The sequence below is a fragment of the Alsobacter sp. P4_H11 genome (assembly GCF_056400925.1).
The window spans coordinates 1-109,198 of sequence record NZ_JBFUKI010000006.1 but is presented as its reverse complement, the minus strand read 5'-3'; the positions used below and the strand labels follow the sequence as shown (position 1 = coordinate 109,198).

Genomic DNA, 109,198 nt, shown 5'->3' with positions numbered 1-109,198 from the left:
CGCTGCTCCTCAGGATGAGGGTATTGTGAAGGTCAGGCAGGGTCTCACCCGTCCTGGGCGGCGAGCAAAGCCGCCTGGTGCTCGGTGGTGAGCGCGTCGACGACTTCGTCCAGGGCGGTGCCGTCCATCACCTGCGGGAGCTTGTACAGCGTCAGGTTGATGCGGTGGTCGGTGACGCGGCCCTGCGGGAAGTTGTAGGTGCGGATGCGCTCCGAGCGGTCGCCGGAGCCCACCTGCGAGCGGCGATCGGCGGAGCGCTCGCTGTCGCGCTTCTGCCGTTCCTGGTCGAAGATGCGGGTGCGCAGCAGCTCCATGGCCTTGGCCTTGTTGCGGTGCTGGGAGCGTTCCTCCTGCATCATCACGACGATGCCGGTGGGCAGATGGGTGATGCGGATCGCGCTCTCGGTCTTGTTGACGTGCTGGCCGCCCGCGCCCTGGGCCCTCATGGTGTCGATCTGCAGGTCCTTGTCGTCGATGTGAACGTCGACCTCCTCGGCGATCGGCAGCACCGCAACGGTGGCGGCCGAGGTGTGGATGCGGCCGCTCGCCTCCGTGTCGGGCACGCGCTGGACGCGATGAACGCCGCTCTCGAACTTGAGCTTGGCGAAGACGCCCTGGCCGTGGATCTCGGCGATGATTTCCTTGTAACCGCCCATCGTGCCTTCGCTGGCGGAGAGCACCTCCACCTTCCAGCGGTGCAGCTCGGCGTAGCGCTGGTACATGCGAAACAGGTCGCCGGCGAACAAAGCCGCCTCGTCGCCGCCCGTGCCGCCGCGCACTTCCAGGATGGCGGCGCGCTCGTCGGCGGCGTCGCGCGGCAGCAGCATGAGGCGCACCTGATGGGCGAGCGCCTCGACGCGCTCCTCGACCTCGCGGCGCTCCTCCTCGGCGAGGGCGCGCATCTCGCGATCGGTCGCGGCGTCGGCCAGCATGGCGTCCACGCCGGCGAGTTCGGCGGCGGCGGCCCGGTAGGCGTGCAGCGCCTCCACGACGGGGTCGAGCTCGGCGAGCTCGCGCGACAGCGTCACGAAGGTGTCGCCATCCGGCCCCGACGAGAGCCGGTCGGTGATCATGGCGTGGCGCGCCAGGATGGCGTCGAGTTTCTGCAGCGGAAGGGACATGGGCGCTCGGGTGGTGTGGCGACGGGCAGATGGGCCTTCGGAAGGCCCGCTACAACGCCACGCCGTGCTTCTTTGCGAAGGCGGCGAATTGCGGCCGCAGCGTTTCGCCGGCGACCCGGTCGTCCAGCCAATCCTTGGCGGCCTCGACCAGCGCCTCGAGGTCCAGCGACAGCAGCATGGCCTTCACGGGGCCGACCGAGGCGGGCGACATCGACAGCGAGCGATAGCCGATCGCCAGCAGCGCCATGGCTTCGAGCGGCTTGCCGCCGAGCTCACCGCACAGCGTCACCGGGATATTGGCCCGCGCGCCCGCCTCGGCGACGCAGCGCAGCGCCCGCAGGCAGGCCGGATGCAGCGGATCGAAGCGGTCCGCCATCTGGGGGTTCTCGCGGTCAGCCGCGAACAGGAATTGCATGAGGTCGTTGGAGCCGACGGACAGGAAGTCGGCCTCGCGCGCCATCTCGTCGATCTGGAACAGCAGCGAGGGCACTTCCACCATCACGCCGAGCTTCACGTCGGACGGCAATTCGTGGCCGTGGCGCTCCAAATGGCCGATCTCGCGCTGCACGATGGCCTTGGCGCGGGCGAACTCGTCCACGGTGGCGACCATCGGGAACATGATCTTCATCTCGCGGCCGCCGCCGGCCTTGAGCAGCGCCCGCACCTGGGCCCGCAGGAGGCCGGGCCGATCGAGCCCGATGCGGATCGCACGCCAGCCCAACGCCGGGTTCTCCTCCTCCATGGCGCGCATGTAGGGGAGGACCTTGTCGCCGCCGATGTCGAGCGTCCGGAAGGTGACGCTCTTGCCCGGCACCGCGTCCAGCACGGTGCGGTACAGCGCCAGCTGCTCGGCCGTGGAGGGAAGGCGCTCGGCCACCATGAACTGCAGCTCGGTGCGGAACAGCCCGATGCCGTCGGCGCCGGCTTCCTCGACATGCGGCAGGTCGATCACCAGGCCGGCGTTGAGGTTGAGGCCGATGCGCACGCCGTCGCGGGTGACGGCCGGCTGGTCGCGCAGGGCGCGGTACTGTTCCTGCCGGCGGGCGCGCAGGCGCGCCTTTTCGCGGAACGCGGCTTCCACGTCCGGCTGCGGGCGCAGGTGCACCTGGCCGACGCCGCCGTCCACGATCAGGGCGTCGCCGGTTTCGGCGAGGCCGGCGATGTTCTCGACATTGCCGACAGCCGGAATGCCGAGCGCGCGCGCCACGATGGCGATGTGGCTGGTGGGGCCGCCTTCCTCCAGCACAAGGCCGCGCAGGTGCTTGCGGTCGTAGTCCAGCAGCGCGGCCGGCCCCATGGAGCGCGCCACCAGAATGGCGTTCTCGGGCAGGGCGGCTTGGCCGCCCACCATGTCGCGGCCGACCAACCGGTGCAGCAGCCGATTGGCCAGCTCGTCCAGATCGTGCAGGCGCTCGCGCAGATAGGGGTCGGTCTGCCGCATCATCCGGGCGCGGTTGTCGGACTGGACGCGCTCCACGGCGGCCTCGGCCGTGAGGCCGCTCGCCACCGCCTCGCGCAGGCGCCGGATCCAGCCCTGGTCGTGCGCGAACATCCGGAAGGTCTCGAGCACCTCGCGGTGCTCGCCGTTATGCGAGACGTCGCCGCGGTCGATCAGCGTGTCGATGGAGGAACGCAGGTCCGCGACCGCCTCCTCGAGGCGCCGGGTCTCGCGCGCCGGGTCGTCCGCGATGAGGTTAGACACCACCACGCGGGGCTCGTGCAGCACCACGTGGCCGAGGCCGACGCCGTCCGAGAGCGGCTGGCCCATGAGGCTGAACGGCCGACGCAACGCGATGTCGGCGCCGGGGCGGGCGAGCGTCTGGAATTCCGTGGAGGCGATGATCTCGGCGAGCACCATCGCGGTGGTCTGCAGCGCCTCGACCTCCTCCTCCGAATAAAGGCGATGGGCGCGGTTCTGCACCACGAGCACGCCGAGCGTGTTGCCGGCGCGCAGAACCGGGACGCCCAGGAAGGACTGGTAGATCTCCTCACCGGTCTCGGGCTTGTACGAGAAGGCCGGGTGCGACTGGGCGTTGGGCAGGTTGAGGGGCTGCGCCTTCTGGGCGATCAGGCCGACGAGGCCTTCGCCGGCCCGCATGGTGGTGAGGTGGACGGCCTCGCGCTTCAGGCCCTCGGTGGCGTAGAGCTCGAGCGTGCCGTCGGCTCGCAGCACATAAAACGAGCAGACCTCCGCCACCATGTTGGAGGCGATCAGGACGACGATCTTGTCGAGGCGAGCCTGCGCGCTGACAGGCTCCGCCATGACCTCGCGGAGGCGTCGCAGCAACAGGCGCGGACCGCCGAGAGCGCCTCGCATACCATCCTCACCGTTCAGCCGACCGCAGCGCCAGCGTGGCCGCGAATCGTGTTGGGACGGCGCCGCCGTCCCGAGAGCTTTACCCTAGCACCGGACCTGAATGCAAAGTCCAGGCCGGGGACCGACGGCCGCCGCTCAGGCCTTGTCGAGACCGTAGAGCGAATGCAGCGTCCGGACCGCGAGTTCCGTGTAGGCGGCGTCGATCAGGATCGAGAACTTGATCTCCGAGGTGGTGATCGCCCGGATGTTGATGCCCTTTTCGGCGAGCGCCCGGAACGCCTTGGCGGCGACGCCGGCGTGGGAGCGCATGCCGATGCCGATGGCCGAGACCTTCACGACGTCGGTCGCGCCCTGCAGCGACTGGTAGGCGATCTTCTCGCGGGCATTCTCCAGAATGGCGCGCGCCCGCTCGAAATCGGCCGTCGGCACCGTAAAGGTGATGTCCGTCGTGGTGGTGTCGTCCGACACGACCTGGATGATCATGTCCACGTTGATGTTCGCGTCGGCCAGCGGCACGAAGATCGCGGCCGCGACGCCCGGCTGGTCGGCCACGCGCCGGAGCGTGATCTGGGCCTCGTCCTTGGAATAGGCGATGCCGGTGACGATCTGCTGTTCCACGATCTCCTCCTCGTCGCAGATGAGAGCTCCCGCCTGCGGGTTGGCAGGGTCGTCAAAGGATGAGCGCACATAGGTGCGCACGTTGTGCACCATGGCGAGCTCCACCGAGCGCACCTGGAGCACCTTGGCGCCGAGCGACGCCATCTCGAGCATTTCCTCGAACGCCACCTTGTCGAGGCGCTTGGCCTTGGTGACGATGCGCGGATCGGTGGTGTAGACGCCGTCCACGTCCGTGTAGATGTCGCAGCGCTCGGCCCCGATCGCGGCCGCGATCGCGACCGCGCTGGTGTCGGAGCCGCCGCGGCCGAGCGTGGTGATGCGACCCGTCGCCTCATGCACGCCCTGGAATCCGGAGATCACCGCCACCTCGCCGGCCTCGAAACCCGCCAGCAGGTTCTTGCCGTCGATGCCGGCGATGCGGGCCGAGCCATGCGCGTCGGAGGTCAGGATCGGGATCTGCCAACCCTGCCAGGAGCGCGCCTTGAAGCCGATGTCCTGGAGGGCGATCGCCAGCAGGCCGGCCGTAACCTGCTCGCCGGACGCCACCACGGCGTCATATTCGCGATTGTCGTAGAGCGTGGAGGCTTCCTTGCACCAGCCGACCAGCTCGTTGGTCTTGCCCGACATGGCGGAGACCACCACGGCGACGTCGTAGCCGGCCTCGACCTCGCGCCGGACATGCCGGGCGACGTTCTTGATGCGCTCGAGGTTGGCGACGGAGGTTCCGCCGAACTTCATGACGAGGCGGGCCATGCGGGGTCCCGGGTTGCTGAACGGTTCTGGCCGCGCGCGACTTGCGTCAAGGCTTCGGCCGTCGGAAAAGGGCGGCACACTCAATGACGGCGACGCCTGGGGCTGTCAACGCCCGCGCATGGTCGCCGTCCACGGGTTGGAGGAAAGGATGAGCGCCATGCAGTCCGCGTCCGGAACGATCGACGCCGCCGAGGTCGCCCGCTTCGAGCGCATCGCCCGCACGTGGTGGGACCCGAACGGCGCCATGAAGACGCTGCACCGGTTCAACCCGGTCCGCATCCAATATATCCGCGACGCCGTGGCGGAGCATCTGGGCCGCGATCCGCGCGCCGGGCTGCCGCTGGACGGCGTCACGATCCTGGATGTCGGCTGCGGCGGCGGCCTGCTGTGCGAGCCGCTGGCGCGCCTCGGCGCAATCGTGACGGGCGTCGATCCCGCGCCCACCAATGTGGAGGTGGCCCGGCTGCATGCCGAGGAAGTCGGCGCGCCGGTGACCTACCGGCGCGCGACCGTTGAGGAACTCGTCGCCGAGGGCGCGCGCTTCGACGTGGTGCTCGCCATGGAGGTGGTGGAGCACGTCGCGGACGTGCGCCTGTTCGTGGAAAGCTGCTGCGCGGCCGTGAAGCCGGACGGCCTCCTGTTCATGGCCACCCTGAACCGCACCCTGCGGGCCTTCGCGCTCGCGATCGTGGGCGCCGAATATGTGCTGGGCTGGCTGCCCAAGGGCACGCACCAGTGGGAGAAGTTCGTCACCCCGGCCGAACTCGCCGACGCGCTGGACGCGGGCGGCTTCGCGGTGCGCGACCAGACCGGGGTGGTGTTCAACCCGCTCGGCGGCGACTGGCGGCTGTCTGGCGACATGGCGGTCAACTACATGCTGTGCGCCGAGCGCCGCTGAACGAGCTTGGCGCGCAGGCGGCCAGCCGCGCTATTCGGCACCGCCGCCGGTCGGCAGGGTGACGCGGAACAGGGCGCCGCCGGCCGAACGGACGAGCGCGATCTGGCCGCCATGGGCCGTGACGACGTTGCGGCAGATCGAGAGCCCGATGCCGGTGCCCGCGCCGGGAGCCTTGGTGGTGAAATAGGGGTCGAAGATCCGCGCCGCCACCGGCTCGGGCACGCCGGGACCGTTGTCCTCCACTTCCAGGGCCACCCCGCCGGCTTCGCGGCGGGTGCGCACGACCACGCGGCGGGGGCTGGCCTGCTCGGTGAGCGCCTGCTGGGCGTTTATGAGCAGGTTCGACACCACCTGGCCCAGGAGATCCGCGTCGGCGCTGATGGGCGGCAGGTCCGGCGCGAGATCGAGGTCCACGTCGACGGACGCGCCTCGCAGACCATACGTCATCACGTCCACCGCGGAGGCCACGATGTCGTTCAGCAGCACGGGCCGGCGGGTCGGGGCGGTTTCGCGCGCCATCGCAAGGAAGCTGCGAACGATCCGGCCGGAGCGCTCCGCGGCGGCGTGGATGCGGGCCGCCCGGGCCTTCACGTCGTCGCTCGCGGCCCGCTCCAGCAGCAGCGTGGATTGGGCCAGCACGATCGCGAGCGGGTTGTTGAGCTCATGCGCGACGCCGGCCAGCAGCGTCCCCATGGCGGAGAGCTTCTCGATCTCGGCGATGCGCACGCGCTGGCGCTCGATCTCGGCGGTGCGTTCGGCGAGCTCGCGCTCCTGCTCCTTCATCTCGGTGAGGTCGCGCCCGAACGCGATGTTGCCCTGCGGGGCGCCGCCGCCGGGCGAATAGGGCGTGTAGGTCTGCTGGATGTAGCGCCGCCCGGCGGTCGCGTAGGTAATCCAGCCTTCCCAACGCACGATTTCGCCGGCGCGGATGCGGGCGTTGTATCCGCTCACCTGGTTGTAGGCGGCGTCGCCCAGCACCTCGCGGACTTCGCGGCCGATCACCTCCTCGGCGGTGCGCTTGTGAAACGTCAGGAACTCGCGGTTCACGTAGACGTAGCGGTTCTCGAAATCCACGAAGGCGACGCGCCCCGGGATGCTGTCCAGGATGGTGCGCAACAGCGCGAGGTCCGGCTCGCGCAGCGCGCTGGTGTCGCCGGCGCCGGGCCGGAACGGCTCGGTCCCGAAGGGCTTCGGTTCGGCCATGGGTCCTCCCGGGCGGATGATGGGCGCCCGCGAGGGTTGCGGTCAAGGCGCAGCCGTCAGCGCTTGCCGGGCGGGCCCTTGTCCATGCCGGCCTTGCGGAACGCGTCCGCGAAGGGGTTGGCGGGCGCGGCGCTCCGGTCCGGCGCGCGCTGCTGCGGCTGGGAGGAGCGGTGCGGACGGGCCGGCTCGGGGGCGCGGTCGCGCGGCGGGCGCGGCTCGGCGGCGTCGTCCAGCCGCATCGTCAGCGCGATGCGCTTGCGGGGCTTGTCGACCTCCAGCACCTTCACGCGCACGATCTGGCCGGGCTTCACGACGTCGCGCGGGTCCTTCACGAAGGTCTTTGACAGCGCCGAGATGTGCACGAGCCCGTCCTGGTGCACGCCGATGTCAACGAAGGCCCCGAAGGCCGCCACGTTGGTGACTACGCCTTCCAGGATCATGCCGGGCTGGAGGTCGTTCAGCGTCTCGACGCCCTCCTGGAAGGTCGCGGTCTTGAACGCGGGGCGCGGATCGCGGCCGGGCTTTTCGAGCTCCTTGAGGATGTCCGTCACCGTGGGGACGCCGAAGGTCGCGTCCGTGAAGGCCTTGGGCTGGAGGCCGCGCAACACCGCGCCATTGCCGATCAGCACCTTGATGTCGCTCTTGGTGGCTTCGATGATCCGCCTCACCACCGGATAGGCCTCCGGATGGACGCCCGAGCGGTCCAGCGGATCGTCGCCGTTCTGGATGCGCAGGAAGCCGGCGCATTGCTCGAAGGCCTTGGGCCCCAGCCGCGGCACCTGCTTCAGCTGCGCGCGGGTGCGGAACGGGCCGGTGGAGTCGCGATGGCTGACGATGTTCTGCGCCAGCGTCTCGCCGACGCCGGAAACGCGCGCGAGCAGGGGCGCGGAGGCGGTGTTGACGTCCACCCCGACGGCGTTCACGCAGTCCTCCACCACGGCGTCGAGCGAGCGCGAGAGCTTGTGTTCGGCGAGATCGTGCTGGTACTGGCCGACGCCGATCGACTTCGGGTCGATCTTGACCAGCTCGGCCAGCGGGTCCTGCAACCGGCGAGCGATCGACACCGCGCCGCGGATCGAGACGTCGAGGTCCGGCAGCTCGGCGGACGCGAAGGCAGAGGCCGAGTAGACGGAGGCGCCGGCCTCCGACACCACCACCTTGGTGAGCTTGGCCTCGGGGAACTTGGCGATGAGCTCGCCCGCCAGCTTGTCGGTCTCGCGCGAGGCGGTGCCGTTGCCGATCGCGATCAGCTCCACCTTGTGGCGCGCCGCCAGGGCGCCCAGCGTGCGCAGCGCCTCGTCCCAGCGCCGCTGGGGCTCGTGCGGGTAGATCACGCCGGTGTCGACCACCTTGCCGGTGGCGTCCACCACCGCGACCTTGACGCCGGTGCGAAAGCCCGGATCGAGCCCCATGGTGGCGCGCGCGCCGGCCGGGGCGGCGAGCAGCAGGTCGCGCAAATTGCCGGCGAAGATCTTTACGGCCTCGTCCTCGGCGGCTTGCCAGAGGCGCATGCGCAGGTCGAGCCCGACATGCATCGCGATCTTGGTGCGCCAGGCCCAGCGCACGCAGTCCATCAGCCATTTGTCGGCCGGCCGGCCCCGGTCGGCGACGTTGAACCGGCGCGCGATCGCGAGCTCGAAGGCGCCGGGCTGGCGCTGCGACAGGGGCCCGGTCTGCTCGGGCTCGGCCTCGAGCCGCAGTTCCAGGATCTCCTCCTTCTCGCCGCGGAACAGCGCCAGGATGCGGTGAGACGGCAGCCGCGCGAGCTTCTCGGCGTAGTCGAAGTAGTCGGAGAACTTGGCGCCCTCGGTCGCCTTGCCGTCGCGGACCTTGGAGACGGCGCGGCCCTGCGTCCAGAAGTCCTCGCGCAGGCGCCCGATCAGCTCGGGATCTTCCGAGAAACGCTCCACCAGGATCGAGCGCGCGCCCTCCAGCGCCTCGTCGACGCCCGCCACGCCCTTGTCGGCGCTGACGAAGCGCTCCGCCTCGCGGCGCGGGTCGCGCGTCGGGTCGGCGGTCAGCCCCTCGGCCAGCGGCCCGAGCCCGGCCTCGCGGGCGATCTGCGCCTTGGTGCGGCGCTTGGGCTTGAACGGCAGGTAGATGTCCTCCAGCCGCGCCTTGCTGTCGGCCTCCTCGATCTGGCGCTGCAGGGCGGCGTCGAGCTTGCCCTGCTCGCGCACCGAATCGAGGATCGCGGTGCGCCGCTCCTCCAGCTCGCGCAGGTAGCGCAGCCGCTCCTCCAGGGTGCGCAGCTGGGCGTCGTCGAGCCCGCCCGTCACCTCCTTGCGGTAGCGGGCGATGAACGGCACCGTAGCGCCGCCGTCCAGCAACGCCACTGCGGCTTCCACCTGCCGCTCCTCGCACGCGATGGCGTCCGCGATACGCTGGTTGATGGATTGCATGGGACCTCCGCCGGAAGGGAATCGCCATCGCGTCGCCGCCATGGGGCCGCGCTTTTAGCGTGGCTGTCAGGACCGGGTCAAAGCGCGCCTGGGACCGCGCCCAATTGCAGCCTTGCCAAGGCCGCGCGGGCTGCTTAGGCCGGATGGCGAGGAACGAAAACACCCCCGAGGACAACGCCATGGCTCAGCAGGTCCAGCGCCGGAGATTGCCGGAAGACCGCACCGCGTCGCTCATCGCCGAGCTCAAGAATTTGCTCGGCGAGCGCTGCACCACTTCGGCGTCCGAACGCGAGCACCATGGCCGTGGCGAGTCCTACCACGCGGACGCCGCGCCCGACGCCGTCTGCTATCCGCTCACCACCGACGAGGTGAGCGCCATCGTGCGGCTGTGCGGCCAGCACGGGGCGCCCATCGTGGCGTTCGGGACCGGCACCTCGCTTGAGGGCCACGTGGCGGCGCTGGAAGGCGGGATCACGATCGACCTGAAGCGCATGAACGCGATCGTGGAGGTGAACGCCGAAGACCTCGACGCCACCGTGCAGGCGGGCGTCACGCGCAAGCAGCTCAACGCCTATCTGCGCGACACGGGCCTGTTCTTTCCGGTGGACCCCGGTGCGGATGCGAGCCTCGGCGGCATGGCGGCGACGCGCGCGTCCGGCACCAACGCGGTGCGCTACGGCACCATGCGGGAGAATGTGATCGCCCTCACGGTGGTGCTGGCCGACGGCCAAGTGGTGAAGACCGCCAGCCGGGCCCGCAAGTCCTCGGCCGGCTACGACCTCACCCGCCTCTTCGTCGGCTCGGAAGGGACGCTGGGCATCATCACCGAGGTCACGGTGAAGCTCTACGGCATCCCGGAGGCCATGTCGGCGGCCGTGTGCGCCTTTCCGGATGTCGGAGCGGCCGTACAGACCGCCATCGAGACGATCCAGTCCGGCATCCCGATCTCGCGCGTCGAGTTCCTGGACGACAGGAGCATGGTGGCGGTGAACCGCTACGCCAAGCTCGACTATCCCGAGAAGCCGACGCTGTTCTTCGAATTCGTCGGCACGGAGGCGGGCGTCGCCGAGCAGGCCGAGCGCGTGCGTGAGCTGGCGCTCGGCAATGGCGGCGAGAACTTCCAGTGGGCGACGACGCCCGAGGAGCGCAGCCGGCTCTGGCAGGCGCGGCACGACGTCCACTACGCCTGCCTGGCCATGCGTCCCGGCGCGAAATCATGGAGCACCGACGCCTGCGTGCCGATCTCGCGGCTCGGCGAGCTCATTCTCTACATGCGCGACCAGACCAAGGACGCGCCGTTCTACGTCACCAGCCTCGGCCATGTGGGTGACGGCAATTTCCACATGGGCTTCCTGATCGACGTGAACGACCCGGCCGAACTTGCCGAGGCCGAACGCCTCAACGGTGTGCTCCTGCAGCGCACGCTGGAGCTGCACGGCACCTGCACGGGCGAGCACGGGGTGGGTTCCGGCAAGTCCAAATACCTGCGCGCCGAGCACGGCGACGCGGCCGTGGACCTGATGCGGCTGATCAAGACCGCCATGGACCCGCAGAACATCCTCAATCCGGGCAAGGTTCTTCCGGCGAATTAAGCTTGAGCTTGGGTGGAAGTTGCTGATTAAATTGAGAAATACGGCTTTCCCCTAATAGCCGCGCGGAGTGGTTTCGCTCACAATTCTTGCACGTTCTTCGGAGTCTGCGCGTGAGCAAGAAGCATCCCTCTGGCCGGCCTGTCAGCAAGCGCAAGTTCGGCGTTTCGACCCATGTGCGGTGGCCGCGCGAGGGCTTCGTGAATGGCCGCATCGGCCAGAGCCTCGAAATGGCCGGCGGCTTCGGCTTCCGCCTGCCCGAGGCCGCGCACGAGCATCTGCACCACGTCGCGCTGGCCAAGGCCAAGCAGACGGACCGCTAGGCGGCTCAGAGTTTCATTTGGCGGGGGCGCCGGGCCATCAGCCCGCGTTTCGGGAAACCGGACGCGGGCTGAATGCCGTTTGGGGCTTTGATCGTCCGCAGGCCGGCCCGACCCAGCGCCGGTTTGCCGGGACCGAGCTGGTCGCCCCTCAAATATGGGCGTTAGAGCCTGAAAATCTGGCCGAAAGTCTCTCAACACGCTCGATACCCTCATCCTGAGGAGCAGGCCGCCTTCGGCCTGCGTCTCGAAGGACGAGGGATCAGCCTGCACGAGGCGTTCAGCCTCCTGGTCTCCCTCGTCCTTCGAGACGCATCGCCGAGGAGCGACGCTCCTCAGGATGAGGGACGTCGAGCGCGGGACCGGCCGGGCCCTCGGGATATGGGCATTCGGCACTTTTCTGGTCAGGCATGCGGGACGAGGCTCTAAGGAGCTGGCTTCCCCGGTTGAAGGCTTAAAAAGCTCCGGCTCCGCATCTGTCCGCACGGTTAACCCGGCGTTGACCATGTCGTTACAAGTTTAATGAACTGCCTGAACGGCGGGCGGGGGCCCGAGTTGGTGAGGGGACGGTCGAACCGTCGCCGCACAACGCGTCTGAGGAGGCCCCATGATCGCGTTTCACCGCCCCACCGCCTCGGCTCCGGCCGGCATGGCGGGATACTCCGAGCCCCGGCGGGTGCTGCTGGTCGAGGACCAGGACCTCCTGCGCTGGATGGCGGGCGAGATCCTCGCCGAAGAAGGCTATGCGGTGACCGAGGCGGCGGACGCCGCGACGGCCGTCCTGCTTCTCTCCCAACACAGCTTCGATTTGCTGGTGACGGATCTCGACCTCGGCCCCGGGCCGGACGGTTATGAGCTGGCGCGGGCGGCGCGGCTGGTCCAGCCGGATCTGGCGATCGTCTATGCATCCGGGCGCGCCCGCCTGCAGGCCGATTCCTGCGCTCCCGGCTCGCGCTTCGTGGCCAAGCCCTATGCGCCGGCGGAACTGCTGGGTGCGGCGGCGACGACGCTTGACAACCGGTCAGGCTCTCACACGCCCCGATTCGGTTAGGGGAACAACACCTGCAAAGTCGCGTTGAAGGGTCCGAAGAACACAGCAGGTGGAGGACTCCCCCGTGAAACGCAGCCAATTCTTGTCCGGCGCGGCTTTCGCCGCCCTTCTGACCGCCGCCGCGGTGGTGATGACCCCCGGCCTCGGCGCTCAGGCCCAGACGGGCGGTTCGGCCGGGTCCGCCGGCTCGGCGGCCTCCAGCCCGTCTGGCGGTTCCACCGCTGGCGGCTCGGCCAGCTCCGGCTCGGCCCCGACCGAAATGCGCCGCAATGGCGCGGCCGCCGACCAGGGCTCCGCCCGCAGCGGCATGAGCCAGAATTCCGGACGCGGCAACCAGGACCAGAACGGCCGCAGCGCCCAGTCGGGCGGCTCCGCCGAGCCTTCCTCGTCCCGCAACAGCGCCGCACAGGGCGAAGCGCCGCGCTCCGGCCAGGCGCGCGACATGCGTTCCGGCGCGCAGAACCAGGACAGCGCCCAGGCCGGTTCGTCCCGCCAGGGCCAGAACGGCGCAGACATGAGCGCCAGCGCCAATGTGAAGGTGAGTATCGACGAGTTGCGCGAGCGCGTGCGTGACAACGGCGAATTCACACGCGTCGAGAAGCTCGGCGAAGTGTTCCGGCCGCGCGATGTCGGCCGCGACTGGAAGCCCTATTCGAACGGCCATTGGATCTTCAACGAGAAGGTCGGCTGGTACTTCGAATCCGACGAGCCCTGGGCCGAGGTGACCTATCACTACGGCCGCTGGTACGAGGATCCGAGCCAGGGTTGGGTCTGGGTCGCCGACACCGAATGGGCCCCGGCCTGGGTGGAATGGCGCCGCAGCAAGCAGCATGTGGGCTGGCGCCCGCTGCCGCCCGAGAACGCGCCGCGCGCGACCCGGACGAGCACGAAGTCGACCACCACGGCGTCGCGCCGCGGCGGCGGCTCGACCACCACGGTCGAGGAGGAAGAGTGGACCTTCGTGGAAACCCGCAACATTACGGCCGAACGGATCACCGAGGTCGAGGTGCGGCCTGAGCGCGTCACCGAGATCTACACCGAGACCCGGCCGATCGGCCGCGTCGAGCGCCGCGGCTCCATCGCGGTGAACTTCGCGATCCAGCCGAGCGTGATCGAGCGCGAAACCAATATCCGCATCCAGTCGCGCAACCTGCCGCGGGCCGAGGCCGTGCCGGTGCCCTCGCAGGTGCAGTCGATCTCCACCGAGGCGCGCACCAATTCGACGACCTCCGGCGCCGCGGCGTCAGGCGCGGCGTCGACCTCGGGTTCGTCCTCCACCACCGCGACGGGCGACCAGCAGCGCCAGCCGGGCGCGGCCCCGACAGGGTCGGCGGACGCGAACCGCAACGCCACGCAGCCCAACGCCGCTCCGAGCGGCTCGGCCACCGCGCCGACCGACCGGACGTCGCCCACCGACAAGCCGGCCTCGAGCGCTTCGAGCGGCAAGCCGACGGACGACAAGGCGGGAACGACGGCCGCCAAGCCCACCGACACGCGCTCCAACGCGGCGTCCAGCGGCAAGCCGGCCGATGACAAGAGCAGCACGACGGCGGCGAAGCCCGGAACGGACCGCTCCAACGCGGCCGCGAACGGCAAGGCCAACGACGGCAAGTCCACCGAGTCGAAGCCGGCGGCCGAGCAGGCTGACACCGGATCCAAGGACCGCAACCGCAGCCAGGCCGAGCGCGCGGGCGAAAAGGGCAAGACCGACGCCACGGCCGAGCGCAAGCGCGACGCCAAGGAGCCGGGCGCCGGGACGAAGTCGTCGGCCACGGAGGACGGCCAGAAGAGCGGGACCAACTCGGCCGAGCGTCGCTCGCCGAACGCCGCCCCGTCTTCGGCCGCCGCGTCGGACGAGAAGGGCCCGAACAGCCGTTCCGGCCAGGCTCAGCGCTCCGGTTCGGGCGAGCCCCGCAGCCAGGGCGCCGAGCGCAGCGGCGGGCAGGCTTCGCCCAGCTCCGCCGAGCGCGAGACCGGCGCGGCTTCGCCGCAGCGTGCCCAGGGTCGCTCGACCCCGGCCGACGTCACCACGGGTGCGACCCGCAGCCGTAATCCGGAAGGCGCCGCTGGCGGCCGGTCGGGCGGCGAGGCGGGCGGGGCCGCGAGCGGCGGCTCGACCTCCGGCGGCGCCGCCGGCGCGGCGCGCAAGCCCGCGGGCGCTTCGGACCAGTAAGGTCCCACGAGTAGTCAGGGCGGAGGCCAAGCGCCTCCGCCTGCAGCAACCCCGGGGCCGCGCGCTCCGGGGTTTTTCTTTGCGGGTGGCGCCGCGCCCGGGTGGGCCTATGATTCGGCTCAGCACCGAAGCGTCGGGAGAAGTGCCTTGGCGGGTCAGGACGTCACCTATCGCGAGCACCGGCCCGGCGACATGGGCTGGATCATTCATCGCCAGGCCGTGCTCTACGCCCGGGAATATGGCTGGAACGAAGAGTTCGAGGCGCTCGTGGCCGAGATCGCGGCGAAGTTCATCCGCGAGATCAAGCCGGGCCGGGAGCGCTGCTGGATCGCCGAGCGCGCCGGCGAGACGCTGGGCTCGGTGTTCCTGGTGGAGGGCGAGAATGGCTCCGCCAAGCTGCGCATGCTGTATGTGGAGCCGTCCGCACGCGGGCTCGGCGTCGGGCGCGGGCTGGTGCGCGAATGCCTCGCCTTCGCGCGAACGGCCGGCTACGCGTCCGTGACGCTGTGGACCAACGACATCCTGCATGCGGCGCGGCGGATCTACGAGGGCGAGGGCTTCCGGCTCGAAGGCGAGGAGCGGCATCACAGCTTCGGCAAGGATCTCGTCGGCCAATACTGGAAGCTCGATCTCGGCAAAGGCTGAGCCGATTTAGCCAGCGGCAGCGCAACAATTCCGAGATGCCCGAAAGCGGACAGAATTGCGCCCTTCGGCGGTCCGATTGCGCCGTCAACTTTCTCTTAACGGGCGATTCGCCACGTGCGCTCGCGCACACCGGCCTGGAGCCCGAAAGAGGACAGTACGGCTACCGGAACGATTGTCCGGCGGCCCTGGAGGCGACGATGACCATTCTGAGCGCCGACGCTCTTGCGATCGACCCCGAGGGAATGGCCCGGTTGCGCGCCGTGCTGGCCACCGACGAAGGCTACGAGAACCGCTGCGCCGCCGTGGCGCGCCGCATGGTCGCGATCAGCCTGCCGCTCGTCACCCGGCGCAATGGCGGAGCATCATTGCGTCGCCGGTCCATGCCCATCCCAGCGCTGCGTCGCGCTTGATCCGACCCGCGCTTTAGGGCCATCTGGGCCGGCATGGCCCGCACGATCGATCTTTCCGAAGCCTTCGACCTGCACCGTCTGGCGCTGCGCGACGCGCTCGCGCATGGGGACCGCGACCTCGGCGTCCATGGCGCCCGTCGCGCCATCAAGGCCCTGCGCGCGCTTTTGCTGCTGGTGCGCCCCTCGCGATCCGAAGATCCCCGACATTTCCAGGTCCGCGCGCTCGACGCCGAGTTGAAGGCGCTCGCCGACGCGCTGGCCCCGGCGCGCGACCTGCGCGTCGCCGCCGCCACCGCGCTCAGCCTGGTGGACGAGGTGGACGACGAAGCCGCGCGGGCCGCACTGATGAGGCTCGCGGCCGAATGGCTGGGCGAAGCGGCGCGGCGGGAAACCGCGTCCGACCATCTCGGGGCCGAGCAGGCCCGGCGCAGCGAGGCTGCGATCGCCGAGCATCTGGCGGCGCTGTCCCTGTCCGCGCCCCGCCGCGACGTGGCCCGCGCGGCGGCGGGCGTCTATGCCAAGGCGCGGCGGCTGCTGCGGACAGGGCTGCGGGCGGACGATCCTGACCTCCTGCACCAGGCGCGGCGCAACCTCGTGCGCCTGCAGATTCACGTGCAGGCGCTCGGGCCGAAGCTGGGCGGGCGCATGCTCAAGCTCGGCCGCCAGGCCGGCCGTTTGCGCCAGGTGCTTGGCGATCATCATGACCTCGCCGAGCTCGAGCGGCGGCTGGACGGATCGGGGGTGGGCTCGCGCCTGCTCGGACGGCTCGTCCATCACGTGGAAGCGCGGACGGATGCGCTTGCCGAGACAGCCCGCCGGCAGGGCGACAAGGCGTTGCGGGGCCGCCCCAAGGCGCTTCGCCGCCGGCTAGGCCGCAGGCTCAGGCAGGCCTAGCGCCGCGCAACCTTCACGCACTGCACATAGGGCTCGGCGTCGCCGAGCTGGCCGGCGAGGCGTCCGGCGAGCCGCTGCAGCCCGCGCCCGGGCTTGCCGGGATTGCGCAAGATCGGGTTCGGGAGCGCCTTGGTGAGCAGCGTCGCCTCCCGGGCGGTGAGCTCCGAGGCCGACTTGTTGAAATAGGAGCGCGCGGCAGCCTCGGCGCCGAACACGCCCGGGCCCCATTCGGCGATGTTGAGATACACCTCCATGATGCGCCGCTTCGACCATACGAGATCGAGCCAGAGCGCCAGCGGCAGCTCCAGCCCCTTCCGGACATAGGAGCGCGAGGGCCACAGAAAGAGGTTCTTGGCGGTCTGCATCGGGATTGTGGAGGCGCCGCGCGACGGGCCGGCGTCGTCGGCGTCGTCCAGCACGGTGCGCAGCGCGTCCCAGTCGACGCCGCCGTGCTGGCAAAAGCGAGCGTCCTCGGAGAGGATCACGGCGTTCACGAGCCGGGGTGAGATCGCCTCGATGGGCGTCCATCGCCGGTCCACGGGCTTCAGCGTCGCCCAGCGGCCCAGCATCAGCGTGGAGGGCGGGTGCGCGACCGCGTAGACGGCTGTGAGCAGCAGCAGCAGCCCCACGACCGCGAGCACGATCCAGAGCAGCCACCGAAACAGCGCGCCGATCCAGCCCAGCGATGAAGCGCGACGTCCGATGGGAGGGGCCTCGGCGGTTTGCGTCATGGTGGCGGAGCCTTGACCCCAGCGCCCCGTTGGGGCAAGCGGCAGGGCAACGCCAGACGGGGCGCGATGGTCCCATCCGGGCTATGATGCCAAGCGGCGCCCGTTCGGGCGACCCCTAAAAAGCGGAGGCCGCCATGGACGCGGAGTTCGACGCCCGCCTGGGCGCGTGCGCGGAGGCGGTGGAGCGGACCCTGGACGCGCTGCTCGGCCCCGAGCCGCTGGCCGGCGAGATCGCCCGGCCCGAGCGCCTCGTGGAGGCCATGCGGTATGCGACGCTGGGCGGCGGCAAGCGGCTGCGGCCCTTCCTGCTCGCCGAAAGCGCGCGGCTGTTCGGCGTGGAAGGCGAAGGCCCCCTGCGGGCCGGGGCGGCGCTCGAGATGGCGCATTGCTACTCGCTGGCGCACGACGACCTGCCCGCCATGGACGACGACGACCTGCGGCGCGGCCGGCCGACCCTGCACAAGGCCCGGGACGAGGCGACCGCCATCCTGGCCGGCGACGCCCTGCTGACCTACGCGTTCGACGTGCTGGCCGACGAGCGGACGCATCCGGACCCCGCCGTGCGCATCGCGCTCACGCTCGGCCTCGCGCGCGCCGGCGGGCTTGGCGGCATGGCGGGCGGGCAGATGCTCGACCTGCAGGCCGAGGGCCGCTACGGCGCGGAGGACGCGCTGGGCGAAGGCGACGTGCGCCGCCTGCAAGCGATGAAGACCGGCGCGCTGCTCGCCTATGCGGTGGAGGCCGGCGCCATCCTGGGCGGGGCCGATGCGGACGACCGGGCTGCGCTGTCGGCCTATGGGCGTGCGTTGGGCGCGGCCTTCCAGGTGGCAGACGACATCCTCGACGTGGAATCCAGCGCCGACGCGATGGGCAAGGCGACCGGCAAGGACGCCGGCCGCGGCAAGGCCACGCTGGTGGGCGCGCTCGGGCTGGCGGAAGCCAAGGCGGAGCGGGACCGGCTGGCGTTGGCGGCCGAGCTCGCGCTGGCGGGTTTCGGGCCCGAGGCGGACGTGCTGCGCGCCGCGGCGCGCTTCGCCGTCGAGCGTCGCTCGTGAGCGGTCGGGCGGCCGCGTCGCGCCGCTCCGGCCTGACCGGCTGGATCCGCGATCTCGCGCGTGGCCGCGCCCGGCTGCTGATCGCCGCCACCATCGGCGCGGCGCTGTGCTTCGCGCTGCCCGGCAGCTTGCGCTGGAGCACCCGCCTCCTGCTGGCCTGGGACGCCGGCACGCTGCTCTACATCGCGCTGATCTCCGCCATGATGATGCGCTCGGAGGTGGGCGACATCCGCTCGCGCGCCAAGCTGTTCGACGAGAACCGCTTCACGATCCTGATCATGATCCTGCTCGCCACCGTGTCGAGCTTCGGCGCCATCGTGGCGGAGCTCGTGAACGGCCGCAGCGGCGGCGCGCTGCCGCCCGGCCCCATGGCGCTGGCCGGCGTCACCGTGCTGCTGTCCTGGACGTTCACCCACATGGTGTTCGCCGTGCATTACGCCCACGAGTACTACCAGTGCGTCGATCAGTCCGAGCGCGGCGGGCTGCAGTTCCCGAACGAGCCGGAGCCCGACTACGGCGACTTCCTGTATTTTTCCTTCGTGATCGGCTGCGCGGCCCAGACCGCCGATGTCGGCGTCACCAGCGGGGCCATGCGCCGCAACGTGCTGGTTCACGGCGTGGTGGCGTTTCTGTTCAACACCGCCGTGCTGGCCCTGTCGGTCAACATCGCGGCCGGGCTGATCGGCTCCGGCGGATCGTGAGCCGGACCGCGAGTCTGAGCAACGGCTGAACGAGCGCTTCGAGCCTGAAGGCTCGCGGTCCGGGTGGGCGACCTACTCGGCGGCCGTTTTTGCGCCGAGGCCGTAGCGCTTCTCGATGTAGTCCGCCACCATGGTCTTGAAATCCGCCGCGATGGCGGGGCCGCGCAACGTGGCGGCCTTCTTGCCGTCGATGAACACGGGCGCGGTCGGGACCTCGCCGGTGCCCGGCAGCGAGATGCCGATGTCGGCGTGCTTGCTCTCGCCCGGGCCGTTCACGATGCAACCCATCACGGCGACGTTGAGGTTCTCGACGCCCGGATAGGTCGCCTTCCATTCCGGCATGGAGGTCGAGATCCAGCTCTGGATGTCGCGCGCCAGCTCCTGGAACACCGTCGAGGTGGTGCGGCCGCAGCCCGGGCAGGCGGCCACCAGCGGCACGAAGGTGCGGAACCCCATGGTCTGCAGGATTTCCTGCGCGACCTTCACCTCCAGGGTGCGGTCGCCATTGGGCTCGGGCGTCAGCGAGACCCGGATGGTGTCGCCGATGCCCTCCTGCAGCAGGATCCCCATGGCGGCCGAGGACGCCACGATGCCCTTGGAGCCCATGCCGGCTTCCGTCAGGCCTAGGTGGATCGCATAGTCGCTGCGCTGCGCCAGCATGCGGTACACGGCGATCAGCTCCTGCACGGCCGACACCTTGGCGGACAGGATAATGCGGTCGCGCCCCAGCCCCATCTCCTCGGCGCGGGCGGCCGACAGCAGGGCCGACTGCACCATGGCCTCGCGCGTCACCGCGCGGGCGTCCAGCGGCGCAGCGCTGGCGGCGTTGAGGTCCATCAGGTGGGTGAGCAGTTCCTGGTCCAGCGAGCCCCAATTTGCGCCGATGCGCACGGCCTTGCCGTGCCGGGCCGCCAGCTCCACGATGGCCCCGAACTGCCGGTCCTTCTTGTCCTTGAAGCCGACATTGCCGGGGTTGATGCGGTATTTGTCCAGCGCCACCGCGCAGGCCGGGTGGTCGGCCAGGAGCTTGTGGCCGATATAGTGGAAGTCGCCCACCAGCGGCGCGGTCACGCCGCGCGCCAGCAGCTTTTCCTTGATGTACGGCACCGCGGCGGCGGCTTCGTCGCGGTCGACCGTGATGCGGACCAGCTCGGAGCCGGCGCGCGCCAGCGCGGCCACCTGCGCGACCGTGCCGTCGATGTCGGCCGTGTCCGTGTTGGTCATGGACTGCACCACCACGGGCGCGCCGCCGCCCACCATCACGTCGCCGACCCGCACGCCCACGGTGCGATGGCGCGGCAGGGGCCCGGAGGCGACAGGCGCGGGCAGGCAGCCGGCGGCGGGCTCCTGGGACAAAGCGGCCGGGGCGAAATCGATGGCGCTCATGCGGGTGCGTTCCTGGGGGAGGACCTTTCGGCGCGAGAGGCGCCATGGCTGGCCGGCCAAGTCAAGCGCGCCGGTGTGGCGATCCGGTGACGGCGATACCGCAGCGCACCCTCACCCTCAAGGGGAGGGTGCGCTGCGCGTGGAAACCGCATCCGGGGCGGCGCAGTGGGCGCAGCGGCCGGCGAGTTCGAGGATGTTGGCGCGGGGGCTGAACCCCTGGGTCTGGGCCAGATGGGTCAGGGCGCCACGCAGTTCGTCCGAGCAGGCCTCGTCGACGCCGCCGCATTGCTCGCAGATCATGAAGACCACGAGATCGCCGGGCGCGTGCCGGAAGGGGCAGGCAATAAAGGCGTTGCGGCTCTCCAGCTTGTGAACGAAGCCGTTGTCCAGCAGGAAATCGAGCGCGCGATACACCGTGATCGGGGCGGGACGCTTGTCGCCCTCGTGGGGCGCGAGCCGGTCGATCAGGTCGTAGGCGCTCATCGGCCGATGCGTCGCGTAGAGCGCGTCGAGCACCTGCCGGCGCATGGGCGTCAGTCGCAAGCCTCGCTCGACGCACGCGTTCTCGGCCTCCGCCAGGGCGGCGGGGCGGCGGGCCGCATGGTCATGCGCATGCGCGCAGGGACCCGCATGCGAGTGGTCCTGCGCGTGATCGTGGTGAACTGACGGGCTGTCGACCATGGCTATCATGTAGCACGCCGACGCGGATCAGCCACCCGGGCGCGACGGCTTGACGCCATGCTGCAGCGCCACAAGATACGGATCTTGACGTTGTGCGCTGCAGCATAGCGCCGCAACCCATCTCGGAGCACCCCCATGTCGCTCGCCAGCAAAACCGCCGTCGTCACCGGCTCAACCTCGGGCATCGGCCTCGCCATCGCGCGCGCCTTCGCGAAGGACGGCGCCAATGTGGTGATCAACGGCTTCGGAGACGCCGCCGCGATCGAAAAGGAACGCGCCGGCATCGAGGCGGAGTTCGGCGTCAAGGCGCTCTACTCGGCCGCCGACATGACCAAGCCGGACCAGATCGCCGCCATGGTGGCGGACGCCGAAAAGGCGTTTGGTTCGGTCGATGTACTGGTCAACAACGCCGGCATCCAGTTCGTCGCCCCGATCGAGGAATTCCCGGTCGAGAAGTGGGACGCGATCATCGCCATCAACCTGTCGGCGGCGTTTCACGCTACGCGAGCCGCGATCCCGGGCATGAAGGCCCGCAAATGGGGCCGCATCATCAACACCGCCTCGGCGCACTCGCTGGTGGCTTCGCCCTTCAAGTCCGCCTATGTGGCGGCCAAGCACGGCATCGCGGGCCTCACCAAGACGGCGGCGCTGGAGCTCGCGCCACACGGCGTCACCGTGAACTGCATCTCGCCCGGCTATGTGTGGACGCCGCTGGTGGAAAAGCAGATTCCCGACACCATGAAGGCGCGCGGGCTCACCCGCGAGCAGGTGATCAACGACGTGCTGCTGGAAGCGCAGCCCACCAAGGAGTTCGTCACCGTCGAACAGGTCGCCGCGCTGGCGCTGTTTCTCTGCGGCGACGCCGCCTCGCAGATCACGGGCGCGAACCTGTCCATGGACGGCGGCTGGACCGCCGAATGAGCGCGCGCGCAACCACCAAAGCCGAGACGCCCCGCAAGGCCGTGAACCTGGCGCTGCAGGGCGGCGGCGCCCATGGGGCGTTCACGTGGGGCGTCCTCGACGTGCTGCTGGCCGACGGCCGGCTGGAGATCGAGGGGCTGAGCGGAACCAGCGCGGGCGCGATGAACGCCGCCATGGTGGTGTGCGGGCTGGCGGGCGGCGGCCCGGATGCGGCGCGGCGCAAGCTGGAGAAGTTCTGGCGCGCCGTGGCGGTGGACGGCGACCTGAACGCGCCGCAGCGCGCGTTGTTCGACATGCTGCTCGGCGCCTGGAAGTTCGGCTCCGGCGGGGCCACGGGCTGGTTTCCGCAGCTCCAGCCGCCGTCGCCCTACGCGTTCAACCCGCTCGACATCAACCCGCTGCGCGACGTCGTCACCCAGCACATCGATTTCGACCGGGTGCGCGGCTACGAGCCGCTGAAGCTGTTCGTGGCGGCCACCAACGTCCATACCGGCAAGGTGCGGGTGTTCCACCGGCACGAGATCACGGCCGACATGCTGATGGCGTCGGCCGCGCTGCCCTCGGTGTTCAAGGCCGTGGAGGTCGAGGGCCAGTCCTTCTGGGACGGCGGCTACATGGGCAACCCGGTGCTGTTTCCGTTCTTCACCGAGACGAAGACGGAGGACATCATCCTGGTGCAGATCAACCCGATGGTGCGGGACGAAACGCCCGACACCTCGCGCGAGATCATGGAGCGCGTAAACGAGATCACGTTCAACGCTTCGCTGCTGCACGAGCTGCGCGCCATCGACTTCGTCCGCCGCCTGATTGACGCCGGCCGCCTCGGCGACACGCATTACAAGCGCATCCGCATGCACCGCATCGAGGCGCAGGACGAACTGCTGAAGTTTGGAGCCGCCTCCAAGATGAGCGCCGACTGGACGTTCTTCGAGGAGCTTCACGCCATCGGCCGCAAGGCCGCGCAGACGTTCTTGCGCAAGCACTTCGACAGCATCGGCGTGGAGGGCACGCTGGATCTTCGGGCCGAGCTGGGGTGAGCGGCTGCATGGCCGTTCGCGTTTCCACTCGGCGCTCTCTCTCTCTCTCTGTCATCCCGGGCGGCGCGCAGCGCCGGGGAGGGAAGCCAGGCGACTGGGCGCCATCTCCGCCCATAGCCCATGGCGATGGGCTGAAAACGTCCGAGACACCCTCCCGTCATTGCGAGCGACAGCGAAGCAATCCAGCTGACGCCGGGCGCTACGCCGTAGATCGAGGCCAGACGCCCACCCTCTGGATTGCTTCGCTGCGCTCGCAATGACGGCGAGGCGTGGGAATGGCGCGCTCAGGCGTCTTCCGGCTCGGCGAAGCGCCATACCGTCGTGCGCTTCACTTCCGCGTCTTCCAAATCGCGCGTGGTCTTGACCTGATAGGTCGCCACCGCGACCAGGCGTTCGCGCGGGAGGTAGCTGCGGCCGGGGTCGCCGACCAGCACCAGCGCGCCGCGCCGGGCCAGCGCTTCGAGCCAGTCCGTGACCGTGCGGGCCATGTCGCGCTCGTAGCAGACGTCGCCGGCCAGCACGACGTCCCAGCCCCGGTCCTGGCCCACCAGATCCTCGCAGGTCGGCACGATGGCGACGCCGTTCGCCGCCGCGTTAAGCCCGATGGCGGCCAGCGCGAAGGCGTCGATGTCGACGGCTTCGACCCGGGCAGCGCCCGCCAGCGCGGCCGCGATTCCCGCGAGGCCCGAGCCGGAGGCGAAATCCAGCACGCGCTTGCCGCGCACGGCGTCCGGGTGGTCGATGAGCCAGCGGGCCAGCGCCTGGCCGCCCGCCCACGCAAAGGCCCAGAAGGGCGGCGGCAGGCCGATCTCGCCGAGCTCCTCCTCGGTTTTCTGCCACAGCGCCGTGGATTCGGTGGCCACGTGGAGGCGCACCTCCGGGGCGTGCGGGGTGGCGACGAGCTGCGTGTGCGCGAGGATGAAGGCGGGACGGTCGAGGATCGGGGGCGGCTGGCTCACGGGATGCGCCGCAAGAGGCGGTCATAGACGCCCAGCATGGCGGCCGAGACGTCCGCCTCCGTGTAGCCGTGCAGGATGGTGTCGCGGGCTTCGGCCCCGAGGCGGGCGACGAGCGCCGGATCGGCGGCGAGCTGGACGAGGCGTTCGCTCAGCGCCCCGGCGTCGCCGAGCCGAAACAGAAAGCCGTTTCGGCCGTCGCGCACGAGGCTGCGGCAGCCGGAGACGTCCGTGGCCACCAGCGCGCGGCCGCAGCAGGCGGCCTCGATCAGCATGCGGGGCATGCCCTCGCCATGGGATGGCAGCACGGCGGCGTGGTGGTCGCGCCAGACCGCCGCGACGTCCCGCGTGGGCCCATGCCACGTGACGCCCGGGCGGGACGACCAGTCGCGCAGCGTCGCCTCGTCGATCGTGGTGGCGTTGGACGGATCGGGCGCGCCATAGAGCGAGAGCTCCACATCGGCGCCGCGGGCGCGGGCGAGGCCGACGGCCTCCACGGCGACGTCGACGCCCTTGGTCCAGAGCATGCGGGCCGCCATGGCGATCCGCAGCGGCGGGACGGGCGGCAGCGGCGCGGCCGGGTAGGCGGCGGGATCGATGCCGGCGCCGTTCACCACCGCGACCTGGTCTGGATCGCCCGGGTCGAGGCCGAGAAGCGGCGGGTCGTCGGCGTTCTCGAACACCATGATGGCGCCGCGGCCGCCGACAGGGCCGCGCAGCAACGCCCGAATGGCCGCGCGGGCGACGCGCCATTTCGCCGGGGGCGAGCCGCCGACCGGGCCAAGCCCCGTGATCGCGCAGACGCGGCGGCGCACCCCCGCCAGGCGGGCCGCGATTCCGCCCAGGATCACGGGCTGCATGGCGACCAGATGCACGATGGCGGGCTTCTCGCGCCGCATCAGCGCGGCGAGTAGCTGGACGTAGCGCCAAACGCCCGCGGGGCCGCGCTCGCGGCGCTCGGCCTCCACGGGCGCGAGCCGGAAGCCCTCGCGCGTGATGGCGTCGCCATGCTGGCGCACCCGGCACGCGACCACGACCTCGTAGCCGGCGTCGCGCGCCGCGCGGGCCATGGGCAGGAAGTGGGAGCAGAAGAACCAGTCTTCGGTCGCCACATAAAGGAGCTTGGGTCGCGGAGCTGCGGTCATTCTGCTAGAACTGGGGCGGGTCGCATCGCATAGCACGGCGCGCCGCGCAGGCCACCATCGGGGCCCGGTGACTCGGCCGGGGTGAAGAATCTGGCCCGGCGGGCTAGTCAGCCGCGATCCTTTCCTGTATGAGGCCGACTTCGAATTTGCGGCTGGCGGCCGATGGCCCGTTCACGCCCGATCGCAAGCCAAATCCATCGGAGAGTTCCATGGCCGTTCCGAAGCGAAAGACGTCACCCATGAAGCGCGGCTTCCGCCGGTCCGCTGATGCGCTGGCCCAGCCGACCTATGTGGAAGACAAGGATTCCGGCGAGCTGCGCCGCCCGCACCACATCGACATGAAGACCGGCATGTATCGCGGTCGCCAGGTGCTGAAGGTGAAGTCGGCCGATTGATCGGTCGACGGCGGTCGAGAGGGTCGCGCAGCGGCCCCGACGGCGGCTTCTTCAGGCGATGATATCCAGATCCGGCCGCGTGAGCGGCCGTTTTCTTGAGAGGGATGTCTCATAGGCGGCGGCTCCGGTTTCCGGGGCCGCTCTGCGTTTCAGCCTCTGCGACGGCATGCCGGCCCGCAGGGCCAGGAGCTGCGCCATGAAGCCCGCATCGGCGCGGCGCGCGGCCGGGCCGGCGAAGTCCCGACGCTCCGCGCCGTCCGTTTCCACAACGGCCAGAACACTCGCTGGTTGAGGGCCTAGGGTCATCGCGACGCCAGTTCGTGCCAGATCGGAACAACGACGTTCCACAGCCGCTTTCGTTGCAAGCTTCGCGCCGGAGTTAACGAGGTCTTAACCCTGCCTCACGCACCGTCGGGACGCAATCGCGCGGACCGGGTCCGATGGGGACAGTGGGGTCGCGCGCCGATGCAGAGGTCCCGCCCATGGACGACCGGCCGAGCGAAAGCCCTGACATGCGGGTCGAGGACCTGGTCGCGTCCACGATCGCGGACCTGCGGGCCGTGCTGAATTCCATCGGCGAGACGCTCTACACCTGGAACATGCAGACCGACGAGCTCACCTGGGGGGCGAATGCGGCCTCGGTGCTGCGCGTCGACGACCCGGTCGCGCTCGCGTGCGGCCGCGGCTTCGCCCGGTTGGTCACGCCCGACTCCGGGCCCACCCGCTTCGAGGCCGTGACGCGCTCGGGCCAGCGCGACGACGGCCATGGCGCGCCCTTCCAGACGCTCTACGCCATCGAGCAGCGCGACGGCGCGCCGCTCTGGCTGCAGGACACCGGGCGCTGGTTCGCGGGCGCGGACGGCAAGCCCGTGCGCGTTCACGGCGTGGTGCGCGTGGTGCCGCAGCCCGTGCGGGAAGCCGCCGGCCTCGCGACGGCGCCGGCGGACGGCCTCACGGGGGCGCTGACGCGCACCCAACTCGCCGACCTGCTGAACGACGAGATCACGCAGGCGCGGCGGGGGCAGCGCGCCTTCGCGGTGGCGCTGATCGGCATCGAGGGGCTGGCGCAGGTCAACGAGGCCTACGGGCTCGACGCGGCGGACGAAATCATCGCCGGCGTCGCCAAGCGGCTGCGCTCGGTGATGCGCCGGGGTGACTCGCTGGCCCGCTACACGGGCAACAAGCTCGCGATCGTGCTGATGGGCTGCGCCGAGGAGCAATTGCCGATCGCAGGCGGGCGCTTCATCGACGCCGTGCGGGCGGAGCCGATCCCGACCTCGGCGGGGCCGCTGGCCGCAACGGTGCGCATCGGGGGCGTGATGCTGCCCCGCTTCGGGCAGACGGCCGCCCAGGCGATGCAGCACGCCGAGGAGGCGCTGGCGGACGCCAAGCAGTCGCCGACCCGCGCCTTCGTGACCTTCGCGCCGGACCGGCGCCGCGACCAGCGCCGCCAAAGCAACCGGCGCTTCACGGACGAGATCGTGGCCGCGCTGAATGACCGGCGCGTCACCATGGCGTTGCAGCCGATCGTGCAGTCGGGCTCACGCCAGATCGCCTATCACGAAGCCCTGATCCGGATCGTGGGCCGCGACGGCATGCTGCTGTCCGCCGCCGAGGTGGTGCCGGCGGCCGAGAAGCTTGGCCTGATCCAGCTGATCGACCACCGCATGCTGGAAATGTCGCTGGTGACGCTGGCGGCCGACCCGGAGGCCCAGCTCTCCATCAACGTGTCGAGCGCGACGCTGCGGGAGCCCGAATGGGTGGCGGCGATGTCGGGCGCGCTGTCGTCGGCCCCGGACGTGGCGCGACGGCTGATCGTGGAGCTCACCGAGACCTTCGCGATCGACGACCTCGCGGCGACGGGCCGCGCCATCGAGGCCATGCGGGCGCTCGGCGTGCGCGTGGCGATCGACGATTTCGGCTCCGGGCACACCTCGTTCCGGCACCTGCGGGAGCTGCAGGTCGACCTGATCAAGCTCGATGGCGCGTTCGTGCAGAACCTGAAGCGGTCTACAGACGATCGCTTCTTCGTCCAGACGCTGGTGGACCTCGCCCGGCACCTGCATGTGCCGACGGTGGCCGAGTGGGTCCAGGACGAGGAAACGGCCCGCATCCTGGAAGGGTGGGGCGTCGACTACCTGCAAGGCGAGCTGTTTGGCCCGACCGAACTCGCGCGCATCCCGGGCGAGCCGAGCTTCGTGCTCGGCGCAGGCGGCATCGGCCTGCGCGACGCGGCGTCGCGACTGGCGTGAGGCCTACTCCCCGGCCTCCGCCTGCGCCTGCCGTGAAGCGGCTCAGCCCGAAAGCTTGTCGAGCCGCTTCTGCACTTCGGTGAGCTGGCGCTTCAGCTCGTCGATCTCGCCCGGCTCCTTGTCGGCCGGCTTCGCCGCGCCGGCCGCGCCCGTGGCGGCATCTTCGCCCCCGGCCGGGATCGGGAAGGGGCTGAACATCTTCACGGCGTCGCGAAACGCGATCATGTTCTTCGCCACCTGGTCTTCCATCGCGGTGAACGCGGCGGAGCCGAAGGGCGAGGCCCCGAACGTTGTGGTCAGCTGATCGCGGAACTTCTGCTGGTTTTCGGTCAGCATCTGGAGCGAATGCTCCAGATAACTGGGCACGAGAGCCTGCATGCTGTCGCCGTAGTAGCGGATGAGCTGACGCAGGAAGGTGATCGGCAGAAGATTCTGGCCGCTCTTGCCTTCCTGTTCGAAGATGATCTGCGTCAGAACCGAGCGGGTGATGTCTTCGCTCGTCTTGGCGTCGAACACCACGAAGTCTTCGCCCTTCTTCACCATGCCGGCCAGATCGTCGAGCGTCACATAGGTGCTCGTTCCGGTGTGGTAGAGCCGTCTGTTCGCGTATTTCTTGATGACGGTCGGTTGTTTGTCCTGAGCCATGGCCTTCGGTGAATTCATTACGCCCCCGGGAGCAGGGTCGACATCTGTGCCAAGACGATAAGCAGTTCCGCGCACTGCACAACCGGTTTCATGAGACTTTGGTCAACATCTGGGCCGATTCGACACCAAAGACTGAGATCCAGGCAGGGTCCGCCCGCTTGACGCTCAGCGGGGCAGGGCCGAAAGATGCCGTTAACACCACGGCCACGCGTCCCGCGTCTCGCCCTGGCGACCCGATATCGAGGAGGACCTCATGGCGGCAAACGACATCGTCATCGTCAGCGCGGCGCGCACGGCGGTTGGATCATTCAACGGCGTTTTCGCCAACACGGCCGCCCATGACCTGGGCGCCGCAGCCGTAAAGGCCGCGATCGAGCGCGCCGGCGTTTCGGCCGACGAGGTGGACGAGGTGATCCTCGGCCAGATCCTCACGGCCGGCCAGGGACAGAACCCGGCCCGGCAGGCGGCCATGAAGGCCGGCGTCCCGCAGGAGAAGACCGCCTGGGGCCTCAACCAGCTCTGCGGCTCCGGCCTGCGCGCGGTTGCGATCGGCATGCAGCAGATCGCCAACGGCGACGCCAAGGTGATCGTGGCGGGCGGCCAGGAGAGCATGTCGACCTCCCAGCACGCCGCCTACCTGCGCGCCGGCCAGAAGATGGGCGAGCTGAAGCTCGTCGACACCATGCTGCGCGACGGCCTGTTGGACGCCTTCCACGGCTACCACATGGGCAACACGGCCGAGAACGTCGCCACCAAGTGGCAGCTGACGCGCGAGGAGCAGGACCGCTTCGCCACCGCGTCGCAGAACAAGGCCGAGGCGGCGCAGAGCTCCGGCAAGTTCAAGGAAGAGATCGTCCCGTTCACGGTCTCGACCCGCAAGGGCGACATCGTGGTCGACCAGGACGAATACATCCGCCCCGGCACCACCTATGAGGCGGTCGCCAAGCTGCGCCCGGCCTTTTCCAAGGACGGCACCGTGACGGCCGGCAACGCGTCGGGCATCAATGACGGCGCGGCCGCGGTGGTGCTGATGACCGAAGCCGAGGCGCAGCGCCGCGGCCTCACCCCGCTCGGCCGAATCGCCTCCTGGGCGACGTCGGGCGTGGACCCGGCCGTGATGGGCACGGGCCCGATCCCGGCCTCCCGCAAGGCGCTCGAAAAGGCCGGCTGGCGCGTCGGCGACCTCGACCTCATCGAGGCCAACGAGGCCTTCGCCGCCCAGGCGATCGCGGTCAACAAGGACATGGGCTGGGATACCGACAAGGTGAACGTGAATGGCGGCGCCATCGCGATCGGCCATCCGATCGGCGCGTCCGGCGCCCGCGTGTTCGTGACCCTGCTGCACGAGATGAAGCGCCGCGACGCCAAGAAGGGCCTCGCCACTCTGTGCATCGGCGGCGGCATGGGCATCGCGCTCTGCGTCGAGCGTTGAGATCGTGAGCGGGAGCCCCTCGCGGGCTCCCGACCGCACTGACAAGCGCCGCGAAGGCGCGTTCAAACCATCATCGAGAGGGGAACGACATGGCGAGGGTTGCACTGGTCACGGGCGGCACGCGCGGCATCGGAGCGGCGATCAGCAAGGCGCTGAAGGCCGCCGGCTTCTCGGTCGCGGCGAATTACGGCGGCAATGACGAGGTCGCGAACGCGTTCAAGGCCGAGACCGGCATCCCGGTGTTCAAGTTCGACGTGGGCGACTTCGACGCCACGGCGGCCGGGATCGCGAAGGTCGAGGCCGAGCTCGGCCCGGTCGACGTGCTGGTCAACAACGCCGGCATCACGCGCGACGGCTTCTTTCACAAGATGACCAAGGACCAGTGGTCGGCGGTGATCCGCACCAATCTGGACTCGCTGTTCAACGTCACGCGCCCGGTGTGGGAAGGCATGCGCAACCGCAGTTTCGGCCGCGTGATCGTGATCTCGTCCATCAACGGCCAGAAGGGTCAGATGGGCCAGGTGAACTATTCGGCCGCCAAGGCCGGCGACCTCGGTTTCGTGAAGGCCCTCGCCCAGGAAGGCGCGGCCAAGAACATCACCGTGAACGCCATCTGCCCGGGCTATATCGGCACCGAGATGGTGCGGGCCATCGACGAGAACGTGCTGAAGACCCGTATCATCCCGCAGATCCCGGTAGGCCGCCTCGGCGAGCCCGAGGAAATCGCCCGCATCGTGGCCTTCCTGGCTTCCGACGACGCCGGCTTCATCACCGGCTCGACGATCTCGGCCAATGGCGGCCAGGCAATGATCTGACCAACTTCGCTGGCTTAGCGCCGCCGAGGCGGCGCGATCCGGCGTTTGTGTAAGACCTCACAACGCCTCGCCGTCATTGCGAGCCGGAGGCGAAGCAATCCGCCTAATTGCCCGGCATTAGGCTTGATTGCTTCGCCTCCGCTCGCAATGACGGGAGGATTTATCGGGCGTTTCAGCCCGTTTGCCTCGCTAGGTGGCCTTTACGGGCGGTCATCCCCGGCGACCTGCGCAGCAGGTCGGGAAGGGGATCCAGGGCCAATCCCCGACGCCGGGCCCAGTCGCCTGGATCCCCTTCCCGGCGCTTCGCGCCGCCGGGGATGACGGCAGGATGTCCGCGACGTCAAAGCGCCTCGCCGTCGTTGCGGGCCGGAGGCGAAGCGATCAGGTCAAACGCCCGGCGCTCGCCACAAAGCCACCTTTAGCGGCGGGCGGCGCGCTGTGGGATGTCGAGGTTTTCGGGCGCCTCGTCCTGGGCGGTTTCCTTGAGCCGCCACATCGGGCGGCCGCCCACCAGGCCATTCTCGAAGCGGGCGTCCTGGGACATGTTGGACGACAGCGCGGCCCGGGGGTTGCGGGCGCTAAAGGTCACGCCTCGTGCGTTCAGGCGCTCCAGGATTTCGCCGATCGGCAGAGGGCCATTCGCGTCGCGCAGGATCTCGTAGGCGCAGGTGCGCAGCGATTTCGAGGAGGATTGCGCGAGCGAAGAAGAGGCCGGAGCCACGGTCCGCGGCCTGCTGGGCGCCAGCTCGCCGCCGTTCTGGGACGACATCTCGTCGATCAACTTCTCCAGAGACGCCAGAAGGCGGAATTCCTCGGACGAGTTCATCAGCTTCGAGCGGAGCCCAACCGCGAGATCACTCAGGGCGCGCGTGTGAGTTTGATCGGTCATGGGACAATCGTCTTGTTGGAACCGCGTTTAGACCACGATAAAAGGAAACATGATAAAAATCAAATAAGATTTCTTGCTCGTCTCTACAACTTAACCTTGTGTTCATGATGAACGCTACTATCCGGCACGTGTCGACGAAAAGGCCCGCTGAATCCGGTTCAGGCTCTCAAGATCGCTCCCGGTTCACATCCGATGACACGAGCCTCTATACCTGCAATGTGCGTTGATGCGATTGAACGGCGTTCGTAACGGCGCTGATGATCGCATTCGCCATTCTATCAAGGTTCGATTAGCAGTGACGTTCCGTGCGTTTGCTTGACGCAGTGGCCGGCTTCGACTTGCGCATGACGCTCCCGACGGCCTCGGGCGCTACGGCCGCCCCGCTTGATCGCCGCGGTCCCTTGTTGCTTTCGCCAAGCCGTTTTAAGCCTCGCGCGCGGTTCGCGCGAACCGATGCGTCGGCGGTTCCCGACGCCGGCATCCTCTGCGGTAGGTCCCCTTGTTTCTCGCAACGCTCTCCGGGTTCGGGGCCATTCTACTCTGGTCCGCCCTGGCGCTCCTGACGGCGGCGTCCGGCGCTGTCCCGCCTTTCCAGTTGCTCGCCCTCACCTTCGCGATCGGCGGCGGCATGGGGGCGGCGAGCTGGGCCTTTCGCCCCGGCGCGTGGCGCAGCCTGCGGCAGCCATGGCCCGTCTGGGCGCTGGGCGTCGGCGGTCTGTTTGGCTACCACGCCCTCTATTACGCAGCGCTCCGGCTCGCGCCGCCCGCCGAAGCGAGCCTCGTCGCTTACCTGTGGCCGCTGCTGATCGTGCTGTTCTCGGCGCTGTTGCCGGGCGAACGCCTCAAGGCCAACCATGTGGTGGGCGCGCTGCTGGGGCTTGCTGGGGTCGCGGTGCTGATCACGGGGCGAAGCGGCGGGCTCACGCTGGATCCGGCGGCGACGCCCGGCTACCTGCTGGCGCTCGGCTGCGCCTTCGTGTGGTCCGGCTATTCGGTGCTGTCGCGGCGCTTCGGCGCGGTGCCGACGGACGCCGTGGTGGGCTTTTGCCTGGTGACCGCCGTCTTGGCGGTGGTTTGTCATCTGGCCTTCGAGGCTACCGTCTGGCCGAGCGGCGCGGCGCAGTGGCTCGCCGTGATCGGGCTGGGGCTCGGGCCGGTCGGGGCGGCGTTCTACCTATGGGACCACGGGGTCAAGCACGGCGAAATCAGGGTTCTGGGCGTGGCCTCCTATGCGGCGCCGGTGCTGTCGACCATCATCCTGGTGGCGGCGGGCGCGGCGGCCGCGACATGGTCGCTGGGCGCCGCCACGGCGCTGATCGTGGGCGGCGCCCTGCTGGCCTCTCTCGACATGCTCCGCCGCAAGGCGACCTGAGGTTCACGCCCGCAGGTAGCTGTAGCGATAGGCCTCCGCGAAGCCGAGGCCGCGATAGAGGCCTACCGCGGGCGTGTTTTCGGCCACCACCTGCAGGTAGGCCTCGCGGGCCCCATGGCGGTGCGCCCAGGCGAGCAGGGCGGCCGTCATCGTGCGGCCGTGGCCCTGGCGACGCGCCTCGGGCGGGGTCGCGACATGGAATATGCCCGCGACGCTGTTCTCGACCGCGGTGCGGCCGAACGCGACCGGGGCCCCGTCCCGCCACACGGTGGCGAAGCCCTGCGGCATCTCCACCGCGCCGACCAGGCGGGCGATCAGGGCGCGCTCCTCGGCGTCCGCGCCGGAAGCCGCCATGCCGTCGAGCCAGCTCTGGGTGGCCGCGGGGGTGATCTCCACCGCGTCGGCGGCTGGCGGGGGCTCGGCCGAGAGATCGGCCGCCATCACGATGGTTTCGCCTGCCGGGGCGGCGCCGCCGGTCGCCAGCAGGGCGAGAGCGTCCGTGGGCGTCAACGGCGTGAGCCGCACCGTGCAGGGCAGGCCGCGGGCGTCGCACAGGCGGCGCGCCTGCGCGAGCGCGTCCGGAAAGCCGCCCGGGACCGGCGCGATGGCGTTCAGCGAATTCACCCGCCGCGAGCGCGACCCGGGCGTGAGGCGCGCTTCCCACCCGTTGACCCGCACGACTTCGGGCGCCGGCCAGGCGCGGGCGCTATGCAGCTCGAATGCGCGGACGCGCTCGAGCGGCACACAGGCGGGTTGCTGCAGGGCGGCGACGTCCAAGGCGAGGCTCCAGGTCTGGTGGGTTCAGCGCGGGGTGGGCCGCCAGTTCGGCGGCGCGAGCTCGAAGCCCGCGAAGTCGAAGCCGGGCGCGACCGTGCAGCCGACCAGCGTCCACGCTCCGAGGCTCACGGCGGTTTGCCAGCAGCCGGCCGGCACGACTACCTGCGGGCGCTGCCCCGTCGCCAGGGTGGGTCCGAGATGCTGGGCGTGGGCGTCGTGGCCGTTGGGCGAGAGGGTGATCACCAGCGGCGCGCCCGCGTAGTAGTGCCAGACCTCGACGGCGTCGATGCGATGCCACTCGGAAACGTCGCCGGCGCCGAGCAGGAAGTAGATCAGCGTCGAGGCGGCGCGGCCGTTCGCATCCACGCGCGGGTCGCGGAAGGTCTCGCGGTAGAAGCCGCCCTCCGGATGAGGCGCGAGGTCGAGCAGGCGCACGATGTCGGCTGCGCTCATTCCGGCGGGCAGGCTCGTGCTCATGCGGGTCGCCTCAGGCGCGGTTCTTGCGCTCGCGCAGCTCGGTGAAGACCTCCAGCGGCGACCGGCCCGCCATGCCGACGGCGGCCGCCACGGCCGGGTCGGCGGCGCGCAGGAAGGGGTTCGTGGCCTTCTCGCGCCCGATCGTGGTGGGCAAAGTGAAGGAGCCGGCGGCGCGCAGCTGCTCCACCTCGGCGGCGCGCTCGCGCAGTGCGGCGTTGTTGGGGTCCACCGTCAGGGCGAAGCGGGCGTTGGACAGCGTGTATTCATGGCCGCAATAGACGCGCGTGTCGTCCGGCAGCGCGGCGAGCTTTTGCAGCGAGGTCCACATCTGCGCAGGCGTGCCCTCGAACAGGCGGCCGCAGCCGAGCGAGAACAGCGTGTCGCCCGAGAACAGGATCTTCTCGCCGGCGAAATGGAAGTTGATGTGGTTGGCGGTGTGGCCGGGCGTGTCGATCACGGTGGCGGCCATGCCGCCGACGATCACGGTGTCGCCCTCGTCGAGGCCGCGGTCCATGCCGGAGATGCGGTCGCGGTCCCGCGCCGGGCCGATCACCCGCGCGCCGCTGCGCGCCTTCAGGGCCGGGATGCCGGCGATGTGGTCGTCGTGATGGTGCGTGACCAGGATGTGGGTGAGCTTCCAGCCGGCCTCGTCCAGGGCGCGCTGGATGGGGGCGTCCTCGCAGGCGTCAATGGTCGCGGTTGCGCCGCTCTCGGGGTCGTGGATCAGCACGCCGAAATTGTCGGAGCCGATCAGGAACTGGCGGATCTCTGCGGGCATCTCGTCACCATCAGGAGGGGCGGGGATCGGGAGGGTGGACCCGATCGGGGGGAACTGGTCAACCCTATTGTCGGGTGGCGCCTTGCGCGCCGCAACGGCGTTCTGCCACATGGGCGTCCAGCCCGGGCGGAGCAGCCGCGCGGGCCAAACCCGCGTGCTGAGCCGATGAGCCTCGACGTCGTCGATCTGCGCACCTTCTACACCGGCCCGCTCGGCGCGGTGGCGCGAAGGCTGCTCGGCCGCGCCATCCGCGCGCGCTGGAGCAACGTCACAAGCCTGGCGGTGCTCGGCGTCGGCTACGCGACGCCTTATCTCGACCTGTTCTCGGGCGAGGCCGAGCGCGTGATCGCCGTGATGCCGGCCGCGCAGGGCGTGGTGAACTGGCCGTCGGGCGGGCTCTCGGCGGCGGCGCTGTGCGATCTCGACATGATGCCGCTGGCAGACGCCAGCGTGGACCGGGTGCTGCTCGTGCATGCGCTGGAGATCGGCGAGAGCCCGCGCGAGATCCTGAGCGAGATGTGGCGTATCCTGACGCCGGGCGGCCGGCTGATCCTGGTCGCGCCCAACCGGCGCGGGTTGTGGGCTCGCATGGACACGACGCCGTTCGGCTACGGGCAGCCGTTTTCGCGCGGCCAGCTCACCACGGTGCTGCGCGAGGCGCTGTTTTCGCCGGTGCACTGGGCGGAGGCGCTCTACGTGCCGCCCATTCCGCGCCGCACCTTCCTGCGCTCCGCCGCCACCTGGGAGCGGGTGGGCGCCACGCTGGCCTTGCCGTTCGCGGGCGTTCACATGATCGAGGCCACCAAGACGCTGTACCGGCCGGTGGCGATCCGCCAGACGCGGCGGGTGGGCGCGACCCAGATGAGGCCCGTTCTCGTGCCGGCGCCGCGCCTGACGCGGGGGGAGGGCATGGCGTCGCTCGCTCCCGTCCACACCGCGTCGCTTGACTAAGAGGTCCCGAGAGGCCACTTATCCGCCGCCCAGCCCCGCGCGGGCGCGAATTCAAGGCGGCCCCCGCCGCCCCTCAGCGACAGGCGCCCGGCCATCCAACCGATGCGAAGCTATCTCGATTTCGAAAAGCCCGTCGCCGAGCTCGAGGCCAAGGCGGATGAACTGCGCGGCGTCGCCGAGAGCAGCGGCTCGCCCGCCCTCGCCAAGGAGATCGAGCAGCTCGAGGCCAAGGCGGCCACGCAGCTGCGGGAGCTCTACGGGGCGCTGACGCCGTGGCAGAAGACCATGGTGGCGCGTCATCCGATGCGGCCGCACTTCGTCGACTACCTGCGCGCGCTGATCGAGGACTTCACCCCACTGGCGGGAGACCGCGCCTTTGGCGAGGACGAGGCCATCATCGGCGGCTTCGGCCGCTTCCGCGGCCAGTCCGTGTGCGTGATCGGCCAGGAGAAGGGCTCGGACACCGAGACCCGCCTCAAGCACAATTTCGGCATGGCGATGCCGGAGGGCTACCGCAAGGCGGCGCGCCTGATGGAGCTCGCAGATCGCTTCAACATTCCGGTGCTGAGCTTCGTCGACACGGCCGGCGCCTATCCGGGCATCGGGGCCGAGGAGCGCGGCCAGGCCGAGGCCATCGCGCGCTCCACGGACGCGTGCCTGGCGCTGGGATCGCCCAATGTCGCGCTGGTGATCGGCGAGGGCGGCTCGGGCGGCGCGGTCGCGATTGCGAGCTGCAACACCGTGCTGATGCTGGAGCACGCCATCTACACGGTGGCGTCGCCGGAGGCTTCCGCCTCCATCCTGTGGCGCGACAGCGCGCGGGCGCAGGACGCCGCCACCAACATGAAGATCACCGCCCAGGACCTGCTGAAGTTCGGAGTGATCGACGGCATCGTGCCGGAGCCCCGCGGCGGCGCGCATCGTGCGCCCGAGGAGGCTGTCACTGCCGCCGGTGCAGCGCTCGAAGGCGCACTCTCCCAGTGGGCGGGCTTTTCGCGCGACGAGATTCGTGCGAAACGTGCGGACAAGTTCCTGGCCATCGGCCGGAAACTCTAGCCAGGGCGCGGCAGACGCCCGGCTGTTCACACTTCGTTAACCAGCCTGGCGTGGGATGACCCCAGCCGGTAAGGTTCCGTAAAGGTTGACGGTTCTAATCGAGCACAGGGGTCGCAATGACGACCTCGGGGGTTGCCTGATGTCGATGACGCTGTCCCGTTTCCCGATCGCCAAGCTGGCTTACGCCGCCGTCGCGGCCGTGCTCTTGGCTGGCTGCAACGCCGATTCCGGCCGCTACCCGGCCCGCGCCTATGCGCCGATCCCGTCCGACACGCTGGCGCTGATGACCGAGAAGGGCGCCACGCGCAGCTCGCCGGTCCTGATCCGCGCCTACAAGAAAGAGTCCGAGATCGAGGTCTGGAAGCAGGCCTCGAACGGCAAGTACGAGCACATCAAGACCTACCCGATCTGCCGCTGGTCCGGTCAGCTCGGACCCAAGAAACGCGAAGGCGACCGCCAGGTTCCCGAGGGCTTCTACACGGTCACGACCGCGCAGATGAACCCGAACTCGGCCTATTGGCTGTCGTTCAACGTCGGGTACCCGAACCCGATGGAGCGCGCCATGGGGCGCAACGGCGGCGATATCATGGTGCACGGCACCTGCTCGTCGCGCGGCTGCTTCGCGATGACGAACGAGCAGATCGAAGAGATCTACGCGGTGATGCGCGAGTCCTTCAACGGCGGCCAGAAGGCGGTGCAGTTCCAGTCCTATCCGTTCCGGATGACGGCCGAGAACCTCGCCAAGTTCCGCCACGATCCGAACATGTCCTACTGGAAGAACCTGAAGGAAGGCTCCGACCACTTCGAGGTCACCAAGCAGGAGCCAAAGGTCGCGTATTGCGGCGGCAAGTACGTGTTCGACGCCGAAGGCGCGAGCCGCCTCGACCCGACCGCAGCCTGCCCGGCCCTGAAGATGGATCCCGAGCTCGCCCAGCAGGTCGCCGCGAAGGACAAGCACGACCAGGAGAAGGTCGCCGAACTCGTCGGCAAGGGCACGCCCGCGGTGCGTGTGCAGTACGCCGACGGCGGCCAGCACATGAGCTTCCGTTCGGGCCGCTACGCCATGGGCTCGTCTGACGACCGCTACGCCACGCTGGGCATGACGCCCGCCAAGGTGGCGTCGCTCGGCGACATCAGCCGGCCCGAGGCGCTCGACTCGATCGAGGAATATGCCGTGGACGAGCGCGGCCAGCGTCGTCAGGCGACCGTCGCGGTCGCACAGGCTGAGGCTCCCAAGGCTGATGTCGCAAAGGCTGAAGTCGCGAAGGTTGCCCCGGTGGTCGTCGCCGCCAAGAGCGAGCCCGTCCAGGTCGGGACGCTGGGCAAGACCAAGCCCGGCAAGTCGCTGCCCGTCGTGGTGGCCGCCCAGCCGGTTCCCGCCAACGTGACGGCTCTGGCGCCGGCCCCGCCGCCCAGCGGCGCCTTCAGCGCCATCGGGTCGTTGTTCGGCTCCACCACCACGCCCAAGGGCGAAGCGGCCGTCACGACGGCGTCGGGTGAAGGCAAGCCGTTCTACAAGCGCTGGCTCGGGTCGGCCGAAGAGCCGGCCGCCGTCTCGAGCGAGCCCGCGACGCCGCAGCCCGCCCGTGCGCCGCTGCCGCCGCGCCGGCAGGCGGACGGCTCCGAGCCGACCGCGAGGCCGATCCCGCAACGTCAGGCGTCCTTGTCGGCGCTGCAGTAGGCGCGGTCGCATCGAACGCAAAAAGGCCGGCAGAGATGCCGGCCTTTTTGTTGTGGTGATCGCCAGCGAGTTCTCGACAGCGACCAAAGCCCTCGTCCTGAGGAGCAGGCCCGCTTGGGCCTGCGTCTCGAAGGAGGAGGGATCCAAGAGGTGGGATCGTCGTGCCTTCTGGAGTCCCTCGTCCTTCGAGACGCACCGCCAAGGGGCGGTGCTCCTCAGGATGAGGGGAATTCAGGTGTTCTGAAGGGTGAAACGAAAATCCCCGGGATGAACCCGGGGATGATCGAGGAGAAACCGGCGGAACCGCCGAACCTGATATCAGGCCCCGGCGCTCTGCTTCAGCGCCACGCCGTTCTCGGTGAGGTGCGTCTGCAGCTCGCCGGACTGGAACATCTCGCGGACGATGTCGCAGCCGCCCAGGAACTCGCCCTTGACGTAGAGCTGCGGAATGGTCGGCCAGTTGGCGTAGTCCTTGATGCCCTGGCGGATTTCGTCGTTCTCGAGAACGTTGATCCCCTTATAGGGCACGCCGAGATAGTCGAGCATCTGCACGACCTGGCCCGAGAACCCGCACATCGGGAACTGCGGGGTGCCCTTCATGAAGAGCACGACGTCGTTGGAGGTGACTTCGTTCTTGATGGTGTCCTGAATGCTCATCGTCGGGTCCTTTCCTCGTGCGCGGTCAAGGCGCGCCGGTTGGTGCAGCACTTCCGTCGTCGCGAGGAGCGGAGCGACGCGGCAATCCAGGCGCCGGGCGAAGGGCCGGATGCGAAGGGAACGCCCGGCATCCGCTGGATTGCTTCGCTTCGCTCGCAATGACGAGCGGGGTTAAGATTATTCTTGGGGTGTCGACGTCGTCAGCGCAAGGGCGTGCAGCACGCCGCCCATGTTGCCCTTCAGCGATGCGTAGACCAGCTGATGCTGCTTCACGCGCGGCAGGCCCTTGAAGGCGGACGACACGACGGTGGCGGCGTAATGGTCGCCATCGCCGGCGAGATCGCGGATCTCGACGACGGCGTCCGGCAAGGCTTCCTTGATCAACCGCTCGATCTCGCGGGCGTCCATGGCCATGAGGTTTGCTCCGTCAGGCCGCTTCGGCCGTGGTGGGGTGGCCGGCCATGTAGTTCGGCAGCCATGATTCATGGGCCGACCGCAAGGCCTCGACCGATATGGGCTTTTCACCCGGCAGGTTCAACGTGTCGCCGCCGGTGACGCCAAGGCGCAAGGCGGCGACGCCGGAGGCCTGCGCCTGGGCGAGCACGGCGTCGGCCTCGTCGGCCGGGACGGCCAGCAGATAGCGCGCCTGGTCCTCGCCGAACAGCACCGCATGGGCGGGGCCGGCCGGCAGCGTCTCGATGGTCGCGCCGATGCCGCGCGCCATGGCCATTTCGGCGAGCGCCACCGCGAGGCCGCCGTCCGACAGGTCGTGGACGGTGCGGATGCCCCAGTTGCGGATGAGGCCGCGCACGAAGTCGCCGTTGCGCTTCTCCGCCGCGAGGTCGACCGGCGGCGGCGCGCCCTCTTCGCGGCCGGCGATCTCCTTGAGCCACACGGACTGGCCGATCCAGCCCTGCGTGTCGCCCACCAGGATAATGGCTTCGCCGGCGGCCTTGAACGCCACCGAGGCGTTCACGGTGACGTCGTCCAGCAGGCCGACGCCGCCGATGGTCGGGGTGGGGAGGATGCCGCGGCCGTTGGTCTCGTTGTAGAGCGAGACGTTGCCGGACACGACCGGGAAGTCCAGCGCCCGGCAGGCCTCGCCGATGCCCCGGATGCAGCCCACGAACTGGCCCATGGCGTCCGGGCGCTCCGGGTTGCCGAAATTGAGGTTGTCGGTGATGGCGAGCGGCTGGCCGCCCACGGCCGTGATGTTGCGCCAGGCTTCGGCCACGGCCTGCTTGCCGCCTTCGACGGGGTCGGCCTCGCAATAACGCGGCGTGACGTCGGAGGTGAGCGCGAGGCCCTTGGGGCCGTCGAGCACGCGCACCACGGCGGCGTCGCCGCCCGGCTGCTGCACGGTGTTGCCGAGGATCAGGTGGTCGTACTGCTCCCAGACCCAGCGCTTGGAGCAAAGCTCCGGCGAGCCGACGAGGCGCAGCAGCGCGTCGGCGTTGCCGACCGACGGCTGGACGCTCTCAGGCGCAAGCACGGGCTGGTGCGTGTTGGCGATGTGCGGGCGGTCGTAGAGCGGGGCCTCGTCGCCGAGCTCCTTGATGGGCAGGTCGGCCATGACCTCGCCGCCATGCTTCACGACGAAGCGCAGCGTGTCGGTGGTGTGGCCAATCACGGCGAAGTCCAGCCCCCACTTCACGAAGACGGCCTTGGCCTGCGCCTCCTTGGCGGGGTCGAGCACCATGAGCATGCGCTCCTGGCTCTCCGACAGCATCATCTCGTAGGCCGACATGCCGGCCTCACGGCACGGCACCTTGTCGAGGTCGAGCTCGACGCCGAGGTCGCCCTTGGCCCCCATCTCGACCGCCGAGCAGGTGAGGCCGGCCGCGCCCATGTCCTGGATGGCGATCACCGAGCCGGTCTGCATCAGCTCGAGGCAGGCTTCCAGCAGCAGCTTCTCGGCGAAGGGGTCGCCGACCTGCACGGTGGGGCGCTTCTCCTCGGACTTGTCGTCGAACTCGGCCGACGCCATCGTGGCGCCGTGGATGCCGTCGCGGCCGGTCTTGGAGCCGAGATACACGATCGGGTTTCCGACGCCGGTGGCGGCCGCGTAGAAGATCTCGTCCGCCTTGGCGATGCCGACCGCCATGGCGTTGACAAGGATGTTGCCGTCATAGCGCGTGTGGAAGCCGAACTGGCCGCCCACGGTGGGCACTCCGAACGAATTGCCGTAGCCGCCGACGCCCGCCACGACGCCGGCCACGAGGTGGCGCGTGCGCGGGTGGCTGGGATCGCCGAAGCGCAGGGCGTTGAGACATGCGATGGGCCGGGCGCCCATCGTGAAGACGTCGCGCAGGATGCCGCCCACGCCGGTCGTCGCGCCCTGGTAGGGCTCGATGTAGCTCGGGTGGTTGTGGCTCTCCATCTTGAACACGCACGCCATGCCGTCGCCGATGTCGATCACGCCGGCGTTCTCGCCCGGGCCCTGGATCACCCAGGGGGCCTTGGTGGGGAGCGTCTTCAAGTGGAGGCGGGAGGACTTGTACGAGCAGTGCTCGTTCCACATGGCCGAGAAGATGCCGAGTTCGGTGATCGAGGGCTCGCGGCCGATGAGGTCCAGGATGCGCTGGTACTCGTCGGGCTTCAGGCCATGTTCGGCCACGAGTTCGGGGGTGATCTTGACGGCGTTGGGGATCACGGTCGCCCTCTCGGGTCTGGGGTCATGGTCAGCGGCTCGGGCCGGCGCTGGGCGGCGCGGCGCGCGCGCAGGTCTCGCCTTTCGCATAAAGCCCGACAGGCGCCATGGCAATGCCGCGCCGCGACCGGAGGCCGAATGGTCCTTGGCCAGCGCCTGTTTCGTTTCGGGACGCGCCCGGGCTGAAGCTGCGCGGCGAGCCATACAACCGCCTTGAACGCACAGGTTGTGGTTCAGGATGGCGCCCTACCCGGCCTGAAACCCATGGCGCCGGAATTGAAACCTGGAGTTGCAGAACCCTTCGAGGATCGCTGCAATGTCCATTCTGAACCGCTTCAAGACCGACGCCCGCGGCTCCGTCAGCACGCTGTTTGCGGTCTCGATCATTCCGATGCTGTTGGCGGTGGGAAGCGCGGTGGACTACGACCGGCTGCTGGCGATGCGCGCGCGGGTCCAGGCGGCCGCCGACGCGACAGCGCTGGCGATGGCCCGGCAGGCGGGCGATCTCAGCGACGCCGACATCCAGAGCAAGGGCGCGACCTTCTTCGAGGCGGCTTTCGCGGCGACCTGGGCGGACGCCGGCGCGAACCGGGTCGCCAAGGACTTCGTCCGCACGGCGCTCACCATCGCGAAGACGGCCGACAAGAAGGTCGTCGTGGACGTGCAGGGCCTCTACCCGACGACCTTCATGAAGATGGCGGGCAAGACCGAGATGGCGCTCGCGGCGGCCGGGCAGGCGGCCTGGGGCGTTCGCAAGATCGAGGTCGCGATGGTGCTGGACAACACCGGCTCCATGGCGAGCTCCAACAAGATCACCGAGCTCAAGAAGGCCGCCAAGAACCTCGTCACCACCCTGGAGGCGGCCTCCAAGGAGACCGACCAGGTCAAGATCGCGCTGGTGCCGTTCAACACGCAGGTGCATCTCGACACCGCTTGGAAAAACGAGTCCTGGCTCGATTTCTCCACCAACGCGGTGAACAAGGCGACGTGGCAGGGCTGCGTGGCTGACCGCAACAGCGGCTATGACACCAATGATTCGCCCATGGCCAAGTACCCGGCCGTGCAGACCTGCCAGTGGGGAACCGCGCTCGCGCCCGTGAAGCCGCTGTCGACGGACTTCGCCGGCCTGCGCACCTCGGTGGACGCCATGAACGCGGTGGGCAACACCAACATCACGATCGGGCTGGCCTGGGGCCTGGCGGCGCTGTCGCCCGGCGCGCCCCTGACGGGCGGCGCTGCGTTCGGCACGGATGGCGTCGAGAAGTTCATGATCCTGCTGACGGACGGCGACAACACGCAGAACCGCTTCGGCGATTCCGTCTACCAGATGGATACGCGCACCAAGACGGCCTGCGACGAGGTCAAGAAGAGCGCGAACAAGATCACGCTCTACACGGTGCGGGTGATCAACGGGAACGCCGCCCTGCTGAAGAGCTGCGCCACCGACTCGTCCAAGTATTTCGATGTCACCAGCGCCAGCCAGCTCGACGCCGTGTTCAAGCGCATCGCCAGCGACATCACGTCGATCCGCCTCACCATGTAACCGCGTACCGGTGAGCACGGAGCACGGCCTCGGCCCCCCGGCCGGGGCCGTGGCTGTTTGTGGGTCTCACGATGGCGCAACCCCACCATGCCCCTCATCCTGAGGAGCCATGCGACGCGCATTGCGTCTCGAAGGACGAGGGGATCGTAGGGGTTGGCGGCGCTGGCGCCCCAAGCCGCCTCAGGCGGCCAGCGGCTTCCAGTCGGCGACGAGGCTCTGGAACAGCGGCAGGCCGTCCGTGCCGCCGACCAGCGGGTCGATCAGGTTCTCGGGGTGCGGCATCATGCCGAGCACGTTGAAGCCCGATGAGTAGATCCCGGCGATGTCGTTGAACGATCCGTTCGGGTTCGTGCGGCTGCCGATCTGGCCGGCGGCGTCGCAATATCGGAAGGCGACGCGGCCTTCGGCCTCGAGCTGATGCGCGGTCTCGTCGTCCGCGATGTAGTTGCCCTCGCCATGCGCGATCGCGACCTCGATCACCTGGCCGGTGGTGTAGCGGTTGGTGAAGGGCGTGTCGGCGCGCTCGACGCGCAGGTGCTGCATCTTGCAGACGAATTTCAGCTGCGAGTTGCGCATCAGCACGCCCGGCAGCAGGCCGGATTCGACGAGGATCTGGAAGCCGTTGCACACGCCCAGCACGAGGCCGCCGCGCGCCGCGTGGGCCCGCACCGCGTCCATGATGTTGGCGCGGCCCGCGATGGCCCCGCAGCGCAGGTAGTCGCCATAGCTGAACCCGCCCGGCAGCACGACGAGGTCGGTCCCGGCCGGCAATTCGTGGTCGGCGTGCCACACGGAGGCAGGCTCGTGGCCCGTGCCGGCCCGGATGGCCTTGATGATGTCCCCGTCGCGGTTGGAGCCGGGGAAGACGATGACGGCGGACTTCATCGGCTCACCCCGTGATTTCGACGCGATAGTTCTCGATCACCGTGTTGGCCAGCAGCTTTTCGCAAGCGGCCTGCAGCGTCGCCTCGGCGGCGGCTCTGTCCTGGTCGGCGAGCTCGATGTCGAAGACCTTGCCCTGGCGCACGCTGCCGACGCCCTCGACGCCGAGCGACCGGAGCGCTCCCTCGATCGCCTTGCCCTGGGGGTCCAGAACGCCGGTCTTCAGGGTGACGGTGACGCGGGCTTTCATGCGCTCTTCCTCGCTCGCTGGGCGCGACGGCGAAGCCTCGGGGCGGCGCGGAGCCGCCCGGCGAGGCGGAGCGGCCTTTCGGGGCTCCGCTTGCCGTCCGCCTAGCCGATAGAGGCTCGCGCCCGCGACCGCAAGTCCGGTTGCGGCGTTGGAGAGCTGTTTAACGGGTCGAGCGCTCAGGCCGTCGGGGCCGTGCGGTAGTAGGCGTCCACCTTGGCCCCGTATTCGTCGTCCACGAACGGGTCCTCGCCGGCGCCGTAGTGAGGCGCGGCCTCCAAATTGCTCTTGTCGATGTCGACCACGTAGCCGCCGAGCTGGCGGTCATAGCGCAGGGCGCGCCAGGGGAGCGGATGATAGCTTTCGCCCACGCCCAGGAACCCGCCGAACGACATCACCACATAGGCGACCTGGCCCGACACCTTGTCGACCATGAAATTATGGACGGTCCCGAGCTCGTCGCCGGCGGCGCTGAACACGGTGGTGCCCTCGACCTTGTCGGAGGCGATCAGCTTGCGGGTCTCGCTGATCGCTACGCCCTCGCCGCCCGAGGGGTCGAGCTCCATCGAGCCCGGCGTTCGAAGCGCGCGTTCGTTGGGAAGTTCGGTCGGCATGGAAGGCTCCGTGAGCGATTGCTGTCGCGAGGACAACGACCTTCACGGCCGACGGTTCGGCTGGAACACGGGATGTATCAGCGCAGGATCCGGCGGAACGCGCCCTCGAGCTCGGCGGCGTTGAACGGCTTCTGCAGCACCAGTGACAGCTTGAACTCGTCCGCGATGCCCTTCGCCCCGTAGCCGGTGGCGAAAAAGAACGGGATCCTGCGTCCCTGCAGCACGCGGGCCACCGGGAAGGACTGCTCGCCATCGAGGTTGACGTCGAGAACCGCTCCGTCGAGGTCGAGCCGGCCGGCGAGATCGACGCCTTGCTGCAGACGCCCGGCGATGCCGGCCGGGATGAGGCCCATGTCGGTGATCATGTCCTCGATCATCATCGCGACCAGCATCTCGTCCTCGACGATCAGAATGCGAGATCCCTGCACGCAAGTGTCCCCGGCTGCCACTGCTCCCAGTCATCGCATCATAGGTCAGGTCCCGGGTTCCGGTAAGTTGGTACTTTGCGGCGCGCCAAAACACCACGGGAGTGCGACGCCTGATCCCGAGAGGATCAATTCTTCCCGCCAAGTTTGAAACGCTGGAGGTCGCCGGGGATTATGCATCGACATTGTCCCGGGCCAGATCTGCATGGCCTCTCCGACAGCCCAGCGATGGATAGACGTGAGCGCAACCCCGCCATCTTACTCCGTCGCCGAGGCCCTGCTTGGCTCCATGCTGCACGACCGGCCGCATGCCCGGTGGAGCGCCGGGCCTGACGGAAGGGCGGGCGGCGACCAGAGCGCGTGGCGAAGCCTGTCCGGCCAATCCGCCGAGAGCTGGTCCAGCGATGGCTGGCTCGGCGCCCTTCAGGCCGACGACCGGGGGATGGCGGAGCGTCGCTGGGCCGAGGCGCTGCGAACCGGGGCTCCGATGGCGATGGAGTGCCGCGTCGCGATGGCGACCGGCGGCTGGCGCTGGATGCAGTGCCACGCGGCGCCGGTGATCGGCCCGGATGGGGCGATTGCCGCATGGGCGGGGCTCGCAATCGACGTGCATGAGCGCGTGCAAACCACCACGGCGCTGCGCGAGAGCGAGGAGCGCTACCGCCTGACGATGGAAAGCGCGCGCGACTACGCGATCCTGCTGCTCGACACCAATGGGGTGATCCAGCGCTGGTCCCCGGGCGCCGAGGCCGTGTTCGGCTGGAAATCGGGCGAGATCGAAGGCCGCGACTTCGCGGTGACGTTCACGCCTGAGGACCGCGCGGCCGGGGCGGTGGAGAAGGAACTGGCGGGCGCCGCCCGTGACGGGGTGACCCCGGACATCCGGTGGCACCTGCGCGCCGACGGGCGCCGGACATTCATCGAGGGATCGACGCGCGCGCTGCGCGACGACCATGGCGTCCTGCAGGGCTTCCTGAAGATCGGCCAGGACATGACCGAGCGCCGCCGCGTGCGCCAGGCGCTGCAGGAAAGCGAGGAGCGGTTCAGGCTGTTCGGCGAGGCCTCCACGGACGTGCTGTGGATCAGGGACGCCGGATCGCTGCGATGGGTTTACCTCTCGCCGGCCTTCGAGCGCGTCTTCGGGGCGGCGCACGCGCAGGGACTGCGCAGCGACACCATTCCGAACTGGGTCGACTTCATCCTGCCCGAAGACCGCGACGAGGCATTGGCGGCGATCGAACGCGTGTCGGAAGGCCAGACGGTGAGCTCGCGCTACCGTTTCCGGCGCCAGTCGGACGCGGAGGTGCGCTGGCTGGTGAGCCACGATTTCCCCATCCCGGACGCGCAGGGGCGGACGCGCTGGATCGGCGGCATCGCGCATGACTTCACGGACGAGAAGGCCACCGCGGATCGCCTGCAGGTTCTGCTGGCGGAGCTCCAACACCGGACCCGCAACCTGATCGGGGTGATCCGCGCGATCGCGACGCGCACCGCCGGGGACGCGGCCTCGCTCCAATCGTTCAGCCAGACCTTCACGGCCCGCCTTGATGCGCTGGGGCGCGTGAACGGCCTCCTGTCGCGGCTTGAGGACGGCGACCGGGTGAGCTTCGACGAGCTCCTGCGGGCCGAATTCGCCGCGCACGGCGTCGCGGACGAGAACGGCCTGGGCGACCAGGTGACGCTAAAGGGCCGGCGCGGCATCCGGCTGCGCTCGGCCACGATCCAGACGTTCGGGCTGGCCTTGCATGAGCTCACCACGAATGCGGTGAAATACGGCGCCCTGTCCACGCCGGAGGGCCATGTCGAGGTCACCTGGCGCCTGATCGCAACGGGCGACGGCGAGCAGCGCCTCCGGGTGGAGTGGCGCGAGACGGGCGTGCCCGGCGCGCCCGCATCGACGCGCAAGGGCTATGGACGGGAGTTGATCGAGCGCGCCCTGCCGTACCAGCTCGCGGCCGAGACCCATTACGAGCTGGGTCCCGACGGCGTGCGATGCACCATCACCGCGCCGGTCTCGTCGACCTACGCGGCGGGATCGTGAAGCAGGCTCCTACTTCACCACCACGAGCCTGACGTCGCCGCGCTTGTTCAGCACGTTGACGGAGACGTCGCCGTTGTGGCGATGGATCCGCAGGTCGAGCGTGGCGTCCGCCACCTGCAGCCCACGCACCATCACCTCGTCGACGAAGGCCGGCAGGATCGGATCGCGCAGCGCCACCATGCGGTCGGCGGCCGAGATCTTCAGGCCGAGGCACGCTTCCAGGAAGGCGAACGGCGTCGCGGCCGCCCAGGCCTGCGGCGAGCACGCCACCGGGTAGCCGACCGGTCCACGGCGGCGCTTGCGTAGAAAGCCGCAATAAAGCTCGGGCAGGCGGCGCGATTCCTGGTGCAGGGCCGCGTCGAAGACGGCGCTGAAAATGGTCGCGGCGTCGTGCTTCAGGCCGTATTGCGCCATGCCGAGCGCCACCATGGCGTTGTCGTGCGGCCAGATCGACCCGTTGTGATAGGACATCGGATTGTAGCGCGGTTCGCCGCGGGCCAGCGTGCGCAGGCCCCAGCCGCTGAAGCCGTCCTGCGACATCAGGGTCGCGGCCGTGCGGGCGGCGCGATCGGGCGCGGCGATGCCGGCGAACAGCGCGTGGCCGGCGTTGCTGGTGCGCACCAGGCAGGGGCGCTTCGCGCCATCCAGCGCCAGCGCGTAGCTGCCCATCTCTTCCGACCAGAACGACTCCTCGAAGCGCTGGCGCAGCTCCTCGGCCGAGTTGCGCAAGGACGAGGCCCAGTCGGCTTCTCCGAACAGGTCGGCGAGGCGCGCCGCATGCTGCTTGGCGGCGAAGACGTAGCCCTGCACCTCGCACAGCGCGATCGGGCCCAGGGCGGGCGATCCATCCGCGTGAAACACGGAATCGTGGCTGTCCTTCCACCCCTGGTTGGCCAGCCCGTGGTCCGTCTCGCGGAAATACTCGACGAAGCCGTCCCGATCACGGTCGCCGTCGCGGTCGCACCACGCGATGGCGGCCTTGATGGCCGGCCAGATGGAGCGGATGAAGGCGCTGTCGCCGGTGCGGTCATGATAGAGGCCGGCCAGCATCACGAAGAGCGGCGTCGCGTCCACGGTGCCGTAATAGCGCTGGAACGGCACCTCGCCGGTGCGCGCCATCTCGCTTTGCCGGCGCTCGTGCATGATCTTGCCCGGCTGGGCGTCCTTGGCGGCGTCGTACTCGGTCGCCTGCGTGGCCGCGAGCACGCCGAGAACGCCATGCGCCACCGCCGGATCGGCCCACAGCATCTGCATGGCCGTGATGATGCCGTCGCGGCCGAACACCGTGCTGTACCAAGGGATGCCCGCATAAGGGTAGAGCCCCTCGGGCGTCTGCGTTGTCAGCATGTAGAGGTCGGAGGTCGAGCGGCACAGAACCTCGTTGAAGTGCTCGTTGGAGGTCTCGACCGTGGCGATCCGGCGCGTGAGGCGGCGGTTCTCGCGCCGCTTGTCCCGGAAGGCGGTGACGAAATCGGAGATCCGGCTTTCGCCGCCTTCCTCGAAGGCGACGCGCACGATCACGGAGGCGCGTCCGCCGGCCGGCAAGGTCATCGCGAGGGTCGCCCGGTGCGTGTCGAGCCGCTCGGGGGCGGGCTCGATCGCGATCAGGGTGCGGCGCCGCGCGCCGTCGAGGCCGTCATACACGAACTCGACCTGGTCCTGGCTCAGCACGCGCGACGACACCGCGCCGCGGCGCAGGCGATCGACGCCGCGCACCTCGAACAGGTCGCGGAAGTCGGCGTCGAACAGAAAGTCGAGGCGGAACTTGACTTCCCGGTCGGCGAAGTTGCGCAGCCCGATGCGCTCGTAGCAGGCCTCGCGCCAGAGGAACTTGGTGCGGTCGAGCGAGATGAGGTCGCGCGGGATGCCGTCCGGGTCCTGGGCGCGGACGTCCTGGTTGGTGAGATCCACCGACAGGGCGGCGTTGTCGTCCTGGATCACCGAGCTCAGCAGCAGCGGCCGCTTGCCCTCGAAGCGCAGCTCGAAGCGCGACAAATAGCGGGTGTCGCGAAAGAACAGGCCCTCGGGCGCGCCCGGCGTCGAGCCGATGTCGCCATAACCGTCCAGCACCGCGAATGAATCGCCGTGCTTCAGGGAGCGGAGCGTCCGTTCGACCAGCGAGACGTCGGTCTCGATGTAGTGCTCGGAAAGCTTCTCCGGCTCGCCATCAGCCGGACGCGGCTTGGTGATTCCCAGCATGGTCGTGTCGTCTCCAACTGCGGCGAGCGTCGCGCGCTCGCCGTTCCGTGGCCGCGCGGGGCCGAATCAGGCCGTCGCGAGGCGCCCCTGGGCGGATAGGAGCCCAGCAGCGTGACGAGAGAGGGGCAGGGTGGGCAGAACGTCGTCCTCGGCCAGCAGCGCCTCGTAGACGTCCACATAGCCGCGCGCCATGGCGTGCGCCGTGAAGCGCTGCTCGAAGCGCCGGCGTACGGCCGCGCGGTCCATCGCGCGAGCCCGCGGCACGGCAGCGGCGGCAGCCTCGACGGACGACACGATGCAGCCCGTCACGCCGTCGTCGATCACCTCCGGCACCGAGCCATGCGGCCAGGCGATCACGGGCGTGCCGCACGACATGGCCTCGATCATCACGAGGCCGAAGGGCTCGCACCAGTCGATCGGGAACAGCAGCGCCATGGCGTCGCCGAGGAACTGGCTCTTCTGGCGATCGTCGATCTCGCCGACGAAGTGCACGAGCGGGTGGTCGAGCATGGGCTCGATCACCTTGGCGAAGTAGTCGTGGTCGGCCTTGTCGACCTTCGCGGCGATGCGGATCGGCACGCCGGCGCGCTTGGCGATCTCGATGGCGCGGTCCGGCCGCTTCTCGGGCGAGATCCGGCCCAGAAAGGCGAGGTAGTCGCCGCCCTTGGGGTTGAACGCGCAATGCTGGCTCGGCAGCCCGTGATAAATCGTGCTGCGCCAGTTGCAAGCCGTCGGCACGGGCTTGCGCTGGTTGTTGGAGATCGAGACCAGCGGCATGTCCGGATAGGCTTTGTAGATCGGGTGGAAGTCCGGGAGATCCAGGCGCCCGTGCATGGTCGTCAGCGTCTTGCCGGCGAGCTCGCGAAAGAGCGGGAACTGGATCAGGTCCAGATGGAAGTGGATGATGTCGAACTCGTCGGCGCGCCGGCGCACTTCGTCAATCATCACCAGATGGCTGGCGAGGTGATCGCGAATGCCGCCCAGGCGCAGACCTTCGGGCACGATCGCCTCGAGCTTCGCCTTAGTGACCGAGTCGCCGCTGGCGAACAGCGTGACGTCGTGGCCCAACTCTACCAGAGCTTCGGTCAGCCAGGAGACGACGCGCTCCGTCCCCCCGTAGAGCTTCGGCGGAACAGCCTCGGCCAGGGGAGCGACTTGTGCGATTTTCATGGCGACCTCGTCGAATGCGGAGCCCCGGCGAAAAGGGACCCGGGCGGGCAACCCTATGGGTACGGTAAAGTTCCTCCGTACAAGGGATTTGGGCGCACCTGTCGCACCCGCCGGAACCTCAGCGAGCGCCGGGAACGAGGGCTACGCCCTTGATCTGCGCATAGACGGGCAGGCCCGGACGCAACTCGAGCTGGTCCCAGGACCGGCGCGTCACGCGCGCGAGCAAGCGCGCGCCGGCGCCGTCCGGGCCGAGTCCCAGGAGCACGGCGAGTTCCTGCGGGCCCAGCGGCGCGGCCTCGATGATGCGCGCGCTCAGGATGTTGCTGATGGTGCTCTGCTCGGGCCGGCGCAGCGCGAGGCTCACATCCGCGGCCTGGATGCTGATGCGGCGCGCCTCGCCGGGCTCGGCCGGGGCCGACGGGGCGAGGAAGCGCCCGCCGGGAACCTGCAACGCCAGCATGCCGTAGGCGGCGTCATAGCCGGCCGTCACGGCTTCGAGGCTGACGGCGGCGTCCCGGCGCGCCGCGAGCGGCAGGGTGGGGTCGCTCTGGAGGGCGGCCAGGGGGCCGGACGCGAGCACGCGGCCCGCTTGCAGCAGCACGAGCCAGTCGGCGAGGCGTTCCACCTCGGCCATGTCGTGCGTCACGTAGAGCACGGGCAGCGACAGGGCCCCGTGCAGCCGCTCCAGAAAGGGCAGGATCTCGTTTTTGCTGGCGGCGTCCAGCGCGGCCAGCGGCTCGTCCATGAGTAGCAGCGACGGCCGCGACAGCAGCGCCCTGCCGATCGCGACGCGCTGCCGCTCGCCGCCCGACAACGCCGCCGTTGCGCGCCCGAGAAGCGGGCCGACGCCGAGCAGGTCGACAACGTCGTCGAAGGCGACCGCGCGCCCCTCTGTGCGGCCCGCGCGGGTCGCGCCGAAAAGGAGGTTCTGCTTCACGGACAGGTGCGCGAAGAGGCTCGCCTCCTGGAACACGTAGCCGACCGGCCGGCTATGCGGCGGAACGAAGATCGCGCCCTCCTGCCATGGCGCGCCGGCCACCACCACGCGCCCTCGGGCCATGCGCTGCAGGCCCGCGATGCTGCGCAGGATCGTGGTCTTGCCGCAGCCCGAAGGGCCGAACAGCGCCGTGACGCCGGTGGGGGGCGCGTCAAACGCGACATCGAGCGCGAATGCGCCGACACGGCCCGCGAACGCGAAGCTGTTGGAGTTCGCCGCGGAGCCGGTCATCCGGCGCGCGCCCGACGCCAACGACGCTCCGCCAGCGTGGTGGCGAGAATCACCGCGAAGGCGAACAGCGTCATGCCGGCAGCCACCGCATGCGCCTTGGCCCATTGCAGGGTTTCGACATAGTCGAAGATCGCGACGGACAGCACCTTGGTCTGGCCCGGCAGGTTTCCGCCGATCATCAGCACCACGCCGAACTCGCCGACCGTGTGGGCGAAGCCCAGCACCGCGCCGGTGAGCAGGCCCGGGCGCGCCAGCGGCAGCGCGACATTCCAGAATGTGTCGAGAGGCGAGGCCCGCAGCGTGGCGGCGACCTCGAGCGGACGTTCGCCGAAGGCCTCGAAGGCGTTGCGGATCGGCTGCACGACGAAGGGCAGGGAGTAGAACACCGAGCCGATCACGAGGCCGGTAAACGTAAATGCGAGCGTGCGCGCGCCCCACAGGCCGGCGACCTTGCCGCCCGGTCCGTCCGGGCCGAGCAGCACGAGCAGGTAGAAGCCGAGCACGGTGGGGGGCAGCACCAGCGGCATCGCCACCAGGGCGCCGACGCCCTCCTTCCACCATGCGCGGGAGCGCGCCAGCCACCATGCCAGCGGCGTGCCGACCACCAGCAGCAGCGCCGTCGTGATGGCGGCGAGCTGGATCGTGAGAACCACGGGCGGCCAGATCTCGGCCGCGAAACTCGGCGTCATGGCGCTCGGCGTCATGGAGCCGCGATCTCGTAGCCGAAGCGCACGATCACGTCGCGGGCTTCAGGGCCTTTCAGGAAGTCGAGGAAAGAGCGCGCGGCCTCGCTGTCGCGGCCTTTCGCCAGCAGCACGGCGTCCTGCCGAATCGGGCGGTAGAGCGACTGCGGCACGAGCCAGCGCGAGCCATCGCTTTTGCCGGCGAGCTGCGACAGCGCCACGAAGCCGAGCTCGGCGTTGCGGGTGTCCACGAAGGCGTAGGCTTGCGCGATGCTCGACCCCTGGACGATGCGCGGCTGCAGGGCGTCGTACACGCCCAGCGCCTTCAGGGTCTCGATCGCGGCGACGCCGTAAGGGGCGGCGGCGGGGTTTGCGATCGCGAGTTTTTCGAAGCGGCCGGCCTTCAGGGTCGCGTCGCCGTTCACCAGGGCAGGATCGCGGCTCCAGAGCGCGAGCTTGCCGACCGCATAAGTGAACCGGCTTTCCGGGGTCGCGAGCCGGTCTTCGACCGCCTTGGCGGGGCGCTCCTCGTCGGCAGACAGAAACACCTGGAACGGCGCCTCCTGGGCGATCTGGGCGAGAAGCTGCGCCGACGAACCGAAGCTCAGCACGGCCTCATGCCCGGTGCGCGCCCGGAAGGCCGCCGCGATCTCGCGGGCGGGTTCGGTGAAGTTGGCCGCCACGGCCACGTTGAACTGCGCGGCTTTCGCCGGCGTCCCAGCCGCCGCTAGCGCGATCGCGGCGCAGAGAACGCGCAGAAGGGTGTGGGCGAGCATGGGCGATCCTGCGAAACGGGCGGGCGCGATCAGGACTGCCGGCGGGGCGGCCGGCCCGTTCTGTATAGTGCGCTTGGAGCCCAAACGGGAGATAGACGTGAGCCATCGCGGTGGGCGACCGTCGGCCGCGCTCGACAGAAGCGTCGAAATTGCGCAACCCTGCGCACCGCCTACTCCATCTCAGCACCGCGAAGCGAACGCCCCATGCGCGACACCGTGAACGACGCCGGAACCTTCGACTACATCGTGGTGGGGGCCGGCTCGGCCGGCTGCGTCATGGCGAACCGGCTTTCGGCCGATCCGCGCAACCGCGTGCTGGTGCTGGAAGCGGGCGGGATGGACAACTGGATCTGGTATCACATCCCGGTCGGCTACCTGTTCGCGATCGGCAATCCGCGCGCCGACTGGATGTTCAAGACCGAGCCGCAGGCCGGGCTCAACGGCCGCGCCATCGCGTATCCGCGCGGCAAGGTGATCGGCGGCTCCTCGGCCATCAACGCCATGATCTACATGCGCGGGCAGGCGGCCGATTATGACGGCTGGCGCCAGCTCGGCCTGCAGGGCTGGGGCTGGGACGACGTTCTGCCGGCCTTCATGGCGCAGGAGGACCACATCGCGCCGCCCAACGAATTCCACCGCTCGGGCGGGGAATGGCGCGTCGAATATCCGCGCATGCGCTGGGACATCCTGGACGCCTTCCAGGCGGCCGCCGAGGAGGTCGGCATCCGCAAGGTCAAGGATTTCAACACCGGCGACAACGAGGGCTCGTCCTATTTCCAGGTGAACCAGAAGCGCGGCCGGCGCTGGAGCGCGGCGCGGGGCTTTCTGCGCCCGGCGCTGAAGCGCCCGAACCTGCGGCTCGAAACCGGCGTCCTGGTGGAGCGCGTGCTGATCGAGAACGGCCGCGCCACCGGCGTCGTTTACAGGCAGGGCGGGGTCGAGAAGATCGCGCGCGCGGCCGGCGAGGTGGCGCTGTGCGCCGGCGCGGTGGCGTCGCCCAAGATCCTGCAGCTGTCGGGCGTCGGCCCGGGCGGCCTCCTGCAGCAGCACGGAATCCCGGTGCTGCGCGACCTGCCGGGCGTGGGCGAAAACCTGCAGGACCACCTGCAGATCCGGCCGGTGTTCAAGGTCAACGGCGTGCGCACGCTCAACATCGACTACCAGTCGCTGGTGAAACGCGGCCTGATGGCGGCCGAATGGGCGCTGCTGCGCACCGGGCCGCTCACCATGGCGCCGTCGCAGCTCGGGCTGTTCACGCGCTCGTCGGCCGACTACGCCACCCCGAACCTCCAGTTCCACGTGCAGCCGCTGTCGCTCGACAAGTTCGGCGACCCTATGCACGCCTTCGCGGCGTTCACGGCCAGCGTGTGCAACCTGCGCCCGGCCAGCCGCGGCACGGTGCGGCTGTCGTCGGCCGACCCCGCCGCCCCGCCGGCGATCTCGCCCAACTACCTGGCGGCCGACGAGGACCGCCGCGTCGCCGCCGACGCGCTGAAGCTGGTGCGCCGCATCGTGAGCGCTCGGGCGCTGGAGCGGTTCCGGCCGGAGGAATACACGCCCGGCGCGCACCTGACCTCGGAGGAAGACCTCGCCAAGGCGGCGGGCGACGTTTCGTCGACCATCTTCCACCCGGTCGGCACCGCCAAGATGGGCGTCGCGGACGATCCCCTGGCGGTGCTGGACGAACGCTTGCGCGTGCGCGGCGTCGACCGGCTGCGGGTGATCGACGCGTCGTCCATGCCGCGCATCACTTCCGGCAACACCAACTCGCCCACCATGATGATCGCCGAGAAAGGCGCCGCGATGATGCGCGAGGACGCGAAGGCGCTCGCCTAGCCGCGCCTCAGCGGTAGACGAGGTCGCGCAGCGCCAGCGAGATCTGCGGCACGTAGGTGATCAGCATCAGGCAGGCGAGCACGACCGCGATAAAGGGCACGAGCGACTTCGTCATCCGGTCCAGCGAGATCCTGGCCACCGAGCAGGCCGCGAAGAGATTCACGCCGAAGGGCGGCGTGATCATGCCGAGCGCCAGGTTGACCACCATCACCATGCCGAAATGCACGGGGTCGATGCCGAAATTCGTCGCCACGGGCGCGAGGATCGGGGCCAGCACGATGATGGCCGCCGAGGTCTCGATGAACATCCCGATCACGAACAGGAAGGCGTTCACGGCCAACAGGAAACTCCAGCCGCTGCTGAAGCTCGACGTGATGTAGGCGCCGATCATGGCCGGCACGCCCGCGCGGGTGAGCAGGAAGCTGAACAGCCCCGCCATCGCGATGATCATCATGATAACGGAGGACGACACCACCGACTTGCGCAGGATTGCGAGCACGCCCGCGAGATCGAGCTCGCGATACACGAAGCAGCTCACCACGAGGGCGTAGAACACCGCCACGATGGAGGCCTCGGTGGGGGTGAACACGCCGCCATAGATGCCGCCCAGGATGATGGCCGGCATGAGCAGCGCCAGGCCAGCGGCGCGGGTCGCATCCAGCACCGGCAGGCGGCCCTCGCGGTCGTGCCGGCCGTAGCCCTGGATGCGGCACCAGACCCACACGGCGACCATCAGCGCCACCGCGATCAGCAGGCCCGGGCCGAAGCCCGCCACGAACAGCTCGCCGATCGAGACCTCGGCGGCGACGCCGTAGAGGATCATCGGGATCGAGGGCGGGATGATCACGCCGAGCTCGGCCGCGCTGGCCTGCAACGAGGCCGCGAAGGACACCGGGTAGCCGTGCTTCACCATGGCGGGGATCAGGATCGCGCCGATCGCGAAGGTGGTGGCCACGCTGGAGCCGGACACGGCCGCGAAGATCATGCAGGTGAGGATGCACGTGCAGGCGAGCCCGCCCTGCACGCCGCCGACCAGGCTCTTGGCGAAGTCCACCAGCCGGCGCGAGATCCCGCCCTCGCCCATCAGGTTGCCGGCCAGGATGAAGAAGGGCACGGCCGCGAGCGGGAACTTGTCCAGCGACGCGAAGGCCTGCTGGGCCACCAGAACGAGGGGCAGCGGCGTGTGCAGCGCCATTCCGGCGATCGCCGCCAGCCCGACCGCCACCGCGACCGGGACGGACAGCATGAACAGCGCACACATGGTGAGCAGCATCGTGGCGGTCATCGTGAGGGTCCTTCAGACCGCGGTTTCGAGTTCTTCGCGCTTGGGATCGAAAAAGTGCGCCACCACGGCCAGCATCGCCACCATGGCCCCGGCCGGAACGGCCGCGTAAGCGAAGCTCACCGGGATTTCGAGGCCGGCGAGGTTCTGGAAGCGCACCCGGGAGGTGAGGTCGACGCCGTACCAGGCCAGAATGGCGAGCAGCCCCATGGTGGCGACAGCGATCGCGGCCTCCAGGGCGCGGCGCTGCGGGCCGCCGACCATGCGGTAGAGGAGGTCGACGGATACGAGCGAGCCGGCCCGCACCGCGGAAGCGAGGCCGAGATAAGCCATCCAGATCAGCAGCACGCGGATCAGCGGCTCGGACCAGGTCGCGGGTTCGCCGAGCACGAAGCGGGTGAGCACCTGGAAAAGGCCCACGCAAGCGGCGGCCGAGAGCGCCGCGCAGCCCAGCCAAAGGCCGGTCTGCGTGACGATGTTTTCGACGGCCAGCAACGTTGCGACGGCCGGATGGCGAGTGCGCGTCATTTCTGGTCCCTGATGCGCGCGATGGTCGCGTCGCCGAAGCGCTTGCCGAGCTCCGCGAAGGCGGGCTTCAGCAGCTCCTGGAACTTGGCGGTGTCGACCTTCTCCACCACCTGCAGGCCCTGCTTGCGCAACTCGTCCACGCCCGTCTTCTCCACCTTGGCGACCTCGTCCTTGCAGACCTGCATGGCCCGCTTGGCGGCGTCCAGGAAGAGCTGCTTGTCGGCGGCCGAGAGCGCCTCGAAGGGGCGCGGGCCCATCACGAAGCCAACGGGCGTGAAAGCATGGTTGGTGAGCGTCAGGTATTTTTGCACCTGCCCGAACTTGTTGTTCAGGATCGCGCCGATCGGATTTTCCTGGCCATCGACGACGCCCTGCTGCAGCGCCGTGAACACCTCCGGCAGCGCCATCGGGGTCGGCAGGGCGCCGAGCGCGCGCCAGACCTGCAGGTGGATCTGGTTTTCCTGGGTGCGGATCTTCAGGCCCTTCACGTCCTCGGGCCCGTTCACCGGACGCTTGCTGTTGGTGAGCTGGCGAAAGCCGATGCCGCCGAAAGCGAGCCCTTGCAGGCCCTTGGCCTTGAACTTCGCCAGGATCTCCCGGCCGATCGGGCCGTCCAGCACGGCCTGCGCGTGGTCGAAGTCGCGGAACAGGAACGGGATGTCGAAGACCTGAACGTCAGGCACGAAGTTCGCGATCACGGAGGTGGACGGGACCGCGAGGTCGACCGTGCCGAGCTGCAGGCCTTCCAGAACCTCGCGGTCGCCGCCGAGCGCGCCGCCCGGATGGAGGCGGATTTCGATCCGGCCGTTGGTCTTGGTCTTGATCTCGTCCGCGAAGCTCTGCATGGCGACGCCCTCGGGGGCGGTCGCGCGGCCGACGAAGCCGAGATTCAGCACGGTGGGTTGCTGGGCGGAGGCCTGGTGGGCGGCCGCCAGGCAGGCCGCGCCGATCAGCGCGGAACGCAGCAGGGTTATGAATTTCAAGGTCGTGTCCTCCGGGGTGTGGTCGCGGTTGGGCTCCGCGATCCTTTAGGCGATGGTCCAGTGGTTGGTGACGAAGGGCGCGAGCCGTTCGGGCGAAAGGTCGAGGCCGAGGCCCGGACCATCCGGGACCGCGACCGCGCCATTCTGGTCCAGCGGGTGGTCGGCCAGGGCGGTGCGCAGCGGGTTCTCGGACGGGTCGTACTCGAACAGCGGCCAGCGCTGGCGGCCGCGTCGCTCCGGCAGGCAGGCGGCGAAATGGAGCGAGGCCTGGAAATTCACGGCCGAGCCCCAGACATGCGGCACCACCGCAACCTCGAAGGCGTCGCAGAGCGCAGCGATCCGCATCGCCTCGGTCAGCCCTCCGCAGAGGCCGAGGTCCGGCTGGATGAACTCGAACACGCCCGCCGTCAGGTAGTCCCGAAAGGCGCGCAGGCCGAACAGCGCCTCGCCGCCCGCGAGCGGGACGGGGCAGCGGGCCGCGAGCCGGCGGTAGCCGGGCAAATCGTCATGCGCGATCGGCTCCTCGAGCCAGACCGGATCCACCTCGGCGAGCCGCGCGGCGATCGCGGCCGCGCCCTCCACGCTGAAGCCCTCGTTGAGGTCCACCATCAGCGGCATAGCGTGGCCGATCTGGTCGCGGACCTTGCGGGCGACCGCGCCGTCCTGCGCCGGGTCGGTTCCCATGCGCAGCTTGATCGCCCGGAAACCGGCGTCGAGATAGCCGCCGATGTCGGCCTCGAAATCCCGGTAGGGATCAGGGCCGGGCTTCATGAAGGGCCCGCTCACATAGGCGCCGATCCGGTCGCGGAGCTGGCCGCCCAACATGGCGTGGATGGGCTTGCCGGCGATCTGGCCCGCGAGGTCCCAGAGCGCCACGTCGAGGCCGCCGAGCGTCATCGTCGACAGGCCGCGCCGGTCATAGCCGAGCTTCGCCGCCATCGCGTGCCAGCCCGCCCGCGGCGTCGTGGCGTCACGACCGACAAGGACCGGGGCGAAAAACTCGCGCGCAAGCGCCGCGGCCGCAGCCGGATAGGCCCAGGTCTCGCCCCAGCCGCTTTCGCCGGTGTCGGCCGTGACGCGAAACAGGAGGGCGCCGCGGCGGTCGAACATCTGGCGGGAATTGCCGACCATCTCGCGCAGCTGGACGGACAGCTCGAACCCTTCGACGCGGACGATCCTGGGCGGGGTGGACAACATTTCGGCGTGGTGCTCCGGCGGCGAGCCAGATAAACCAGCTTTGTGGAACTTAATCTAATTGGAATATCTGGACCCGGATCGATCAGGTTTTCAAATTTATTTGGAGCGAGACATGCGGTTCACGATTGCACAGATCGAGGCGTTCTTCTGGACCGCGCGGCTTGGGTCGCTGAGCCGCGCGGCGAGCCATCTCCACATGGCGCAGCCGACGATTTCGCTGCGGCTGCGCGACCTGGAGGCGGCGCTCGCGGTGCGGCTGTTCGCCCGCAACGGGCGCGGGCTGGCGCTCACGGCGGATGGTCTGGCGCTGCTGCCGCGCGCCTCCGCGCTGCTGGAGGAGGCCGACCGCATCACGCTGCAGACGGATCCCGCCGTGGTGACGGGCAGCATCCGGGTCGGCTTCGCGGAAGGCTTCGCGATGACGTGCCTGCCGACGCTGCTTGAAACCGTGCGGGCGGATCATCCCATGCTGAAGGCCGAGTACGTCGTGTCGATCAGCTATGAGCTGGAGCGCGAGTTGAGCGACCGGCATCTCGACCTTGCCGTGCTGGTGAACCCGACCGGCCGCAACGCCATGCGGCTCGTTCCGCTTGGGGTGCAGGACACCGCCTGGGCGGCGTCGGTGAAATGGGGGCTCGGCCCGCAGGTGCGGCCGTCGGACCTCCACCACCTTCCGATCGTCAGCAATCCGCCGCGGTCGGCCATGTTCCGGCAGATCAAGGACTGGTTCGCGACGGCCGGGCTGGAGCCGTCCCGCCTCGATATCTGCTCCAGCGTGGCGGTGATCGGGCACCTCGTGTCGTCAGGCGCGGCGCTGGGCGTTCTGCCGGTGCGGATGATCGAGCCGGAGGTGGAGGCCGGGCGCGTGCAGGTGCTGCGGCCCACGCCCGACCTGATCCACGGGCGCGTCTATGCGAGCTACCCCGAGGGCGGCCTCACCGCGCCCGTGAACGCGATGCTGAAGTCGATCCAGAAGGCGCTCGCGACCATCAACTACCTGAAAGTGAACGTCGAGGCCTGAGGCCATAGCTCGCCTGAGATCGGATCCCGGCTGACAGGCTGCGCCGTCGGGGGTTGCACACCGGCCTATCGCATCCATATACCATCCAGCGGGATGGTAACAGGATGGTGTTTATGGCTGAGAATGAGATTGGCGAAGCCGCGAAGCGGCTTCCCGACAGTGAGAAGATCACGATCAATCTCGGCTTCGTCGATCTCGGCCAGATCGACCTGCTCGTGCGCGAGGGGTTCTACTCCAACCGCACGGACCTGATCCGCACCGCCATTCGCAACCAACTCGGCCAGCACGCGGACGTGTTGCGCCAATCGCTGGCCCGGCACCGCTTCGATCTCGGCCTGCGCCGCTATGGCCGGGGCGAACTGGAGGAGGCACGCGCCGCCGGCGAGACCCTGCACATCCAGGTCGTCGGGCTCGCGGTGATCGAAAACGACGTTTCGGCCGAACTCGCACGCGACGCCATCGCGTCCATCCAGGTGCTGGGCGCGCTCCAGGCGAGCCCCGCCGTCAAGACCGCCCTCCGCGATCGCATTCGCTGAGGCCACCATGATCAAAGGATCCCCCATGACGACGCGCATCCTTGCCGGCCTCGCCGACGCCACACGCCTGACCCGGGACGGCCGGGTTTCCGAAGCGCTGGCGACGATCCGCCGGACCTTGGCGACGGGCGCCAACCCCGCGCCCGACGCCGATGCGCAAGGCGCCCGGCCGCCGCGCCCCGACCTCGGCGGCTTCGGCCCTGGCCTGTCCGGCCTCGGCGGGGCGGCATCGTGGCTTAAACCTCAGGGGACAACAGGCCCCCGGGGCGCGCCAGCGGTTCCACCCGGAGCGCAGTTTGAAGAACGGGCGTTTTCGGGAGCGCCCGGGACACTCGGCTACAAGCTCTACGTCCCGAGCGGACACGGCGCCCAGCCCATGCCGCTGGTCGTCATGCTGCACGGCTGCACGCAATCGCCCGATGACTTCGCGGCGGGAACGCGCATGAACGAACTCGCCGAGGAGCACGGCTTCCTGGTGGCGTACCCGGCGCAGACCAAGGCCGCCAACGCATCGCGGTGCTGGAACTGGTTCAGCGCGGCCGACCAGCAGCGGGACCGGGGCGAGCCCGCCCTGATCGCCGGCGTCGCGCGCCAGGTCATGGCCGACTTCGCGGTCGCGGAGGGGCGCGTCTATGTGGCGGGCCTGTCGGCCGGCGGCGCAACGGCGGCCATCATGGGCGTGCTTTATCCGGATCTGTTCGCGGCCGTCGGGGTGCATTCGGGCCTGGCCTGCGGCGCCGCGCGTGATCTTCCCTCGGCGCTTTCGGCCATGCGCGGCGGCGCTTCGCCCGCCAACCTGCCGCGTGGCGGTGCGGCCGCGCCGCCGACCATCATCTTCCATGGCGACCACGACAAGACCGTGCATCCGGCCAACGCCACGCAGGTCGCCTCGCAGGTCAACGCCGGCGCGGTGGCGGAGCGGGACGTCCAGAAGGGCGAGACGCCCCAAGGCGTGCGCTACACGCGCCGGGTCGAGGCCGACCGCGACGGCGTTCCGGTGCTCGAGCACTGGGTCATCCACGGCCTCGGCCACTCGTGGTCCGGCGGCAGCCCGGCCGGGTCCTACACGGATGCGCGCGGGCCCGACGCCAGCCGGGAGATGATCCGCTTCTTCGAGCATCACCGCGTCGCGAGCGTCCGGACGGGCGGCTGAGCGCGGGGCGCGCCGGCCGCCACGCCGGCCTCCAGATGTGTCCAGACAGGTTGGCGTCCGTACATGGTGCACGGAGTCTTGCTGGACTCTATCGACCGGTCCCGAAAGCTCAAACGCATGGTCCGAATCTATCGATGAGTCTGCCCATGCGACGCAGGAAGTTGAGACGGTCGGGTCGACTCATCGCGCCCTCGGTCTCTATTTGCGAAGGGGTGAAATCGGACTCAGCGCCGAGTCGTTAACTTTTGTCTTTAAGGGATGGAAAGAAAAGACTACAAGCGAGTTCGTACAGCCGGGGGGTCTTTCCAGAGGGAGACTTACGATGGGCGAAGCTGCAGCGATCGCGGGAGCACCAAACGGAGTAGTCACTTCGGCTCCACCGCGTCCGGCGCCGAACGATACAGCCATACTCGACAGCCTGAGCCGGGTGTTGCTTGCAGACGCCAAGCAGACCTCCGACATGCCCCGCGGGCTGTTGGCGGAAAGCAAGCGTTTGCAAGCAGTTACGCGGGTCGTCAACGCTTATCACAGCTATCTGGCGACGGTGGCTGGCCGGCAGATGGACGAGATGACGACCGGCGACATCGCGCGCCTCGGCATGATCCTGAAGATCATCGAGGAGATCGAGGTCAACGATCGGGGCCGGCGCCTGTCGAACGGCTGATTTCACGGATCCCACGGCGCCCGGCCCTTGCGGGCCGGCTCAGCCGTCGTGGATCTGTCCGCCGTCGTACCCGCACGCGATGCGTCCCATTGCGGCGCGGAATGAGTCCGTGTCGATTTCGGCGCGCGCCGCCGCGAGCGCGTCGGGCGTAGCGGCGAGGCCGCGTCCGCGCACGAGGATCCGGGCGAGAGCGTCCGCATCCAGATGCGGCAGGTCGGCCCAAAGGCCTTTGGCCAGCACGCCCGCGAGGGCGTGGTCGGGATGCCGCGCGTTCTCGGGCGCGCGGCCGATCTCGTACATGTGCGTCGCGGATCCCCAGTCGACCCGTTCGGTGGGCAGGCGCTCGAAAATGTCCGGCCGCTCCTGCGCGACATAGAAGCGGTTCAACGTATCGAACAGTCGGAACCGGTAGCCCTGCGCGAGCAGGAAGGGCTCCCAACTCTCCCAGGCGCGCTCCCCGGCTCCGGGCGTCACGGCTTCGGCCACCACGATGGCCGGGCGGAATCTCCCCCAGTCGTTGCCGGCCAGCACATCCGCCTCGGCGCCTTCCACGTCGATCTTCAGAAAGTCGATCGCCGTGACGTGGTTGCGCTCGCATAGCGTCGCGAGCGTCACGCAGGGGAGCACCACGGTGGTGTAGGCGGCGCCGAAAGCGTCCGCCGCACGGGCGTGCTCCTCGACGGTGGTCGAGAAGCCGTGCAGGCGCTCGACCTGGTGGAAGCGGGTTTCGCCGTTTTCCCTGCCGATCAGGCCCTCATGAATGACGTCGCGCGGCCGCAGCCGCGGGTAGAGCGCCGCCAACTCGGCCTGCGGCTCCGCCACGATGCCGCGCCACCCGCGCTCGTAGAAGAACTGGCTGACATTGTCGGCCGTCGGGTGGCCGCCGCCCACGTCGATATAGAATCCCTGCGCCTGCCCCGGGAAGGCGAGGGAGAGGTGAATGTCTTCCAGGTTCTGGGCATAGGACAGCAGCATGAATCGCCTTTGCGCGGCCGAAGGCCGGGATCATGGCGCATTCCCGGGCCTGCGTCATGCGCGGCCGCAAGGTATGCAGCCGGCAAACAACTTCTGGTTGTTAAGTAGTCTACGCAGGTCTCTGTATTCGGAGCGGCTATCCGGAAACCTTCCTGAATGAGAAGTTAAGGACATGAGGAAGCAACGCCTCCTCCACGGTTTCGGGTAAGGGAGTACTACAATGTTGGGAAACATTCAGTCTGCGCAGTATTCGGGCGGAGCCTCGGGATCCAGCAAGGTCAGCGGGTCTGAGTTCAACCGTTCGGTTTCGAGCTGCGCCACGACGTCTTCGTCGGGTAACATCAGCTCCATCCTGAGCGACATCCGCAGCGAGCTCAAGACCATCGACAAGCTGCTGCAGCAGCTCGTGTCGCAGCTCGGCGGCGGCCAGGGCGGCTGCGGTTCGACCGGCGGCTCCGCGAACGGCGCTTCCTCGAACGGCGGCTCGGGCCAGGCGGACGCCGGCTCGGTGATCAAGGGCCTGCAGAGCGAGCTCAACTCCATCCAGACCACGCTGTCGCAGATCGGCGAGCAGCAGGGTTCGGGCCGCAGCCAGGGCCAGAACGGCGTCTATGGCGGCCAGCAGAGCGGCTACAACCCGCAGCCTTCGTCCATCGCGTACGGCGATGGCGGCTGCACCCGGCAGCCCCCGCCCTGCCCGACCCCGGATCACCCCCCGGTCGGTGGCCCCGGCGGCGACTGCAATGGCGGCCAGAACGGCGGCTTCATGTCGCGCGGCCATGGCCCGGACGACCTGCCGACCCAGATCCCGGCCCCGACCGGCGGCGGATGTTTCCCCCACCCGCGCCCGATTCCGCTGCCGATCCCCACGCCCATCCCGGTCGACTGCAAGCCGCCGACGCCGAAGCCCCCGGTCGATTGCCCGCCCACCTACATCCCGGTGGACGTGCCGAAGCCCCCGATCGACACCAAGCCCCCGGTCGATTGCCCCAAGCCGCCGATCGACACCAAGCCGCCGGTCGTCAAGCCCCCGGTGGACTGCCCCACGACCCCCCCGATCGTGGTGTGCACTCCCAAGCCCAAGCCTGACTGCGGTGACGACAAGTGGTCTGTCGGCGAGGTGAAGGACGGCAAGGGCGAGATCAAGCTCGGCAAGGACTACACGGTGAGCTTCGACGAGAGCAAAGAAGAGTTCATCGTCAAGAACAACTGCACCGGCGACACCACCCGCGTCTGGGGCGACCCCCATGTGGACGTGAAGAATGACGGCAAGAGCGACTGGGACTTCAAGAAGGACTCCACCTTCCAGCTGAAGGACGGCACCAAGATCACGGTCGGAACCGTGAATGGCGAGGGCAAGAAGGCTTCCGAGAACGACCACGTGAGCTACTCGTCCAAGCTGACCATCACCAAGGACGACAAGGCCATCACGGTAACCGGCCTCGCCGGCAACCATGACGGCAAGGACAACGTGAAGGTCACGACCTCCGGCCACGGCAAGCAGATCGACAAGGCCACCGATGACGGCGTGACCGTCAAGGAGAAGAAGGGCGGCTGGGACCTGAACGGCAAGACCGTCACCCAGGGCGACGTCGACAAGGCCGAGAAGGGCGTCAAGGCGCACTGATCCAAGCCTGATCTCCAAACATTCCGGGAGGGCGGTCGCGATGCGGCCGCCCTATCGGCGTTTCTGTTTGACCTCGCGGCTATGGCCGACAGAGCAGCGCCTCCCCCAACACCGCCGACGCAAAAAGCCGCCGCCCCGGGCAACCGGAGCGGCGGCTTTGCGACCCTTGCGGGGCGGTGGCGATCAGAGTTGGAGGATCAGAAGCGCCCGATGGTCGGGCAAGGCCCGCTGATCAACCGAAGCGGCGGCGGCTCGGCTTTGATACGGACCAGCGGACCGGGGAGCCGTTCACCGGGCCGGATCGCGCCGCAACTGACGACCTTCTCGCGCGGCGGCCGCGCCTGGACGGCCGTCATGCCGGTGATCGGGTTTTCCGGATCGTGCGGCCGGCGCTGCAGGGCCTCGCGGCCCGATGGCTGAGCCGCCGCTTCCCGGCCGGCCCGCAAGGCTTCGGCGAAGTCGGCGGAGCCGCCCTTCGCCCCTAGCGGGCTCGGCGCGGCGATGCGGCCTTGCCCCTGTATGGTGATGCTCATCACGGTTTTTCCGAGATCTACGATCCTTCTTCATCGCAGCCACGCGACGCGACCGCCATCCGAGGGAATTACCGAGATCTGCGTAGTCGCGTTAACGGTGCATTCACCATACCGGCGGTCATCCACCTGTCATTAAGCAATCCACAATCTGGCGGATGTCTATTTGGCCCCCGTCGAGGAGGCCGTCCGTGTCACGCTGGGATGCTGCGAAATCTGCCGAGCGCGGATCGACGCCGGACCGCATCCGCGCGGGCGCGTTCGAACCGCAGGTCCGCCCGGCCCAGCCCCGGCGGGAGCTTCCGGTCACGGCTGTCGCGCCGGCGACGCAGAAGCGCTTCATGCCGCGCGCCGAGGCGCCCGTCGAGAGCGTCAGGCTCATGGCCGCCGACCTCGCTCCCCTCGCGCGGCCCGCCGACGCGCTGATCGCCGACCTGTCGCGCATCGAGATGACCCTGTCGCGCCTCGGCGCGTCCCCGCAGGACAGCCAGTCCGTCGACATGGGCGCGGACGCCGTGCGGGAGGTTCTGCGCCGCATGCGCCTTGTGATCACGGCGGGCGACGCCCTGGTGACCGGGGAGCAATGACCATGACGGCCCGCTTCGCCGGCCTGGCCGCCCCCTCCCGGCCAAGGCCTTCACCCCTGATCCCGCCGGCCTTCGACCGGGCGGACGGCTTCGGGCCGCCGCCCCAGTCGGCCGTGCGCCCGCTCGCGCTCGCGGAGGCGGACCTTCGGCTGCTGAACGCCCTTGCGGCCCACCAGATCCGCTACGGCAAACCCGCCGAGGCGCTCGCGATGCTGCAGCTCACGGTGCGGCTCGCGCCCGGCGATGCGCAGAGCCTCCGGCTCCTGTCGGAAGCCTTCCTGGCGACGGGCGACGGCGAGACCGCGCACGCGGCCCATTTGGCCTACGAGGCGGCGGCCGCGCACGAAACCGCCACGGCGGGCTTCCAGCTGCGGCGCGCCCGCGTGATGACGGCGCTGCGCCGCTTCGGGGAGGCCGTCGAGGCCTTCACGCAGTTCGTCCAGTTGCGGCGGGCAGGTCGATGATGGAGTTCCTGACACGCACCCTCCACCGCATGCGCGGCCGGCAGGATCTCGCCCTGATCGCGATCCTGCTCACCGCCGTGCTGGTGATGATCATCCCGATGCCGACCTTGATGCTCGACGTGCTGATCGGGCTCAACATCACGATGACGATGGTGATCCTGATGGTGGCGCTCTACATCGAGCGCCCCACCAGCTTCTCGACGTTCCCGGCCGTGATCCTGATCGCCACGACGTTCAGGCTGTCGATCTCGATCTCGACGACCCGGACGATCCTCACCGAAGCCGACGGCGGCGACATCGTGGCCACGTTCGGCAACTTCGTCACCGGCGGCAACCTGGTGGTCGGGCTGGTGATCTTCCTGATCATCACGATCGTGCAGTTCGTGGTGATCACCAAGGGCGCCGAGCGCGTGGCCGAAGTGGCGGCCCGCTTCGTACTCGACGCCTTGCCGGGCCGGCAGATGAGCATCGACGCGGAGCTGCGCGCCGGCGACATCGACCCCGCCGAGGCGCGCGAGCGGCGGCGCAACCTCGACAAGGAAAACCAATTCTTCGGCGCCATGGACGGCGCGATGAAGTTCGTGAAGGGCGACGCCATCGCGGGCCTGCTGATCGTGGTCGTGAACCTCGTGGGCGGCATTGCGATCGGGGCCTTCCAGAAGGGCATGCCGCTCGGACAGGCCGCGTCCACCTATTCGCTTCTCACCATCGGCGACGGCCTCGTCGCGCAGGTGCCGGCGCTGCTGCTGGCGCTCTGCGCGGGAGCGATCGTGACTCGCGTCACCACGGAGGGCGGGGCCGACCTCGGCGGCGACATCGCGGCGGAGCTCGCCGGCAGCCAGCGCAGCATCGGGGCGGCCGGCGTGGTCGTGTCGGCCATCGGGCTCGTGCCGGGCTTTCCGGCGCTGCTGTTCTTCGCATTCGGCGGCGTCCTGATCTGGGTCGCGTGGTTCATGCCCGGCAAGGCGCCGGGCCGGCGCTCCGGGGCCGGGCGCGGTCGCGCGGCGGATGGCGCCAACGAAGCCGAACCGGTTTCTTCGGCCGAGTCGCATCCTCATGAGCGCCTCGTGATCCTTCTTGGCGCGAATAGTTTCGGCCGGCTCGACGGCAGGGCGTTCGCACAGGCGCGCGATGGCCGGACCGAAGCCTGCCGCCGGCGGCTCGGCATCCCGACGCCGCGGTTCGGGATCGAACTCGCCGACGCGCTGGCCCCAGACGCCGTGCGGGTGCTCTTCGACGGAGTGGCGCTGTTCGCCGAATCGGTGGCGGCGGATGCGGTGGTGCTGGAAGGCGATGGCGCGATCCTGGACGCCGCCGGCGTTCCGCGTCGTACTCTGGCGCGCGGCTGGCGACGGCCGTACGGCTTCTGGGTCGACGGCGCGGAGGCGGCGCGCCTCGTGGATGCGGGCCTGCGCGTCGTCACCTTCGCCGATCTCCTCGCGCATGCGGGCGTCGAGCATTTGAAGGCGCAGTCGGCGCTGACGCTCGGCTTCGAGGAAGCCCATGCGCTGTTCGCCGAATTGCGGAGCACGCATCCTCGCCTGGCCGAGCAGGCCGGCAACGCTGTGCCGATGCCGCGCATGCTGGACGTGATGCGTCGTCTCGCCGGCGAGCAGGTCCCGCTGGTACCCACCCAAACCTTTTTCGAGGCGCTCGCCGAATGGGGACAGCGCGAGACCGACGCGGCCGTGCTGGCCGAGCACGTGCGCCACGCCATGCGGCGGCAGATCTGCGACCAGATCGCGGACGCCAGCCGCGTCCTGCCCGCCTATGTGGTCGAGCCCGGCCTAGAGCAGCAGTTGCGCGAGTCGTTGCGCATGACCGAGTCGGGCGTGTTCCTGATGATGTCGAGCCGGCTCTCCAATACGCTCCTCGAGCAGATCGAGACCATCGTGCGGCCGGAGGATCCTGCCGCCGCGCCGCCCGTGGTGGTGACGGCGGTCGATCTTCGGCGTCATCTCGCACACTACCTGCGCTCGCACGATGTCGGCTTCGCGGTTCTGTCCTTCCAGGAGATCGCGCCTGAGTTCACGTGCCAGCCGGTCGGCACGCTGGTGGCGGAGCCCCGCGGCGAGTTGAGGTCGGTCGCATGAACGGGCCCCTCTACGTAGGCGCCTCGGCGCCCGGCGCGGATCACCCTGGCGGCGCGTTTGCGGCATCATGCGGCATCGGAGAACCGTGATGCCCAACCGCCATCTCGATCCCCATCCAGCGCAAGCGATCGCCCCGCAGGAACACTGCGCGCGTCCCTTCCGTGACCTCGCGGCCGACTATGTCGACGCCGTGAAGCGCGGCGCCTTGCGGCCGGACAGCGATCTCGCCCGCCTCGTGGAAGGTCGCGATCCGGCCGGGCGTTTCCGGACGCTCGGCCTCGCGATGCGCGACAAGGACCAGGGCCGCATGGCGGACGCGGTCGCCAAGCTGCGTACGCTGCGGTTCGCTAAACGCGAGGTCGCCGCACGGGCGGCCGAGCAGATCGAGCAACTCGCCGCGCTCGGCGGATCACAGACGAGCGGGCGCACACCCCCTTCAGACCCCACGAGGAGATCCCGTCATGGCTGGTGAAATCCAGGGCGCCGCGACCGGCGCCGCATCCACCGCGAACACGGCCGCTCTCAGCACGGGCGACGCCGAGGAACTGAACAAAATGGTGATGAAGTTCACCGAGAAGCTCGCCGACAGCGTCTTTACGAGCCTGTTCTCGTCGCTTCTCGCCGATGGCGGCGAATGACGCCATTCCGACGAGGGTAAACGCATGAGCATCCAGGCGATCGGCGCGGCGACGTCGCAACTCTCCGGCGCATCCGCGCAGGCGGCCACGCAGGCGCGTGGCGCGGCGGCTGACACGTTCAGGGTTGCGGCGGCATCGGTGCAGACGCAGGCCGCCGCGCCCGCACCGACCGGCTCGCTCACCGAGACGCTGGGCTCGGTGCACGACACGCTTCAGAGCCTTCGTCCGTCTCCGACGATGGGGGCGGATCCGATCGCCGGGCAGGTCGGCGAAATGCTTCCGTCTCCGTGGGTGAACTCCGGCGTGGCGCGGACGGGCGCGACGACCGGGGCCGAACCGCAGATGACGCCCGCCGACGGCTTCAAGGCGCTGGAGAAGAGCTACGACCATGCGATCTTCGTGAATCTCGTCAGCCAGGTCATGGGAGGCGTCTCCCATTCGGTCAGCACCCTCGTGCGGCAATCGTGATGCGTAACGCCCGGTCCATTCCCGGCGATACGGCTTTGGGCCGGCTGGCGCTGCGCATGCTCGTGGCGTTGGGCCTCGTGCTGGCGCTGGCGGGCTGCAAAGCCGATCTCTATGACGGCCTGCAAGAGCGCGAGGCGCTCGAGATCGTCGGCATCCTGCAGAACGCCGGCATCGAGGCCGGCCGAACCCGCGCCAAGGACGGCACCTACGCGCTCTCGGTGGAGCGGGACCAGACCACGCGGGCGATCAACGTGCTCAGCGCGCGGGGTCTGCCGCGCCAGCGCTTCGAATCGCTCGGCGGCATTTTTGACAGCAAGCGCATCGTCTCCACCCCGATGGAGGAGCGGGCGCGATTCATGTACGCGATGAACCAGGAACTGGCGAACAGCATCACGCAGATCGCCGGGGTTGTGTCGGCCCGGGTGCACGTGATGCTGCCGGAGGACTCGCCGCTGGAGAAGGACCGCCGTTCGCCCCGCGCGTCGGTGTTCATCTACCATCGCGCCGATCTCGACATGTCGCGCCATGTCGCCACCATCAAATACCTGGTGACCAACAGCGTGGCCGGGCTGAACTACGAAGACGTCGCGGTGGCGCTGTTTCCCTCCGCGCAGGGAACCGAACTCGGCCGGCAGCCGCTCTCGATCGGCAGCCTCGCGCCTTTCGGCGTGCTGGCTCTGCTCGGCCTCGGACTGGCGCTGTTTCGCCGCCCGCTCCTGCGTCTCATCGGTTCGCAGGGCCTTTGAGCATGCTCACGCTCCTGCACTCCACCGCCGCGGAGGCGCCCGAGCCGCCCTTCGCGAGCCTCGATCCGAGTTGGGCGGCCGACTGGGCGCCCAGCCTTGGCTCCGAACCCATGCGCGCCATGATCTCGCGCGATCCGCGGTTGCGCGAGCGCTTGCCGTCCATGCTGGCCCTGGCGCATCAGGCCGGCCGGCTCGAAGCAGCGGCGGTCAGCGCGGCGGACCTCGGCGCCTACGGCGCCTTCGTGGCCGATCCGGCGCGCTTTCGGCGCCTGCTCGGCCTCGCCTGGCATGCGCGGGCGCTCAGTCGCGTCATCGACGGCGACCTCCTGCGGGCGCAAGGCGGGCAGATCGATCCCAAGGACCTGCCCGTGGTGATGAGCTTCGCCGACATCGAAACCGAGTGCGAAGCGCTGCCGCAGCCGGGACGGCTTCTGCAGGCGGCCGAAACCGTCGCGTTGCGGCTCATTCAGGCCTGGGCGGCTGGCCTGCCGGCCGCCTATCGGGCCAGGATCGCGTTTTGTGTTCCAAAAAACGTCAATCCAAATTTTGACCAGTTAGAGTTCGAAAACCATTATCTGACATTGATCATCCATCGGGTCGCGGAGGCGTTGCGTCGCCCGTAAGGATGGAGGCACGGGTGGAGAGCGCGCAGAGTCTCTACAAGGGCCGTGTGATCAGGCGGCGCGACCCTGACCAGGCGCCTCTGTCGAGCGCCGCGGCGCCAGCCATTCCGCCCGCCGTCGAGACCGCCCAGAAGCAGGCCGCCGCGATCGTGGCGGCCGCGCGCGCCGAGGCCGAGGGACTGCTGGCCTCCGCCCGCGATGCGGCCGAAATCGAACTCGCCGGGAGGCTCGTCGAGCTGGACCGCGATTACCGGCGTGATCTCGTCGACCTGCAGCCGCGTCTGGCCGAGGTGGTGAGGCGCGCCGTCGAGGAAATCCTGGACGAAATGCCGCCGGCCGCCCTCGCGACCAAGCTGGTGAAGCGCGCCCTGCGCGACCTGCCGCATCGCGACGTGGTGCTGCGCTGTGCGCCCGGGGACGTGGAGCGCGCCGAGCTCGCCGCCAACGCCATCCGGGCTGACGGAGCGCGCGTGGTCCCGGCCGTGGCGGCGGACCCGCAGATGGAGGCCGGCGCCTGGCGGCTCGAAGCCGGCGGCGTCGCGATCGAGATCGGCGCGGGCGCGCAGGTCGAAATGCTCTCGGGCGTCCTCTCGGCCGCCCTGCAGGACGACATCCGCCTCGGGCCCGCATGAGCCCGCACCGATGACCGCCATGGGGGTTCTGGGACAAGCGACAGACAGGATGGCGGCCGGGATCGCCCGCCGGCCGCTGCGCCGCGCGGTGGGGCGATTGACCGAGATCGGCCCGGGTGGGCTCGTGACGACGTTGAGCGACCTGTCGGTCGGCGAGATCTGCCGGCTCGTTGAGTCAGGTGGGAGCGAGATTCTCGGGCAGGTGATCGCGCTGCGCGACGGGCGGGCGATCCTGGCGCCGCTTGGCGTGATCGACGGGCTGTCGTCGCGCACCGAAGTGCTGCCGCAGTACGACCCGTTCACGTTTCGCTGCGGAACCGGGATGCTGGGCGGCGTCTTCGACGGGCTAGGCCGCCCCATGGACGGCCGGCCGCTGGCGCGCGACGGACTGCAATCGCGCGGCGTCGCGCCGCGGTCCACGCCGCCGCTGGAGCGGCCGCTGATCTCGACGCCGATCCAGACCGGACTGCGCGTCATCGACGGGCTGAACACGCTTGGGGTGGGGCAGCGCATCGGCGTGTTCGGGCCGCCGGGCGGCGGCAAGTCCTCGCTGCTGGGGGCGCTCGCCCGCAACGCCTCGGCGGATGTGTGCGTGCTGGCGCTGATCGGCGAGCGCGGCCGCGAACTCCGGGAGTTCCTGGACCGGCAATTGCCGCCCGAGTTCCGCGACCGCTGCGTCGTGGTGGCGTCCACCTCCGACCGGCCCGCCATGGAGCGCGTCATCGGCGCGCATGTGGCGACCTCGGTGGCCGAGCATTTCCGCGAGCAGGGCGCGCATGTGCTGCTGCTGCTCGACAGCGTGACCCGCTTCGCCCGGGCGCTGCGCGAAGTGGGGCTCGCGGCCGGCGAGCAGCCGGTGCGGCGCGGCTTCACGCCCTCCGTCTACGCCGAGTTGCCGCGCCTGATCGAGCGCTGCGGCGGCGACCGGAATGGCGCCATCACGGCCATCTACACGGTGCTGCTGGAGAACGAGGGCTTTGGCGATCCCATCGCCGAGGAGGTGAAGAGCCTGGCCGACGGGCACATCCTGCTGGATTCCAGGCTCGGCCAGTCGGGCCACTACCCGGCCGTTGACGTGCTGGGCAGCGTCAGCCGCCTCATGGGCGAGATCGCGTCGCCCGAGCACCGCGCCGCGGCGTCGCGGTTCCGGGCCCTGCTGGCGCGCTACCGTGACATCGAGCTGCTCGTGCAGGTCGGCGAATACGCGGCCGGGTCCGATCCGCTGGCCGATGAGGCGCTGCGCCGGCGCGACGCCATGATGGACTTCCTGGTGCAGGCCGGGCGCGAGGCGACGCCGATGGGCGAGACGCTGGATCGCCTGCGCGCGGTGGTGGGCCATGACGAATAGCACCCGCACCCCGCTGGCGCGCATCCACGAACTCGCCCGCATGCGCGCCAGCGCGGCGCTGCAGCGCGTCGCCGCCGCCGAAACCCGCGCGACCGCGGCCCAGCGCGCCGCCGCGGCCGAGCGCGACGCGAAGGCCGAGTTGGCCGCCACGCAGGCCGACAGTCGCGCCGAGCGCATCGCCGGCATGCTGGCCGGCCCGGCGACGCCGGTGCGGCTGGCGCGCATCGGGCTGCAATACGACATCGACGTCGAGGACCTCGCCGCGCAGGACCGGCGCATCGCGCAGCGCCAAGCCGAAGCCGACGCCAAGCTGCGGGAGCTGGAGCGCGAGCGCGCCGAGGCCCGGATCGCCAACAACCGCGAGATCAAGCTCGGCGCCTCGCTGGAGCGGATCGGCCGGGGCGAGCGGCTGGCCGAGGAAGGCGCGTCCGACGAGGACGCGGGCGACCGATGACCATCCACGCCGCCCACCCCAGAGGCAGCCGGGGCCAGCCGCAGCGCCGCATCGCGGACCGGCTGGAGGAACTGTGGTTCGCGACCGCCTGGATCCTGCGGCTGGAGGCCGGCGGCGTCGATTTCGTGCTGCGCCCGCGCGCGCCGTCCGGGTCCTTGCCGAAGGGGCCCGCCATCGCGGGCGTGATCGGGTCCGACCGCTTCGCGCTGGTGCTGCCGGACGATCTCGTCGCCGCCACGCTGGCGCGGGCCCCCGAGCCGATCGGCTGGGATGCGCTGGCGCCGGCCGACGCCGCCCTGGTGCTGGAGTGCCTGCTCGGCGACGCGCTGGGCGCGCTTGAAACGCGCCTCGGGCTGCCGATCAGCCTCGAAAGCGTGATCCCGGCGATCGGCGCCACGGACGAGGGCGCGCTCACCTTCGAAATCATGACGCCGGGCGCGACCTACCCGTGCGCGGCCTTTCTGCACGGCCGCGAGCCGCGCGGCCGCATGGCGCAGGATCTTTTGCGGATCGTCGGCTGGGGCCCGGCCGTGATGCCCGGCCAATTGCTCGTCGTCGGCCCGGTCGATCTCGACGACGCCGAACTGGCCGACCTGCAGCCCGGCGACACCATCATGCTGGACGGAGCGGCCACCGAATTCCTCGACGGCGCGATCCTGTATGACGACGGCTCGGCGCGCCCGGTCACCATCCAGAGCGGCGCGGCCACGGTGACGGACGCCGAGATGGTGTCGTCCGCCCAGATGCAACGCGTCGGCGGCGTCGACCTGCTGATCGGCTCCGTGCGAGCGCCCGTGATGCCCGAGCCCGGCGCAGCGGCGCCATTCCGGTCGTTCGAGGATGGACGCGTGCGCCTGCGCCGCTTCGGCGCGGTGATCGCGCTGGGCGAACTCGTCGAGACGGATGGGCGGATCGGCCTGTCGATCAGCTCCGTGGAACCAGACCGATGAACCCGTCCGACAACCTCTTCGCCATCCTGCTGTTCGTGGCCGGGATGTCGTTTCTGCCGCTGATCGCCGTGACGGTGACGGGCTTCGCCAAGATCTCGATCGTGATCTTCATCGTCCGCAATGCGCTCGGCATCCAGCAATTGCCGCCCAACATCATCGTGTACGGGCTGTCGCTGATCCTGTCGGTCTACATCGCGATGCCGGTGATGAACACCGCCTACACGTCGGTGCGGGACGCGCGCCTCACCTACAAGACCTTCAGCGACTACGAGGAAGCCGGCGCGCGCGCGTCGAAGCCGCTGGAAACCTTTCTGCGCAAGCATACGGATCCGGCCAAGCTCACCTTCTTCGTCCAGTCCACGGGCAAGATCTGGGCTGGCGAGCGCGTGCCGCCGCTGGCCGAGAGCAGCCTCGCCGTGCTGGTGCCGGCCTTTCTGCTCACCGAGCTCACCAAGGCGTTCGAGATCGGGTTCCTGCTCTATCTGCCCTTCATGGCGATCGACATCATCGTCACCACCGTGCTGGTGGCGCTGGGGCTGATGATGATCCCGCCCAACACCATCGCGACGCCCTTCAAGCTGCTGCTCTTCACCTTCGTGGACGGCTGGACCAAGATCGTCCAGGGCCTCGTCCTCAGTTACATCTGAGGGCGCGATGGCCAACTCGACCCTGTCGCTGGCGCTGTATCGCATCCTGTTCGACTGCGTGGTCTTTGTCGGGCCGCCGCTGCTGATCGCCACCGTGGTGGTGTTCATCATCGGGCTGCTGCAGGCCGTCACGCAGTTGCAGGAGCAGACGCTGCCGCAGACCGTGAAGATCGTGGTGATCGGCTTCGTGCTGCTGGCCTTCGGCGGCGTGCTCGCGGGGCCGCTCTACGCGTCCACCAACGAGATCTTCACCAGCTTCTACCTGTACCGGCGCTGATCGTGGAGACGCTGCTCACGCCCGCGGTGGTGGACGCGCTCTACGCCAAGTTCAGCCTGCTGTCGCTCGCAATGGCGCGGCCCTTCGGCGTCACGCTGCTGTGCACGATCTTCGCCTGGGCGCATCTTAACTCGGGCCTGCTGCGCGCCGGCTTCGCGATGGCTCTGGCGCTGCCCTTCATGCAGCCGCTCTGGATGGGCACGCAGCCTTATCTCGCCGGGCTGGAAGGGCCGTTTCTCCTCTACATCGCCAAAGAGATGCTGATCGGCCTGCTGCTGGGCTTCCTGGTGTCGCTGCCGTTCGAAACGCTGGTCGCGGCGGGCGGCGTGATCGACAGCTACCGGGGGGCCACCGTCGGGGGCTCGTCGCCGAGCGGCGAAATCACCGCCTATGGGCAGATGTTCATCATCATGGGCCTCTGGCTCTTCGCCTCGCTCGGAGGTTTCTGGCTGCTGGCGGATCTTCTGTACCGCAGCTACGGCGTCTGGCCGGCCGGCGAGCTGCTGCCGCCCTTGTCGACCTCGGCGCTGCCGGCCTTGCTGGCGATGATCATGGGACTGATGCGCGCCACGCTCGTGATGGCGGGCCCGGCCGTGATCGTGATGATCGCGTGCGACCTCGTGTTCATGATCTCGGGCCGCCTCGGCAAGCAGCTCAACGTCGTGTTCCTGTCGGCCTCCGTGAAAGGCATGGCGATGCTGCTGATCGCGCCCCTGTTCGCGCTCGCGCTGGTGCGGCTGATCGGCCCCGCCGTCACGGCCGTCGACCCCGTCGAAACGGCGCTGCGCGCCCTGTTGCGGTGAGTTGAGCGATGTCGGGCGGATCCGAGGAGAAAACACTTCCCGCAACGTCGCGAAAGCTCGAGGAGAGCCGCCGCAAGGGACAGGTCGCGTCGAGCTCCGACTTCGTCGAGATGACGGTGCTGCTGGCCGGGCTCGCCTATGTGCTGAGCCAGGGCCAGGTGTTCCTGCGGCAGGCGCTGACCTGGTTCGACTTCGCCACAAAGGCGATCCGCGACCCGCACGCGCTGGCGGCAGGGTCCGTGCAGCGGATGGGCATGGACCTTCTCGGCTCCCTCGCGCCCCTCCTGGTGATCGTGGCCGGGGCCGGCGTGCTGGCCAATATCGGCCATAAGCGCGGGCCGGTGGTGTCGGCCGAGCCGCTGAAGCCCGACCTGCAGCGCATCAGCATCTCGGCAGGGTTCGGGCGCATCTTCAGCGCCAAGAGCGCCACCGAGTTCGGGATCACGCTGCTGCGCTGCGGAACCTGGTTCGTGGCCGCCGGCATCGCGGTCTGGGCCGTGCTCCCGACCGTGTTCAACGCCGCCACCTGCGGCGCGCCCTGCGTGCTTCAGAGCGGCTACGATCTCCTGAAGACCTTGCTGCTGATCGCGGTCGTGATCCTGATGGTGGCGGGCGCGCTGGACCTGCCGCTGCAGACCGCCTTCTTCCTGAAGGAGATGCGAATGTCGCATTCCGAGGTGAAGCAGGAAATGAAGCAGATGATGGGCGCGCCCGAGGTCCGTAGCCGCCGGCGCGAGGCGCATCAGGAGGCCGCGCGCGGCGTGGGCTCGCTCGGGCAGGCCAATGTGGTGGTGGTGAGCGCCGCCTACGCGGTGGCGCTCTGGTACGATCGCAACGAACAGCCCGTGCCGATCGTGATGGCCAAGGGTCGCGGCCCCAACGCCGACCGGATGATCGAGGCGGCCGGCCGGCTCGGCGTGCTGGTGGAGTCCGACCCGGATCTCGCGGTGGCGCTGTATGAATCGGGCGGCGTCGGCGCGCTGGTTCCGCAGCGCTGCTTCGACGCCGTGGCAGCGCTCTTGCTCAGAACCAACACGCTGCGTCTCTAAAGGGCCAGCTTGCGCGGGCGCTCGACGTCCGCGACAGTACGGCTCGAGCTGAGCCATGGTTCGGGAACGATGACGCTGGATAGCCGCAAGCCGAAGCGATTGCACGACGACGCAGGGCCCATCAGCCTGAAGCGCGTCGATGCCGCGCCTGCGGTTTCGGCTCGGGTGATCTCGGTCGAACTCCCCACCGTCTCGCCACCGCCCGAGGCCGCGCCAAGCTTCGAAACGGTCCGGATCGTTCCGCTTTTTCAATTACGCACGACCCTGGGTCGCCGTTTGGCCAGTTCGGCGCGTTGGACCGAGGCTTCTCCCGAACGCGCCACCGAGGCCCGTCGGGTCGTCGCGATCGCGGATGCGCTCAAGGCGACGCCGGCCGCCGCGGAGCCCGACATTGCGGTGATCCGGCGCGGCGGTTCGGGCGCGGCCATCGCGACTGTTTACTCGGTGCTGAACGGCGCGGTGTTCATGGACGCCGATACTTGCGGCGAATGGACGGAAGGGCGCGAGGATGCGGCATTCCTTCATGCGCTCGCCAACGCGCTGACGGCCCTGCGTGATCAGCAGTTGTTCCAGGGTGGCACGCGTGATCTCAAGTCTTTGTCCCGGCGCGATCGATGCATTGATCCGAGACATTCAAGTTCTCCGGCGAATTCTACTTAGAGTTGTACAATACAACCTGTGGTAATCAGTAATCCGTCTCAGTAGTTCGGATTCAGCACGGAACGCGATGGCACGTAAATCGCTGAAGGTTCTACGTACTCGCCCCCGATTGGGCGAGCATCGTGGAGAGCGTCGAAGATGCCAAGATTTCGGGCCGTTCTGATCTTCCCAGAGAACTCCGGCGAAGCGCGCTACGAGTTCGAAGCGCCTGCGACCTTCATGCAGGGATCCGCCACCCGGATCGTCGACGCTTTTCTGAACACGGTCGACGGCCTGGATCTGCCGGACGTCCCCGTCGATCACGAAATCAATTCAGCCAACGCCTACCGCTCGAGCGCCGCCGTCAGCGTGACCGCGACGGGTTCGATCACATTCCGCGCCGGAACGCCCGTTCCGTTCGTGCTGCTGATCTCGCCCGCCAAGCCCGTCTGATCCCGACCGCCGCACCGAGGAGCATCCCATGTCCAACGCCATTCGCATCGTGATCGCCGACGCCCACCCGATGATGCGCGAGGGACTCAAGGCCACGCTCGACAAGGTCGCGGATTTCAAGGTCGTGGCCGAGGCCGGAGACGGCTACGCGGCCGTGCTGGCCACCGCCAGCCACGCGGCCGACGTCGTGGTGCTCGACTCGGCGCTGCCGCGTCTCGACGGCTACGAGACGATCGTGCGGCTGCGGGCCCAGAACCCCGACCTGCGCATTCTCGTCAGCCTCAACGCCAACGAGACCTTCGACGTGCAGGAATTCGTGCAGGCCGGCGCCAACGGCATCCTGGCCCGCAACACGGCGGCTTCCGAGTTCACGACCGCGATCCGGGCCGTGGTGAATGGCGGCGCGTATTTCTCCAACGCGCTGGTTCTCAGCCTGATGAACCGCAGCCAGAAGAAGGGCGGCCAGGTCAACATGTATGGTCTCACCACCCGCGAGCTCGAGATCCTGCGCCAGATCGGGTCGGGCTTCAGCAACAAGGACATCGCTCGCCGGCTCGACCTCAGCGTTCGCACCGTGGAGACGCACCGTCTCAACATCCGCAAGAAGACCAATGCGACGCGCTTCAAGGACCTGCTCGAGATCGCCCGGCGGCTGGCGCCCGAGCGGAGTTCTCCGGCGAACATGCCGATGGTTGACGCAACGTTAACCATGATGATGTGACGATGGTTGACAGCTATCAGTTCGGCTCTTGAGCGCTACTCCCCATACGGACCCGCATTTTGCACACGCCCCTCCGATGTCCGACCTTCGCGGCGACGCGCGGCCTCCTGGCCGCGCTCGTGGCGTTGGGGACGTGGTCCACGGCGGCGGCGGGCGCCGAGCCCTTGCGGGGCAGTCTTGCGCAGGCCGGGGCCGTGCTGAACGCCGACCCGCCGGGCGCCATCCTCCCCTTGTCCACGCGCCAGGGCGCGGCTTCTCCCGCGCCAGCGGCCGCCGCCAGGATGCAGGCTGCGCCCGAGAGCGGTTTCGTGTTCGTGTTCGAGCAGGAGTTGCGTTCGTTTCTGGCCGACTATTGCCGCCATGTCGGCCTGCGGGCTGAAATCGACGGCGCGGTGCGGGGCCGGCTCAGCAAGGTCAAGTTGCCGCTCGACTTCCCCACGCTGATGAGCGAGCTGAACGGCCGTTTCGACATCGAATGGTACCTGGAAGGCGATTCGCTGCGGGTGACGCCGCGCAGCGAACTCACCACGCGGGTGATCAGCCTCAGGTCCGTGAGGCTCGACGATCTCAACGAGGCGCTCAAGAAAAGCGACCTCGATCCGGCCCGCTACCCGCTGCGCATGGTGAAGGACGCCGACGCGGTGATCGTCCGCGCGCCGGCGAGCTATGTGTCGCGCATCGTCGCCGTGGTGGAGACGCTCGGGCGCGGCAACAATGACGGCGTGATCCGGGTCATCCGCTACGGCGAGGAAAAGACCACGCCGCCGCCGCCCGCGAAATAGCGTGCGAGCTTCGCGGCTGGACGGCTTTCCTGATCAGAACTCGATCTTTCCAGATCAGAACTCGATCTTGCGGCTGAGCTTGTCCTTGGTGAGGACGATCCCCGAGCCGTCGATCTGGCTGACGCGCCAGCCACTCCCGAGCGTGCCGCCGATGCGCACCGTCTGGCCGTTGGTGAGAACGAGCTCGGGCTCGCCGTCCAGCCAGGCGCTGCGGATGTTGGCGCCGAGCACGTCCGAGACCTTGCCGACATTGTTGAGCAGCAACGGCGCGCCCGGGACGCTGTCGTTCCACTGGAGAACGCTGCGCCAGCGCGCGAGGCCGGCTTCGTCGACCTCGCCGGTCGCCACCACGGCCCCGGCCGGGCCGGATTCGGCCGTCACGGTTCCGCCCAGGTCCGCTTTGCGGATCCGGTCCTGCAGGGCGGCGATGTGCGCGGCCGGGTCGGTCGGCAGCGCGGCCAAAAAGGGCTGCGTTTCCGCCGGCCGGAACAGGGCCGCGGAGCTCGACGTGAGGGCGCTGACCAGCGGCCAGCCGACCAGAAGAAGAGCGGCCAGTCCGCCCAGCGCCAGCGCGGGGCGCCGGAGCGTCTCGAGCTCGAATTTGGGCTTCAACTCGATGGAGGCGCGTCCTGCCTCGATCGTAAGCGGCGCCTTGACGACCAGGTCGCGGCCGACGTCGACGATCCGGCCATTCACCCGGATCGGGGCGTCGAGCGGCTCGACGCGCACGGTCCCGAGCCACTCGTTGGTGATCTCGATCGCGAAATGCCGGTCCTGGAGCCCATCGCCGATCAGGACGATGTCGTTGTCGAGCCCCGAGCCAATCGTGGCCACGCCTTTGCGCAGCGCCGCCAGGGCGCCCGCGTGGGACCCTGACGTCACCTGCAAGGCTACGCCGCCCTCGATGGCGGCGCGCCTCGTCTGCAAGAGGTCGACCAGGCTCATGGGCTGCGGGGCTCCGTGCTCAGGTCTGCGGCTTCGACTTCGCGATGTTCAGCGCGTTCTGCTTTTCGGTCTCGATCTCACGAAGCTTGGTGGCGTTCGCGATGGCGGTGTCGAAGGACTGCGAGAGGCTGGAGAAGTCAGCGGTCGCGCCGCCGGCCGCCGTGGATGCACCCGTGCCGCCCGTACCGGAAATTGCGTCTGCCATGTCGATCTCCTGCTTTGCTCACCGGACTATTCGGTTATGCCGTCACCTTGCCACCCGCCGCCCGACTGCGGAATCCGTGCTGGGCGCCTAAGTAGTTTGAGCGGACGCGCGGTTCCGGGCGGGGGCGGCGCGCCGGCTCGCGGGCCGAGCGCCCGCTCATCTCGGACGAGACCCTGCGCATGAGCGCGAGCACGTCGTCCAGCTGGTCGCCCGCGCGCGTCTCGTAGCGGTCGAGCGCGCGCGCGATGGCCGCGCCTGCCTCGCCCGCCTCGCCGCGCACCTCCGCGGTGACGCACAGGGCCTGGAGCGCGCGCTCGGGCAGGCCCGCGCGCGCGCATAGGGCGCGGAAGGCGGGCCCGCCAGGCTCGCCCATGATGGCGCGCACGCGGTCGACCGAGACCGCGGCCAGGTTCGCGAGGCTGTGCTCGATGAGCGCGAAGGCGCCGCTCGCGGCCGCGCGCACGAGCAGCGCGGTGGTGAGGCGCCCGCGCGAGATCAGATGCGCGACCAGGTCGGGCGCGTCGCGGGCCGGGCACTCGGACGCGAGAGCGATCGTGGCGTGGTCCTGCTCGGCGCGGATGCGCTCGGACTCGACCTCCTGGGCGCGGCCGCCGGCCACGGGCGCCCGCCGGGCCGCCAACGCGCGCTCCACGATCTCCTGCCGCACGGTCACGGGCGCGTCCGGGCGCACGAAGATCGCGTCCAGCATCGGCCTGTCGGCGCCGAAGCGGGAAAGGAGGGTGGCGAAGACGGATTTCACCATGGCGGCGTCGCGGTTGGCGAGCAGCGTCAGGCAGGCTTCCCGCTCGCCCACGGCCGCTATGGCGGCGGACAGGGCGGCGCTGGGGCGCGGGCGCAGCGCGACCGCGCATTGCACGGCGGCGGGCGACAGGGCGACGAGGTCGACGAGCTCGGAATCGATCAGCACCGGCGTGGACGCCGCAACCTCGGCCGCGATAGCGGGCTTGTCATAGCAAAGCGCCATCACGAGGTGGTGCGGCGCGGTCGGGTCGGGCGCCAGTTCGCACGGCAGTGCGAGCCGGACGATCGGGGAGGGATCGTCGAGAACGCGGGTGAGGCCGGCCTCCACGTCACGGCGGCGCGCGTCGCCGCGGCCGAGCAGACGCCATTCGGCCGCGAGCCGGGCGACCGCGCGAACGCGCTCGCGCTGGGCGGCTTCACTCATCGGCATCATGCTGCGCATTCGATCCCGCCGCGTCCTCTCCGCGCCCATGGTCAACAGATCACAAACAAACACTTAACATTTGCTTGTAGCTGCGTCCCTCTCGCCAGCGCGGGGCCGCAACGCCATCGACGGCGCGAGATGATTGCGCGTAGGTTGTGACCCACCGCAGCCAAGGCATCCGAGAGGCCCATGATCTACGAAATGCGAAACTACCGCTGCCTTCCCGGGCGGCTGCCGGCGTTGCTGCGGCGCTTCGAGGATCACACGTTGCGGCTCTGGGAGCGCCACGGGATCAGGCAGGCCGGCTTCTGGACCTACGCGATCGGTCCGTCCAACAACGAGCTCGTCTATCTGGTGGCCTGGGAGTCCCTCGCCGACCGCGAGCGCAAGTGGGCGGCCTTCATGAACGACCCGGAGTGGATCGCGGCGCGCACGGCCTCGGAGGCGGACGGCCCCATCCTGGCCAATGTGGCGAACAGCTTCCTGCAGCCGACCGCGTTCTCTTCGGTTCGCTGATCCCGACGGCGGCGGCGACGAGACCCCGCTGCAGGCCGAGGGGCGAAGTGGCGCTCACGCCGCCTCGGGGCCGCCTCTCCGGAAACCCCTGGAGGCGACCATCAGGCGCTGGGTGTAGGGGTCGGAGACCCGGGACAGCGCGAGATCGTCGGCGGACAGTTCCTCCACGCGGCGGCCGCGCTGCATCACCATCAGGCGCTCGCACATGTGGGTGACGACCGCGAGGTCGTGGCTGACCAGCACGAAGGTCAGCCCGTGGCGGCGGCGCATCTCCTCCAGCAGGTTCAGCACTTCCGCCTGCACGGAGGCGTCCAGCGCCGAGGTCGGCTCGTCGAGCAGCAGGATCTGGGGCTCCAGGATCAGCGCGCGCGCGATCGCGACGCGTTGGCGCTGGCCGCCCGAGAGCTGGTGCGGGTAGCGGAAGCGAAACCCCTTGCCGAGGCCGACCTCGTCCAGCGCGCGCTCGATGCGCGTCTCGGCGTCGCCCATGCGGTGGATGGCGAGGGGCTCCGCCAAGGTGCGGTCGATGGTCTGGCGCGGATGGAGCGATCCGTAGGGATCCTGGAACACCATCTGGACGCGGCGGCGGAACTCGCGCGAGCCGGGGGCCGGAAGCGCGCCGGAGCGGTCGCCCGGCGGCGCGACCAGCGAGACCGAGCCGGCCGTACGGGGCGCGAGGCCGCAGACGGCGCGCAGGATGGTGGACTTGCCCGAACCGGATTCGCCCACGATGCCGAAGCTCTGGCCGGGCTCGACCCGGATCGAGACGTCGTCCACGGCCGTGAACTCGTCGTAGACGACGCTCAGGTTCTCGATCGCGAGGCCCGCGGCGGCGGGACGGGCCGTCACAGCGCCCACTCCGGGCGGCGGTCGAGCGTCGGCAGCGGATGGTGGTGCTCGCCCAGACGCGGCAGGCAGTTCACGAGGCCGCGCGTGTAGGGGTGCTTGGCGTCCTGCAGGCCGCCGGCCGAGAGCTCCTCGACGACCTTGCCGGCATACATCACCAGGATGCGGTCGCAGAAGGTCGAGACGAGCCGCAGGTCGTGCGAGATGAAGATCAGTCCCATACCGCGATCGGTCACCAGCCGGTCGAGGATGGCGAGAAGCTGCAACTGCACGGTGACGTCCAGCGCGGAAGTCGGCTCGTCGGCGATCAGCAGGTCGGGGTCGGCGATCAGCATCATGGCGATCATGGCGCGCTGGCCCATGCCGCCGGAGACTTCGTGCGGGTAGAGGTCGAACACGCGCTCGGGGTTGTCGATCTGCACCTGCCGCAGCGTCTCCAGGGCGCGCTCCCGCGCTTCCCGGCGCGACACGCGCGCATGGGCGTCGAGCGTCTCGACGATCTGGTCGCCGATGCTCATCACGGGGTTGAGCGAAAATTTCGGATCCTGCAGCACCATCGCGATGCGGCCGCCCCGCAGCGCGCGCCGCTGCTTGGCGGAGCTCTTCAGCAGGTCGATCCCGTCGAACTCCATCCGGTTGGCGCTGACGCGGCCCTCCGGGGCCGTGAGCCCCAGGATGGCGCGGCCGGTCTGCGACTTGCCGGAGCCGGACTCGCCCACGATGCCGAGCCGTTCGCGGCCGAGCCGGAACGAGACGCCGCGCACGGCCTCGGTGAGGCCGCCGTCGCGATTGGGAAAGGCGACGCGCAGGTCGTCCACGACGAGCATGTGCCGGGTTGCGGGCTCGTTCATTTCACACCCTTGGGATCGAGGGCGTCGCGCAGGCCGTCGCCGAGGAGGTTGAATGCGAGGCTGACCACGAAGATCGCAGCGCCCGGCGCGGCCGCGACCCACCACTGGTCAAGCACGTAGAGCCGGCCATTGGCGATCATCGCGCCCCATTCGGGGGTGGGCGGCTGGGCGCCGAGGCCCAGGAAGCCGAGCCCCGCGGCCGTGAGGATGATGCCCGCCATGTCGAGCGTCACACGCACGATCACGGAGGAAACGCAGAGCGGCATGATGTGGCGCAGCACGATTCGCCAAGGCGAGGCGCCCATCAACTTCACGGCGGAGATGTAGTCCGCCTGCCTGATCGTGAGCGTCTCGGCGCGGGCGATGCGCGCATAGGGCGGCCAGGACGTAATCGCGATCGCGATCACGGCGTTCTCGATCCCGGGTCCCAGCGCGGCCACGAAGGCCAGGGCGAGGATCAGGCGCGGGAAGGCCAGAAAGATGTCGGTGATGCGCATCAGCGCCGCATCGATGAGGCCGCCGGAATAGCCCGCCACCGTGCCGACGATCAGGCCGATCGGCGCGGCCAGGATGGCGACCAGCACGACGACGAACAGCGTGATCCGCGAGCCGTGGATGATGCGCGAAAGGATGTCGCGGCCCTGGTCGTCCGTGCCGAACCAGTGGGCGGCCGAGGGCGGCAGCAGCCGGGTGGTCCGCAGGTCGCCGATATAGGGCGAATAGGGGGCAAGCTGGTTTGCAAACAGCGCCACCAGCAAGAGCGCAATCACGATCGCGAGCCCCAGCATGGCGAGGCGGTTGCGCGAGAAGGTGCGCCAGCCGCCATAGGCGCGGCCGAGCGCAGCCTGCCGGCGCGACTGCGGCCGATCCGACATCAGCCATTCGCGCCAGCCTCCGGGTGACGGGGCGTTCACGGCGCTCATCGTGCTTTGGTCCTCATCGTGTTTTGGTCCTGGGATCGAGCAGCCGGTAGAGGATGTCCGACAGCAGGTTGAGGCCGATGAAGATGGAGCCGACCACGATGGTGCCGCCCAGCACGGCGTTCATGTCAGCGTTCTGCAGCGAGTTGGTGATGTAGAGGCCGAGACCCGGCCAGGCGAACACGGTTTCGGTGAGCACCGAGCCCTCCAGCAGGCCCGCATAGGAGAGCGCGATCACGGTCACGAGCGGCACCATGGCGTTGCGCAGGGCATGGCGCCAGATGATGCGCGTCTCGGTGAGCCCCTTGGCGCGGGCCGCGATCACGTATTCCTGGTTCAGCTCGTTGAGCATGAAGGAGCGCGTCATCCGGCTGATATAGGCGAGCGAGAAATAGCCGAGCAGCGACGCCGGCAGGATGAGGTGCGAGAAGGCGTTGCCGAACGCCTCCCACTCGCCAGCCATTGCGGTGTCGAGCAGCATGAAGCCGGTGACGGGCGTGAGCGAGTACTCGTAGGCGACGTCGATGCGGCCGGGGCCGCCGACCCAGCCGAGCCGGGCGTAGAACACGAGCAGGCCCATGAGGCCGAGCCAGAAAATCGGCACCGAATAGCCGATTAACCCCATCACGCGCACGAGCTGGTCGGCGAGGCCGCCGCGGCGAACGGCGGCCCAGACGCCGAGCGGGACGCCGAGGCCGGCGCCCATGATGGTGCCGAGCGTGGCGAGCTCGATGGTCGCCGGAAAAGCCCGGCGGATGTCCTGCATCACCGGGTTGGACGTCAGCACCGAGACGCCGAAGTCGCCCTGCAGCACCTTGCGGCAATAGATGAAGAACTGCTCCCACAGGGGCTTGTTGAGACCCATCTCCTCGCGCACGCGCTGGATGACGTGCTCGGGCGCGCGGTCTCCCACGACGGCCAGCACGGGGTCGATCGGGATCACGCGGCCGATGAAGAAGGTCACGGCCAGAAGGCCGAGATAGGTAAGGAAGATAACGAGAAGAAAGCGCCCGACCGTATCGGCGCCGCGCAGGAGGCGGGCGCTGCGGCGCCCGCCTCCCCGTGATTGTTCAGCGATCGTCATGACGCCTTACTGCTTCGTCACCTTGAACATGTAGGTGGCGTCCGAGGTCGGGCCGATCTTCAGGTTCTCGACATTGGCCCGGTAGGCCGCCACTTCGTTCATCTGGTAGATCAACACGAAGGGGCTGGTCTGCCGGAACTCGGCCTGCATCTCCGTGTACATCCCCTTGCGCTTCTCGGTGTCGCGCTCCAGGGCGGCGGCGTCGGCCTTCTTGGTCAGCTCCGGGATGGCCCAGGCGTTGCGCCAGGCGAGCGGCTTGGACTTGGCGTCGTCAGAGTTATCCGGGTTGCGCGCGAAGGTGTCGGCGTTGGTGTGGGGATCCCAGTAATCCGCGCCCCACTGGCCGATATACATGTCGTGCGTGCGGGCGCGGTACTTGGTGAGCGTCTGCTTGCCGTCGCCCGGGATGATCTCGATGTCGATGCCGGCGCGCTTGGCGGTCTGCTGCACGGCTTCGGCGATGCCCTGCACGGGCTGCACGGTGCGCACGTCCATCGTGATCTTGAAGCCGTTCGGCAGGCCCGCCTTGGCGAGCAGGCCCTTGGCCTTGTCGACGTCAAGCTTGAAGGGCTTCTCGGTGGAGGCGCCGAGCAGCCCGACGGGCAGGAAGTTCTGGTGAACGATGCCGATGTTCTTGATCAGCGTGTCGCCGATGGCGTCGTAGTCGACCAGCCACTTCATGGCTTCGCGCACCTCGGGCTTGGCGAGGTTCGGGTTCTTCTGGTTGAGGCTGATGTAGTAGACCGTGCCCTTGGGGGTGCCGGTCTCCTTGATGTCCTTGTTGGACTTCAGGGCGTCGAGATCCTGCGGCGTCAGGTTGCGGGCGATGTCGGCGTCGCCCTTCTCCAGCAGAAGCCGCTGCGTGGCCGCTTCCTTGACGTGACGGTAGATCACGCGCGCAAGCTTGGATTTCTCGCCGTAGTAGTTGTCGTTGCGCTCCATCGCGAGAATTTCGTTGGCGCGCCACTCGCGGATCTTGAGCGGGCCGGAGCCGGCGTAGTTGGTCTTCAGCCACGCGTAGCCGAGGTCGCCGTTCTGCTCCTTCGACATCACCAGCTTCTTGTCCAGGATGGCGGCGACGTTGGCGGTCATGCAGTTGAGGACGAAGCTCGGCGCGTAGGCCTTGTCGGTCTCGAGCGTGACGGTGAGCGGGCCCGTGGCCTTCACCTTGTCCTTCACGTTGTCCTTGGTGAGGCCGAACTGGGTGAGGATGAACGCGGGCGTCTTGTCGAGAATCACGGCGCGCTGCAGCGAGAAGGCGACGTCCTCGGCCGTGACCGGGTTGCCGGACGCGAACTTGGCTCCTTCGCGCAGCTCAAACGTGAAGGTCTTGCCGTCCGGCGAGGCGGTCCAGGACTTGGCGAGATCGGGCAGCAGCTTGGAGGGGTCGTTGACGTCGTAGCGCAGGAGGCGGTCGTAGGAATTGCCCATGAACTCGCCGGCCGAGATCTCGAAGGATTCGGCGGGGTCCATCGTGATCGTGTCGTCGAACGCCCAAACGACAACCAGCGTGTCCTTGGGGGTGGCCGCCATTGCTGAGCCGGCCATAAGCACGGCGAACGCCGCCGCGCCGATCAGGCCGCCAGTTTTGCGAAATCCAGAGTTCTGCATTGTGATCGCCTTCGTGTCGCAACGATTGCACGTTCTTGCCGCCCAACCTTAGTTGCATTCCGGGCCGTAGCCTACAGGCGCACGCGCATGAAAATGAAGCGCTTCAGAGCCGGGCGCGGGTGCTGCGCGGCGTGGCCAGCAACAGGGTCGTCTCCGAGGCCGTGATGCCGGGCACGAGGCGCAGGCGCCGCAGCACCGCGTCGAGATCGGTCAGGCTTTCGGCCGAGAGCTCCACCACGATGTCCCAGCGACCATTGGTGGTGTGCACGGCGCCGATCTCCGGAAAGCCGCCCAGCGCGTCCACGACCTTGTCGAGCATGCGGCCCTCGACCTCGATCATCGCCAGCCCGCGCACCGGCTGGGCCACCGTGTCGGCCCGCAGCACCACCGTGTAGCCGATGATGACGCCGGTCTGCTCCAGCCGCTCGACGCGCGAGCGCACGGTGGCGCGGGAGAGGCCGAGCTCAGTCGCCATATCCGAGATGCTGCGGCGGCCGTCGTGCCGCAGGATCGAGACAAGGCGTTCGTCGATGCCGTCCATGGATCTTCCACTCTGGAACTTGCGGGTGTGCATATTGGTAGATCAGGCTTCCCGTTCCGCCAATATGGTCTGTTCGATCCGCCGGCGCGTTCGGGTACATTGCGACGACGCGAGGATCCTGATGAACGCCATGCCGACGCCCACACTCCCCACACGCACCTGCCTGCTCATCGGCGCGCCCGTCCAGGTTGGGGCCGGCCGGCTGGGGTGCGACATGGGGCCGAGCGCGTTTCGCGCCGCGGGCCTCGGTCCGGCGCTGGAGGACCTCGGCTATCGCGTCGAGGACCGCGGCAATCTGGCGATCCCGTCCGCTCCCCGGCTGGAGCACGCCAACCCGGCCATCCGCCATCTCGGCGAGATCGCGGCCTGGACGAAGGTCCTCGCCGACGCCGCCTATGCGGCGAGCCGCGAGGGCATGCCGATTTTCCTGGGCGGCGACCACAGCCTCTCGGCGGGCACCATGACGGGCCTGAGCCGCCGCGCCGCCGAGGACGGGCGCGAGCTCTTCGTGCTCTGGCTCGATAGCCATCCCGACTTCCACACGCTGGACAGCACCCGCAGCGGCAACCTCCACGGCGTGCCGATGGCCTATGCGGTGGGGCGCCAGGGGTTCGAGGGCTTCCTTCCGCCGAATTCGGCGCCGCTGAAGCCCGAAAACGTCTGCATGATCGGCCTGCGCAGCGTCGACACGGCCGAGCGGCAGGCGCTGCGCGAAAGCAAGGTCACGGTGCACGACATGCGGGCCATCGACGAGAACGGCATCGCGACGCTGCTGGCGGCCTTTCTCGAGAAGGTGCGCGCCGCCAACGGCCTGCTGCATGTCAGCCTCGACGTCGACTTCCTGGATCCCGGGATCGCGCCCGGCGTCGGCACGACGGTGCCGGGCGGCGCGACGTTCCGCGAGGCGCATTTGGTGATGGAGATGCTGCACGACAGCGAGCTCGTCGCGAGCCTCGACCTCGTCGAGCTCAATCCCTTCGTGGACGAGCGCGGCCGGACGGCGCTGCTGCTGGTCGACCTCGTCGCCAGCCTTCTGGGCCGCACCGTGCTGGACCGCCCGACCAAGAGCTTCTGACGCCGAAAGCGAGGCCCCCCATGTTGGCGACGCACGATCTTCCCCGGCTCAAGACGAACGTGGTTCCGTTCGTGAGCGTGCACAACATGATGCGGCTGGTGAACGCGATCGGGGTCGAGCGCATGCTCGCCGAGCTCACCGACGCCATCGCGGCGGAGTTTCGGCGCTGGCCGCTGTTCGACAAGACCCCGCGCGTCGCCTCGCACAGCCTCGACGGCGTGATCGAGCTTATGCCGACCAGCGACGGCGCGACCTACGGGTTCAAATACGTCAACGGCCACCCCAAGAACGGCCGCGGCGGCCTGCAGACCGTCACGGCCTTCGGCATGCTGGCCGACGTCGCCACCGGCTATCCCATCCTGCTCACCGAGATGACCATCCTGACGGCGCTGCGCACGGCCGCCACCTCGGCCCTCGCGGCCCGGCACCTCGCGCCGGCGGGCGCCGACACGATGGCGATCATCGGCAACGGCGCGCAGTCGGAGTTCCAGGCGCTCGCCTTCCGGGCCGTGCTCGGGATCGAGCGGGTCAGGCTCTACGACATCGACCCCGCCGCCAGCGCCAAATGCGCCGCCAACCTGGCCCGGCACGGCATCACGGCGACGATCGTGAACAGCGTCGCGGCCGCCGTGGAGGGCGCGGGGATCATCACCACGGTGACGGCCGACAAGCAGAACGCCACCATCCTGACGGACAATCTCGTGGGCGCCGGCGTGCACATCAACGCGGTCGGGGGCGACTGCCCCGGCAAGACCGAGCTCCACGCCGACATCCTCCGCCGCTCCGACATCGTCGTCGAGTACCCGCCGCAGACCCGCATCGAGGGCGAGATCCAGCAATTGCCGCCGGACTACCCGGTCCGGGAGCTCTGGCGCATCGTCGCCGGCGAGGAACCCGGGCGGCGGGGCGCCGGCGACGTCACGCTGTTCGACAGCGTCGGCTTCGCGATCGAGGACTTCGCCGCCCTGCGCTACGTCCATGCGCGCCTGCGCGGAGGCGACTACCACGAGGAACTCGACCTGCTCGCCGACCCGGACGAGCCGCGCGACCTGCTCGGCATGCTCCACCGCGCCGAGGCCTGAAGGGCGCGACTTTCGATACTGGAGCGGTCAACTTCGCCCGGAGCGCCAACTCGGCATTTCCGGGGGCGTGAAGGCGCCGCCCGCCAGCCCGGCGCCAATCTCGGGCTGGCGGGTGCAAAGCCCTAGCGTGGATCGTGATCCCGGGCCCCTACTGCACCACGAGGGCCGGAACGGCCTGGACCCTGGTGATCGCGGGCGGGTTCCAGCGTCCCGTCAGCGCCTCCGACTTCGGCCCATAGATACGCATGGTCAGGTTGAACGCACCTTTAGGCGCGGGCAGCCAATTCGCCTGCCGGCCCGCCCCGGGACTGTCGTTCTGGATGTACAGATCGAGTGATCCGTCGGCGTTGTACTGGAAGGGCATCCAGCTCGACACCGCGAACCTGTTCAGCGCATTGGGGACCTGGAAGCCCTCGGAATCATACAGCGTGATCGACCAGAACGCGTTCGTGGGTGGTGTCGCGCCGTTGTCGAAATGGAGCACGTAGCGTTGCGTTCCCTCCAGCGGGCGGCCGTCCTGGTCGCCGAGATTCAAGGGGTAGATGGCGTCCTCCGGCAGATTGGCGCCGAGGCCGACCTGCGCGACGATGGCGCGCTTGAGATAGTAGTTTCCATAAACGCCCATCGTGTCCGTGTTCATGGACCATTGGTTGGCGACGCGGGCGAGCGTGGGAATCTTCCATTCCATCAGTTTTTGGGCTTCTTCGGCGACGCCCTGCAGGCCCTTGCGAATGGCGGGATCGAGGCGGTCGATGTCGAACGCCTTGCCGGGCTCGATCCCGATGCGCCTCATGCGCGCGACGATCGGCTGGTCGGTCGAATGGGGCGGATTGTCCATCATGAGCTGCGCCGCGTTGGCGAAGTACTTGCCGATCGGCATCGTATCCACCTGGATCTTGGGCGGGGTCTTCATGTCGACCGAAGGATCGATCTTGACCTCGGGCGCCTTGGGCGGCTTCCCCCACTCGGACAATGGTGTGACCGTGTAGCCGGCCTGGATCGCGTGAACGGCTCCGTAGTCGGCCGGCCCGTCCGTTTTGGTGCGGCCTATGATCCATACAAACGGCGTGGGGGCCTCGATCCGCTGCGTGGACGGCGGAAGCTTGAACTCCTCGGCGAAGCGATCGCGCAGGTCGGGCCGCCAGCCCTGCGGAGCGACAAGGAAGGTCCCCGCCCCCGTTCCGGTGGTTCGCCAACCCGGAGAGGCGAAAACGTCCGTCCACATGTCCAGCATCGGCAAAAGATAGTACCGGCCTTTCGTATCCGGCGCCGAGATGACCAAGGGCTCCTTTCTCAGGTCGAGCCAGGCGCTGGAATAGAGCGTGTCGAAGTTCGAGCGAACGACGCCCTTGAAATCTCCAGGCGGATATTCGGGCACGCTGACGAACATGTTCATCGGGCCTTTTCCGAATTCCTTGCCGGGCTCCACATTCGTGAACTGCTTCCGGGTGATCTCCATGGAGAGCAGCGGATAAAAATAGGTGTAGGCCTCCACCCCGATCGCGTGCGCCTCGGCCTCGGTCACCTGAGCGCTGGCGCCGGAGATCGAGCAGATCGAGAGAGCGGCAACCGCGATGGCGAGCGACTTGGACATGGGGCTTCTCCTTCGCTGAGTGGAGGGGCTCGCCGGTGACCGAGGTCACTCAGCGCGATGGGCTGATCAATCTCGGGCCAACGTCTGCCGCTCACGCACAACCGTTGCGAGCGGATCCGCGCCGAAGGAGCCCACACGTCCAATGATAGAAGTTGTGCCGAGTTGTGCTTTGCGCTGCATCAATCGGCATGCAAGCCGATTTCGCCTGGCGCTTTGCAATGTTGCCGGCGATGCGGAACCAGAGTGACCGCTCGTCCGGGCATGCGAAAGCGCTCCGGATGGGCGTCCGCAGCGCATCAAGAAGGCCTGTTTTTGCAGGACTTCGCCAGTTTCAGGAGATCGGGAAATTGGCGGAGAGGGGGTCCGCCAAAATTTAGGTCGCTCTCATTCGTCTCTGTTCTATGTCGGCTTGAAAACATTGATGAAAACTATCAAAAATCGGACCAGACGGGATTTCTAGGTTCGCCAGCGTCCGCTATTGTGCACCCTCAATCGGATCCCAGTTTGGGGACTGATTTGGGGATTGGCTATGGCGACAGGCATCAACAGGCTTTCGGCGAAGACGGTCGCGAGCGCAAAACCCGGCAAGTACTCCGACGGGGGCGGCCTCTATCTCGTCGTAGGCGAAACGGGTGCCGGCAAGTGGGTTCTCCGTCGCATGCAGGCCGGAAAGTCGCGCGAACTTGGCCTCGGTTCAGCCCGCGAGGTTCCGCTTGCCGAAGCTCGACGCAAGGCTGAGGCAGCACGTCAGGCGCTTGCTCGTGGAGAGGATCCGAAGCCGAAAGCGGCGGTGGTACCCAAAGCAGTCCCCACATTCGGCGCGGAAGCCGACGCGCTTATCGAGGCCATGGAATCCGGCTGGCGAAACGAGAAACATCGGGCGCAGTGGGCGGTGACCCTTGGCAAGGTGCCCTATACGGCGAGCAAGGTCCGTACAGACAGGAAAGCACATGCAGAGCACGTAAAAGCGCTTGCCGCGCTCCGCGCGAAACCAGTGGACACCGTCGATACGGCCGACGTTCTTGCCGTCCTGAAGCCCTTGTGGCTCGCCGCGCCGGAGACGGCGTCGCGATTGCGCGGGCGCATTGAGGTTGTGCTAGCCGCCGCCACCGTGAAGGGCCACCGCACGGGCGCGAACCCGGCGCAGTGGCGCAATCACCTCGACCGGCTCCTGCCGAAGCAGGGCAGGCTCTCGCGCGGCCACCATGGGGCCATGCCGTTCACCGAGGTAGCGGCGTTCACCACCGCTTTGCGGGCTGCCCCCTCCGTCTCGGCGCCGTTGCGCACCGTGAACGTGCCCGGCGGCTTGGCGAGTTGCGTGATGCTGAGCTTGCGCGGCGTCGCGCCGAGGGCGCCGCCAAAGCCGCCGAGGTGTGGGATCTCGCCGCCCCGGCGGAGGGCGGTCACCCGTACCTGACTCACAAGAACATTGGCGCGCACGGCATTCGACAGTTGGAAGGGGAACTCGTTGTTCCCCTCCGAAAAGGGGGTGTTCTCGCCACCCTTCAGTTTATCGGGCCGGACGGCTCCAAGCGGTTCCTGCGCGGTGGAGCGGTGGCCGGCGGCTATCACGCGCTCGGCAGGCCGGATGGCGTCGTCATTGTGGCCGAGGGCTACGCAACCGGGGCGAGTATTTATGCCGCCACTGGACACGGTGTGGCGATCGCGTTCAACGCCGGCAATCTAAAGCCGGTGTCGCTTGGGCTCCGCCGCGAGCTGCCTGACATCCGCATCATCGTTGCTGGCGATGACGACTACCAGACGCCAGGAAACCCCGGCTTGGCGGCGGCGCGGGATGCCGCCGCCGCTGTAGGGGGCATAGCCCTGTTCCCGCCCTTTAACAGGCCCGCCGGCGATGTCGGGACAGACTGGAACGACTACGCCACCGCGAAAGGGGGACAGGCTGTGGACGAGGCCTTTGAAGCCGCCTGTATCCAGAGCAAATACAAAGCCAACGGTCGGCCGGTCGTGCTCGATGCCCGGGACTTGCTGGAACGGGAATTCCCACCCCGCAAACTCCTGCTGTCGCCGTGGCTGCCTGAACGCGGGCTCGCGATGATCGTGGCCGCAAGAGGGATCGGGAAGACGTGGACAGCCCTCAACGTCGCTGTGGCGGTTGGGACCGGCGGCAGCTTCCTTGGCTGGTCGGCGCCTGCGGAACGGCGAGTACTCTACCTCGATGGTGAAATGCCGGCATCGGCTCTCCAGGAGCGGTTCATGACAATCCTGGCGGGCACCGAACGCATGATGCCAGCCGAGAACTTCAGACTGCTCGCCGCTGACTTGCAGGAGCGGGGTATCCCCTCGCTCGCTTCCGCCGAAGGCCAAGCGTTCCTTGACCACGAGGCGCGCTCCGCTGACCTGATCATTCTCGACAACATCGCCACGCTCTGCGGCACAAGCGACGAGAACGTGTCAGACAGTTGGAGACCGGTTCAGGAATGGGCGCTCCGGCAACGCGCCGCAGGCCGCAGTGTCTTGTTCGTTCATCATGCCGGCAAGAATGGTGGACAGCGGGGCACCTCGGCACGCGAAGACGTGCTCGACAGCGTCGTGAACCTGACGAGGCCCTTCGACTATGAGGCGTCGCAGGGAGCGCGGTTTGAGGTTCACTACGGCAAGTCACGCGGCTTCTTTGGCGCTGACGCTGAGCCGTTCGAGGTACGGTTCGACGGCACTACATGGGTGATGATGCCGGTCCAGCGCGGGGAGGACGGCGAGGCCCTTAAGGCGATGCAGAAAACCGGGATGTCGGTCAGGGAGATCGCCGAGCGGACGGGCCTATCAAAATCCAGCGTCTCTCGCAAGCTGAAAGGGGGCGGCGATGATGAGTGATCTCCGCCGCGCCGCCTTGGCTCGCATCCGAGCGCCTGGAACGACCGGAAAACAGGTGTCCCACTGGGACGTCCCTAAGGAGTGTCCCAGTGGGACACGTGTCGAAAGGCTTGGGACAAGCGGGACAGCTGGGACACTTGGGACAGATGGGACAGTGCACGGTTCCGCTCGCCTTGACGCGGCCGAGGTCGCCGAACGTGCTGCCGTCGTTGAGCGTGACGGCCACATTCCCACGGCCTATGCCGAGGCGTTCGCCTAACTGCAGCAAGCCTGTCCTGCCGGCGTTCCGCTGGCGCGTTGGCAACAGTTCATCAACGACGGCGGCGTGTTCCTCGACCGGTGGGCGGATCAGGCGGACGCATTGGGATGGCGCGCTGCAGACCTCTTCGGCCTGGACCCCGCAGCGCCGATGGCCCGCTATGACCGACAAGGCCTTGTGTGGGCTCTGAGGGGCGAACCAGTTGTCGCAATCACCACCGGGGCTGCTCGATTGGACAGTGGCCTAGCCTTCTACAAAGATGGGGAAACAAGCCATGAAGGGCAAGGACATTGCAGCCCGTAGCAATGGCGTGATCGAACCAGCCCGTGAGAAGCTGAAGACCTACCCGCGCGTCCGATTGGACCAAAGCACGGGTGGGGTCGCCAAAATCGAGGCGCATAGCCGTTCCGAGATGAGGGAGCTGTTTGGCGTCACGAGTGACGATGTCGTCGATGGACTGCTGCGCCAGGTCATCAACATCAAGTCAGCCAAAGAGCTTAGCGAGCACGACGCTAACTTTGCTCTTGGGGTCATGCGCGGCATTGCCCCAACGGACACAGTCGAGGCGCTTTTAGCGGCTCAGATGGTCGCGATCCACGTTGCCACAATGGCGGAGGCCGAACGACTGAGCCGCGCTGAACTAGTCGTGCATCACGACCTGCACTTAGCTGCCCTCACCAAGCTCGCCCGCACGTTCACGGCCCAAGTCGAGGCTCTGAAGCGGTATCGCTCCAAGGGAGAGCAACGAGTCTTTGTGGAGCGTGTAAACGTCGAGGCAGGCGCCCAGGCGGTGGTGGGTGACGTGACCACCGGGGGGCGGGGACGATCATGAAAGAAGCCGACAACCCCTTAGATCCTCTCGACCAAACTTTCAGCTCGGCTCCTCGATGCTCCGCCACGAGCAAGAGAACGGGTCTGCGCTGCAATGCTCCGCCCATGATGGGCTGGCGAGTCAGCTACCACCATGGCGCGGGCAGGGCGCACCTTGCGGGCCACGGCACGGCATGCATCGCCATGGCCGGAAAACCAAAGAGGCCATCGCACTTCGACGCATCTTGTCTACGCTTACCAGGGCAGCCCGGAGAGAAGTTCTATGCGTTCTGAATAGTTTATTTGATATTGATATTCACGGTCCAAATGCGCTCTTGTCCTAAGCTGGTTATGTATTCAAAAACCACCTTATCCTCTCCAGAAGCGTCCTTAGCAGCGGTATAATGGATAATCTTCGTCTGAATCGTTTTTCCATTGCACCTGCTGAAGGTGTTTTCCTTTGGGTACCAAACCGCAACTGAGCTTAGTGCTGTATCGGTCTTCCCCTTTTCAGCTGGTTGTGTGATTCGTATTTCACCCCACTCAACCAATGTGCAATCCGAGTTGAGCTGGTAAGGAGCTGCGAGCACGATACGTCGGCCCTTCACTGCCACCTTGTCCACGGTCACCGTGTCGGCGGCTGCACCCGTGACGAAGTGAACCATCGAGAGAACTCCAACTAGCAGCGTGCGCACTTTTATAGCTCCTTAATGCCCTAGTCTGACCCTTAGGCGTCTTTAGTTGACCTGATAGCGCCCGAGCTGGAGTGTGCGCGGGCATGACTATGGAGTTCGAAGCACTACTGAACGTAGATCCGGACTTGCGTTCGGCTACCGCCTGAAGACTGGATCCAAACCTGGTCGAATCCCTTGTAGCCGGGAGCAGACGTGTAGAGCACGCCAACGTGGGGTACGTCCTGCTTGTAGCACTTCGAAGCCTTGTACTTCTGGGTCGTCACCGTTCCGTGTTGTGCGCCTACTGGCCAAACGTCGAAATCATGAAAATCGCACGAAAATACACTCCATATCCGGACTGTTCTTCCTGCCATGACGTTCTTTGTTGTGGTTTCTGCGCTCACGGCGAAATTCAACATCACTGTAGCGCCGATGCTCAAAGCGACAACTCGTCTCATGAATTCCCCCTGTTTTTCAGAGGTCACCACCGAAAGCTGCAACGGTCAAGCTACCGCTTAAGGCGAATGCTAGCCGTCGCGCCGGGAGGGGGGCTGGAAATCAACGGCCGCCAGTTCACGGCGCGACTGTTGCATCCGGGGAAGCAGTTTCGCAGCACGAAAATTGCCTTCCTGCATTTAACGCCGAATGCGATCCCATGGTATACCGCCCGACGATTTCGCTCCAAAGGTGAGCAACGCGTCTACGTGCAACGTGTGATCGTTGAGTTTGGCGCTCAGGCGGTGGTGGGTGACGTGACCACCGGGGGGCAAGGGTAATTATGAAAGAAGCCGATAACCCCTTAGATCCTCTCGACCAAGCTTTCAGCTCGGCTCTTCGATGCTCCGCCACGAGTAAGAGAACGGGTCTTCGCTGCAATGCTCCGCCCATGATGGGCTGGCGCGTTTGCTACCACCACGGCGCCGGCGGAGGAGCGCCTTGTGGACCGCGCCACGGCATGTACCGCCATGGCAGGAAAACCAAGGAGGCCATCGCCCTTCGCCGCATGGTGTCCGACCTCACTAGGGCGGCCCGGACTGCCATTAAGTCTCCGAACAATGAGGGTGGCGAGTAAACGTTTGTGAGCCGTTGGTTCAAGATCTTGAACCGTGTTGCCGAAGCGGTTGCATGGTATTGCTGGCTGTCTCGGGGAGCGCGGACGGCACGTTCTGTCGTGCTCGGTTGCAGCAACCAAACCTAAGCGAACGATTTATATCTTTAGCTCAGGGTAAGCGTTCCTGCTAATTCGTTGAGCCAATCAGTGAATTCTGAATATCATGAACTCTCGATGAAATTAACGTATGTCACCCGTCGGTAACCATGGCACCTACAACAGCGATCTATTCAACCCTGATGGTTGACAATAGGCATGTTTAATAATTTATTAAGCGTCGGGGGGAAGTTTTAGTTCAGAGTAAGCGCGACCGTCGCGGCTCTAGACTAGTGCTGGTTCCCGTGAACGCGCTTGGCTGTTCGGGCGCTTTTTGAAGGGACAAACGAAATGATCAAATCTATCGTTAGCCGTCTGCGTCATGACGATGACGGCGCATCCTTGGTTGAGTATGCAGTTTTGCTTGGCCTCCTGCTCGCTGTTACAGCGGCAACACTGACCGGCATCGGTGGCGATGTGAATACGATCTTCACGAAGGTCAAGACTTACACTGGTTCGGTTGCCGGCTGACGCTCGCTTTAAGAAAGGACCCGCTCTGGATTCTACCTCAGTTAGCGCGGCCGCTCGTAGCCTGCGACTTGGCCCCTTCCGCCACGGTGGAAGGGGCCCATCTACCTGCCGGGGCTCCTTGTCCGCTCGCCTTTTTATGATCAGCCCAGAATCACCTTCGCCAGAAAATCGCCGGCCGCTGCAATTCTGGATTCCGATACTGAGGCCTTATTGGAGCTAGCAACCTTTACATCCGGATTTCAGGTGCGTTTGCTCTGACCGGCGGAATGGACCGGAGCCGGCGGGCGGATGCACCCTGCCGGTGCTCCCTGTCCGCAGTAGACCGGGCATTCGGGGCGCTGTCGGGGCGCGGCGGCTACAAGCCGCTAGCGAGAATTGAGCAACCTAGCCAGGCGCAAACGATCGAACAGATCATGATTGCGGCACCCTCCAGCAGATGACCGCAGTTCCCGGTTTTTTGGTAGCGGGCATGGGAGCCACACGCCACAAGCCCGAACGCGATTGAAAGGACGAGCACGAATGCCGCAAGCCCAATCCTGGTGAGTTCGGCAATCACGTGACGGGTGTGCTCTAAATCGGGAGGTCAGCGTAGAGATCAGAACGCGACCAACGCCCTGGCTGCTCCCCCAAGTTCCCGACGTCTCGTCAGCCCGTCCGGCTGTTCGCAAACGAGCTTATGTCATCGTGGCCCTGCAGTCGACGTAGTAGACGCACGTGATCAGCGCGAAGCCTACGGTGTCGCACCCGGTACTAGACCTTCATCGTGTGCCGTCCGACACATCAGCAGGGTTGGTGTAAGCGCAGTGTAGCTAGAGGACCTTCTTGGGAGAGTTGCCATGGCTACCGCCAGCGTGTTCTCGCCATCCACTCAGACCGTTGTGGCCCAGCCTGCCGCATCCGGGATGTATCCAGTGCTGCTGTTCGTGACCTTAGGTCTTGCAGCGAGCGTCGCTCTGCTGCTGAGCGGATGGCTCACCGTACCTTTGGAAAGCTGGTGAGCGCCGGACTGGAGCAGATGCGAGCGCAGATCGCCAGCCGTGCTGGCCTAAGCTGGTATCGATCGTCCCCTGCCCAACGAGACACTACCGCCGGCGGGCTGCCACAGTGGGCCGTGAACATGCTCCTGAGCCTGGGTCGTGCTTTCTCCATGGCTGCCTGGCTGGGCTTCCTCGCTTGGTCGTGCTGGAGGGTGCTGCTGGCGTGACGGCCGCGATCAATCAGGAGCGACGCGACGGTATTGGCGCTCAGGTTTGAAGAAGCTGGATCCCCGCCGCAATCCGCCGCGCCTCGTCCCCCGTGAGATCGCCTGCCCTCGGGTCTTTGTGATAAACCCACGCGAGTGCATAACCCGGCGAGTTGACCCGGAACATGCCATCGCTGTCATGCACGGTCCATGGCCCGGCCGGGATTTCGCCTAGCTCGGCCCCCTCGCCTTTCAGCACGGCAGGCAGCTTGGCGATAGTGTTGGCGACCCGCTCGGCCGTTGCGGTGTCCATCTGGCCCATGACGGAGCTGCGGCCTTCGAAATTGGCATAGCACTAAATCAGCCGGCAGCCTGTCGCGTCGGACACGAGAAAGCCGCCGGGGATGCGGGAGGCGGACCAGGGTGATGGGGACCGGCGCTGCACGAGCGGAAAATCAGAAAAATGTCGCGGCGACCTTGAAGACGCCGAGGACTATAAGCATGGCGATAAGCGCTGAAGCCAAGATCGTATCCATGGCCTGAGGCTAACGACAAACCCACCGTAGCAGCAAGGCCAAGCTTTATGCAGCCCTTATGCCTACGAGATGCTGGCGAAGCCATTCACAAACCGGGGCTGTCCTGTTGCGGCGCACCGGCATGTCGATACAGGTCCGGCCCGTGCTCGTCATGGGCGTCAACGAACGCGATGCCGTCGACCGGAGAGGCCAGCAGGTGCGCCAGCTCGGCGCGGCGCTCGACGAGCGGCGATCCTGGCCATCGAGTTCCAGAAGATCGAAGATCATCAGCACGGCCCGGCCAGCGCCATCGCGGGACCGGAGGGCGTGAAAGTCGTCGCGTCCATCCGGAAGCTACGGACTCGGAATCGAGCACGCAGGAGCCGCAGGGGAGACTCAGGAGCCTTGCGGCGATCCGTGAAAGCTGATCGGTCCAGACGAGCCCGTTGCGGCTGTATTGGCGCGCGCCCTGCCCTGTCCGATGGCCCTGCGGCTAATACAGGGCGGGTTCGAACAATGGGTCGATTGGCGAATTGGCACGCAGAATCACGTCAATTGCCCAGGAGGCGAGCGGGATCGGCAGCACTGCGAAAGAGGCCCGGCACAAGGTCGCCAGCGGCTTCGACGACGCGAGAATGGATGTAGTCCCGATCAAGACCACCGCGAATATCGTCCAATATGCATATCTGAAATCATCGGCGATCCCGGCGACAAGGTAGGTCAGAACGTAGACAAAACCCGACAACGTTATAATCGCCATGGCCACGTGATCGCGCTTCCCTGATCGGAACAGGTGAGTCGACAAGCAGCCACAAACCAGCCACCAGAAATAAGGCCGAGCTAATGGTGTCGACCGCAGCCTGCTGACCGTCTTTTCTAGCGCAGTGAAAAATCGGTTGTGGAAGTATATGAAACCAAAGTCATTCTGGTCTGAATGATCGACCCATAGATAAGGATCACAGCGGTTACATCCGAAACGCAAAACCTCTGCGAAAAACCAGAGCCGGTGCGTAGCATAAGCGGCCGGGTGCTCAGCGATGGCGGTCAGCCAGACACTGACCAACTGGTCCTCCTTTCCGAGCGTCCGCTCGACGAAAGCGTCGTGAATTGGCAGACATTCGCGATAGGCAAAGTATTCCCATGATCTTGGCGAATAGCATTTCGCGACGTCATCGGGACTGTTGAGACCCGGCGTCACAAGGTTTGCCTTCAACTGCGCCCCAATACCAGCCAAATCAAAAATAACTTGCTGGACCAGCGGCTTCGTTGACTCAGCATGAGTGATCTTATTAGCAAGGATTGGCGTGCAGACGAGCAAGACAGTCGTGATTAGCCAAGATATCAGACGCTTGCTCCATGTATCATGGAATAGGTAAGCGCCGGCAAACGCGAGAGTCGCGGCAGCCGGAGCCGCGTTGTATCGCATTGCCGCTCCGAAGATCAGAACACCCTGCAAACACAGCAGCGCGATAAGTGTCCATGCACGCCAACGTGCGGATACGTCTGCAGCAACCAACATTAAAAAGGCGGCATAGACTCCCCAGCACACGGCCAGAAGCGTGTCTTTCCAGATGACACCGCTAAAATTGAGCAGCAAGGGACAGAGACCGCCTGCAAAGACGCCCAGAGAACGCCAACGTCCCGCCATGCGCCAAGCGTAAAGACTGGCGAGACCAAAGCTCAACCAGTACGCGATCTGGATGAAGGCTAAAAGACTTTGGGGACCCGCAGCGATGAGATTTAGCGCCTGCCACAGCAGTGACATGAGCGGCGGATGGCGATCCGTGAACTGCCCGGAAAGAGCCTGTTCGTATTGCCGGATCGAATCATATGTCATCAGCCCCGGATAGAAGGTTGCAAACGAGAATATTGTCAGACAGGAATAGATTGTGATTAGCACAGCGTAAAACGATTTTGTTACTGCCTTGCTTCTGATCTCGCAGCTGTACATCGGATCACCACGAAATTCAGGTGCATATCGACGGGTAAGACCCCGACACGATGGCACGCCGCCCTGCATTCATAAAGTGGTACAACATTGCGCACCCGTAGCGATACAGGTCCGACTCGTGCTCGTCGTGGGCGTCTACAAGCGCGAAGCGGTCGATCGGCGTCGCTTAAACACGAACCCCTCTAGGGGCGGTTTCGTGAGACCGCAGGGCGTTCAAGTCCTCGGTGCCGCTCTCCCGCTGTCTGACGACCACGCCATCGAGCACTCACGAACTGTCAGTCAGCAGCCGCAGAGTTGCAGCAATCACCGGCAGCCCGTCTGTCCACGCGACGGCTTGCCGGCTCCAGATCCGGACCTCGCCTCCGTATTTGCGGTAGATAATTCGATAGCCGCCATGCTTGATCTCGTGGGTCCAGTGCGGAGTCTGTTATGTTCAGTTGCCCCTCCTACGTTCGGCCGATAGCGTAAACTGAAAAACGAGGGAAAACTGAACGTATAATTAGGATAACGATCAGAGTTACTATGAATGCTAACACTGCATTAACGTAACTTGGCATTCCTGCGGACGACCTAAGAACGCCCAATACCAACGGGTGATAGAGATATACACCGAACATTGCGCTCGATACATATGAGATATCGTCGTTTTTCCACCATAGTCCGCCGACTAATCCTAGACCTAGTGCAGCCAAGCCAGACGCGTAACTCACCCCAACACCTTCGAATTCGAATGCATCGCTCCAAATCAGTGAAAATAATCCGATCACCAAGCAAATTCGTTCGAACCAGCCGTGGAAAGCCAACCCAATAAGATTTCCGATAGCTGCCATGGGAAGAACATGAACATACTGCGCCCAAGGAGGACCTAATACTATACTTCGTGCGCGCCACAAATCAATTGTGCTAAATAGCACGACACAAATTGTGAGTGATAATACAGCGAGAACTTCTAAACTTAGAATTTTTTTTGCATACCCAATAATCATGGCATACATTAACGCGAAAACGGGATACCATAGATGTTTAGATGGTCCAACAAGTATGGCAGATACGAAATTTGCCGCATCTACATCTGGCTGTTTCCCGCGAAGGTGAAGAACAACACTGTATACGGCTGCCGCTATCAACCAAGGCATGATCAAGCGACGGATCAAAACGTTAGGGTCAATGCTCCTCTTCAGATTTGGGCCGCAAGATAAGGTTCCCGTCAGCATGACGAATGCGATCAGGCCACCGTATGCAATATCCCACCTAGGAGCTCCCGCGTGGTACCAAACTATTGCGGCAGCCGACGCAACTCTAAGTGTTTCAAGTGAAGGGTTGCGCACCAGGGTTTCGCCACTTTCGGATTGATTGTGGCGTCTTTGCTGCATCACAAGGGCACGGCTTTCTAGTCCCCAATTTGTCTCCGAACAGCAGTTAGGTGAGTGAGGACTCGGGTTCAAAGGGTATAGCTTTGCTTACCCTACCTATTGAACTACTCCTTAGGCGATCGCGGCTGGCTGCAGGTAGAACGCCGCGGTCGTCTGCTGACGGGCGCCTTACAGGCCTGCCGAAGTAGCCTTTGTAATCACCTTCATCCTTACCTTAGTCAGCTGGTCGCCCGTATCCGGGTCGACGTAGATGCGCTTCACCTTGTTGCCGGTCTGCCGGTTCAGGGTGTTGAACGCGACGCGGGAGGAGGAGCTAGAGGCCGGATAGAGCGCCACAGCGCAAGACGCCAGGGAGGAGAGCTTGAGATAGCCCTTCCGATCCRCCCGAGGAGCCATTCTGGCCCTCCCAAACTCGATACGCCGCAACTGGCGGACTCAACCTTGGCCTGGACGCTTCGTTCCGTTGAAGCTGATCGGCGAACGACGCATGCTCGCCCCACGGTTGCGTTGACGTCTTTGGGGATTGCATTGGGGATCAGAGCCTTTCATCCCAAATTTTGTGCGTCATTTCAGAGCTAATTGGCGGAGTACATCTCCGCCCTCGAACATCTCGGGATCGGATGGAAGCAAAAAGCAGCGCAATCTCGTTGCGTGAAAGCAGCGGGAGCGCGCCAAGGCAGCCGCCTCCCTCGGTCTTGAGCTGTCACAAAGCTGATACATACGCCGTATTTGGTCCCCTCGACTAGGAGACCTCACCCCATGCTCGCGCGCACCGCCTTAGCTCTCATGCTGCTCATCACTCCGGCGGTTGCCGGCGACGCGCCTTATGTGACGGCCAACGACATTGATCTTCGGGTGTTTCTTCCTCGTCCTGTTGCAAACGACAGCGAAGCTGCAAAGGCGCAACTGGCCGAGGTTCTCGCAGTTCAGAAAGCGGCTTCTCCCGAGCGCGTTGCGCTGGCGAGCGCAGATGGCGAGGAAACCGTCTTCGACATGTACACCCGCACCTTCGGTCCGGCATTCAAGGCTGACGCGCTGCCCAAGGTTGCCCACATGTTCGCGCGGATAGGCGAAAGCGAAGATGCGTCTATCGATCCGGCCAAGCCATTCTTCGGGCGGATCCGGCCCTATCTGGCTGATCCCGCGATCAAGCCTCTCGCCAAAGCAAGCAAGAGCGGATCGTACCCGTCCGGCCACACAACCCGCGTAACAGCTGTTGCAGCCATCCTCACGATGATGCTCCCGGAGAAGCAGGACGAGATCTGGCGTAGGGCAGAAGAGTACGCCGAGAGCCGCGTTGTAGCCGGCCTGCACTACAGAGCGGACCTTGCAGCCGGTTTCCGGGCAGGGTCCGCACTTAGCGCCGCGATCATGTCTAGCTCGGAGTTCAAGGCCGACTATCCGGAAGCCCGCGCCGAGATACGGGGCGCGCTTGGCCTCAGCCGATGAGCAGCGAGCGGTGGCTGTCGCTTGCGTCACAAAGACGACACGTCCAGGGCGCGATATAGGCTGCCTGCGCAGGCGGACCCCTAACCTACACTTAAGCCCCACCGATGGGGCTCATCTTTTAGCGGGCCGCACGCGCCAACGCAGGTGCATCAAGAACGAACCGGTTCCGTCGCACCACGAGCATCGACCGCGGCCTGCGACTTGGCCCCTTCCGCCAAGGTGGAAGGGGCCCATCTCACTCCTCGCGCGGTGAGGACCCCTAAACTGCTGAGCTGCGGAGCACCGGTAAATCGTGCGAGCCCCGGCGCAGGAAGTAAGATCCAACTGCAGCGTCCATGAAGACGCTACGGTCTAGATCAGGGCGGCTGATCAGGACGAGGGCTGTTACCTCGGTCATATCTTCCGGGCTGAGGTAGCCGTACTCATGAACGAATCCGGTCGCGATAATCGTTACGCGATCTTGATCTTCAAGATTGTCCATGAGGCCCACCGGCCCAACGCCCGTGCTGGCCAGAGGTCAGCGCCTGAGTCAGGGCGGTCATCTGATCACGGATCTCAGCCAAGAGCTTGAGGTCGGCGGGGATCTCTGGCGACTTCGGCACGTCGACCTTGGCGTCTTCCTGACGCTTCAGCTTGTTCATGGCTCGGACGATGCTGAACAGCACGGCGGCCACAATGGCGAAGTTAACCGCTACGGTCAGGAACTGCCCGTATCCCAGCACCGCGCCCTGCTTCTTGGCTTCGGCATACGCCAGCCCGGGCTGCACCTTCGCGGAAAGGGGCAGGTAGTAGCTGGAGAAGTCGAGCCCGCCAGTGATCGCCCCTATGATCGGCATGATGATGTCGGCGACCAGCGAGGTGACGATCGCGCCGAAGGCGGCGCCGATAACGACCGCAACCGCCAGATCCACGACGTTGCCGCGAAGCGCAAACTTCTTGAAATCGTCGAGCATCGAACTGCTCCTTAGTTCAGCGCAACCGAGCGCGACGGCGCTTCACGGCACGGCTTTATGACGCCGTCAAACGAGCGGTAGGTCTGGGTGGCGGCGCTGTATGACTTGTAGCCGGTGCACCCAGCAGCCCCCGCCACGGCGCCCAGCTTGCGAGCAGGCGCGGTTTTGTCGGGCGAGATTACCGGAACCACGGAGATCGGCGTCGGGGCTGACGATGTGGTCTGCACCGGTGACGCAGTGACCTGGGGTGGAAGAAGCGTTGCGGGGGCAACCTGGTCGGGGCTACGGCCCGACGTCGGCTGGACCAGCACGTCACGCGGAACCGAGCGGACCGGCGATAGGGTAGCCCCGCCCGATGGGATGGCGTCGAGGCTGGCGACCTTGCGCTCGGGGGCTGCTGCCCTGGGCGTCTTGGCGTCGAGCAGTTGGATGCCACCCACAACCATGGCGGCCAGAATAGCGGGGGTCAGGAGAAGGCGAGCAAGCATGACGGGTCCTCTGCGGCGCGGGAACACTTAGCGCGCAATTATATTGCACGCAACCGAAAAGGAGCTAGAGTGCCCCGATGTCCCATGCTCACGACAACCAAAGCACCCCGGAGCTGCTGCTGGAAAACCAGCTGTGCTTCGCGGTCTACTCAGCCGCGCACGCCTTTACGGCGGCCTACAAACCCCTTCTGGACCGGATCGGCGTCACCTATCCGCAGTACCTGGTTCTGCTCGTACTTTGGGAAGCGGATGGCTCCAGTGTTGGAGAAATTGGGGGCAAGCTGAACCTCGATTCCGGCACGCTAACCCCGCTTCTGAAGCGACTTGAGGCTCAGGGCTTCGTCAGCCGCAACCGGGACAAAAATGACGAACGGGTCGTTCGCGTTCACCTCACCGCAAGGGGCCGGGACGCTCGTATCCACGCTGTGACAGCCCGGCGAGCCATTGTCTGTTCGCTGGAAAAAACGGAGCCTGAAATCCAAAAATTAAAAGCGCTCGTGACAGAGTTGGAGGATCGGCTTCGGTCTCATTCGACAGCTCGATGACTGCGGCCTGACCTACTTAAGCGGCCGGCGTTCAGCTTCTCGGCTTTATGCAGTCTGCAAGGCGCAACAATTCGTAGGCGACACGCCGAGCTGTGTCGGGCTCCAGGAACACCACGGCTGTTGCCTCCTCAGACGCAGACGTGGCGGCCAGAACGATCGTCTCGCCGGCATGGACCATCGTGGTGGTCACGGTGACGAGGTCGCCGTAGTCATCCAGGTATTCCGCCACATGCCCTCGCATACGAAACAGCCGCCGACACCCCCCAGTGTCGACGGCCGTTCGGAACGCCAGTTGGTTGCCTCACCGGCGCGTCTTCGCCCAGACCTTTGACGTGGATCATAAGGCAACAACGAGCAACGCGAAGTCGGGCGAACCCTATCCGGGATGTTACTTGCTCCTTTCGGGATAGGCGCTCGATCAACGACGCGCGCTAACCGGCCCTTCACAGCCCTCGTGCGAGTGCGGAGTGACGCAGGGGTAGCTGATGTTTTCTGGTTCGGTGCTGATCGTTGACGATAGCCGCGCGGTGCAACTCGTCGTGTCCAACTACCTGCGCGAGGCTGGCGTGGTAAATGTTCAAACCGCGGCAAGCGTCGAGGCCGCGACCAGGATCATCCTCACCGCCAAGCCGTCGATCTCGCTTGCGATCGTGGATGTGAGTCTCGCCACCGAGCTTTCGGGCTTAGCGCTGTTAGCCAGCATCCGCGCAACCGAGAAGGTCCAGAAACTCCCCGTCGTCATCATGACCGGCAGGCACACGTCCGAAACCGCTTCTCGTTCAAAAGACCTGGACGCGGATGGTTATCTTTTGAAGCCATTTGGACCGGAGGCAATCGCACGGGTAGTCGCAGCCCACTTGCCGAGATGTCTGTGACAACTGGGAATGCTGGAGAGCACCGAAGAGCGAGCCCGTGGCTGCTCGTGACGGCCGGCAGTTCGGCCGACCACGCATCGAATGTTTCGCGCAAGAGGCCCGCAGCGTCTGGCGTTACGAGTCTCCGCTAGCCGATCGTTAACCGTCGTTTGGCAGCATAGCCAAGCAGGCATCCCCTCCAGTGTCTGCCTGTTGCGTACAGCCAGCCCGTCAGAGCACCAACCTCCGGCGGGCTCATTGCGTTCTGCGGCCAGAGCTTTGCCGGAGGTCGCCGCCGTTGCCGGCCTGCTACAGCCGCTCCGCTGTGCTTGTGAGATAGGGGCTTACCTCCGCCTATATGCCCCTTCCAGGAGGCATCTTCAGGCCCCGCCAGCCACGGGGCCTTTTCGTTGTCAGCGTTTTGTGGTCGGGACCGCCAGCGCTTTGTATGTGGGTTTAACTCGGCATTAACCACGAAGGGCAACAGTTCATTAGCTTTCGAACGGGTGGCCGTAATGCGCAGAGATCCGCTGAACTTAGATACCCTTCTCACACACCCCGATCTGGCGGAGCAGGGTGAACATGCCTTCAGCGAATTCGCGAGCATCCTGGCCTTGGCAGAACGCTCTCGGCAGAGCGGCTTTGGAAATGAAACACACCGCAACCAGAGGCTTGGCGATAAAGGCACTCACCAGCGCGACTTAGACCGCGCACTGAGCTTGGTTGGACAAGCGTCGACTCTGCTGGAGCGGTCCGACCGACGGATTCGAACCATCGAGAGCAATGCCGCAGCGGAGATTGCTGCTCTCACCGAGGAGTTAACGCGC

General features: G+C 67.7%; 113 protein-coding genes and 1 pseudogene. 62 read left to right on the top strand and 52 right to left on the bottom strand.

All coding sequences use genetic code 11. The annotated features are described in order from the left end of the window. Window positions 1-44: 44 nt before the first annotated feature. From prfA to AC1DSZ_RS12025, 3 genes are all read right to left on the bottom strand, one after another. Complete coding sequence (gene prfA, locus AC1DSZ_RS12035) at window positions 45-1,121, bottom strand: peptide chain release factor 1 (protein ID WP_476838606.1); 1,077 nt, start codon at window positions 1,119-1,121, stop codon at window positions 45-47. A gap of 49 nt (window positions 1,122-1,170) precedes the next feature. Next, window positions 1,171-3,438 carry a phosphoenolpyruvate--protein phosphotransferase gene (gene ptsP / locus AC1DSZ_RS12030; RefSeq protein WP_476838605.1) on the bottom strand — a complete coding sequence of 756 codons (2,268 nt, stop codon included), beginning with the start codon at window positions 3,436-3,438 and terminating at the stop codon, window positions 1,171-1,173. Window positions 3,439-3,573: 135 nt separating this feature from the next. Further along, on the bottom strand, window positions 3,574-4,809 hold the full coding sequence (locus tag AC1DSZ_RS12025; protein WP_476838604.1) for an aspartate kinase: 1,236 nt from the start codon (window positions 4,807-4,809) through the stop codon (window positions 3,574-3,576). Window positions 4,810-4,966: 157 nt separating this feature from the next. On the opposite strand from AC1DSZ_RS12025, the gene ubiG reads away from it, so the two are divergent. Then, the gene (ubiG, locus tag AC1DSZ_RS12020) at window positions 4,967-5,707 is read left to right on the top strand and encodes a bifunctional 2-polyprenyl-6-hydroxyphenol methylase/3-demethylubiquinol 3-O-methyltransferase UbiG (protein ID WP_476838867.1); all 741 of its coding nucleotides are present in this window, start codon (window positions 4,967-4,969) and stop codon (window positions 5,705-5,707) included. A gap of 30 nt (window positions 5,708-5,737) precedes the next feature. Here ubiG and AC1DSZ_RS12015 read toward each other — a convergent pair whose 3' ends face one another. Beyond that, entirely contained in the window at window positions 5,738-6,910 is a 1,173-nt protein-coding gene (locus AC1DSZ_RS12015; protein ID WP_476838603.1) for a sensor histidine kinase, read from the bottom strand. A 56-nt stretch (window positions 6,911-6,966) separates the two neighbouring features. Continuing rightward, window positions 6,967-9,312 carry a Tex family protein gene (locus AC1DSZ_RS12010; RefSeq protein WP_476838602.1) on the bottom strand — a complete coding sequence of 782 codons (2,346 nt, stop codon included), beginning with the start codon at window positions 9,310-9,312 and terminating at the stop codon, window positions 6,967-6,969. A gap of 179 nt (window positions 9,313-9,491) precedes the next feature. Here AC1DSZ_RS12010 and AC1DSZ_RS12005 point away from each other — a divergent pair, with 179 nt between their 5' ends. From AC1DSZ_RS12005 to AC1DSZ_RS11975, 7 genes and pseudogenes are all read left to right on the top strand, one after another. After that, window positions 9,492-10,904 (top strand): FAD-binding oxidoreductase, encoded by a 1,413-nt coding sequence (locus tag AC1DSZ_RS12005; RefSeq protein WP_476838601.1) that lies wholly within the window; start codon window positions 9,492-9,494, stop codon window positions 10,902-10,904. Between the two features lie 110 nt (window positions 10,905-11,014). Then, window positions 11,015-11,224 (top strand): hypothetical protein, encoded by a 210-nt coding sequence (locus AC1DSZ_RS12000; RefSeq protein ID WP_188519990.1) that lies wholly within the window; start codon window positions 11,015-11,017, stop codon window positions 11,222-11,224. Between the two features lie 604 nt (window positions 11,225-11,828). Continuing rightward, complete coding sequence (locus tag AC1DSZ_RS11995) at window positions 11,829-12,272, top strand: response regulator (RefSeq protein WP_476838600.1); 444 nt, start codon at window positions 11,829-11,831, stop codon at window positions 12,270-12,272. 64 nt (window positions 12,273-12,336) lie between these two features. Beyond that, entirely contained in the window at window positions 12,337-14,445 is a 2,109-nt protein-coding gene (locus AC1DSZ_RS11990) for a DUF6600 domain-containing protein (protein WP_476838599.1), read from the top strand. A 186-nt stretch (window positions 14,446-14,631) separates the two neighbouring features. Then, a pseudogene (locus AC1DSZ_RS11985) lies at window positions 14,632-15,090 on the top strand (GNAT family N-acetyltransferase); the annotation flags it as partial. 197 nt (window positions 15,091-15,287) lie between these two features. Beyond that, the gene (locus AC1DSZ_RS11980; protein WP_476838598.1) at window positions 15,288-15,500 is read left to right on the top strand and encodes a hypothetical protein; all 213 of its coding nucleotides are present in this window, start codon (window positions 15,288-15,290) and stop codon (window positions 15,498-15,500) included. Between the two features lie 33 nt (window positions 15,501-15,533). Further along, window positions 15,534-16,394 (top strand): CHAD domain-containing protein, encoded by an 861-nt coding sequence (locus AC1DSZ_RS11975; protein WP_476838597.1) that lies wholly within the window; start codon window positions 15,534-15,536, stop codon window positions 16,392-16,394. Here the strand turns inward: AC1DSZ_RS11975 and mtgA are convergent. After that, window positions 16,391-17,125: a monofunctional biosynthetic peptidoglycan transglycosylase gene (gene mtgA / locus AC1DSZ_RS11970; protein WP_476838596.1), complete on the bottom strand. Its 735-nt coding sequence runs from the start codon at window positions 17,123-17,125 to the stop codon at window positions 16,391-16,393. The two genes, AC1DSZ_RS11975 and mtgA, sit on opposite strands and share 4 nt — an antisense overlap. A 134-nt stretch (window positions 17,126-17,259) precedes the next feature. On the opposite strand from mtgA, the gene AC1DSZ_RS11965 reads away from it, so the two are divergent. Further along, the gene (locus AC1DSZ_RS11965) at window positions 17,260-18,180 is read left to right on the top strand and encodes a polyprenyl synthetase family protein (protein ID WP_476838595.1); all 921 of its coding nucleotides are present in this window, start codon (window positions 17,260-17,262) and stop codon (window positions 18,178-18,180) included. Further along, window positions 18,177-18,881 (top strand): DUF1345 domain-containing protein, encoded by a 705-nt coding sequence (locus AC1DSZ_RS11960; protein WP_476838594.1) that lies wholly within the window; start codon window positions 18,177-18,179, stop codon window positions 18,879-18,881. The genes AC1DSZ_RS11965 and AC1DSZ_RS11960 overlap by 4 nt, the downstream gene beginning before the upstream one ends. 72 nt (window positions 18,882-18,953) lie before the next feature. Here AC1DSZ_RS11960 and ispG read toward each other — a convergent pair whose 3' ends face one another. Continuing rightward, entirely contained in the window at window positions 18,954-20,267 is a 1,314-nt protein-coding gene (ispG, locus tag AC1DSZ_RS11955; RefSeq protein ID WP_476838593.1) for a flavodoxin-dependent (E)-4-hydroxy-3-methylbut-2-enyl-diphosphate synthase, read from the bottom strand. A 117-nt stretch (window positions 20,268-20,384) separates the two neighbouring features. Continuing rightward, the gene (locus AC1DSZ_RS11950) at window positions 20,385-20,957 is read right to left on the bottom strand and encodes a Fur family transcriptional regulator (RefSeq protein WP_476838592.1); all 573 of its coding nucleotides are present in this window, start codon (window positions 20,955-20,957) and stop codon (window positions 20,385-20,387) included. A gap of 126 nt (window positions 20,958-21,083) precedes the next feature. Between AC1DSZ_RS11950 and AC1DSZ_RS11945 the strand changes: the two genes are divergently transcribed. Beyond that, entirely contained in the window at window positions 21,084-21,869 is a 786-nt protein-coding gene (locus AC1DSZ_RS11945) for a 3-hydroxybutyrate dehydrogenase (RefSeq protein WP_476838591.1), read from the top strand. Next, entirely contained in the window at window positions 21,866-22,906 is a 1,041-nt protein-coding gene (locus tag AC1DSZ_RS11940; protein WP_476838590.1) for a patatin-like phospholipase family protein, read from the top strand. Before AC1DSZ_RS11945 ends, AC1DSZ_RS11940 begins: the two co-directional genes overlap by 4 nt. Before the next feature lie 284 nt (window positions 22,907-23,190). Here the strand turns inward: AC1DSZ_RS11940 and AC1DSZ_RS11935 are convergent, their stop codons facing one another. Both AC1DSZ_RS11935 and AC1DSZ_RS11930 read right to left on the bottom strand, forming a co-directional pair. Continuing rightward, the gene (locus tag AC1DSZ_RS11935) at window positions 23,191-23,865 is read right to left on the bottom strand and encodes a class I SAM-dependent methyltransferase (protein WP_476838589.1); all 675 of its coding nucleotides are present in this window, start codon (window positions 23,863-23,865) and stop codon (window positions 23,191-23,193) included. Further along, window positions 23,862-25,007: a glycosyltransferase family 4 protein gene (locus AC1DSZ_RS11930; RefSeq protein ID WP_476838588.1), complete on the bottom strand. Its 1,146-nt coding sequence runs from the start codon at window positions 25,005-25,007 to the stop codon at window positions 23,862-23,864. The genes AC1DSZ_RS11935 and AC1DSZ_RS11930 overlap by 4 nt, the downstream gene beginning before the upstream one ends. Before the next feature lie 209 nt (window positions 25,008-25,216). On the opposite strand from AC1DSZ_RS11930, the gene rpmF reads away from it, so the two are divergent. Both rpmF and AC1DSZ_RS11920 read left to right on the top strand, forming a co-directional pair. After that, complete coding sequence (gene rpmF / locus AC1DSZ_RS11925; protein ID WP_476838587.1) at window positions 25,217-25,402, top strand: 50S ribosomal protein L32; 186 nt, start codon at window positions 25,217-25,219, stop codon at window positions 25,400-25,402. A 482-nt stretch (window positions 25,403-25,884) separates the two neighbouring features. After that, window positions 25,885-27,654, top strand: coding sequence for an EAL domain-containing protein (locus AC1DSZ_RS11920; RefSeq protein ID WP_476838586.1), 1,770 nt, complete (start codon window positions 25,885-25,887; stop codon window positions 27,652-27,654). Between the two features lie 42 nt (window positions 27,655-27,696). Here the strand turns inward: AC1DSZ_RS11920 and phaR are convergent, their stop codons facing one another. Further along, window positions 27,697-28,299: a polyhydroxyalkanoate synthesis repressor PhaR gene (phaR, locus tag AC1DSZ_RS11915; RefSeq protein WP_476838585.1), complete on the bottom strand. Its 603-nt coding sequence runs from the start codon at window positions 28,297-28,299 to the stop codon at window positions 27,697-27,699. 253 nt (window positions 28,300-28,552) lie between these two features. On the opposite strand from phaR, the gene AC1DSZ_RS11910 reads away from it, so the two are divergent. After that, a complete protein-coding gene (locus tag AC1DSZ_RS11910) occupies window positions 28,553-29,731 on the top strand; it encodes an acetyl-CoA C-acetyltransferase (protein WP_476838584.1) in 1,179 nt (392 codons plus the stop codon). Between the two features lie 89 nt (window positions 29,732-29,820). Further along, on the top strand, window positions 29,821-30,546 hold the full coding sequence (phbB, locus tag AC1DSZ_RS11905; RefSeq protein WP_188519973.1) for an acetoacetyl-CoA reductase: 726 nt from the start codon (window positions 29,821-29,823) through the stop codon (window positions 30,544-30,546). Between the two features lie 418 nt (window positions 30,547-30,964). Here the strand turns inward: phbB and AC1DSZ_RS11900 are convergent, their stop codons facing one another. Next, window positions 30,965-31,435 carry a hypothetical protein gene (locus tag AC1DSZ_RS11900; protein WP_476838583.1) on the bottom strand — a complete coding sequence of 157 codons (471 nt, stop codon included), beginning with the start codon at window positions 31,433-31,435 and terminating at the stop codon, window positions 30,965-30,967. 499 nt (window positions 31,436-31,934) lie between these two features. Between AC1DSZ_RS11900 and yddG the strand changes: the two genes are divergently transcribed. Further along, window positions 31,935-32,807: an aromatic amino acid exporter YddG gene (gene yddG, locus AC1DSZ_RS11895; RefSeq protein ID WP_476838582.1), complete on the top strand. Its 873-nt coding sequence runs from the start codon at window positions 31,935-31,937 to the stop codon at window positions 32,805-32,807. A gap of 3 nt (window positions 32,808-32,810) precedes the next feature. On the opposite strand, the gene AC1DSZ_RS11890 is transcribed toward yddG, so the two are convergent. From AC1DSZ_RS11890 to gloB, 3 genes are read right to left on the bottom strand one after another with little or no spacing between them, the layout of a single operon-like run. After that, entirely contained in the window at window positions 32,811-33,584 is a 774-nt protein-coding gene (locus AC1DSZ_RS11890; protein ID WP_476838581.1) for a GNAT family N-acetyltransferase, read from the bottom strand. Window positions 33,585-33,608: 24 nt separating this feature from the next. Beyond that, window positions 33,609-34,061 carry a cupin domain-containing protein gene (locus tag AC1DSZ_RS11885; protein ID WP_476838580.1) on the bottom strand — a complete coding sequence of 151 codons (453 nt, stop codon included), beginning with the start codon at window positions 34,059-34,061 and terminating at the stop codon, window positions 33,609-33,611. A 10-nt stretch (window positions 34,062-34,071) separates the two neighbouring features. Further along, window positions 34,072-34,839, bottom strand: a complete 768-nt coding sequence (gene gloB, locus AC1DSZ_RS11880; RefSeq protein WP_476838579.1) for a hydroxyacylglutathione hydrolase — start codon at window positions 34,837-34,839, stop codon at window positions 34,072-34,074. A 165-nt stretch (window positions 34,840-35,004) separates the two neighbouring features. Here gloB and AC1DSZ_RS11875 point away from each other — a divergent pair, with 165 nt between their 5' ends. The 3 genes from AC1DSZ_RS11875 (at window position 35,005) to AC1DSZ_RS11865 (ending at window position 38,527) form a co-directional block, all read left to right on the top strand. Further along, entirely contained in the window at window positions 35,005-35,790 is a 786-nt protein-coding gene (locus AC1DSZ_RS11875) for a class I SAM-dependent methyltransferase (RefSeq protein ID WP_476838578.1), read from the top strand. Between the two features lie 102 nt (window positions 35,791-35,892). After that, a complete protein-coding gene (locus AC1DSZ_RS11870) occupies window positions 35,893-36,846 on the top strand; it encodes an acetyl-CoA carboxylase carboxyltransferase subunit alpha (protein ID WP_476838577.1) in 954 nt (317 codons plus the stop codon). Between the two features lie 139 nt (window positions 36,847-36,985). Further along, on the top strand, window positions 36,986-38,527 hold the full coding sequence (locus AC1DSZ_RS11865; RefSeq protein WP_476838576.1) for a L,D-transpeptidase family protein: 1,542 nt from the start codon (window positions 36,986-36,988) through the stop codon (window positions 38,525-38,527). Between the two features lie 318 nt (window positions 38,528-38,845). On the opposite strand, the gene grxD is transcribed toward AC1DSZ_RS11865, so the two are convergent. From grxD to purL, 3 genes are all read right to left on the bottom strand, one after another. Further along, window positions 38,846-39,184, bottom strand: coding sequence for a Grx4 family monothiol glutaredoxin (grxD, locus tag AC1DSZ_RS11860; RefSeq protein ID WP_476838575.1), 339 nt, complete (start codon window positions 39,182-39,184; stop codon window positions 38,846-38,848). Between the two features lie 177 nt (window positions 39,185-39,361). Next, the gene (locus AC1DSZ_RS11855) at window positions 39,362-39,598 is read right to left on the bottom strand and encodes a BolA family protein (protein ID WP_476838574.1); all 237 of its coding nucleotides are present in this window, start codon (window positions 39,596-39,598) and stop codon (window positions 39,362-39,364) included. A 13-nt stretch (window positions 39,599-39,611) separates the two neighbouring features. Further along, window positions 39,612-41,834: a phosphoribosylformylglycinamidine synthase subunit PurL gene (purL, locus tag AC1DSZ_RS11850; protein WP_476838866.1), complete on the bottom strand. Its 2,223-nt coding sequence runs from the start codon at window positions 41,832-41,834 to the stop codon at window positions 39,612-39,614. A gap of 316 nt (window positions 41,835-42,150) precedes the next feature. On the opposite strand from purL, the gene AC1DSZ_RS11845 reads away from it, so the two are divergent. Further along, entirely contained in the window at window positions 42,151-43,377 is a 1,227-nt protein-coding gene (locus AC1DSZ_RS11845; RefSeq protein WP_476838573.1) for a vWA domain-containing protein, read from the top strand. Window positions 43,378-43,557: 180 nt separating this feature from the next. On the opposite strand, the gene purQ is transcribed toward AC1DSZ_RS11845, so the two are convergent. From purQ to AC1DSZ_RS11825, 4 genes are all read right to left on the bottom strand, one after another. Further along, window positions 43,558-44,262, bottom strand: a complete 705-nt coding sequence (gene purQ, locus AC1DSZ_RS11840; protein ID WP_476838572.1) for a phosphoribosylformylglycinamidine synthase subunit PurQ — start codon at window positions 44,260-44,262, stop codon at window positions 43,558-43,560. 4 nt (window positions 44,263-44,266) lie between these two features. After that, on the bottom strand, window positions 44,267-44,509 hold the full coding sequence (gene purS / locus AC1DSZ_RS11835; protein ID WP_476838571.1) for a phosphoribosylformylglycinamidine synthase subunit PurS: 243 nt from the start codon (window positions 44,507-44,509) through the stop codon (window positions 44,267-44,269). A gap of 176 nt (window positions 44,510-44,685) precedes the next feature. Further along, entirely contained in the window at window positions 44,686-45,120 is a 435-nt protein-coding gene (locus AC1DSZ_RS11830) for a PRC-barrel domain-containing protein (RefSeq protein WP_476838570.1), read from the bottom strand. A 77-nt stretch (window positions 45,121-45,197) separates the two neighbouring features. After that, on the bottom strand, window positions 45,198-45,548 hold the full coding sequence (locus tag AC1DSZ_RS11825; RefSeq protein WP_476838569.1) for a response regulator: 351 nt from the start codon (window positions 45,546-45,548) through the stop codon (window positions 45,198-45,200). A 235-nt stretch (window positions 45,549-45,783) separates the two neighbouring features. Between AC1DSZ_RS11825 and AC1DSZ_RS11820 the strand changes: the two genes are divergently transcribed. Further along, window positions 45,784-47,586, top strand: a complete 1,803-nt coding sequence (locus AC1DSZ_RS11820; RefSeq protein WP_476838568.1) for a PAS domain S-box protein — start codon at window positions 45,784-45,786, stop codon at window positions 47,584-47,586. Between the two features lie 9 nt (window positions 47,587-47,595). On the opposite strand, the gene AC1DSZ_RS11815 is transcribed toward AC1DSZ_RS11820, so the two are convergent. The 5 genes from AC1DSZ_RS11815 to modA form a co-directional block, all read right to left on the bottom strand. Next, entirely contained in the window at window positions 47,596-49,785 is a 2,190-nt protein-coding gene (locus tag AC1DSZ_RS11815) for an amylo-alpha-1,6-glucosidase (protein WP_476838567.1), read from the bottom strand. A 66-nt stretch (window positions 49,786-49,851) separates the two neighbouring features. After that, the gene (locus AC1DSZ_RS11810) at window positions 49,852-50,955 is read right to left on the bottom strand and encodes a glycosyltransferase family 4 protein (protein ID WP_476838566.1); all 1,104 of its coding nucleotides are present in this window, start codon (window positions 50,953-50,955) and stop codon (window positions 49,852-49,854) included. A gap of 118 nt (window positions 50,956-51,073) precedes the next feature. Further along, the gene (gene modC / locus AC1DSZ_RS11805; RefSeq protein ID WP_476838565.1) at window positions 51,074-52,183 is read right to left on the bottom strand and encodes a molybdenum ABC transporter ATP-binding protein; all 1,110 of its coding nucleotides are present in this window, start codon (window positions 52,181-52,183) and stop codon (window positions 51,074-51,076) included. After that, window positions 52,180-52,887, bottom strand: a complete 708-nt coding sequence (modB, locus tag AC1DSZ_RS11800) for a molybdate ABC transporter permease subunit (RefSeq protein WP_476838564.1) — start codon at window positions 52,885-52,887, stop codon at window positions 52,180-52,182. Before modB ends, modC begins: the two co-directional genes overlap by 4 nt. After that, complete coding sequence (gene modA / locus AC1DSZ_RS11795) at window positions 52,884-53,642, bottom strand: molybdate ABC transporter substrate-binding protein (RefSeq protein WP_476838563.1); 759 nt, start codon at window positions 53,640-53,642, stop codon at window positions 52,884-52,886. The genes modB and modA overlap by 4 nt, the downstream gene beginning before the upstream one ends. A gap of 204 nt (window positions 53,643-53,846) precedes the next feature. Between modA and AC1DSZ_RS11790 the strand changes: the two genes are divergently transcribed. Further along, on the top strand, window positions 53,847-55,478 hold the full coding sequence (locus AC1DSZ_RS11790; protein ID WP_476838562.1) for a GMC family oxidoreductase: 1,632 nt from the start codon (window positions 53,847-53,849) through the stop codon (window positions 55,476-55,478). 7 nt (window positions 55,479-55,485) lie between these two features. On the opposite strand, the gene AC1DSZ_RS11785 is transcribed toward AC1DSZ_RS11790, so the two are convergent. The 4 genes from AC1DSZ_RS11785 to AC1DSZ_RS11770 are packed head-to-tail and all read right to left on the bottom strand — an operon-like array spanning window position 55,486 to window position 59,468. Then, window positions 55,486-56,763 carry a TRAP transporter large permease gene (locus AC1DSZ_RS11785; RefSeq protein ID WP_476838561.1) on the bottom strand — a complete coding sequence of 426 codons (1,278 nt, stop codon included), beginning with the start codon at window positions 56,761-56,763 and terminating at the stop codon, window positions 55,486-55,488. A 12-nt stretch (window positions 56,764-56,775) separates the two neighbouring features. Then, the gene (locus AC1DSZ_RS11780) at window positions 56,776-57,288 is read right to left on the bottom strand and encodes a TRAP transporter small permease (protein ID WP_476838560.1); all 513 of its coding nucleotides are present in this window, start codon (window positions 57,286-57,288) and stop codon (window positions 56,776-56,778) included. Next, entirely contained in the window at window positions 57,285-58,271 is a 987-nt protein-coding gene (locus AC1DSZ_RS11775) for a TRAP transporter substrate-binding protein (protein WP_476838559.1), read from the bottom strand. Before AC1DSZ_RS11775 ends, AC1DSZ_RS11780 begins: the two co-directional genes overlap by 4 nt. A 45-nt stretch (window positions 58,272-58,316) precedes the next feature. Beyond that, a complete protein-coding gene (locus AC1DSZ_RS11770; RefSeq protein ID WP_476838558.1) occupies window positions 58,317-59,468 on the bottom strand; it encodes a mandelate racemase/muconate lactonizing enzyme family protein in 1,152 nt (383 codons plus the stop codon). A 112-nt stretch (window positions 59,469-59,580) separates the two neighbouring features. Here AC1DSZ_RS11770 and AC1DSZ_RS11765 point away from each other — a divergent pair, with 112 nt between their 5' ends. From AC1DSZ_RS11765 to AC1DSZ_RS11750, 4 genes are all read left to right on the top strand, one after another. After that, window positions 59,581-60,489: a LysR family transcriptional regulator gene (locus AC1DSZ_RS11765; protein WP_476838557.1), complete on the top strand. Its 909-nt coding sequence runs from the start codon at window positions 59,581-59,583 to the stop codon at window positions 60,487-60,489. Window positions 60,490-60,602: 113 nt separating this feature from the next. Next, a complete protein-coding gene (locus AC1DSZ_RS11760) occupies window positions 60,603-61,025 on the top strand; it encodes a CopG family transcriptional regulator (RefSeq protein WP_476838556.1) in 423 nt (140 codons plus the stop codon). Between the two features lie 25 nt (window positions 61,026-61,050). Next, window positions 61,051-62,178, top strand: a complete 1,128-nt coding sequence (locus AC1DSZ_RS11755) for an extracellular catalytic domain type 1 short-chain-length polyhydroxyalkanoate depolymerase (RefSeq protein WP_476838555.1) — start codon at window positions 61,051-61,053, stop codon at window positions 62,176-62,178. Between the two features lie 322 nt (window positions 62,179-62,500). Continuing rightward, entirely contained in the window at window positions 62,501-62,842 is a 342-nt protein-coding gene (locus AC1DSZ_RS11750; protein WP_188519943.1) for a hypothetical protein, read from the top strand. A gap of 39 nt (window positions 62,843-62,881) precedes the next feature. Here AC1DSZ_RS11750 and AC1DSZ_RS11745 read toward each other — a convergent pair whose 3' ends face one another. Beyond that, entirely contained in the window at window positions 62,882-63,817 is a 936-nt protein-coding gene (locus AC1DSZ_RS11745; protein WP_476838554.1) for an FkbM family methyltransferase, read from the bottom strand. Window positions 63,818-64,037: 220 nt separating this feature from the next. Here AC1DSZ_RS11745 and AC1DSZ_RS11740 point away from each other — a divergent pair, with 220 nt between their 5' ends. After that, the gene (locus AC1DSZ_RS11740; RefSeq protein ID WP_476838553.1) at window positions 64,038-65,444 is read left to right on the top strand and encodes a DUF1521 domain-containing protein; all 1,407 of its coding nucleotides are present in this window, start codon (window positions 64,038-64,040) and stop codon (window positions 65,442-65,444) included. Between the two features lie 197 nt (window positions 65,445-65,641). Here the strand turns inward: AC1DSZ_RS11740 and AC1DSZ_RS11735 are convergent, their stop codons facing one another. After that, window positions 65,642-65,980: a hypothetical protein gene (locus AC1DSZ_RS11735; RefSeq protein ID WP_476838552.1), complete on the bottom strand. Its 339-nt coding sequence runs from the start codon at window positions 65,978-65,980 to the stop codon at window positions 65,642-65,644. A gap of 185 nt (window positions 65,981-66,165) precedes the next feature. Between AC1DSZ_RS11735 and AC1DSZ_RS11730 the strand changes: the two genes are divergently transcribed. The 20 genes from AC1DSZ_RS11730 to AC1DSZ_RS11635 all read left to right on the top strand — a co-directional run bounded on the left by AC1DSZ_RS11730 (window position 66,166) and on the right by AC1DSZ_RS11635 (window position 80,348). Continuing rightward, complete coding sequence (locus tag AC1DSZ_RS11730; RefSeq protein ID WP_476838551.1) at window positions 66,166-66,561, top strand: hypothetical protein; 396 nt, start codon at window positions 66,166-66,168, stop codon at window positions 66,559-66,561. A 2-nt stretch (window positions 66,562-66,563) separates the two neighbouring features. After that, entirely contained in the window at window positions 66,564-67,025 is a 462-nt protein-coding gene (locus AC1DSZ_RS11725) for a hypothetical protein (RefSeq protein WP_476838550.1), read from the top strand. Continuing rightward, on the top strand, window positions 67,025-69,118 hold the full coding sequence (gene sctV, locus AC1DSZ_RS11720; protein WP_476838549.1) for a type III secretion system export apparatus subunit SctV: 2,094 nt from the start codon (window positions 67,025-67,027) through the stop codon (window positions 69,116-69,118). Before AC1DSZ_RS11725 ends, sctV begins: the two co-directional genes overlap by 1 nt. Window positions 69,119-69,206: 88 nt before the next feature. Continuing rightward, window positions 69,207-69,590, top strand: a complete 384-nt coding sequence (locus AC1DSZ_RS11715) for a hypothetical protein (RefSeq protein ID WP_476838548.1) — start codon at window positions 69,207-69,209, stop codon at window positions 69,588-69,590. Continuing rightward, a complete protein-coding gene (locus AC1DSZ_RS11710; protein WP_476838547.1) occupies window positions 69,580-69,756 on the top strand; it encodes a hypothetical protein in 177 nt (58 codons plus the stop codon). The genes AC1DSZ_RS11715 and AC1DSZ_RS11710 overlap by 11 nt, the downstream gene beginning before the upstream one ends. Before the next feature lie 24 nt (window positions 69,757-69,780). Next, window positions 69,781-70,224: a hypothetical protein gene (locus AC1DSZ_RS11705; RefSeq protein WP_476838546.1), complete on the top strand. Its 444-nt coding sequence runs from the start codon at window positions 69,781-69,783 to the stop codon at window positions 70,222-70,224. Continuing rightward, window positions 70,224-70,970, top strand: a complete 747-nt coding sequence (gene sctJ, locus AC1DSZ_RS11700; protein WP_476838545.1) for a type III secretion system inner membrane ring lipoprotein SctJ — start codon at window positions 70,224-70,226, stop codon at window positions 70,968-70,970. Before AC1DSZ_RS11705 ends, sctJ begins: the two co-directional genes overlap by 1 nt. A 161-nt stretch (window positions 70,971-71,131) precedes the next feature. After that, the gene (locus tag AC1DSZ_RS11695; RefSeq protein ID WP_476838544.1) at window positions 71,132-71,593 is read left to right on the top strand and encodes a hypothetical protein; all 462 of its coding nucleotides are present in this window, start codon (window positions 71,132-71,134) and stop codon (window positions 71,591-71,593) included. Between the two features lie 14 nt (window positions 71,594-71,607). After that, window positions 71,608-72,225: a FliH/SctL family protein gene (locus tag AC1DSZ_RS11690; RefSeq protein ID WP_476838543.1), complete on the top strand. Its 618-nt coding sequence runs from the start codon at window positions 71,608-71,610 to the stop codon at window positions 72,223-72,225. Window positions 72,226-72,274: 49 nt separating this feature from the next. Beyond that, a complete protein-coding gene (locus AC1DSZ_RS11685; RefSeq protein ID WP_476838542.1) occupies window positions 72,275-73,573 on the top strand; it encodes a FliI/YscN family ATPase in 1,299 nt (432 codons plus the stop codon). Further along, window positions 73,563-74,027, top strand: coding sequence for a hypothetical protein (locus tag AC1DSZ_RS11680; RefSeq protein WP_476838541.1), 465 nt, complete (start codon window positions 73,563-73,565; stop codon window positions 74,025-74,027). The genes AC1DSZ_RS11685 and AC1DSZ_RS11680 overlap by 11 nt, the downstream gene beginning before the upstream one ends. Next, window positions 74,024-74,977, top strand: a complete 954-nt coding sequence (locus AC1DSZ_RS11675; RefSeq protein ID WP_476838540.1) for a hypothetical protein — start codon at window positions 74,024-74,026, stop codon at window positions 74,975-74,977. Before AC1DSZ_RS11680 ends, AC1DSZ_RS11675 begins: the two co-directional genes overlap by 4 nt. Beyond that, window positions 74,974-75,624, top strand: a complete 651-nt coding sequence (gene sctR, locus AC1DSZ_RS11670) for a type III secretion system export apparatus subunit SctR (protein WP_476838539.1) — start codon at window positions 74,974-74,976, stop codon at window positions 75,622-75,624. Before AC1DSZ_RS11675 ends, sctR begins: the two co-directional genes overlap by 4 nt. A gap of 7 nt (window positions 75,625-75,631) precedes the next feature. Then, complete coding sequence (locus AC1DSZ_RS11665; RefSeq protein WP_476838538.1) at window positions 75,632-75,901, top strand: EscS/YscS/HrcS family type III secretion system export apparatus protein; 270 nt, start codon at window positions 75,632-75,634, stop codon at window positions 75,899-75,901. Window positions 75,902-75,903: 2 nt separating this feature from the next. Continuing rightward, window positions 75,904-76,704, top strand: a complete 801-nt coding sequence (locus AC1DSZ_RS11660; RefSeq protein ID WP_476838537.1) for an EscT/YscT/HrcT family type III secretion system export apparatus protein — start codon at window positions 75,904-75,906, stop codon at window positions 76,702-76,704. 8 nt (window positions 76,705-76,712) lie between these two features. After that, a complete protein-coding gene (locus AC1DSZ_RS11655) occupies window positions 76,713-77,753 on the top strand; it encodes an EscU/YscU/HrcU family type III secretion system export apparatus switch protein (protein ID WP_476838536.1) in 1,041 nt (346 codons plus the stop codon). Window positions 77,754-77,822: 69 nt separating this feature from the next. Then, on the top strand, window positions 77,823-78,413 hold the full coding sequence (locus AC1DSZ_RS11650) for a hypothetical protein (RefSeq protein ID WP_476838535.1): 591 nt from the start codon (window positions 77,823-77,825) through the stop codon (window positions 78,411-78,413). Window positions 78,414-78,551: 138 nt separating this feature from the next. Continuing rightward, a complete protein-coding gene (locus tag AC1DSZ_RS11645; protein WP_476838534.1) occupies window positions 78,552-78,845 on the top strand; it encodes a hypothetical protein in 294 nt (97 codons plus the stop codon). A 28-nt stretch (window positions 78,846-78,873) separates the two neighbouring features. Continuing rightward, a complete protein-coding gene (locus AC1DSZ_RS11640) occupies window positions 78,874-79,566 on the top strand; it encodes a response regulator (RefSeq protein WP_476838533.1) in 693 nt (230 codons plus the stop codon). A gap of 59 nt (window positions 79,567-79,625) precedes the next feature. After that, window positions 79,626-80,348: a hypothetical protein gene (locus AC1DSZ_RS11635; RefSeq protein ID WP_476838532.1), complete on the top strand. Its 723-nt coding sequence runs from the start codon at window positions 79,626-79,628 to the stop codon at window positions 80,346-80,348. 54 nt (window positions 80,349-80,402) lie between these two features. On the opposite strand, the gene AC1DSZ_RS11630 is transcribed toward AC1DSZ_RS11635, so the two are convergent. From AC1DSZ_RS11630 to AC1DSZ_RS11620, 3 genes are read right to left on the bottom strand one after another with little or no spacing between them, the layout of a single operon-like run. Continuing rightward, window positions 80,403-81,293 (bottom strand): SctD/MshK family protein, encoded by an 891-nt coding sequence (locus tag AC1DSZ_RS11630; protein WP_476838531.1) that lies wholly within the window; start codon window positions 81,291-81,293, stop codon window positions 80,403-80,405. Window positions 81,294-81,312: 19 nt separating this feature from the next. Then, window positions 81,313-81,498: a hypothetical protein gene (locus AC1DSZ_RS11625; protein ID WP_476838530.1), complete on the bottom strand. Its 186-nt coding sequence runs from the start codon at window positions 81,496-81,498 to the stop codon at window positions 81,313-81,315. 34 nt (window positions 81,499-81,532) lie between these two features. Further along, window positions 81,533-82,684 (bottom strand): DUF2336 domain-containing protein, encoded by a 1,152-nt coding sequence (locus tag AC1DSZ_RS11620; RefSeq protein ID WP_476838529.1) that lies wholly within the window; start codon window positions 82,682-82,684, stop codon window positions 81,533-81,535. Between the two features lie 189 nt (window positions 82,685-82,873). Between AC1DSZ_RS11620 and AC1DSZ_RS11615 the strand changes: the two genes are divergently transcribed. Then, complete coding sequence (locus AC1DSZ_RS11615; protein WP_476838528.1) at window positions 82,874-83,200, top strand: NIPSNAP family protein; 327 nt, start codon at window positions 82,874-82,876, stop codon at window positions 83,198-83,200. A gap of 54 nt (window positions 83,201-83,254) precedes the next feature. Here the strand turns inward: AC1DSZ_RS11615 and AC1DSZ_RS11610 are convergent, their stop codons facing one another. The 6 genes from AC1DSZ_RS11610 to AC1DSZ_RS11585 form a co-directional block, all read right to left on the bottom strand. Further along, window positions 83,255-84,049, bottom strand: a complete 795-nt coding sequence (locus AC1DSZ_RS11610; protein ID WP_476838527.1) for an ABC transporter ATP-binding protein — start codon at window positions 84,047-84,049, stop codon at window positions 83,255-83,257. Then, window positions 84,046-84,897, bottom strand: a complete 852-nt coding sequence (locus tag AC1DSZ_RS11605) for an ABC transporter ATP-binding protein (RefSeq protein WP_476838526.1) — start codon at window positions 84,895-84,897, stop codon at window positions 84,046-84,048. The genes AC1DSZ_RS11610 and AC1DSZ_RS11605 overlap by 4 nt, the downstream gene beginning before the upstream one ends. Continuing rightward, a complete protein-coding gene (gene nikC, locus AC1DSZ_RS11600; protein WP_476838525.1) occupies window positions 84,894-85,820 on the bottom strand; it encodes a nickel transporter permease in 927 nt (308 codons plus the stop codon). Before nikC ends, AC1DSZ_RS11605 begins: the two co-directional genes overlap by 4 nt. A gap of 13 nt (window positions 85,821-85,833) precedes the next feature. After that, window positions 85,834-86,901, bottom strand: coding sequence for an ABC transporter permease (locus AC1DSZ_RS11595; RefSeq protein WP_476838524.1), 1,068 nt, complete (start codon window positions 86,899-86,901; stop codon window positions 85,834-85,836). 6 nt (window positions 86,902-86,907) lie between these two features. Then, window positions 86,908-88,512: an ABC transporter substrate-binding protein gene (locus tag AC1DSZ_RS11590; RefSeq protein WP_476838523.1), complete on the bottom strand. Its 1,605-nt coding sequence runs from the start codon at window positions 88,510-88,512 to the stop codon at window positions 86,908-86,910. A gap of 103 nt (window positions 88,513-88,615) precedes the next feature. Then, window positions 88,616-89,053 carry an Lrp/AsnC family transcriptional regulator gene (locus AC1DSZ_RS11585; protein WP_476838522.1) on the bottom strand — a complete coding sequence of 146 codons (438 nt, stop codon included), beginning with the start codon at window positions 89,051-89,053 and terminating at the stop codon, window positions 88,616-88,618. A gap of 121 nt (window positions 89,054-89,174) precedes the next feature. On the opposite strand from AC1DSZ_RS11585, the gene rocF reads away from it, so the two are divergent. Both rocF and AC1DSZ_RS11575 read left to right on the top strand, forming a co-directional pair. Next, window positions 89,175-90,128 (top strand): arginase, encoded by a 954-nt coding sequence (gene rocF, locus AC1DSZ_RS11580; RefSeq protein WP_476838521.1) that lies wholly within the window; start codon window positions 89,175-89,177, stop codon window positions 90,126-90,128. Between the two features lie 20 nt (window positions 90,129-90,148). Then, a complete protein-coding gene (locus tag AC1DSZ_RS11575) occupies window positions 90,149-91,210 on the top strand; it encodes an ornithine cyclodeaminase (RefSeq protein ID WP_476838520.1) in 1,062 nt (353 codons plus the stop codon). A 148-nt stretch (window positions 91,211-91,358) separates the two neighbouring features. Here the strand turns inward: AC1DSZ_RS11575 and AC1DSZ_RS11570 are convergent, their stop codons facing one another. Further along, window positions 91,359-92,804, bottom strand: a complete 1,446-nt coding sequence (locus tag AC1DSZ_RS11570) for a DUF1254 domain-containing protein (protein WP_476838519.1) — start codon at window positions 92,802-92,804, stop codon at window positions 91,359-91,361. Window positions 92,805-93,333: 529 nt separating this feature from the next. Here AC1DSZ_RS11570 and AC1DSZ_RS11565 point away from each other — a divergent pair. The 3 genes from AC1DSZ_RS11565 to AC1DSZ_RS11555 all read left to right on the top strand — a co-directional run bounded on the left by AC1DSZ_RS11565 (window position 93,334) and on the right by AC1DSZ_RS11555 (window position 96,730). After that, on the top strand, window positions 93,334-94,221 hold the full coding sequence (locus AC1DSZ_RS11565; RefSeq protein ID WP_476838518.1) for a tyrosine-type recombinase/integrase: 888 nt from the start codon (window positions 93,334-93,336) through the stop codon (window positions 94,219-94,221). Next, complete coding sequence (locus AC1DSZ_RS11560) at window positions 94,119-95,639, top strand: AAA family ATPase (protein WP_476838517.1); 1,521 nt, start codon at window positions 94,119-94,121, stop codon at window positions 95,637-95,639. The genes AC1DSZ_RS11565 and AC1DSZ_RS11560 overlap by 103 nt, the downstream gene beginning before the upstream one ends. 533 nt (window positions 95,640-96,172) lie before the next feature. Continuing rightward, complete coding sequence (locus tag AC1DSZ_RS11555) at window positions 96,173-96,730, top strand: hypothetical protein (protein WP_476838516.1); 558 nt, start codon at window positions 96,173-96,175, stop codon at window positions 96,728-96,730. A 277-nt stretch (window positions 96,731-97,007) separates the two neighbouring features. Here the strand turns inward: AC1DSZ_RS11555 and AC1DSZ_RS11550 are convergent, their stop codons facing one another. Continuing rightward, window positions 97,008-97,373: a hypothetical protein gene (locus tag AC1DSZ_RS11550; RefSeq protein ID WP_476838515.1), complete on the bottom strand. Its 366-nt coding sequence runs from the start codon at window positions 97,371-97,373 to the stop codon at window positions 97,008-97,010. A 332-nt stretch (window positions 97,374-97,705) separates the two neighbouring features. On the opposite strand from AC1DSZ_RS11550, the gene AC1DSZ_RS11545 reads away from it, so the two are divergent. From AC1DSZ_RS11545 to AC1DSZ_RS11535, 3 genes are all read left to right on the top strand, one after another. After that, the gene (locus tag AC1DSZ_RS11545) at window positions 97,706-98,158 is read left to right on the top strand and encodes a hypothetical protein (protein ID WP_476838514.1); all 453 of its coding nucleotides are present in this window, start codon (window positions 97,706-97,708) and stop codon (window positions 98,156-98,158) included. A 722-nt stretch (window positions 98,159-98,880) separates the two neighbouring features. Beyond that, window positions 98,881-99,060, top strand: a complete 180-nt coding sequence (locus tag AC1DSZ_RS11540; RefSeq protein WP_476838513.1) for a Flp family type IVb pilin — start codon at window positions 98,881-98,883, stop codon at window positions 99,058-99,060. 836 nt (window positions 99,061-99,896) lie between these two features. Beyond that, window positions 99,897-100,058 carry a hypothetical protein gene (locus AC1DSZ_RS11535; protein ID WP_476838512.1) on the top strand — a complete coding sequence of 54 codons (162 nt, stop codon included), beginning with the start codon at window positions 99,897-99,899 and terminating at the stop codon, window positions 100,056-100,058. Window positions 100,059-100,304: 246 nt separating this feature from the next. Here the strand turns inward: AC1DSZ_RS11535 and AC1DSZ_RS11530 are convergent, their stop codons facing one another. Beyond that, window positions 100,305-100,565, bottom strand: a complete 261-nt coding sequence (locus tag AC1DSZ_RS11530; protein WP_476838511.1) for a hypothetical protein — start codon at window positions 100,563-100,565, stop codon at window positions 100,305-100,307. Window positions 100,566-100,900: 335 nt separating this feature from the next. Here AC1DSZ_RS11530 and AC1DSZ_RS11525 point away from each other — a divergent pair, with 335 nt between their 5' ends. Further along, on the top strand, window positions 100,901-101,089 hold the full coding sequence (locus AC1DSZ_RS11525) for a hypothetical protein (protein ID WP_476838510.1): 189 nt from the start codon (window positions 100,901-100,903) through the stop codon (window positions 101,087-101,089). A 162-nt stretch (window positions 101,090-101,251) separates the two neighbouring features. On the opposite strand, the gene AC1DSZ_RS11520 is transcribed toward AC1DSZ_RS11525, so the two are convergent. The 3 genes from AC1DSZ_RS11520 to AC1DSZ_RS11510 form a co-directional block, all read right to left on the bottom strand. Further along, on the bottom strand, window positions 101,252-102,595 hold the full coding sequence (locus tag AC1DSZ_RS11520; RefSeq protein ID WP_476838509.1) for a hypothetical protein: 1,344 nt from the start codon (window positions 102,593-102,595) through the stop codon (window positions 101,252-101,254). A 560-nt stretch (window positions 102,596-103,155) separates the two neighbouring features. Next, window positions 103,156-104,082: an acyltransferase family protein gene (locus AC1DSZ_RS11515; protein WP_476838508.1), complete on the bottom strand. Its 927-nt coding sequence runs from the start codon at window positions 104,080-104,082 to the stop codon at window positions 103,156-103,158. A gap of 168 nt (window positions 104,083-104,250) precedes the next feature. Then, the gene (locus AC1DSZ_RS11510; RefSeq protein ID WP_476838507.1) at window positions 104,251-104,478 is read right to left on the bottom strand and encodes a Ku protein; all 228 of its coding nucleotides are present in this window, start codon (window positions 104,476-104,478) and stop codon (window positions 104,251-104,253) included. A gap of 363 nt (window positions 104,479-104,841) precedes the next feature. Here AC1DSZ_RS11510 and AC1DSZ_RS11505 point away from each other — a divergent pair, with 363 nt between their 5' ends. Further along, a complete protein-coding gene (locus AC1DSZ_RS11505) occupies window positions 104,842-105,531 on the top strand; it encodes an acid phosphatase (protein WP_476838506.1) in 690 nt (229 codons plus the stop codon). Window positions 105,532-105,790: 259 nt separating this feature from the next. Here the strand turns inward: AC1DSZ_RS11505 and AC1DSZ_RS11500 are convergent, their stop codons facing one another. The 3 genes from AC1DSZ_RS11500 to AC1DSZ_RS11490 are packed head-to-tail and all read right to left on the bottom strand — an operon-like array spanning window position 105,791 to window position 106,972. Continuing rightward, window positions 105,791-106,012 (bottom strand): hypothetical protein, encoded by a 222-nt coding sequence (locus AC1DSZ_RS11500; protein WP_476838505.1) that lies wholly within the window; start codon window positions 106,010-106,012, stop codon window positions 105,791-105,793. Further along, the gene (mscL, locus tag AC1DSZ_RS11495; protein WP_476838504.1) at window positions 105,999-106,484 is read right to left on the bottom strand and encodes a large conductance mechanosensitive channel protein MscL; all 486 of its coding nucleotides are present in this window, start codon (window positions 106,482-106,484) and stop codon (window positions 105,999-106,001) included. Before mscL ends, AC1DSZ_RS11500 begins: the two co-directional genes overlap by 14 nt. 11 nt (window positions 106,485-106,495) lie before the next feature. Continuing rightward, window positions 106,496-106,972: a hypothetical protein gene (locus AC1DSZ_RS11490; RefSeq protein WP_476838503.1), complete on the bottom strand. Its 477-nt coding sequence runs from the start codon at window positions 106,970-106,972 to the stop codon at window positions 106,496-106,498. Between the two features lie 77 nt (window positions 106,973-107,049). Here AC1DSZ_RS11490 and AC1DSZ_RS11485 point away from each other — a divergent pair, with 77 nt between their 5' ends. Further along, a complete protein-coding gene (locus AC1DSZ_RS11485; RefSeq protein ID WP_476838502.1) occupies window positions 107,050-107,517 on the top strand; it encodes a MarR family winged helix-turn-helix transcriptional regulator in 468 nt (155 codons plus the stop codon). A gap of 31 nt (window positions 107,518-107,548) precedes the next feature. Here AC1DSZ_RS11485 and AC1DSZ_RS11480 read toward each other — a convergent pair whose 3' ends face one another. Continuing rightward, the gene (locus AC1DSZ_RS11480; RefSeq protein ID WP_476838501.1) at window positions 107,549-107,746 is read right to left on the bottom strand and encodes a hypothetical protein; all 198 of its coding nucleotides are present in this window, start codon (window positions 107,744-107,746) and stop codon (window positions 107,549-107,551) included. 256 nt (window positions 107,747-108,002) lie between these two features. On the opposite strand from AC1DSZ_RS11480, the gene AC1DSZ_RS11475 reads away from it, so the two are divergent. Together AC1DSZ_RS11475 and AC1DSZ_RS11470 are read left to right on the top strand one after the other, a co-directional pair. Continuing rightward, window positions 108,003-108,392, top strand: coding sequence for a response regulator (locus AC1DSZ_RS11475; RefSeq protein ID WP_476838500.1), 390 nt, complete (start codon window positions 108,003-108,005; stop codon window positions 108,390-108,392). Between the two features lie 494 nt (window positions 108,393-108,886). Beyond that, window positions 108,887-109,198: hypothetical protein (locus AC1DSZ_RS11470; protein WP_476838499.1), on the top strand; the 312-nt coding region annotated here is incomplete at its 3' end.

What these genes read in the sequence shown, in the direction of transcription:
- AC1DSZ_RS11750 (WP_188519943.1), top strand. Translation starts at nt 62,501, where the DNA reads ATGGGCGAAGCTGCAGCGATCGCGGGAGCACCAAACGGAGTAGTCACT.
- AC1DSZ_RS11475 (WP_476838500.1), top strand. Translation starts at nt 108,003, where the DNA reads ATGTTTTCTGGTTCGGTGCTGATCGTTGACGATAGCCGCGCGGTGCAA.
- AC1DSZ_RS11755 (WP_476838555.1), top strand. Translation starts at nt 61,051, where the DNA reads ATGACGACGCGCATCCTTGCCGGCCTCGCCGACGCCACACGCCTGACC.
- AC1DSZ_RS11965 (WP_476838595.1), top strand. Translation starts at nt 17,260, where the DNA reads ATGGACGCGGAGTTCGACGCCCGCCTGGGCGCGTGCGCGGAGGCGGTG.
- AC1DSZ_RS11515 (WP_476838508.1), bottom strand. Translation starts at nt 104,082, where the DNA reads ATGCAGCAAAGACGCCACAATCAATCCGAAAGTGGCGAAACCCTGGTG.
- AC1DSZ_RS11615 (WP_476838528.1), top strand. Translation starts at nt 82,874, where the DNA reads ATGATCTACGAAATGCGAAACTACCGCTGCCTTCCCGGGCGGCTGCCG.
- AC1DSZ_RS11490 (WP_476838503.1), bottom strand. Translation starts at nt 106,972, where the DNA reads ATGCTTGCTCGCCTTCTCCTGACCCCCGCTATTCTGGCCGCCATGGTT.
- AC1DSZ_RS11930 (WP_476838588.1), bottom strand. Translation starts at nt 25,007, where the DNA reads ATGACCGCAGCTCCGCGACCCAAGCTCCTTTATGTGGCGACCGAAGAC.
- AC1DSZ_RS11555 (WP_476838516.1), top strand. Translation starts at nt 96,173, where the DNA reads ATGAAGGGCAAGGACATTGCAGCCCGTAGCAATGGCGTGATCGAACCA.
- AC1DSZ_RS11845 (WP_476838573.1), top strand. Translation starts at nt 42,151, where the DNA reads ATGTCCATTCTGAACCGCTTCAAGACCGACGCCCGCGGCTCCGTCAGC.
- AC1DSZ_RS11625 (WP_476838530.1), bottom strand. Translation starts at nt 81,498, where the DNA reads ATGGCAGACGCAATTTCCGGTACGGGCGGCACGGGTGCATCCACGGCG.
- AC1DSZ_RS11655 (WP_476838536.1), top strand. Translation starts at nt 76,713, where the DNA reads ATGTCGGGCGGATCCGAGGAGAAAACACTTCCCGCAACGTCGCGAAAG.
- AC1DSZ_RS11535 (WP_476838512.1), top strand. Translation starts at nt 99,897, where the DNA reads ATGGCTACCGCCAGCGTGTTCTCGCCATCCACTCAGACCGTTGTGGCC.
- AC1DSZ_RS11595 (WP_476838524.1), bottom strand. Translation starts at nt 86,901, where the DNA reads ATGACGATCGCTGAACAATCACGGGGAGGCGGGCGCCGCAGCGCCCGC.
- AC1DSZ_RS11485 (WP_476838502.1), top strand. Translation starts at nt 107,050, where the DNA reads ATGTCCCATGCTCACGACAACCAAAGCACCCCGGAGCTGCTGCTGGAA.
- phbB (WP_188519973.1), top strand. Translation starts at nt 29,821, where the DNA reads ATGGCGAGGGTTGCACTGGTCACGGGCGGCACGCGCGGCATCGGAGCG.
- AC1DSZ_RS11505 (WP_476838506.1), top strand. Translation starts at nt 104,842, where the DNA reads ATGCTCGCGCGCACCGCCTTAGCTCTCATGCTGCTCATCACTCCGGCG.
- AC1DSZ_RS11745 (WP_476838554.1), bottom strand. Translation starts at nt 63,817, where the DNA reads ATGCTGCTGTCCTATGCCCAGAACCTGGAAGACATTCACCTCTCCCTC.
- AC1DSZ_RS11975 (WP_476838597.1), top strand. Translation starts at nt 15,534, where the DNA reads ATGGCCCGCACGATCGATCTTTCCGAAGCCTTCGACCTGCACCGTCTG.
- AC1DSZ_RS11980 (WP_476838598.1), top strand. Translation starts at nt 15,288, where the DNA reads ATGACCATTCTGAGCGCCGACGCTCTTGCGATCGACCCCGAGGGAATG.
- AC1DSZ_RS11665 (WP_476838538.1), top strand. Translation starts at nt 75,632, where the DNA reads ATGGCCAACTCGACCCTGTCGCTGGCGCTGTATCGCATCCTGTTCGAC.
- ubiG (WP_476838867.1), top strand. Translation starts at nt 4,967, where the DNA reads ATGCAGTCCGCGTCCGGAACGATCGACGCCGCCGAGGTCGCCCGCTTC.
- AC1DSZ_RS11790 (WP_476838562.1), top strand. Translation starts at nt 53,847, where the DNA reads ATGCGCGACACCGTGAACGACGCCGGAACCTTCGACTACATCGTGGTG.
- AC1DSZ_RS11675 (WP_476838540.1), top strand. Translation starts at nt 74,024, where the DNA reads ATGACCATCCACGCCGCCCACCCCAGAGGCAGCCGGGGCCAGCCGCAG.
- AC1DSZ_RS11945 (WP_476838591.1), top strand. Translation starts at nt 21,084, where the DNA reads ATGTCGCTCGCCAGCAAAACCGCCGTCGTCACCGGCTCAACCTCGGGC.
- rocF (WP_476838521.1), top strand. Translation starts at nt 89,175, where the DNA reads ATGAACGCCATGCCGACGCCCACACTCCCCACACGCACCTGCCTGCTC.
- sctR (WP_476838539.1), top strand. Translation starts at nt 74,974, where the DNA reads ATGAACCCGTCCGACAACCTCTTCGCCATCCTGCTGTTCGTGGCCGGG.
- AC1DSZ_RS11765 (WP_476838557.1), top strand. Translation starts at nt 59,581, where the DNA reads ATGCGGTTCACGATTGCACAGATCGAGGCGTTCTTCTGGACCGCGCGG.
- AC1DSZ_RS11940 (WP_476838590.1), top strand. Translation starts at nt 21,866, where the DNA reads ATGAGCGCGCGCGCAACCACCAAAGCCGAGACGCCCCGCAAGGCCGTG.
- AC1DSZ_RS11710 (WP_476838547.1), top strand. Translation starts at nt 69,580, where the DNA reads ATGGCTGGTGAAATCCAGGGCGCCGCGACCGGCGCCGCATCCACCGCG.
- AC1DSZ_RS11650 (WP_476838535.1), top strand. Translation starts at nt 77,823, where the DNA reads ATGACGCTGGATAGCCGCAAGCCGAAGCGATTGCACGACGACGCAGGG.
- AC1DSZ_RS11725 (WP_476838550.1), top strand. Translation starts at nt 66,564, where the DNA reads ATGACGGCCCGCTTCGCCGGCCTGGCCGCCCCCTCCCGGCCAAGGCCT.
- prfA (WP_476838606.1), bottom strand. Translation starts at nt 1,121, where the DNA reads ATGTCCCTTCCGCTGCAGAAACTCGACGCCATCCTGGCGCGCCACGCC.
- AC1DSZ_RS11995 (WP_476838600.1), top strand. Translation starts at nt 11,829, where the DNA reads ATGATCGCGTTTCACCGCCCCACCGCCTCGGCTCCGGCCGGCATGGCG.
- phaR (WP_476838585.1), bottom strand. Translation starts at nt 28,299, where the DNA reads ATGGCTCAGGACAAACAACCGACCGTCATCAAGAAATACGCGAACAGA.
- AC1DSZ_RS11585 (WP_476838522.1), bottom strand. Translation starts at nt 89,053, where the DNA reads ATGGACGGCATCGACGAACGCCTTGTCTCGATCCTGCGGCACGACGGC.
- AC1DSZ_RS11545 (WP_476838514.1), top strand. Translation starts at nt 97,706, where the DNA reads ATGAAAATCGCACGAAAATACACTCCATATCCGGACTGTTCTTCCTGC.
- AC1DSZ_RS11875 (WP_476838578.1), top strand. Translation starts at nt 35,005, where the DNA reads ATGAGCCTCGACGTCGTCGATCTGCGCACCTTCTACACCGGCCCGCTC.
- AC1DSZ_RS11640 (WP_476838533.1), top strand. Translation starts at nt 78,874, where the DNA reads ATGTCCAACGCCATTCGCATCGTGATCGCCGACGCCCACCCGATGATG.
- AC1DSZ_RS11590 (WP_476838523.1), bottom strand. Translation starts at nt 88,512, where the DNA reads ATGCAGAACTCTGGATTTCGCAAAACTGGCGGCCTGATCGGCGCGGCG.
- AC1DSZ_RS11830 (WP_476838570.1), bottom strand. Translation starts at nt 45,120, where the DNA reads ATGCCGACCGAACTTCCCAACGAACGCGCGCTTCGAACGCCGGGCTCG.
- AC1DSZ_RS11620 (WP_476838529.1), bottom strand. Translation starts at nt 82,684, where the DNA reads ATGAGTGAAGCCGCCCAGCGCGAGCGCGTTCGCGCGGTCGCCCGGCTC.
- AC1DSZ_RS11900 (WP_476838583.1), bottom strand. Translation starts at nt 31,435, where the DNA reads ATGACCGATCAAACTCACACGCGCGCCCTGAGTGATCTCGCGGTTGGG.
- nikC (WP_476838525.1), bottom strand. Translation starts at nt 85,820, where the DNA reads ATGAGCGCCGTGAACGCCCCGTCACCCGGAGGCTGGCGCGAATGGCTG.
- AC1DSZ_RS11950 (WP_476838592.1), bottom strand. Translation starts at nt 20,957, where the DNA reads ATGATAGCCATGGTCGACAGCCCGTCAGTTCACCACGATCACGCGCAG.
- purQ (WP_476838572.1), bottom strand. Translation starts at nt 44,262, where the DNA reads ATGAAGTCCGCCGTCATCGTCTTCCCCGGCTCCAACCGCGACGGGGAC.
- AC1DSZ_RS11785 (WP_476838561.1), bottom strand. Translation starts at nt 56,763, where the DNA reads ATGACCGCCACGATGCTGCTCACCATGTGTGCGCTGTTCATGCTGTCC.
- grxD (WP_476838575.1), bottom strand. Translation starts at nt 39,184, where the DNA reads ATGAGCATTCAGGACACCATCAAGAACGAAGTCACCTCCAACGACGTC.
- AC1DSZ_RS11630 (WP_476838531.1), bottom strand. Translation starts at nt 81,293, where the DNA reads ATGAGCCTGGTCGACCTCTTGCAGACGAGGCGCGCCGCCATCGAGGGC.
- AC1DSZ_RS12005 (WP_476838601.1), top strand. Translation starts at nt 9,492, where the DNA reads ATGGCTCAGCAGGTCCAGCGCCGGAGATTGCCGGAAGACCGCACCGCG.
- AC1DSZ_RS11705 (WP_476838546.1), top strand. Translation starts at nt 69,781, where the DNA reads ATGAGCATCCAGGCGATCGGCGCGGCGACGTCGCAACTCTCCGGCGCA.
- AC1DSZ_RS11540 (WP_476838513.1), top strand. Translation starts at nt 98,881, where the DNA reads ATGATCAAATCTATCGTTAGCCGTCTGCGTCATGACGATGACGGCGCA.
- AC1DSZ_RS11680 (WP_476838541.1), top strand. Translation starts at nt 73,563, where the DNA reads ATGACGAATAGCACCCGCACCCCGCTGGCGCGCATCCACGAACTCGCC.
- rpmF (WP_476838587.1), top strand. Translation starts at nt 25,217, where the DNA reads ATGGCCGTTCCGAAGCGAAAGACGTCACCCATGAAGCGCGGCTTCCGC.
- AC1DSZ_RS11645 (WP_476838534.1), top strand. Translation starts at nt 78,552, where the DNA reads ATGCCAAGATTTCGGGCCGTTCTGATCTTCCCAGAGAACTCCGGCGAA.
- AC1DSZ_RS11815 (WP_476838567.1), bottom strand. Translation starts at nt 49,785, where the DNA reads ATGCTGGGAATCACCAAGCCGCGTCCGGCTGATGGCGAGCCGGAGAAG.
- sctV (WP_476838549.1), top strand. Translation starts at nt 67,025, where the DNA reads ATGGAGTTCCTGACACGCACCCTCCACCGCATGCGCGGCCGGCAGGAT.
- ispG (WP_476838593.1), bottom strand. Translation starts at nt 20,267, where the DNA reads ATGAGCGCCATCGATTTCGCCCCGGCCGCTTTGTCCCAGGAGCCCGCC.
- gloB (WP_476838579.1), bottom strand. Translation starts at nt 34,839, where the DNA reads ATGCCCGCAGAGATCCGCCAGTTCCTGATCGGCTCCGACAATTTCGGC.
- AC1DSZ_RS11685 (WP_476838542.1), top strand. Translation starts at nt 72,275, where the DNA reads ATGGCGGCCGGGATCGCCCGCCGGCCGCTGCGCCGCGCGGTGGGGCGA.
- AC1DSZ_RS11910 (WP_476838584.1), top strand. Translation starts at nt 28,553, where the DNA reads ATGGCGGCAAACGACATCGTCATCGTCAGCGCGGCGCGCACGGCGGTT.
- AC1DSZ_RS11565 (WP_476838518.1), top strand. Translation starts at nt 93,334, where the DNA reads ATGGCGACAGGCATCAACAGGCTTTCGGCGAAGACGGTCGCGAGCGCA.
- AC1DSZ_RS11575 (WP_476838520.1), top strand. Translation starts at nt 90,149, where the DNA reads ATGTTGGCGACGCACGATCTTCCCCGGCTCAAGACGAACGTGGTTCCG.
- AC1DSZ_RS11770 (WP_476838558.1), bottom strand. Translation starts at nt 59,468, where the DNA reads ATGTTGTCCACCCCGCCCAGGATCGTCCGCGTCGAAGGGTTCGAGCTG.
- AC1DSZ_RS11520 (WP_476838509.1), bottom strand. Translation starts at nt 102,595, where the DNA reads ATGACATATGATTCGATCCGGCAATACGAACAGGCTCTTTCCGGGCAG.
- AC1DSZ_RS11570 (WP_476838519.1), bottom strand. Translation starts at nt 92,804, where the DNA reads ATGTCCAAGTCGCTCGCCATCGCGGTTGCCGCTCTCTCGATCTGCTCG.
- AC1DSZ_RS11885 (WP_476838580.1), bottom strand. Translation starts at nt 34,061, where the DNA reads ATGAGCACGAGCCTGCCCGCCGGAATGAGCGCAGCCGACATCGTGCGC.
- AC1DSZ_RS11865 (WP_476838576.1), top strand. Translation starts at nt 36,986, where the DNA reads ATGTCGATGACGCTGTCCCGTTTCCCGATCGCCAAGCTGGCTTACGCC.
- AC1DSZ_RS11550 (WP_476838515.1), bottom strand. Translation starts at nt 97,373, where the DNA reads ATGGTTCACTTCGTCACGGGTGCAGCCGCCGACACGGTGACCGTGGAC.
- AC1DSZ_RS12015 (WP_476838603.1), bottom strand. Translation starts at nt 6,910, where the DNA reads ATGGCCGAACCGAAGCCCTTCGGGACCGAGCCGTTCCGGCCCGGCGCC.
- purS (WP_476838571.1), bottom strand. Translation starts at nt 44,509, where the DNA reads ATGAAAGCCCGCGTCACCGTCACCCTGAAGACCGGCGTTCTGGACCCC.
- ptsP (WP_476838605.1), bottom strand. Translation starts at nt 3,438, where the DNA reads ATGCGAGGCGCTCTCGGCGGTCCGCGCCTGTTGCTGCGACGCCTCCGC.
- modA (WP_476838563.1), bottom strand. Translation starts at nt 53,642, where the DNA reads ATGCTCGCCCACACCCTTCTGCGCGTTCTCTGCGCCGCGATCGCGCTA.
- AC1DSZ_RS11525 (WP_476838510.1), top strand. Translation starts at nt 100,901, where the DNA reads ATGTCGATACAGGTCCGGCCCGTGCTCGTCATGGGCGTCAACGAACGC.
- AC1DSZ_RS11605 (WP_476838526.1), bottom strand. Translation starts at nt 84,897, where the DNA reads ATGAACGAGCCCGCAACCCGGCACATGCTCGTCGTGGACGACCTGCGC.
- sctJ (WP_476838545.1), top strand. Translation starts at nt 70,224, where the DNA reads ATGCGTAACGCCCGGTCCATTCCCGGCGATACGGCTTTGGGCCGGCTG.
- AC1DSZ_RS11760 (WP_476838556.1), top strand. Translation starts at nt 60,603, where the DNA reads ATGGCTGAGAATGAGATTGGCGAAGCCGCGAAGCGGCTTCCCGACAGT.
- AC1DSZ_RS11715 (WP_476838548.1), top strand. Translation starts at nt 69,207, where the DNA reads ATGCCCAACCGCCATCTCGATCCCCATCCAGCGCAAGCGATCGCCCCG.
- AC1DSZ_RS11870 (WP_476838577.1), top strand. Translation starts at nt 35,893, where the DNA reads ATGCGAAGCTATCTCGATTTCGAAAAGCCCGTCGCCGAGCTCGAGGCC.
- AC1DSZ_RS11740 (WP_476838553.1), top strand. Translation starts at nt 64,038, where the DNA reads ATGTTGGGAAACATTCAGTCTGCGCAGTATTCGGGCGGAGCCTCGGGA.
- AC1DSZ_RS11855 (WP_476838574.1), bottom strand. Translation starts at nt 39,598, where the DNA reads ATGGCCATGGACGCCCGCGAGATCGAGCGGTTGATCAAGGAAGCCTTG.
- AC1DSZ_RS11920 (WP_476838586.1), top strand. Translation starts at nt 25,885, where the DNA reads ATGGACGACCGGCCGAGCGAAAGCCCTGACATGCGGGTCGAGGACCTG.
- AC1DSZ_RS11695 (WP_476838544.1), top strand. Translation starts at nt 71,132, where the DNA reads ATGCTGGCCCTGGCGCATCAGGCCGGCCGGCTCGAAGCAGCGGCGGTC.
- AC1DSZ_RS11530 (WP_476838511.1), bottom strand. Translation starts at nt 100,565, where the DNA reads ATGGGCCAGATGGACACCGCAACGGCCGAGCGGGTCGCCAACACTATC.
- modC (WP_476838565.1), bottom strand. Translation starts at nt 52,183, where the DNA reads ATGACCGGCTCCGCGGCGAACTCCAACAGCTTCGCGTTCGCGGGCCGT.
- mscL (WP_476838504.1), bottom strand. Translation starts at nt 106,484, where the DNA reads ATGCTCGACGATTTCAAGAAGTTTGCGCTTCGCGGCAACGTCGTGGAT.
- mtgA (WP_476838596.1), bottom strand. Translation starts at nt 17,125, where the DNA reads ATGACGCAAACCGCCGAGGCCCCTCCCATCGGACGTCGCGCTTCATCG.
- AC1DSZ_RS11500 (WP_476838505.1), bottom strand. Translation starts at nt 106,012, where the DNA reads ATGGACAATCTTGAAGATCAAGATCGCGTAACGATTATCGCGACCGGA.
- AC1DSZ_RS12010 (WP_476838602.1), bottom strand. Translation starts at nt 9,312, where the DNA reads ATGCAATCCATCAACCAGCGTATCGCGGACGCCATCGCGTGCGAGGAG.
- AC1DSZ_RS11810 (WP_476838566.1), bottom strand. Translation starts at nt 50,955, where the DNA reads ATGAAAATCGCACAAGTCGCTCCCCTGGCCGAGGCTGTTCCGCCGAAG.
- AC1DSZ_RS11780 (WP_476838560.1), bottom strand. Translation starts at nt 57,288, where the DNA reads ATGACGCGCACTCGCCATCCGGCCGTCGCAACGTTGCTGGCCGTCGAA.
- AC1DSZ_RS12025 (WP_476838604.1), bottom strand. Translation starts at nt 4,809, where the DNA reads ATGGCCCGCCTCGTCATGAAGTTCGGCGGAACCTCCGTCGCCAACCTC.
- modB (WP_476838564.1), bottom strand. Translation starts at nt 52,887, where the DNA reads ATGACGCCGAGCGCCATGACGCCGAGTTTCGCGGCCGAGATCTGGCCG.